The organism is Rhodospirillaceae bacterium (assembly GCA_016712715.1).
In the GTDB taxonomy this organism is placed as follows: domain Bacteria; phylum Pseudomonadota; class Alphaproteobacteria; order Dongiales; family Dongiaceae; genus Dongia.
Genome location: JADJQM010000002.1, coordinates 228,466 through 342,915 on the forward strand (window position 1 = coordinate 228,466; position 114,450 = coordinate 342,915).

The window sequence follows — 114,450 nt, forward strand, 5'->3', positions numbered from 1 at the left end:
CCAGGTCAGCGACAGCGCATTGCCGGTCTCGAAGGTCGCGCGCTGTTTCCTGGCCGCCCCACCGCGCACGAGCCCCATATGCCGACCATGCTCACGAGTGAGACAGGACAGGATGACATCGCTCTCGCCATGGCGGCGGGCGGAGAGGACGAAGGCGATATCGGTGAAATCCAAGGCCTGCGTCTCGTCAGGTCTCGAAATCGAGGCCCATTTCGCGGTAGCGCTCTGGATCTTCCGCCCAGCTGCCACGCACCTTGACGAAGATGAAGAGGTGCACGTGGCGCTCGAGCATCTGCTGCAATTCGCGCTGCGTCGCCTCGCGTACCTGCTTGATGCGCGCACCACCCTTGCCGATGACGATGGCCTTCTGGCCTTCCTTGGCGACGAAAACGATCTGCGTGATCTTGACCGAACCGTCCTTGAACTCCTCCCAGCCCTCCGTCTCGACGGTGAGGGCGTAGGGGATTTCGTCATGGAGCTGGCGGAAGAGATGCTCGCGCGTCACTTCGGATGCCAGGAAGCGCTGCGGCGCGTCGGTGATATGGTCTTCCGGATAATGATGCGGCCCCTTGGGCATGCGGCGGCACAGCTCCGCCACCAGATCCTCGACCCCGTCGCCATTCTCGGCCGAGATCATGAAGGTGTCGGTGAACAATTCCTCGCCTTCATTGGCAAGCGCATTGAGTTCGGCGGTCTTGGCCAGCAGCCGCTCGCGTTCCTTCACCTGGTCGATCTTGTTGAGGACCAGCACGGCCTTGCGCTTGTGCTGCTTCAGCCCCTCGATGATGCGCCTGGTATCGTCATCGACACCCTTGCGGCTGGCATCGACCATGAGCAGCACCTGGTCGGCATCGCCGGCCCCGCTCCAGGCCGCGGCCACCATGGCGCGGTCGAGCCGGCGCTTGGGCGCAAAGATACCGGGCGTGTCGACGAAGATCATCTGCGCCGTGCCGGTAGCGCTTTCCTTCATGACGATGCCCAGCACTTTGGCGCGCGTGGTCTGCACCTTGGGACTGACGATCGAGACCTTTTGCCCGACGACACGGTTGACCAGGGTCGACTTGCCGGCATTGGGCGCACCCAGGACGGCAATGAAGCCGCAACTGGTACCCGGATCCGTGTTGGATCCGGTTGTGGATTCGGAACTCATAGCGAGCCTGCTTTCTATCGACGCGCCATCTGGCCGGCCATCAGAGTGGGCCGACCTCTACGCTCTTATCTTGGACCAACACCAGCGGCCGTACCAGCGCCAGCAATTGCGTGGCGGCCGCCTGTTCGGCAGCGCGCTTCGAACGGCCGGTGCCGCGGGTGGGCGGGTGCCCATCGACGCCCGCCTCGACCTCGAAGACCGGGTCATGGGGCGGGCCTTCACTGCGGATGACGGTATAGCGCGGCAGATTGAGGCCGGCTGCCTGGGCCCATTCCTGCAGCGCCGTCTTGGCGTCCTGCGGCGGGTTGAGCTCGGCCGACATCATCGGCTGCCAATGGCGTTCGATGAAAGCCCGCGCGCAGTCGATGCCACCGTCGAGATAGAGGGCGCCAATGATGGCTTCGCAGGCGTCTGCCAGGGTCGCCGGATTGTCGCGCCCGCCGCTTTCCTCTTCGCCCTTCGACAGAACGAGATATTTGCCAAAGCCCAGACCATAAGCCACCTGGGCAAGGCCATCCTGGCGCACGAGGGCAGCAAGCCGCTTGGCCAGCGCCCCTTCATCCTCTTCCGGGAAAGTCGCAAACAGCATCTCGGCGACGATCAGGCCCAGCACCCGGTCGCCGAGAAATTCCAGCCGCTGGTTGTCGGATTGCTTGACCTCGGCGGTCGACTTGCTGCTGCGGCGCGTACGCTTCACCCGGCTGCGCCCGGTGGCGCTGGGATGGGTGATGGCGGTCTGCAACAGTTCAGGCCGCGCAAAGGCGTGACCGACGATCGTGGCTAAATCGTTGATGGCAACCTTGGCCACCAATCACTCCACCAGATCGGCAAGGCGACGCCAACGCAGCGCCGTCACCCAGGTGATCGGGTTGGTCAGCTTCAGCGTGTTGTCATAGGACCAGAACAGCACTTTGGCCGGCCCGATCAGGTTTTCCGCCGGCACGAAGCCGACATTGCCGAGCTGTGCTGGTTCGGTGATACGCGTGTTGGGGTCGAACGGCACCAGCCCGCTGGTGACGCGGCTGTCGCTGGAACTGTCCCGATTGTCGCCCATCATGAAGTAATGGCCTTCCGGCACGACGTAGAGCGGTGTGTTGTCGAGATCGCCTTGATCGCCGCGGACCTCGATGATGCGGTGGCTGACGCCGCCCGGCAGCGTCTCGATATATTGCGGCGACGCGATGCCGCCGCTATCGAGATTGATGAAATCTTCGATGCGCTGCCGCTTCACCGGCGTGCCGTTGATGTAGAGCAAGCCTTCCTTGACCTGCACGGTGTCGCCGGGCAGCCCGATGAGGCGCTTGATGAAATCCGTCTGCGTATCGCCCGGCGGTCGGAAGACGATGACATCGCCGCGCTCCGGCTTGTCTTCCCAGATACGTCCCTCGACCGGTACGATGCCCCAGGGGAAGGAATAGCGGCTGTAGCCATAGGCGGTCTTCGAGACGAACAGATAGTCGCCCACCAGCAGCGTCGGCACCATCGATCCCGACGGGATGCTGAAGGGCTCATAGGCGAAGGTGCGGATGACCACGGCAATGACCGCGGCCCAGAAGATGGTTTTGACGGTTTCCAGTATCTGGCTGGGCTCGGTCTCTGTCTTACGCGCCATGATGGGTATAGCGGCCTTTGGGGATTGAAAAAGCGGTCATGGAAGAACACGCCGTTGCGGCGTGCCTTTGCGGCCGGATCAAGCCAGCCGGACCCCCTAAAGTCAAGGCTTTCGGGCCGATTTCCATGGGGGCCGTAGCGATTTTCCCAATGTTTTCCGCTGGTTTAGGCAAAGGCAGGGGATTTCAGGGGGCTGGATTGGCCGAAATGATGACGATCGCCTGGGCCATGGGGAAATCGTCGGTAATGGTGAGGTCGATCTGCACCACCATGCCCGGCGGCGTGATCTCCTGCAGGCGCTTCAAGGCGCCGTTGGTGAGCGCCAGGGTCGGCTTGCCGCTGGGCAGGTTGACCACACCCATATCCTTCATGAAGACTTGGTCGCGGAATCCGGTGCCGAGCGCCTTGGAACAGGCCTCCTTGGCGGCAAAGCGCTTGGCGTAGGAGGCGGCGCGTTGTGCGCGGCGGTCCGACTTCTTCTGCTCGATCTCGGTAAAGACCCGCTGGATGAACCGGTCGCCGAAGCGCTCGATCGATTTTTCGATGCGCCGGATGTCGATGATGTCGTTGCCGATACCCAGGATCATGGATGCCCCTAACCGCGCGCCCGGTCGACCGAGTTGACCGAGGGCGTCGCGCGCAGGGCGGCGATGATGTTAGTGAGGTGCTTGAGATCCTTCACCTCGACATCGACGATGATTTCGAAGAAATCGATCGAGCGGTTGACGATCTTGAGGTTCGAGATATTGCCGCTGTTCTTGCCGATGACGGTGGTGAGCGATCCCAGGCTCCCCGGTTGGTTGGCGATGACGACATCAAGACGCCCGGTATGCTGCTCGATCGTGTTCTTGTCCTGGTCCCAGGCAACATCCAGCCAGCGTTCCGGCGTGTCGGCAAAGCTCTCCAGCGTCTCGCAATCGATCGTGTGGATGGTGACACCCTTGCCGGTGGTGACGATGCCGACAATGCGGTCGCCGGGCAGCGGATGGCAGCAGCCGGCAAAATGCATCGCCATGCCGGGAATGAGTCCGCGGATCGGAATGGCATGGCCGCCCTTGGCTTTCTTGGGATCGCGTTTCGGCGGCCCGGCCTTGTCATGGGCCTTGTCGTTCGGCGCTTGAGTCTTGTTGCCGGGGAAGACCGCGTTCACCAGCTCGCGGGCGCCGACAATGCCCTCGCCGACCTGGGTGATCAGATCCTCGATCTCCTCGGCCTTGAATTTCTTCAGAACGCCGTCGATCGCCTTCTCGGTATACTCATAGCCGGCATGGGCGAACTCCTTGTGCAGCATCGCCCGGCCCAGTTCCAGATACTGTGCGCGCTGCTGGGTGCGGATGAAGCGGCGGATGCAGGCGCGGGCCTTACCGGTGACGACAAAGCGTTCCCAGGCCGGCGACGGCGTCTGCGCCTTCGAATTGACGATGGCGACCTGGTCACCATTCTGCAATTCCGTGCGCAGCGGCATGATGCGGCCGTTGATCTTGGCACCGACGCAGGTGTCGCCCACCTCGGAATGGACCGCATAGGCGAAATCGACCGGCGTCGCCCCGCGCGGCAAGGCGATGAGATCGCCCTTCGGCGTGAAGCAGAACACCTGGTCCTGGAACATCTCCAGCTTGGTGTGCTCGAGGAATTCCTCAGGCCCCGAGGCATGCTCCAGGATGTCGAGCAGTTCGCGCAGCCAGCGATATTGGCGGCCGTCGATCTTGGTCGAACCCTGCTTGTAACCCCAATGCGCAGCCACCCCCATCTCGGCGATTTCATGCATGTTGTCGGTGCGGATCTGCACCTCGATGCGCATGCGCTGCGGGCCGATGATGCCGGTGTGGAGCGACTGGTAATTGTTGGGCTTGGGCGTCGAGATGTAATCCTTGAAGCGCCCCGGGATCATCGAATACTTGCCATGGAGGGCACCCAGCGCCTGATAGCACTGGCCGATATCCTTCACCATGACGCGGAAGGCCATGATGTCGGAGAGCTGCTCGAACTCCATGCGCTTCTTCTGCATCTTGCGCCAGATCGAATAGGGCGTCTTTTCTCGACCGGAAACCTCGGCAACCAGTTCCGCTTCTTTCATCGTCTTCTGCAACTCGGCGATGATCTTGGCGCAGATATCGGCACCCTGCTCGCGCAAATAGGAGAGGCGCTGCATGATCGAGTTGTAGGCGTCGGCATTGAGTTCCGCGAAGGCGAGGTTCTCCAGCTCGTCCTTGAGCTGGTGCATGCCCATGCGTTCGGCGAGCGGCGCATAGATTTCCATGGTCTCGGCGGCGATGCGCCGGCGCTTCTCGGCATTCTTGATGAAATGCAGCGTCTGCATGTTGTGCAGTCGGTCCGCGAGCTTGACCAGCAGCACGCGGATGTCGTTCGACATGGCGAGCACCAGCTTGCGGAAATTTTCCGCATGCTTGGTGTTGTCGGATTGCAGTTCGAGGCGCGAGAGCTTGGTGACGCCGTCGACCAGCTGCGCCACTTCCGCGCCGAACATCGACTGGACCTGTTCCAGCGTCGCCTCGGTATCCTCGACCGTGTCGTGGAGCAGGCCCGTGGCAATCGAGGCTGAATCGAGCTTCAACCGCGTCAGGATCTCGGCAACACCGAGCGGATGCGAGAAATAGGGATCGCCCGAGGCGCGCGCCTGGCTGCCATGGGCCTTCATCGAAAAAACATAGGCGCGGTTGAGGAGGTCCTCATCCGCGCCTGGATCGTAAGATTTCACCCGCTCGACCAGTTCAAATTGCCGGATCATGCGGTCCTCGGAAAGCGTCGCGCCGCACCATGCTTGTCTTCAAGCAGGCCGGCGACCTCAGCTGCATTCGGGTGAAACCAATCCTTTCCGTGTTTCAGGAAAACGGTAACTGACGGCAGCGTTGCTTGGTCAGTTGCCGTCATCGGCCTCCGCGGCATCCTCGAACTCGCCGTCGATGGTCATGTCGGCCTCTTCGGCCTCGTCATCGGAAATCTGCGCCTGCTGCATTTCGGCCAGCAGATCGCCGGCCCCGGTGCCAAAGCCGGTACCTTCTTCTTCCGGCTCGTCATTTTCGACATGGCGCTGCAGGCCGGTGATGAGGTTGTCGGTGAGGGCAGCCAGCACCACGGTCTCGTCAGCGATCTCGCGCAAGGCGACAACCGGGTTCTTGTCATTGTCGCGATCGATCGTGATCGGCGCGCCGGCCGAAACCTCGCGGGCCCGCTGGGCGGCCATCATGACCAGCTCAAAACGGTTGGGGATACGTTGAACGCAATCTTCGACTGTTACGCGCGCCATTTTCGATAGTCTCCAGGAATTCGCCTAATTGCCTGAACTTACTCTATTGATTTTCTGGGTTCAAGCTGCGGGGCATCACCGCTCGGGGGCAGGCACTATGCCGCAGGCGCATGACACGGGACGACCGTGACGATCGCGCCAAGGGCCTCAAAGCAAACGGATTTCCTGATCAACCGGCAGGGTTGCAACAAGATCGCCGACATGCCTGCCGCTGACCGGATGGCGCCAATCCGGCGCAATCGCCTGCAGTGGCAGGAGCACGAAGGCCCGCGACGCCATGCGGGGATGCGGCAGAATCGGTGGATTTGGCCCCGTCTGGACCAGGTCGCGATAGGCGATGATGTCGAGATCGAGTGGGCGGGGCGCATTGGCACCTGCGCGAATCCGTCCGCTTTGCGCCTCCAGCCCCTGGAGGAGGTCGAGCAACGCCGCCGGGCCGAGGTCGGTCGCGACTTCGATGACGCCGTTCACATACCAGGGCTGGTCATCGGCGCGGGGGACCGGCGCCGATTCATACCAGGGGGCGCGGCGCAGAACCGCGATGCCGGCGGCCGTGATGTCGGCCACCGCCTTTTCCAGCGTTGCCACCGGATTGCCCGCGGCACTCGGCAGATTGGCGCCAAGCCCGATATAGATACCGCCCAGCAATGGATTCATCCGATTCCTTCTCAGCCAGTCGGCAGCGCTTCATTACGGCTTGCGAGGCCCTGCGGATCGGCACTAAGGTCCGCCACGGTCAATCGCAAGCACGGTGCCTCATACAGGCGCAAGTCGACCGCCACCGTATATCTTTCAGTCATATTGCCGACGAGGATAACATTATGGCCCTTCGCTTCTACGCCCAGGAACGGGTTGGTCTCTTCATTGATGGCGCCAATCTGCATGCCGCAGCCCGCGCCCTTGGTTTCGACATCGACTACAAGCGCCTGCTGAAGCATTTCCAGGAACAATGCCGGCTGATCCGGGCCTTCTATTACACCGCCTTGGTGGAAGACCAGGAATATTCGCCGCTCCGCCCCCTGGTCGATTGGCTGGATTACAACGGCTTCACCATGGTCACGAAGCCGACCAAGGAATTCACCGACGCCATGGGCCGCCGCAAGATCAAGGGCAATATGGATATCGAGCTCGCGATCGACGTCCTCGAAATGTCGGCCCATCTCGACCACGTCGTCCTGTTCTCCGGCGATGGCGATTTCCGCCGCCTGGTCGAAGCCGTGCAGCGCCGTGGCGTCCGTGTTTCAGTAGTCTCCACCGTGCGCTCGAACCCGCCGATGGTGGCGGATGAATTGCGCCGCCAGGCCGACATGTTCGTGGAACTCGAGGATCTGGCCTCGATCGTCGCCCGGGCGCATAACCCGCGCACCACGGCGCCGCGCGAGGCGCCCAAGGAACAGCCGGCCCGCGAGACGCCGGAAGACGCGCCCAGCAGCAGCTGAACCGCCATGTCAGCTGCGTCTCTCCCGGCCGAGCCAGCGCCTGATTGTCCGCTGTGCCCACGCCTCGCCGCATTCCGCGCCGATAACCAGCACAAGCTGCCGGATTATTTCAATGCGCCGGTACCGGCCTTCGGGGATGCAAAGCCCAAATTCCTGATCATCGGCCTCGCCCCAGGCCTGCACGGCGCCAACCGCACCGGGCGACCTTTCACCGGCGACTGGGCGGGCGATCTGCTGTTCGCGACATTGCTTGATCTGGGTCTTGCCAAGGGCATCTATGACGAACGCCCCGATGACGGGTTGACCCTCAAAGGCTGCCGCATCGTCAACGGTGTGCGCTGTGTCCCGCCGCAGAACAAGCCGCTGCCGGCCGAAATCAAGACCTGTAACACGTTCCTCAAAGCCGAAATCGCCGCTTCACCGGCGCGCTGCTATCTGGCGCTCGGATCCATCGCCCACGACGCGGCGCTGATGGCCCTGGGCGAAAAGCGCAGCGCCTTCAAATTCGGCCACAATCGCCGCCATGATTTGAGCGATGGCCGCATCCTGATCGATAGCTATCACTGCTCCCGCTACAACACGAACACCGGCGTGCTGACACCCAAGATGTTCCGTGAAGCGATGGCGCATGTGAAGGAAGTGGCGGGATTGTAACTCCCCCTCACCCCACGCCCCGCCGACAGGGGAGAGGGGCCATTGCCACGCTCTCGCATCCCAAGTTTTTTGGTTAGATTCGCTCTTGCCGGCAAATCTCATCCCTCTCCCCTTGCGGGAGAGGGTCAGGGTGAGGGGTTGTCAGAACAAGTTCGGTCCGTGACGACTGACTCAATCCCCGCCGCGGTTCCGGAGCATGCGGCTCTGGTCGCGTTTCCAGTCGCGGTCCTTGATCGCGGCGCGCTTGTCGACCTGCCGGCGGCCCTTGGCAATGCCGAGATTGCATTTGGCGCGGCCGCGTTCGTTGAAATAGATCGAAAGCGGTACGATGGTGACGCCGTCGCGCTGCGTCGCGTTTGTGAGCTTGATGACTTCGCGTTTTTTCAGCAGCAGCTTCCTGGGCCGACCCGGCTCATGGTTGAAGCGGTTGGCCGCCTCATATTCCGGGAAATGAGCATTCAGCAGCCAGAACTCGCCATCACGTTCGGCGGCGAAGGCTTCGGCGATAGAGCAGCGGCCAAGGCGCAGGGACTTCACCTCGGACCCCATCAAGGCGATGCCGGCCTCGATCTCGTCGCTGATCGAATAGTCGTGGCGTGCCTTGCGGTTCTGCGCCGCGAACTTGTTGGTCGAGATGTCACGCGCCATGATGGACTGCTATTGGCCGATCAGGCCGACCTTCTTCAACGCCACCTCGACCTTTTGCTTGGAGGCGTCCGAAATCGGCGCCAGTGGCAGGCGTACATCCGGCTGGATATGCCCCATGAGCGAGAGCGCGTACTTCACCGGACCGGGGCTGGTTTCGCAGAACATCGCATCATTGAGCGGCATCAGGCGTTCGTTGATTTCCATGGCGCGGGCAAGATCGCCGGCACGCCAGGCGGCATGCATCTGCGCGGTGAGCTTCGGCGCCACATTCGAGGTGACCGAGATGCAGCCAACACCACCCTGTACCAGGAACGGCAGAGCGGTCGCATCCTCGCCGGAGAGCTGGCAGAAATCGGCGCCGATGGCGATGCGGGTGCGCGCGGGCCGGGCGAGATCCGCGGTCGCATCCTTGACGCCGATCACGCGCGGCAGCGTTGCGCAACGCGCCATGGTGTCGATCGACATGTCGACGGCGCTGCGCGGCGGCACGTTGTAGATGATGATCGGCAGGTTGGTGGCATCGTGGATTGCCTTGAAATGCTGGTACTGGCCTTCCGGCGTCGGCCGGTTGTAATAGGGCAGGACGACGAGAGCGGCACTGGCGCCGGCTTTCTCGGCATGACGCGTGAGGTCGATCGCCTCGGCCGTGGAATTGGAGCCGGTACCGGCGATGACGGGGACGCGGCCCTTGGCCACCTCGACCGCCAGTTCGACGATGCGGTGATGCTCTTCATGGCTCACGGTCGGGCATTCGCCGGTGGTGCCGACCGGCACGATGCCGTCAATGCCTTCCTTGATCTGCCAATCGACGAATTTCTGGAACGCAGCCTCGTCCACCGCATTGTTGCGGAACGGCGTGACCAGAGCGGTCATCGAACCCTTGAACATGGCTAGCTCCATAAATTCGGCCCGGAACGACTTTCGGACGTCGGGCAACAGTCAATCGGGCCCGGAAAATAGCGGCAGGCGGGTGGGGCTGCAAGCGTTCTGCCGAAAAAACCGACGATTCGCCACCTGTGGCAATTTGGCGGCAGCCCGCCGGTAGAAACGAATGTTATGCATCAGTGTGTGATTGCCAACACATTGAATACATTGAGCGTTAACCAATACTCTCCTAGAATGATGTTCCTGCGCCGCCCGAGTCGTGCGCAGCCGAGCGAGGAAATGACGCACACATCTTTGACTTTGCACCCGATCACCCCTGCCGGCGCGGCCCGATCCGGGACCACGCCCATGCCCCTTTCCCTGCTTTCGCGCCTGATCTGGCTCAGCCTTGCCGCCTTCTTTTGCCTCTCCCTTTGGGTGCCGCAGGTCCGCGCGGACGAGGTTACCCTCAGCGCCAAGGACAAGAAGCTCTACCAGCAGGCGTTCCAGGCGATCGAAAAGGATCGTTGGAAGGAGGCGCGCCGCCTCGCCGACTTGGCCAAGGACCCGCATCTCGCCAAGGTCATTCAATGGCTCGATCTCTCGCGCCCGGGGCCCGGCCGCTCCTTCGACGAGATGACCAGCTTCCTCAAGGCCAATCCCGACTGGCCGCTGCGCGACACGCTGACCGCCCAGGCTGAGCGGTCCATGCACGACTTCTACCCGACGGCCTCGGTGCTGGCCTGGTTTGGCGAACGCGATCCGCTGACCGCCCAGGGCGCCCTGAAGCTCGTCGGCGCGCTCCGCGCTGACGGCCAGGTCGAGCGCGCCCGCAAGGTTGCCATCTTGGCCTGGACTACCGAGGATTTTACCGCCGACATCGAGAAGGTGTTCCTGCAGCGCTTTGGCGACATGCTGACCATGGCCGATCATGTGGTCAGGCTCGACCGATTGCTGTGGGAGGACAAGCGCGACCAGGCCCTGCGTATGCTGAAGCGGGTGGATACCGGCCATGCAGCGCTCGCCAGCGCAAGAATGCGCCTGCAGGACAAGAAGATCTCGCCCGATGCGGTCGGCAGTCTGGTGCCGCTGGAACTGCGCGACGATGCCGGCCTTATCTATGAAATGGCGCGCGCCTGGCGCAAGAAAGGCCAGATCGAGCGCGCACTCGCCGTGCTCGACCCGCCGCCCGCCAACGTCACCCGCCCCGATCTGATGTGGGACGAACTCTACCGCGCCGCACGCGAACTGCTCGCCAATGGCGATGTCAGCGCCGCCTATCGCCTCGCCGCCGCGCACAATTCAGATACCGGCGACGCCTTTGTCGAAGGGGAGTGGTTCGCCGGCTGGGTGGCACTGCGCTATCTCGACGAGCCCGAGGTGGCGACGAAGCATTTCACCAATCTCTATAACGGCGCCAAATCGGTCATCAGCAAGACCCGGGCTGCCTATTGGATCGGCCGCTCCGCCGAGGCCAAGGGCGATATGGCGGCCGCCACCGACTGGTACCGCAACGCCGCCAAGAATCTCAGCGTCTATTATGGCCAGCTCGCGGCGGCCCGCCTCACCGACCCAAAGCATCTTGTGCTCGACAGCGGCATTCGGCCGAGCGCCGCGGAAAAGGCGTCCTTTGCCAAGCTGGAACTGGTCAAGGTGGTTCGGTTGCTCGGCAAGGTCGGCGAAGAACAGCGCATCCGCCCCTTCCTCATGACCATGACGGCTCGTGCCACCAAGGCGACCGATTACGCGCTTCTCGCCAGCCTTGCCAAATCCGTGAAGCGCGACGATCTTGCCATCGCCGTCGCCAAGGAAGCCCGCCAGAAGGGCCATGAACTCTCGGAATATCTGTTCCCGACCATCAAGCTGCCGGCGGGTCAGGCCCCGGAACCGGCGCTGGTGCTGGCCATCATCAAGCAGGAGAGCGCCTTCGACGCCAAGGTGAGCTCGCCGGCCGGCGCCATGGGCCTGATGCAGCTGATGCCCTCGACCGCCCGGCCGCTCGCCAAGCAATTGGGCGTCAAGAAGCTGCAGGAGAAGAAGCTCATCACCGATCCGAGCTTCAACGTCCGCCTCGGCAAGCTTTATCTCGAACAGCTGATCAACCGGTTCAACGGCTCCTACATCATGGCGGTGGCCGCCTATAACGCCGGCCCCAGCCGGGTGCGCGACTGGGTCATCCTCTATGGCGATCCGCGCTTGCCGGAAACCGATGCGATCGATTGGGTCGAGAACATTCCCTTCAACGAAACGCGCAACTATGTGCAGCGCGTGATGGAGAATCTGCAGATCTATCGCAGCCGCCTGTCGGAAGGCGGTGCCCTCATCGCCCTCGAAGACGATCTCAACCGACCCGCCATCAACTAAGGATTCCCAATTTGAGCCAGCCTCAGGCAGTCGACGCCGCCTTCGCGGCGCAGGCAGCGGATGTCCGGGCGGCTGCCCGCGGCTGCGCGGCCGCGCCGTCGTTACCCCCTTGCTGGACTATCCCTTGATCAGCTCAAGGCTCGGCTTTCGGCTGCTCATCAAGGCGGAAACGCTCCAGCTCACAGGCTCATTCAAGTTCCGTGGGGCTGGCAACTGCCTGCTGGCGGCAAAGGCTGCGGACCCGGCTTTGCGTGCCGTGGTCGCCTTTTCGTCCGGCAATCATGCCCAGGGCGTTGCCGCGGCAGCACAGATGCTGGGTCTCAAGGCCACTATCGTCATGCCGTCGGATGCACCGGCGATCAAGGTCGCCAACACCAAGGGCTTCGGCGCCGAGGTGGTACTCTACGAGCGCCACAGGGAAGACCGCGAGGCGATCGCCCGTGCCATCGCGGAAAAGGACCAGGCGCTCATGGTGCCGCCTTATGACAACCCCTTCATCATTGCAGGGCAAGGCACCGTCGGCCTTGAGCTTTGTGCGCAGGCGGCAGCCCTCGGCGTGACGCCGGATATGGTGCTGGCGCCGTGCAGCGGCGGCGGCCTCATTGCCGGCGTGGCGCTGGCCGTCAAGGAACAGCATCCCCGGGCTGAGATCTACGCGGCCGAGCCAGCGGGCTTCGATGATCTGCAGAGGTCGCTGGCGGCCGGCGAACGCCTGGCCAACAAGCCCGGCAAACCTTCGATCTGCGATGCCCTGATGGCGGAAAGGCCGGGCGCTCTCACCTTCCCGATCCATCAGAAGCTGCTGGCGGGTTCAAAGGTCGTGAGCGACGATCAAGTGCTGGATGCGATGGGCTTTGCGCTCCGGCATCTCAAATTGGTGGTTGAGCCGGGTGGCGCCGCGGCACTTGCGGCCGTCCTCGCCACACGCAACACGCTTGCCGGAAAGAATGTGGTGGTGGTCTGTTCGGGTGGCAATGCCGACCCGGAAATGATCAAGCGGGCCGCCGACAGGGACGACCCGCTTGCCTCATAAGATCAGATAGGTCGCAAGATCAGCCGGAAACGGCTTTCTTCTCGACCACGTCCTTCACCATGTCCTTGACCGGCTCGACCGAGGTCGCAACCGCGGTCACCGGATGCGTATCGGTACGGCGGCACATGCCCTCAAGATAGGCGCCCTGCTCGATCGCCAGGGATTTGTGCAGAATGTCGCCTGTCACGCGGGCGGTCTTTTCCAGCACCACCATGTCGGCACGAACCTCGCCATTGACCAGGCCGCAGATGCGCACGGATTCGGCCTGCAGGCCGCCCTGCACGGTGGCGCCTTCGCCGATCGTGATGTTGCGGCTCTGGATATCGCCTTCCACCCAGCCGTCGATCTGCACGTCGCCGCTGCAGACCAGATCGCCGGTGATGCGCAGATCCGCGCTGATGATCGAGGGAATGCCGGCTTTTACCGAGGGGTGCGGTGAATCATGGACCGCGCCTGGTTGACCGGATTTGTTAACCTTTGAAAACATAGCGACCTGCCTTGAGAAAGCCCATGGGATCGAGCGGTTTGTCGTTGTAGCGCACTTCGTAATGGCAATGCGGGCCGGACGAGCGCCCGGACGATCCGAGCTTGCCGACCAATTGCCGGTAGTCCACCACATCCCCTACCTTCACGGCAACCGAATCCAGATGGGCATAAAGCGTAACGATGCCAAGGCCATGATCGATTTCCACAACCCGGCCGTAATTCCCTTTCCAGCCGGCATGGATGACCGTCCCCGGTGCCGTCGCCAGCACGTCGGAACGGAGCGTCCCCACCATGTCGAGACCTTCATGGCGCGCCCGCGCGCCGTTGAACGGATCAACCCGGGCGCCAAAGCCGCTTGAGATATAATAGTGGTCGACGGGGGCCGCGAGCGGCACCGAGCGCAGGACGACCTGCATCTTCTCCCAGCGCGCCACTTCGTCATCCAGGGTCGCGACATTGGTCAGGAGCTTCTGCTCGGTCTCATCGGCACCCGTCGCTGGATCCGGCAGGAACGGACCGCCCTTGCCGACACCGTCCATCTCGGCCGCCGCGATCATGTTCTCGACGTTGAGCCCGGTCATCACCAGGGTCTTTTCCATTTCCTCAAGGCTGTTGCGCGTGCGCTCAGTGACGCTGGCCACGAAATTGGCCTGGCTCTCCTGGACGGCGGCGACCTTCTCGCGCAATTCATCGATCGTGCGGCCAAGGTCCGAGCGGCCCAGTTGCAGCGTGTTGCGCTGGTTGATCACCGTCGTCAGCGCCAGCTTGGTCTGCGCCACCTGGCGGCTGAGATCGGCATTGCTCGCCTGCGCCATCTGCAGCTCGCCCTGCAGCGAACTGACCTTGGCGGTGAGGCTTGCCACCTGTTCGGTGGCCACCTGATGATCCCGCCGCAATGTCGTCAGGCGGCCGGTCAGGTCAGCGACCTGTACGGCAAGGTTGCCATTGCTCTGGCGACTCTGGTCGAGAAGGGCCGTCAATTCATCGCGTTCGGCCGCCATGCGGCGCCGATCGCCCTCGATGCCGCGAATCTCTGATTTGAGGTCGGCGATCTGATTGGTGAGGGACTGGTTGCGTGCGGCAATGCGCTTCAGGTCGCTGTCGAAGGCGAGCAACCGGTTCTTCAACGCCTCGCGCAGCTTGGCCCGCAGCGGGTCGTCGCCTTGTTGCGCGGATTTGCCGGCGACAGCGCCTTCCAGCGGCGCCGGACCCTCGATCTGCGTCGCGATCGATTTCAAGCCATCGCGCATGCCGGCATTCTCGCCGGAAAGGCCGAGCAGATAGGCTTCGTCATCGCCGAGCTTGCCTGTGCTGCCCTTGAACTGGTCGAAATAGTCGGCGACCTCGGCCAGCAGGCCGGTATAGGCGCCCTCGGCTTCGCGCACCGCGATGTCGCGCCCATGCAACGTCACCTGCTGCATGGCAAGGCCGATCGATGTCGCCAGGGACAGGATGGCGATGCCACCGAACAAGGCAGCGCCCACCATCTGGCTGCGCGTAGAAAGGCGCACATATTTGATCTTGCCATCGCTGCGCACGATCAGTTCGCGCGGCGAGAAATGCCTGGAGAGAGACGCGGCCATGCGCGTCCCAAATTGATGCGGTGAGAATTTCACAGATTTTTTTCCGGTTACCACGATCCCATCCCCACGGTAGGACGCTCAATTGACCCATAGCCGCCCTACGTTCACCGGCCGACCCGCATACCCCTCGGATGGCCGACGCCGTCTGGCGCGTGACACATACCGGACCAAGTAACCTTGGCCCCCCTGACGACTGCTTCCAGCAGCGATTGTTCGCCGTCGTGCAATCGTTAATTTATTATTAGCAGAAGTAACTTAGGCGGACCCTCCAGGGGACGCAAGCCGAATCAATCCAGGCTCGGATCTCACCCGAGTTTCGTCACAATAAATACATATAAATCAATATATTAGCGGGTGGCCGTGGGGCATCAACCAGCCCGGCGGAAACGGCTTTCGACATATGCAACGACACTGGTCACGGCATCGGCAATGGTCAGTTTTTGCGTATCAACGACCAGCTCGGGGGCCAGGGGCGATTCATAGGGCGCACTGATCCCGGTGAACTCAGCGATCTCACCCGCGCGGGCCTTCTGGTAGAGCCCCTTCGGATCGCGCCCTTCGCAGGTTGCGAGGTCGGCCTTGATATAGATCTCGTGAAAAGTCGTGGCATCTGCCGACCCCGCATCGCCTGCCAGGGATTCCGTCGCCTGGCGTGCCCGCTGCCGGTCGGTGCGATAGGGCGAGATGAAGGCCGTGATGACGATCTGCCCAGACTCGGCGAACAACGCCGCCACTTCGCCGATACGCCGGATGTTCTCGGCGCGATCTTCGGGGGCGAAGCCGAGATTGGCGGAAAGGCCGCGGCGGACATTGTCGCCATCCAGCACGAAGACATGGAAGCCGCGCCGGAACAGTTCCTGCTCCACCGCCATGGCGATCGTCGATTTGCCGGCGCCCGACAATCCCGTCAGCCACAACACTCCGCCGGGATGACCGTTGCGCAAGGTGCGTTGCGCGGTGGTGACGCCATGCGCCACCTCAGTGAGGTTGCTGGAGCGCACGGTGACGAGACGGCGCTGATCGGGATAGCCTTCCAGCGCGATGGTGCCGCCGGCCAGGATGTTGCGCCCGTCGGACAGCACGAAACGGCCGGTCTTCGGATTGCTCTCGACCCCGTCCAGCGCCAGCAAAGCCGGCGAGCGCAGGATCACTTCGGCAATGTCATTGCGCTCGACGATGTCGCTCGGGCGCGCGCTGAAACTCTCCGCGTCATAGAGACTGACGATGCTTTCGACCACCACGTTGACATCGCGCGTCTGCAGCCGCAGGCGATAGTTCTCGCCCAATTGCAGGGGTTTTTTCGCCAGCCAGAACAACTTGGCCTTGAACACGTTGGTCTCAATCGGCGCCGTCTCGACATGGCTCGCGATCTCGCCGCGCTCGATGAACAGCTGCTCGTCGAGTGTCACACCAACCGACTGTCCTGCCTCGGCATCCCTGGCCGAAGGTGCCGACCAGCCTTCCAGCGAGGCAACCTTTGCCGTCTTGTTGCTGGGCGAGAACAGCAGCGTGTCGCCCACCTTGAGGCGGCCGCTGGCAATGCGGCCGGCGAGGATGCGGCGATCGTCGAATTTGTAGATATCCTGGATGGGCAGGCGCAGCGGCAGGGCCGCGAGTGGCGCTGCGGGCGTAAAGCTGTCCAGTGCCTCGACCAGCGTCGGCCCCTGGTACCAGGGTGTGCGCGCCGATTTGGCGACGATGTTGTCGCCGTCGCGAGCCGCCATCGGGATGATGTAATTGGCTTTGATGCCGAGGGAACCCAGATAGGAACTGTATTCGCGGGCGATTTCGTCGAAGCGGGTCTCCGAAAAATCAACCAGATCCATCTTGTTGACCAGCACGGCGATCTGTTTCACGCCGAGCAGATTGAGCAGGAACGCATGCAGCCTTGATTGCTGCTGGATGCCCTGCCCCGCATCGATCAGCATCAGGGCGGCTTCGGCACTCGAAGCGCCGGTGATCATGTTCTTGATGAATTCGCGATGTCCCGGCGCATCGATGATCGTGTAGTCGCGCAAATGCGTCTTGAACCAGATCTGCGCCGTGTCGATGGTGATGCCCTGGTCGCGCTCCGACTGGAACGCATCCATGAGGAACGCCCATTCGAACGGCATGCCGCGCCGCTCGCACATCGCCTTGATCGCCTCGAACTTGCCGTCGGGCAAGGATCCGGTGTCATGGAACAGGCGCCCGACCAGGGTCGACTTGCCGTGATCGACATGGCCGACGATGACGATGCGCATCAGATCGCGTTCTCTCACCACGGGCTTGCTCATCACATATACCCGGCCGCGCGCAAGCGCTCGAAAGCGTCTTCGGTCTCGCGGTCCATGGCGCGCCCGGCGCGCTCCGGCTCCCGCGTCGCTTCCAGTTCGGCGATGATTTCACCGATGGTCGCGGCCTCGCTCACCACCGGCGAGGTAATGTCCTGATCGCCCAGCGACCGATAGCGCTTGCCGCCCTTGGCGAAATAGAGCTCGACCATCGGGATGCCTTCGCGCGCGATGTACTTCCAGATGTCGAGCTCGGTCCAGGACAGCAGCGGATGGACACGCAAATGCGTGCCGGCTGGCAGATCGGTGTTGAAATAGTCCCAGAATTCGGGCGGCTGGTCGCGGAAATCCCAGGCGCCGCTCTCGCCGCGCGGGGAAAACACGCGTTCCTTGGCGCGGACACTTTCCTCATCGCGCCGGATGCCGGCGATGATGCCGGTGAAACCGTATTTGGCGATGGTGTCGCGCAGGCCCAGCGTCTTCCTGGCAGCTGACCGCGCATTGGGCGGCAAGGTCGGATCGGTCGCCTCGACCGGCGGGCATTTCTCGACGATGAGGTTGAGACCCCATTCCTTCGAATAGGTCTCGCGGAAGGCATACATCTCCGGAAACTTGCGCTCGGTGTCGATATGCAGGACCGGAAAGGGCACATGACCGAAGAAGGCCTTCCTGGCCAGCCACACCATGACATTGCTGTCCTTGCCCAGCGACCACAACATGCCGAGCTTGTCGATGCGATTGAAGGCCTCGCGCAGGATATAGACGCTCTGCGCTTCAAGCTGGTCGAGATGATCCATGACGGCGAATTCTGCCCCTCAACGGGCCGGCGGTGCCTCCGGCGGTGCCCCGTCATTATAGGATGTCACGCCCGCAGGCAATATTCTCCAGCCGGATCTGCGCAAATACGGCACTTGGTCGCATTCGCCCCGTTCAGTCAGGGAACCAGACGCCGGCGCAAGGCGGCAAAGGCCTGGCGCCGCGCCGCCTCGGCAAGTCGCAAGTCGCTCTCGGTAACCGCCTCGCCGGCCTGCGCCTTGGCGGCGAGCGTGCCCAATTGGGCAAGATAGGGTGCCAGGGCCGAGACACCCTGGACGATCATCGCGACGGTGGCGGCATTCATCTCATTGCCCCCCTTCCATACCGGGCAGCAGCGGCTGCAATCCGGCAAGTTGCGCCTCGGCGGCACCAAGATTGCGCACCGCCACGTCCGGCAGTCCGGCCCGCAACGCCGCGCCGGCACCGTCCAGCGCTGTCTCGGCCGCATCGAGGGTCTGCATGATCGCGGCGGCCGTTTGGGAAGTGGGGTCGATCGTCCGCGCGTCAATGGCACTGGTCAGGGCCTGCGAGGCGCTGCCGGCCAACAGATTGGCAACGGTCAAACGGGTCGCAAGATCATTGGCATCGCCGGCACAGCCGGTGAACAGCAGGCAGGGAAACATCAGCAGCAGCCAGAGGCCGAATCTCGGCAGGCGGGTTCCGTGACGCATCTCACGCCCCCGCCTTGTCGCTGGCGTCGCCGGCCTGGGTGCTGGCGAGGTTCGGCACGTGATAGACCACCAGCCCCACGATCAACGACACCAGCGCCATCTGCGCGCTGTCCGGCATGGCGATGCGCGGTCCGTTCCACAGGGCATCGGCGGCGATGCCGACCACCCAATCGGCCAAGGGCGCGGCGATGGCCGCAGCCCATGCCTTGTTGATCGTGCCGACCATGGCAACATTTTTCATGATCATTCTCGTCTCCTTCATGATTGCCCGTTATGAACCGAGGTCCAGCAGCTTGCTGAGCCAACCGCCGCTGGCGCCCGAAATTCCGCACAGCACGATCAGCGCCCCCACCATCAGCCAGCGCAGCCTTTGCAGATCCTCGATCCGGTCGCTGAGGCGCGCCACCGCATGCTCCAGCTTCTCGACACTCGCCTGCAGGCGACCGATCGCCTGTGACGTCTCATGCAATCCGCCCGTCATGACATCACCATCCCGTCTGGAAATTGTAGGCAGCGACGTCTGCAGCATCTGACAAGGCACGAACGGCATCGACATGGCTCCATTTCACTTGCCGCAGCCGATAGACCTCGGCCTTGGCGGCTTCGCCCAATGCGATCATGGCGTCGGCCATCGGCAGGGCGAGGAAACTGTCATCGGCCATGCGCCAGGCAAAATCCGGCGGCCAGGCAGCACCGGCGGCCTTGGCCCAGCGCGCTTCATTGCCCATGGCCGTAAGGTTGGCCTGGTCCGCTTCGCGGATCTGCAGCACCTTGCCGGCATAGGCGAGACCGCCTGCGAGGGCCGCCAGGTAGCGCGCGGCGATGGCGGCCAGCACATCCGACCGGACGGCGTCGATCGGCCACGCCCAGGCGCTGCCGTTCCAGACCTGTCGGCCGTCACTGGGTGCCGCGGCCGCAACTTGCGCCAGCGGCGGCAAAGCCGTGCCGCTACCGAACGAGCCGAGGCAACGACCCGTACCGGCTTCGAAATAGAATGTCTGCATCAATATCTCCAAGCCTTGAGGACCAGCTTCCAGCGCGCCGCGGTGAGCTGCGTGACCGTGCCGGTGGTGGCGTGGGCGAGGTACCATTTGTTGGTGGCGCCCTGGATCGATTTCAGGTCGCTCGCATTGGCAAAGACCTGGGCGTTGTTGCTTTCATAGCCATTGTAGAAAGCGTAGGCGACTTCGACCTCGTCACCGACCGCATAGCCGAGCTCGGCGGTCTTGCAGCGAAGCACGCTCTTGATCCGGTCCGGATAGCCGCCCAGGCCATGGGCGTCGGTCGAGGCCAGGGCGGCGGCAAGATTGATCTCCGCGGTCGCAAAGCTGTAGGCACCGCTGACGGTCGCCCAGGAAGTTCCATCACAGCGAATGAGCACGCGGTCGCCCGGTCGCAGCAGGCGCGTGGCCAGCCCATCGAGCGTCTCGGCGCCGCTGGGATCGATCGTCACATCGCCGCTCGCTGCGGCATTGCGGATGACGAGGGTCGCACCGTTGCCGGCCGTGGCGGCCGCCAGCAGACCCAGCGTGGCGCCCGCCGTGGTGAACTGGATCTCGCCGCCCTTATCCGCGGCCAGCATCGTGTAGCTGCCAGTCTTGACGCTGACCGGCAGGCTCAACCCGGCATTGCTCATCGCCGAGAACCATCCGGGCGGTGCCGACACGCAGCGCCAATTGTCACCGCCCTCGCAGCGGAAGCGGGCGACGTCGCCGGCTGCCGTCACGACATTGCCGCCGCCCGGCAGGATCAGGCTGGTCGCGTGATGCGTCAGGGTGAGGGCCGCGGCGAAGCGCAGCTCGATTTCCGTCCCCGCGGCCTCGCCGGTCCACAGCGCGGCGATGGTGACGGCGCCCGTCACCACATGATAGCCGCCGATATCGCTGTCGCCGGGCTTCATCAGCGTCGCGGCGCTGGCAATGTCGCTGCCCTTGCGCCACAGCGCCGCCAGGCCGCGCGGCGTCACCGATTCACCAGAGGCGACACCGCTGCGCGTGGTGGTCATGCCGGCGTGGACGGTGGCACCCGGCGGGATGCTCTTGTTCTCAAGGCCGGAGAGATCGCCTTTCCAACCCAGCAGCTTGTCGGCTTCCGGGTCAGGCAACGTCAGGCCGGTGACGCTGCTGGTCGGGCTCAGCGCCGCTGAACGCCCCAGCTTGTCGTCAAGCTCCTGGACCAGCGCCGTCAGCCGGTCGAGCGCCCGCTCATGGGTCTCGGCCGGAAAGGGGTCGTTGGGCGTGTAATCCACCATCTGCGTGCGCTTGGTGCGCCGGGCGATGGTCCAGCTCTTATTGGCCGGCGGCGGCACCACCGCCGACACCGTGCCGGCGGCACCGCCGCCGCCGGCAACCGTATAGTCGGTCGTCAGCACCTTCAGCGTCTCGCTGCCGTTCTCCAGGCTGCGCTCGATCACGTCGATCTCATCCACGCCGAAGAAACTGAACGGCACCGCGAAGGACACGGTCACCCCATCGCCCGCATAAGTGACACGGGACGTCGTCGTCGAAATGGTCATGGCTGGTTTCCTTGGGATGCGGCCGCCGCTTTCAGGCCGCCAGGATTGTCAGGCTGTGAGGCGATAGGTCTCCTGGATCTCCCGTTCCGCCTTGGCCCAGGACCCCAATGCCGGGCGGAATTCAGGCCGGGCCAGCGGCAGCCAGGCGGCAAAGCCGCATCCCGTCATGAACTCGGCAAGGCGTCCACCGACCGCTTCCTGCGCCAGCGGCGGCAGGAAGGGCCTCGCCCCGCCCAGGGCCGCATGCGCCCGCTCGATTTCACCGGTGAGGGTTGCGAGCTGCGCCAGCAACGGCGTCACGGCACGGAGCCGCTGCTCGATCTCCTCGACCAAGGCGATGCGCTTGGCGAGCTTCGCCCCATGCGCCTTCACCGCCCTGGCGCGCGCCTTCGCCGCCGCGCGCATTTCCTCGGCATCGATCTCCTGCGCCACCGCGCGCAGGCCCAGATCCAGGCACTGCGCGGCGAGGTGCAGCACCGCCTCCTCGCTGGCAAGATCCGCCATGCGCTTGCCGGCATCGGCGTCACCGCGCGATGCGGCAAGTGCTGATTCCTGGCGCTGCTGGATCACGCGGTCCCGCGCTGCTGCGTTGCTTTCCTGCTTCTGCCGCAGTTCCGCCTCGCATGCGCGCCATCCGGCCAGCAAGCTGGATGTCCTGCCACTGCCTGAGTCGGAACCACCTGTGACGGAAAGGCTCATCGTTCACCTCCATGCTTGGGATCGAGTTCGGCGATCGCTGCCAGGGTCCGGATCAGCCAGGCATCGTCGCCAAGCCCCGTGCCGCCGAGAATTTCGGCCAGTTCCTCGGCGCCGCCACATGCCTCGATCAGAGACTGCGCCGCGGCGACCTTGCGCGGATAATCGGCACCCCATTCCTGCGCCAGTTCCGCGCGCGTGCGCCGCTGCTGGCTTCCATCTGCCAGCGTCGCCGGATCGCAGCAGAGCTGCCGGCAATAGGCCTGGACAATGCCGCTCACCGCCCCTTGCGGCAGGCCGGCGCGGTGGAACCATTGCCGCGCCTTGGCTTCGAGTGCCGCGTCGCGCGCAAAGTCCGGCGGCACCGCGATCTGATAAGCCTCCGGTCCGGCGGGCGACGCGAGCGCGCCCTCAAGACCATCGACGGGGTCGGCACGGCCCATTCCCTGCGGCGCCACCGGCGACCCGCGCGCCGCCAGCACCTGTCGCATCGCGGCATCGAGCGAAGTCGGTTTGGTCATCATGTTGCGTCCTTTCAATTGCCGAGCCTGATGAGATCGGTGCCAAGCGCCTGGGTGCTGGAGAGCTGGTCCAGCACCGAGCGGCGGCGGCGATTGCGCGCCTCGCGCTCCTGGGCACGCGCCGACTCGCGGCGACCAAAGCGCGCCCAGCGCGCCTCGGCCTCGTCTTCGCGCGCGGCGTCCAGCAGCATGTCGGTGGGCGAACCTTCGGTCGTGACGCCGCCTTTCAGAATGGCGACACGGCGTTTCGCCTGGCTGCGCGCCGCTTCCGCGCGCAGCCGCCGCTCCTCCTCAGCACCTTGCGCCCTGGCGACCTTCGCCTCGCGCTCCAGCTCTTTCGACTCATGACTGGCCTGCTGCGCCTCCGACGCCATCCGGGCGCCGGCCGAAATCATCGTGGTTGCGGCCATCGCCGCCGCGGGAGTGCACATGTTCATCCATCCATCGTTGTCAGTTGCGGAATGAGCGCCACGATGGTGCAGGGCAAAGGTTGCTCCTGCAGCACGGTGACGATCGCCTGCCCGTCCCAGCCTTTCGGAAAGGCCACGAACTTGTCGCCCGAGAACAGAGGCGGGCTCTGATCCATCGCCGTCCTTGCGGCGCGAAACACGACGTCGTCGGTCCGCGCCGCATCGGCGCCGACGCGCATGCCGAGACTGTTGTGAAGCCGCACGACGACCCGGTGGACGCGGCGCTTCTTGCCCTGCGCCGCCCCGTCCATGGCACCCGCCTCGATATCCATGGTGCTCAAGCGGCTGGTATAGCCGAGCCCGACATGGGCATAGGACGCGGCGCGCTCCAGGGTGACGGTGCCGTCCGGGGCGACCACCCGGTCGGGATGGGTGGCGCCATCGGCAAGGATCGTCACCACCTCGCCGATAAGATGGTCGAGGCCGCCGATCACCTGCGCGCCCAACGACCAGTCCTCGGCCGCGATCGCCGCCAGTGATGGAAAGGCAGCGTGGATCGTGGTCGTGACATGGGTCCCATCGGTGAACCCGGTAACGATGGCTCGCGCCACGTAATAGCCCTCACCCGAGGATGCGGGATAGAGATGCTGGATCTCGCGCCCGACATCGCCTGGACCAAAGATCCCTGCTGCCGCCGTGAAGATGACGCCCGTGCTGCCGATCGTCTCGGCACCGGCACCCGGCGTGAGTGCCACACTGCCCGCGCCATCGAAGCTCAACCCGCCATCGACGAAAAAGGCACCCTGCTTGTCAAAGGGATCGCGGGGCTCGAAGGCCGCCGCCAGTCGTTCGACCGAACGCTTGACGGTGCCGCCGACACGGCGCTCGATCGCCAGCCACGCCTCATCCTGGCGGCCACCTGGAATGACCGCGACCGACAGGACGCGGGCCTCTCGCCCGGCGATGCGATGCCGATGCCAACCAACCACGTCCTGACCGCGCATATAGGTAAGGCCCAGCAGCCCGCCATCCTGCAGCACGACCCACAGGATCGACCAGGGTTCCGCCTGGAAGGCAATCTCCTTGATGCCGGTCATCGTCAGGTGCCGCGCGAGCATGCTGAGTTCCGGCGAATTGAACGCATCGTTCTCGAAACTGTAGGCCATTTCGTAGATCTTGCGCCCGGCCCGCTGCACATAGAGGACGGCGGCACCGATGCGCTCCGGCCTGATATCGGCGCTGCCATTGGTGGTCTCTCGCCGCACCGTGATATTGCTCGGCGTCAGCGCCTCATTGAGCGAACTCGCGGTGAGGTTGAATTCGCCGCCCGTGGTGCCCAGCGCCAGCGTCTTGCCGGCACTCATCCAGCGGATCGCGTTCACGCGATCGTCGGCGATGGTAAAGTTGAGGCCGTGATCATCCTTGACGATGCCGTCGGCCCCGGTCGGCGCGAAGCTCTCATAGGCGCCGGAGACCGAGGCCCACAAGGTCTGCGGCTGGGCGCGGGTGTTGGCCAGGAACAGCCGCTCCTCGTGAAAGGTCACCGCGCTGGGCCAGCCGGTCGTCGCTGACCAGGCGCCCAGCCGCCAATTGGTCACGGCGTCCGTGCCGCCAAAGGCGCCCTTGATGTCGATCTTCACCTGGGTCGCACTGGTGAAGGTGATGATCCTGGCCCAGCCCCAGACGCTGCTGTGCTTGATGCGCACCAGCCGCCCCACATCGGTCGCCGCGAACAGATCGGCCGATGCTGTCAGCGTGATGTTGCTGCCGCCGGCCGCAGCCGGCGTCAGAGAAATCGCGCCGATGTTTTCGTCAAGATAGGGACCGTCCAGGAACTCGATCTCGCTCAAGGTCCAGCTGGTATGCCCGCTGCGCGAGAGCTTGTGTGGCGCGAAGTTCGGATGCGTGAGGTAGAGCACATCGGCCGATTGCGCCCATTTGAGTCCGGCAAGGTCCGCAACACCATAGGGCGTGGCAATCTCATAGGCCGTGCCGGGCGAGGTCTCGATGCGCCCGCCATTCATATAGAAGCGGAAATAGGCCTCCCCCGCCTCGATCACATAGGCCTGCTCGGTCGAGAATTCGAACGGGATCAAGCGCACCGCGTCATCGCCCTTCGTGGCGGCGATGAACTGCGTACCCGGGCGCCGCGTCGCCGGCCCTTGCGCCAGCAACACGAAATTCTCGATCACGCGACAGGCATTGCGGTATTTGTCGAGATCGATGCGGCCATAGAGTTCCGGCGACCATTCGCCGGCATTGAAGGTCGAGAGCAGCAGCGAGGCGCCGGCCATGACGTCAGCTCCGCGCCTGCAGCCAGGCATCGACCACCAGGCTGGCGGCACCGCCCTCCTGCGCATCGATCGCCTTGGCTTGCGCCAGGATATCGCGCAGATAATCCCGCGCGGCAGCAATCCGCGACCCGCTTTCGGTCAGGTTGCCGGCAAGATGTACCGCAAGTTTCGCCGCCACCGCCTCTGCCAGCAGCGGATCGAAAGTCGCCGTATCCGTGACGCGCCCGATATAGAGAATGTCGAGCGGTGCCGCGTAATCGGCAAGAATCCGCCGACCTTCGACCCGGTAGTCGCTGCCATTGTCGATCTCCAGCAGGCGCAGGCAGAAAGCGGGCTCCGGCCCCTGCGGCAGCTGGTATTGATAGAGATAGCCCCAGGCAGGCGTTTCACTCAGCGCCGGCAGACGCGCGCGGCGCAGGGCTGCGTTCCACGGATAGAGCCGCAGCACCGAATCCGCCGACGGTTCGAAATTCCGCTGGCACAGATTGGCGCCCTTCGACCCGTCCTCCAGCGAGGTGATCGGATCGGCGCCGAGCAGATCCAGCGCCCGGTTGCAGATGGAGACGGTCGAAATGGCCATGGGATGCTCGCCCTATTGCAATTGCACGACGTCGTGGAACGGGCTGCCGGCTTTGCCGCCGGCAGCCCGTCATCACGTCAGTCCAGCGTGTAGAAGATCATCACCCGCAGCGTGCCGCTGGCCGGCAGGGCCGCGGCGGCGATGGTGAGGATGACGATCTCTTCCGCGGCCAGCGGTTCGCCGGCCACAGCCGCCGGGCCGAACAGGGTCGGCGTATCGACGGCCGTGAAGGCCGCCGCCGCACGGTACTTGCCCGTGGTGCCGACGATGCCGACGGCCAGCGTCGCCGAGCCCAGCGACACGGTGCTGTCGAGCAGGCCATAGAGCACGCGCGCACCCTTGGGCAGGCGCGCCACTTCGATGTTGTCCGAGGTCGGCTGGGCCGCGAGGGCGACCTTCTCGTTGAACACACGCACCCGGCCGTGCACGTCGCCAGCCATCGGCAGATCCACCGGCGCGGAATTGCGCAACCGGCCCATCTGCGTTCCATATTGAGTAGCCATGTTTTTCTCCTGGATAGATTGAGTTCCAAACAGACGGCGCACAGCGGGGTTGCCCGCCGACGAATGTCGGCATTCGCCGCCCGCCGACGAATGTCGGCATTCGCCGACTGGGCGGCCGCGATGCCCACGACGCTTTAGGCAAGAGTCGCGATCTCGACGACGCCTTCTTCCTCCATGCGCGTGGCGCCGACCGACATCGCGCAATAGACCTGCGTCGCATAGGATTTGTCGGGCCGCTCGGTGACTTTCACCTTGGGCGTCTGGCCGACGGCCAGCACCAGCGCCGACTGGCGCCAGGCAAGACAGGCACGGTCGCCGCCGGAGGTGAGGCCGAGGCGCTGCGTGCGGATGAACTTGAAGCCGAGGAAGGTATCGATCTGCCCCGCGGCCAGCGCCTTCACCGTGTTGTAATCGCTCGACGTCACCTGGGTGTTGGAGAGCAGCACGGTGATGTCCTTGGCCGGGCACGCGATATAGCGCGGTTCATCCGGATCGTTCTCCGCCGCGTCGAGGATCTCCTTCGCCTGCAGGAGTTTCGCCAGCGTAAAGCCGGTGCCGCCGACGGCGATCTTCTGAGAGCCCGGCAAAGGTACCGAGGTCTGCCCGGTCTTGCCGCTGCGCGCGGTCCCGTTCGCATTGGCGATGATGACGTCGTCCATGGCGCGGCCCAGCGCATGGGCTGCCGCCTGGCTGTAGGCGCTGGTCGGATCGGTCAGCGTCTTCACCTGGTCCAGGCGATCGATGAGGTCGGAATATTCATAGTCTTCCAGCATCACCTGGCGACGCGCATGCGGCGTTTCGGTGAGCGGCGTGTCGGCGTGACGCGACTGGCGCTTGATGGCGCTGCCCGCCCCGATCTGGTCGAAGTAGGCAATTTCGCCCTCCACCACCTCCTGGCGCACCGCGTCTTTGAGGCGGCTGCCCTTCTGCTGCACCAGCAGCATGATGTTGGCGCTGTAGAGATTGTTGAACGCAATCTGGATCTGCGAGGACATGGGTCCACACTTCCTTTCTGATCTCACAATGTGACGTTTGAATCGGCGAGGTTGCCCATCTGCGCCGAAGGGCCAGGCCACCGCACCAAACCAGCCGCGGGCGGCAGGGTTGGCGTGGCGGCTGTCGCCCGCGGCAAACACGACGGACCTCAAGCCTCGATGCACCCGCGCATCGTCAGCGGCCGTCTTTCCGAGCCGTCAGCCGGGCCTCATTTGATTGAGGTTGTCCGGACTTTGATGATTGGACTTAATTTATCCGTCATGGTCGGCGAAGGCCGACCATCCACGAGTTGTTTTTTAGTTGCCCGCCTACGCGTGGGAGGTCCGCCTTCGCGGACCATGACGATAGAGGAGTGCGCAACACCTCACCCGCCATAAGCGACCGCGAACAGATCCTCCATCCGCTTCACCGTGGCTGGATGATCGGGATGGGTCTTGTTGACGTAAGGGTGTTTCGCATCGGCCTTGGCCGCCTGCTGCAGCCGCGCGATCTCGGACAAGGCTTCGCCGGCCGAACGCGGGCCGTTGCCCTTGGCGTCGGCGCGCGCCGTGATGCTGTCTTCGCCGATGGCGCGGCCGACCTTGGCAAGGAGATCCATCAACGCCCCCTCGCCGATCCCCTCGGCAATCTCCTGAAACGGTTTCTCATCGCCGAGGAACGCGCCATAGGCACGCCGCGCCGCCGCCATGTTGCGCTCATACTGCCGGCCCCAGAGCTGTTTGAGATCGACCTCCGGCTCAGCTTCGGTTTCATCTTTCGCCGCCGCCGGAAAATGCGCGAGGAACGCGTCATGCAGGTCGCGCGCCTGGTCCTGGCTCAAGCCCAGCTTGAACGCCGTCTCGCGGAACCAATCGGCATGGGCCTTGTCATAGGCGACACCTTCTGGCGGCGCGAAATCATAGCCGCCGGGTTCCTGCGGTCGGCCGAGCTTGTCCCAGACCGGCCCCCAGGCTTCCGCCCCGGCATCGCGGCCGGGCAAGGCGATGCGGTCGCCACCCACCAGCTTCTCCAGGTTCTGATAGCTGGTGAGCACGTCGCGCGCCGAGCGCCAGCCCTTCTGCTGCACCAGGGCACCCAGATCGTCGTCCAGCCCAGCGCGCCAATCCGGCGCCGCCTCTATCTTGCGTTCATCGATCATCGATCACCTCTTGAATGAGACCGGCAAAATCATCGGGACCAAGGCCGCACATTTCCGCGACATGCAGGAACACGTCGCGCGCCCCCTCATTGAACGCGGTCTGATGCGGATCGCCCGCCACGAAACTGCTCTGCCCCGCGCGGCAATAATGCGCGAGGTCGGAAAGCACCAGCCGCGCCAGCACGTCATCGCCCGAGAGACACTGCCGATAAGCCGCCGCCACCCTTCTGGCGCGCTGCGTACCATGGAGGCGCAGCAGCCAGGTGATGCCGGCCTTCACGCCGCACCGCCAGAGGACATGCCGCCCGACAACATCGCCCCCAGATCACCCAGCCCCGCCATCGGGTCGGCGCTCTCCGGCGCCTCTTTCTCAACCTTCTTCCGCAGCTTCTTCACCGCCTCCGGCGTGCGCAGCAGGTTGTTGGGCACGCCGAAGGATTGCGCCAGCAACCTTGCCGCCGCATCGGCGTCGATGTTGTCATAGATCTCCGGCTTGATGGCCCCCAAGGGTGCCAGCGATTCCAGTGCGCGCACGATCGCCGCCCCTTCGCCCGCCCGCTGCGCGCGCGCCAAGGGCGAGACGTATTCGATGCGGATGCCGGCGCGCTGCAATTGCCTTGGCACCGGCGGCAGCAGATTGGCGCGCCGCATGATGCCGAACTGGCGGCGGATGAGCGGATCGAGGAACTCGGCCTGGATGCGCCCGAGATGCGGCCCCATCAGGCGCAGCTTCTCCTCCTGCCGTGCCAAGACCTCGGTCGCCGTCTGGTTGGGCTGCTGCACCATGAACAGCAGCGAGAAATAGAAGGCTTGCCGCACCGCCTCGCGGCGCTGTTCCTCGAGCTCCAGCCCCAGCCCCACATTGCCGCCGCTGTGCAGCGGCTCATAGCGCCGCCGGCCGTTTTCATCGAGCCCGCCATAGATGATGCCGCCGGGATGCGTGCGCAGGCCGCGCACCGCAACCTCATCGACCGCGAGCAGCGGCGGATCAACCGCCTTCTGCGCCGCCACGATCGTCGTCTTCGACATCGCATTCAGCATCTTCACATCGGGCAGCGCCAGCATCGCCGGTGAATCGCCATAGAGCCCGCGCGAGGCCGTCGACCAGCGCGGCACCTGATAGGGAAAATCGTGATAGCCGCCTTCCGACAGCAGCAGCCGGTTCTCGACATCGACATAGAAAGAGGCAAAGCCCATCCCCGCCGCATCATGCCGTCCGCCCTTGACCTCCGCCCGCGGCATCACCGCATGGAGGAAGGTAAAGCGCCGGTCCGGCTCCTTGTCGATCGCGCGCAGCACGCTCGCATGGCATTGGTCGCCCCAGCGCAGATGCGCCTGGCGCGCGGTGAAGGTGAAACGGCGGAACAGCGTATCCACTTCATCGCGCTCGTTCTCGGCCACGAAACATTCGGCGAGATGCCGGCAGGAATAGTGAATGCGCCCGGTCTGCGCATCCTCCTCGGAATAGAATACCGCCGTGCCGAAGGTGACGAGGTCGGCATAAAGCTCCATGACCCGCGAATAGAAGCGCTGCCCATTGCCGGCGAAGGCCGCCTGCATGCGACGCGTCACATCGTCGAGCCATTCCTTGGTCGCCTGGTCCTCATCCGCTTCCGCGAGATCCGAGCGCAGCGTGAACCAGTCATTGGCGGCATTGGTCACCATGCCCCAGAGACCGGCCGCGAGATTGTCGGCGGCAAGACCCGCCGTCGCGTCGAACACCTTCTGCGTCCGCTTGTCGCCGGGTACGCGGTGGAAGGTGAAATCGGCGCGCAACGGCTTCATCAGCTCGGCGATCTCCTGCCACAACTGGTCAAGCGGTGCGCGCTCCGAGGCCAACGCCTCCTGCCGGCGGATGAGGTCCTGGGCGATATTGTCCATCGTCAAGAACCCAGCAGGGTCTTCTGCGCCACCGGCGCCTGGCCCAGCGCCTGGCGCTCCGGCGTCAGGATCGTGGCGCGCCGACCATAGAGGGCTCGCAGGCGGCGCAGTTCCGCCTCGCCCGCGGCATCGGCCACCAGATCATTGGCCTGCGGCGGGGCGTTGGGATCAACCACCGGCGATTTCCGCGTCGAGACCCTGCCGGGATTGCGCTTCTTCGGGGTCGCACACATGCCTGTTTCTCCATAAATGACAAAGCCGATAAAGGTCTCGCCGCCCTTGCCATAGGCGGGATAGATCGCTTCCACCTCGCCGCCGAGATAGCTCAGCCAGCGATGGGCGACGTCGTGATCAAGCGCCGAGCGGCATTCGCCGCGCCGGAGGCCAAGCCGCAGCAGCGATGGCCACAGCACATGCCTGGCAAAGCGCGTCGTGGCACGCGCAACCTCCGGCCAACGATCGGTCGCATACATCCACAGCGACCAGTTGCCGGGCCACATCTCGATCCCGCCCAGGGCCGCCACCGCGGTACCGTCCGCGCTCGCGACGACGGCCCCCACCGGATCGGAGGCCAGCAGATCCTCCGCCAGCAGAGCGGCATCCTCATCGAAGCGCGTGGCGAAGATCTCGCGCCGGTCGGCATCGCGCATCGCCTGTCCGATCGTCACCAGATCGGCAAGGTTGAGCGCGCGCAGGGGCATAGGGCTTTCCTACCAGCGAAACGGATCGTAGCTTTGCCCCTCGATCAGCATCGGCGCGGGCGGCTGCGTCAGCTTCAGCCCGGCCGCGAGATAGCGGAACGCATCGGCCGCATGGCTGGTCCAGTCATGCAAGGGCCGCGCGCTGAAGACATGGCGCCGCGTATCGAATTCAGGGCGGTAGAGGCGCAAGGCATCAAGCCCGCGCGCGCATTTCTCGGCATCGATCCAGCAACGCGGGATGAGGTTGCGTACCGCCTCGATCCCGTCCTCGATGGCGTTGGGTTTCAGGACCCGCGCCTTCAGCCCCAATTGCCGCAGGGTCTCGAGCCGCGTCGTCCCGCTGCCAAGCTCATGCACCTCGACATCGTGGGGCAGCAGGTGATCGCCATAGGCATAGGGCCGTTCCTGGAGGCGCTTGGCGTAATGGCTGAGCGCCGCCCCGCGCGCTTCGTAATAATCGATGATGCGGATCTCGCGGCCGATTGCCTGCGCGAACCAGATCGCCGTCGCATCGCCGATGCCGAGATCCCAGGCCGTGATCACCGGCAGCTTCGGCTCCCATGGCACGCGGCCGATGCGCCCTTCCTGCTCTGCCTGTTCCAGCAGGCTTGCGTAGTAGGCGCCGGGCACGCCGGCTGCGAAACTGCACTCGAACTCCTGGGCGAAGGCCTGCGCCGACATGGCGCGCCGTGCCGCCGCCAGTTCCGCCTCGCGCAGGATGCCCGTCTCGGTCGCCGGAAAGCGCTCCGCGAACCAGGACGCGTCGGCTTCGTCTTTCGCCTGTTCATAGAGCGCGCAGAAATGATTGCGCCCCATCGGCGTGCCGATGAACAGCGCCCAGCCGCCACGGTCGGCCAACATCGGCCGCACGATTTCCGGCCAGACGCGCGATGTCATCTGGGCATATTCATCGAGCACCACGCCGTCAAAATAGAGGCCGCGCAGCCGGTCGGCATTGTCGGCACCATAAAGCCGGATGCGCGCGCCATTGGGCAGATCGACCCGCAATTCGGTTTCGCTGACGCTGATACCCGGGATGGGCGCGGTGAAGCGTTTGAGATAATGCCAGGCCACATCCTTGGCCTGGGTCAGCAGCGGCGCCACATAGCCATAGCGCGCATCGGGCCTGGGGTTCGCCGCCGCCTTGGCGATGAGCTCATTGATGCAGAACACCGTCTTCCCGAACCGCCGATGCGCCACCAGCACATTGAACCGCCGCAGGCGCCGATGCAGCTCGGCCTGCAACGGCCGCGGCGCATAAAGCTGCACCTCCATTGCCGCCTGCCTGCGTGCCTGGGTCATGTTCGTCCTGATCTGGTGAGGAGAAAACCGTCTAAAGAAGTTCGTCAGGCGTGAGTGTTCTCGTCCCAAACGACACCGCCCCGGGAGCGGGGCTCACCGGGGCGCGATATCGCAGTCTATATTTACAGAATAGCAATTAATTCCTAGTTTGTCAATCGCTATTTTCCGTCTCGCCCCAGATCAGCCGCACAATCTGTTCGCCGCCCTCGCCCGGCTTTCCATCCCCGGCCTTGACCTTGGCCTGGATCCCCGGCTTGCCATAGCCCCATTGCAGCAACGCGCCCGCCGCCGAGATGCGCATGGCCGGCGTCGCCGTCGTATCGACCAGCACCCCCGCCAGCGCCTGGATCGCCGCCGCCGCATGGCACCGTGCCAGCGTCTCGATCTTGCGCGGTGCGGAGGCTGCCGGCTTTGTCTCCTGTGGTGCCTTGCTCATCTCGCCCCCCGCAGCCGGTCGTCATCCGGGCCATTGTCATTGACGGCGTGGGCGTTGCCACGGACCTGCGCCTGCGCCAGACGCGCCAGGCCGCGACGCAGCAGATCGAGCTCGCGGTGCGACAACGTCACTTTCTGCCGCAGCCGATCTGGCCACACGCCGAACACCGACAGCCGCTCGGTGAGGCCGGCCACCACTGGCCCTTCCGCGCGGAGCCGCATCTGCGCCTGCCGAAAGCTGCGCTGCCGGTCGGCAAGGTCCGCCACCTCGCCTGCATCGCCGGATGAACGGCCATCACCGGAAAGCCCGTCATAGAGCCGGCCATAGCTCACTTCCGTGCGGCCGATGATCTGGCGATAGAGCCCCGCATAGCGAAACCCGGCCCGGTGCATGGCCGCGTCGATGAACCCGCGCGCCAGCAGCAGATCCAAAGGATGCGCCGAAGCCACCGGATCGGCCCCTTGCGCCAGGAACGCCCGCTTCAACTGCGCTTCCGGCGTGCCGAGATCACGACCCCGAGCATCAGGGCCATTGTCATTGGCCACCACGCGCTTCGGCCGGCCGCGCCGTGTTGCTGCAAAGGCCTTCATGCCTCGACCTCCACCTCGTCGAGGCCCATCGCCCAGCGCTCGGCCCATTTCACCAGCCACAGGGCACGCTCGGCGGTCATGTCGCTGTTGACCACCTCGAACTCGCCCGCCTCGGTGATGCCGATGCCGAGAAACTGGGTCCAGCGCGTCTTCATGCAGGTGCCCACCGCCTGTTCCGGCCGCATGGTTGGACTGGGTGGAAAATCGACGATCTCGGCCATGGCGCTCCGTCCCCCCTCACCCCCGGTTTCAATTGTCATTGGCGGCACTCCCGGCATGGAGGGTGAAATCCGCGGCGCCGGCCTGCCATTCTTCGCTTTCCTTGCACGGGCCGCAGATCCGCAGGAACGGCCCCAGGGCGCGGAACCGCTGTCCGCAGATCAGGCAGCGGCGCCGATTGGTACCCGACGGGCCGGATTCTTCTCTTTTGTTTCTGTTTTGTTCCATTGTTTTCCTCCCCAAGGCTGGCCAAGGGCCGCCGACAGGCTTTGCGCGTTATGGGATTAGGCGATAATACGCATATTTTGGTTACGCTGTCAAGCTTTAAAAACGTATTCTGCGGACATATATTGTCGCCTTGGATCGGCACCGGCGCCTTCTGGGGGCTGCGACGGCCGATAAGGAGTATGCGCCATGACAGAAATTTCAGAAGCCGCGCGACGGCTGAAGGAATTGCGCGAGCAGGCCGGCCTCACCATGCGCTCGGTCTCGGAAGCGCTGGGCTGGAGCCTCACCCGTTACCAGCATTACGAGGACCGGTACAAGCGCCGCTTCCTGCCCTTCGCGCTCGCCCGCGAGTTGGATGCCCTGTTCAGCCAGCACGGCACCGAGCCAGGCGCCGTGCTGCAGCTTGCCGGCATCGAGCAGGGCCACACCGTCACCCATCGCCGCGAACCCGTGACACCGCGCCCCAGCCCTGCGGCGGGCGGCCACGGCCAGCGCGATCTGCCCGTGATCGGCGCGGTCAAAGGCGGCAGCGAGGGTTTCTATTTCAATGAAGGCGAGGCCAAGGAATTCGTCGAGCGCCCGGCCAATCTGAAGGGTGCCTTCAACGCATTCGCCCTCTATGTCGACGGCGATTCGATGGAGCCGCGCTATTTCGCGGGCGAACTCCTCTACGTCAACCCGAACCGCCCGATCACCAAGAACTGCTTCGTGGCGGTGGAACTCGCTGACGGTCAGGGGCTCATCAAGCAGTTCCTGCGTCGGAGTGACGAGGAGGTCGTCCTCCACCAGTTCAACCCCGCGCGCGACATCGCCCTCAAGGCCGGCGAGGTCAAGCGCATCTACCGCATCACCGGCGCCGGCGAAGCCGGCTGATCCCATCCGCCCATCCGCCTGGCCGCCTGGCCGCCTGGCCGGAAAATAACGCGCGGATTACCCGAATCGACCGCAAGCATCGGCGGATGCGGTGCATCCGGTACAATCTTTAACGTTTTTTACGTTGACATCTTTGCGTGTGTTCTTCATAAGTTCCACCATCGGTTGACGCCAACAGCTTCCGGAGGGGAAAATGAGCTTGCGCCCAGGATTTCAGCGTGCTCGCCTATGCCAACGGCTTCACCCACTGGCATTACCGGACAAGGGATTGCCTGGACCAGATCCTGGCTCCGGCGGGTGCCGGCACCGCCAACGACAATGCCTATTTCGCCGCGGCGGCCGAGATGCTGCGGCCGGGTGACCAGATCACCGTCAACCTCATCGGCGTGGACCACATCGGTCTTGCGACCCTGGTCGCGGCAACGATCACGCAAGGCGCCGGGCCGCTCATGCTGCTGGTCTCAACCAGCGGCGACCAGTCTCCTGCCGGCCGGGTTGCCGCCTAGACGCCGAGATCGACCACCACGCGGCCGCGCACCTTGCCTTCGAGGATCGCCTTGCCCAGCGCCGGCAGGTCTTCGAGGGTCGCGCGCTGGATCATGCCGTCGAGCTTTTCCATCGGCAAATCCTTGGTGAGCCGCGCCCAGGCGACCTTGCGGCGCATGAGCGGCGCCATCACCGAATCAACGCCCAGCAGCGAGACGCCGCGGATGATGAAGGGAATGACCGTGGTCTCCAGCTTGGTGCCGCCGGCCAGCCCACAGGCCGCGATGGCGCCGCGATATTTCATCTGCGGCAGGATGGCGGCCAAGGTCGAACCGCCGACGCTGTCGACGGCGCCCGCCCAGCGTTCGCTGTCCAGGGGCTTGCCGGACGGTGTCGCGATGCTGGCGCGGTCGATCACCTCGGCCGCACCCAGGCTTTTCAAATAATCCGCCTGTTCGGCGCGCCCGCTGGAACAGACGACCCGGTAGCCGAGGCGGGCCAGGATCGCGGTCGCGACACTGCCGACACCGCCGGCCGCCCCCGTCACCAGCACATCGCCATGGTCCGGCCGCAGCCCATGTTCCTCAAGCGCCATGACGCACAGCATCGCCGTGAAGCCCGCTGTGCCGATCGCCATGGCACGTTCAGTGGACAGGCCCTTGGGCAGCGGCACCAGCCATTCGCCCTTGACCCGCGCCTTCTCGGCAAACCCGCCCCAATGCACTTCGCCGACGCGCCAGCCGGTCAGGATCACCTGGTCGCCGGCCTTGTAATCGCCATGCTGGCTTTCCAGCACGGTGCCGGCGAAATCGACGCCGCCGACATGCGGATAGGTCTTCACCAGCCGCCCCAGGCCGTTCAATACCAGCCCGTCCTTGTAGTTGAGCGTGCTGTTATGGACGCGCACAAGCACGTCGCCCGCCGGCAACCGGTCATCCGGCAGATCCTCGATCGCGGACGTGACCTTGCCGTCCTTCTCCGTCAACAGCAGCGCTTTGAACATCACACTCTCTCCCAAAATTCTGATCTTTACCGCACCCGTTCCAGGATACTCACATAGTTGGCGACTGCGGTGCCACCCATGTTGAAGAGGCCGGCCAGCGCCGCATCCTTGACCTGCATCTCGCCGGCCGTGCCGTCGAGCTGCATGGCGGCAAGCACATGCATGGAAACGCCGGTGGCGCCGATCGGATGACCCTTGGCCTTCAACCCGCCCGAGGCATTGACCGGCAGCCGGCCGTCCATCTCCGTCCAGCCTTCCAGGATGGCGCGTGCCCCCTGCCCCGCCGGGGTGAGGCCCATCGCCTCATATTCGATGAGTTCGGCGATGGTGAAGCAATCATGGGTCTCGACCAGCGACAGATCCGCAAGCGTCGCGCCGGCCTCGCCCAAGGCGCGCTGCCAAGCAAGGCGGCAGCCCTCGAAGGCAATCACGTCACGCTGCGACATGGGCAGGAAGTCATTCACCTGCGCGAGGCCGCGAAAGCCGATGGCGCGCGGTGCCCCCAGCGCCGTGTCGCCATCGGCCAAAACCAAGGCGGCAGCGCCGTCCGAGACCGGGCTGCAATCGGTCCGCTTCAGCGGTCCCGCGACCAGCGGATTCTTGTCCGAGACCGTGCGGCAGAACTCGCGCCCGAGATCCCGGCGCATCTGCGCGTAAGGATTGGCGACACCGTTTTTGTGATTCTTGGCGGCGATGGCGGCGAGCGCTTCCGACTGGTCGCCATAGCGCTGGAAATAGATTTCGGCGATGCGCCCGAACACGCCGGCAAAGCCGTCGGCGATGGCGGCCTCTTCCTTGACATAGCTCGCTTTCAGCAGATTGGCGCCGACCTCGGCCGGTGTCACCCGCGACATCTGCTCGGCACCGATCACCAGCACGCGCTTGGCCGACCCGGCAGCGATCTCCTTCAACCCCTGGAATACGGCGGCGCTGCCGGTGGCGCAGGCATTCTCGACCCGTGTCGCCGGCTTGAAGCGCAGCGCCGGATCGATGCCGAGTGCCAGGGAGGCCGGGAAATCCTGCGCCGAGAAGCCGGCATTGAAATGCCCGACATAGATCGCGTCGATATCGGCCGGTTCCAGTCCCGCATGCTGGATGGCGCCGGCACCCGCCTCGACAATCAGCGCTTCAAGGTCGCGCGCATCCTGCTTGCCGAAGGGCAGATGATGCCAGCCGATGATGGCGCCCTTGTGCATGGGTCAATCCTGCGGCTGGATGGTTTCCTGGAACCGCACCGGTGCACCCGCGGGGCGCCCCAGCAATTCGCCGTCGCGCATGACGATGTCGCCGCGGATGATGGTGGCAATCGGCCAGCCGGTCACGTCCATGCCATGATAGGGTGTCCAGCCGGCCTTGGTCGCCATCCACTCATTGGTGATGGTACGTTTGGCTTTGAGATCCACCACCGAAAAATCGGCGTCATAGCCCACGGCAATGCGCCCCTTGCCGCGGATGTTGTAGATCCGCGCCGGCCCAGCGCTGGTAAGATCGATGAGCCTTGCCAAGGTGAGGCGCCCCTCATGCATGTGGTTCAGCATCACCGGCAGCAGGGTCTGCACGCCGGGCATGCCGGAGGGGCTCTGCGGATAAGGCCGTGCCTTTTCCTCCAGCGTATGCGGCGCATGGTCGGACCCGATGCAATCGACGATGCCGCTCCGGACCGCCCGCCAGATCCCGTCCTGGTGATGCTGGTCGCGGACCGGCGGGTTCATCTGCGCGAGTGTGCCGAGGCGCTGGTAGCAATCCGGTGCCGCCAGGGTCAGGTGATGGGTCAGCACCTCGACCGTCGCGATATCCTTATGGTCCTTGAAGATCTCCATCTCGTCGGCGGTCGAGATATGGAGCACATGCACGCGCCGCCCGGCGAGGCGCGCGATCTTGAGCAGGCGATTGGTCGAACGCACCGCGGTCTCGACATCGCGCCAATGCGGATGGAGGCTCGGATCACCACTGTCCTTCACCAAAGCGAGGCGCTCCCGGAGGCGCATCTCATCCTCGGAATGAATGGCGACGCGCCGCTTGCCGTGGCGCAAGACACTTTCCAGCGTCTCGTCATCCGCCACCAGCAGCGAACCCGTCGAGGACCCCATGAAGATCTTCACCCCGGCGCAGCCCGGCAGCATTTCCAGCTCGCCCAGCCGGTCGGCATTCTCGTCCGAGGCGCCGATGAAGAACGCATGATCGACCCAGGCGCGCCCCTTGGCCCGGGTCAGCTTGTCGTTGAGGTCCTTACCGTCCAGCGTGTTGGGATTGGTGTTGGGCATTTCGAAGATGGCGGTGACCCCGCCCAAAGCCGCCCCGGCCGTGCCGCTGGCCAGATCCTCCTTGTGTTCGAGGCCTGGCTCGCGGAAGTGAACCTGGGTATCGATGACACCAGGGAGGATGGTGAGGCCCGTGGCATCGATCTCCTGCGCCGCCACCCCGGACGGCAGCTTCCCCAGTTCAGCCACGCGCCGCTCGCGCACGCCGATATCGAGGCTTTCCATCCCATTGGGTGTGGCCACCGACCCGTTCCGGATGATGAGGTCAAAGGACGCGTCCATGCCGCACACCTTTCTGCTTGGCTGAATTCTATCCCCTGATCTCTATCCCTTTGAGCGGAAAGGGTGCAAGTGCCCCGACACATGCCGCGACTCGTGGTTGCCATAAACGCACCTGCAACCCCTGCTAAACCGTGACGCCGCCTTGCCTTTGGGGTACTATCCGGGGCGGGCGACAGGGTTATTTGCAGCGGCCGCGTGCCAATATGGGCGGGGAGATGATCAGACCGTGATGATCGGCCTAAACGATTTGCGGGTGCAGCTCGAAGAACTGCGCTCCGAACACCGCGATCTCGATGAGGCCATCCGCGCCATGGCCGAGGCCTCGCCCTTCAACCAATTGCAGATCCAGCGCCTCAAGAAGCGCAAACTGGCCCTGAAGGACCAGATCATCAAGCTCGAGAGCAAACTGCTCCCGGATATCATTGCGTAGGGTCGCCTGCCGTTCCTTCCCTTCATTGTGGTCGTCCAGCAGGCAGTTGCGCACCAGCACCTAGCATGCCAACAACCCCTACCCGACCCCTCCCGCAAGCGGGCAGGGGAGTTCTACCGAGTTTGGCCCTCGCCCGTTCTTGGGGAGAGGGGTTGGGGTGAGGGGCGACCCTGACCTGCTCCCTGGCCGGACCTCGACCTCGATGGTGAGGTGCGACAGTTGCGCCACCCCGGTCAGCGCCGCTCGGTAGAAATCGACGTCACGTGATTTGGTGGTCGCGATCGAGACAATGCCGGCGAGATGCCCCGGCCCCACGCGCCAGACATGGAGATCCGTGACACGGTCACCCAGCGCCTCGATCTCGGCGCGGATCGCTTCGGTGAGCGCGATATTGGGCTGCGCGTCGAGCAGTGTCGCGCCCGATGATTTCATCAGTTGATAGGCCCAGCGCAGGATGACGACGGCCCCCACCAGACCGATCACCGGATCGAGGAAGGCCCAGCCGAACATCCAGGCGCAGCCGATCGCCGCCATGGCCAGGACCGAGGTCGCCGCATCGGCCAGCATATGCACATAGGCCGATCGGAGATTGAGATCCTTGTGGTGGTCACCACCATGCCCGTGGTCGTGAGCGTGCGTATGGTCGTGAGCTTGCGCGTGCCCATGGCCATGGTGATCGTGCCCATGATCCTCCTGCAGCAGCAGCGCCGCCACGATGTTGACGACAAGTCCCAAGGCCGCTACCGCCATCGCTTCGGCATATTGGATGGACGTCGGGTTGAAGAAGCGGTCAATGGCCTCATAGCCGATGCCGAGCGCCACGATCGCCAGCACCACGGCGCTGGTATAGGCGCCAAGATCGCCGAACTTGCCGGTGCCGAAGGAGAAATGCGCATTGCTCGCCTGCTTTTCGGCGAAGGTATAGGCGAGCAGCGAAATGCCGAGGGCCGCGAGATGCGTCGCCATGTGCCAGCCATCGGCCAGCAGCGCCATCGAGCCATAGAAATGACCGGCCGCGATCTCGCCCACCATCATGGCGAACGAAAAGAGCAGGACGATGCGCACCCGGCGCGCGTTGCGGGCGTGGCTGGCGCCCCGGAAGTCGTGGGATTTCTGTGTCGCGTTCAGGGCTTCATTCATGGAAAAGACGCTAGCATGCGGCAGGGATGTTACGATATTACAAGGCATTGCGACCGATCGGCCCAGTCTGTGGACATGGGCTTTCAACCGAATGGAGACTCCCATGGACGTGCGCGCCGCTGTGGCCATCGAAGCCGGCAAACCCCTGGTCATCGAGACCGTCCAGCTGGAGGGACCCAAATCCGGCGAGGTCCTGGTCGAGATCAAGGCGACCGGCCTCTGCCATACCGACTATTTCACCCTGTCGGGCGCCGATCCGGAAGGATTGTTCCCGGCCATCCTCGGCCATGAAGGTGCGGGCATCGTCGTCGATGTGGGACCCAATGTGACCAGCCTGAAGAAGGGCGATCATGTCATTCCGCTCTACACGCCGGAATGCCGCCAATGCGAATACTGCCTCAGCCAGAAGACCAATCTGTGCCAGGCGATCCGCACGACGCAGGGCCAGGGATTGATGCCGGACGGCACCAGCCGGTTCTCCATGGGCGGCAAGAAGATGCACCATTACATGGGCACCTCGACCTTCGCCAATTTCACCGTGGTGCCGGAAATTGCACTCGCGAAAATCCGTGAGGACGCGCCCTTCGACAAGGTCTGCTATATCGGCTGCGGTGTGACGACCGGTATCGGCGCCGTCATCAACACGGCCCGCGTCGAACCCGGCGCCAATGTCGTGGTGTTCGGGCTGGGCGGCATCGGCCTCAACGTCATCCAGGGCGCCCGCATGGCCGGCGCCAACATGATCATCGGCGTCGACATCAACCCCGCGAGGAAGGCCATCGCCGAGAAATTCGGCATGACCCATTTCGTCAACCCCAAGGAAGTCGAGGGCGACCTCGTCCCCTATCTGGTCAACCTCACCAAGGGTGGCGCCGATTACAGCTTCGAATGCATCGGCAACGTGACCCTCATGCGCCAGGCGCTGGAATGCTGCCACAAGGGCTGGGGCGTCTCGGTCATCATCGGTGTCGCCGGTGCCGGCCAGGAAATCTCCACGCGCCCGTTCCAGCTGGTGACCGGCCGTGTCTGGAAGGGCACGGCGTTTGGTGGCGCACGCGGCCGCACCGATGTGCCCAAGATCGTCGACTGGTATATGGACGGCAAGATCAACATCGACGACCTCATCACCCACACCATGCCCTTGCAGGACATCAACAAGGGCTTCGATTTGATGAAGGCCGGCACCTCGATCCGCGGCGTGGTGCTGTACTGATGAGCGTTGTGACCGAGCTCTCGCGCCAGCGCTGCTTCGGCGGCTGGCAGCTATACCTCCGCCACGACAGCAGCGAGATCGGCTTGGCCGCGAAATTCTCGGTCTATCTGCCGCCCGCTGCCGAGAAAGGCCCGGTCCCGGCGCTGACCTATCTCGCCGGCCTCACCTGCACCGAAGACACGTTCATGATCAAGGCCGGCGCCCAGCGCCTGGCGTCGGAACTGGGATTGATGCTGGTGGCACCCGACACCTCCCCGCGCGGCACGGATTTCCCCGGCCAGGCCGACAATTGGGATTTTGGTGTCGGCGCCGGATTCTATGTCGATGCGACCGAAGCGCCGTGGAAACAGAACTGGCGCATGTATTCATATGTGACCAGGGAATTGCCCGCACTCATCGCCGCCAACTACCCGGTCGATGTGGCAAGGCGCGGTATCTTCGGCCATTCCATGGGCGGCCATGGCGCGCTGGTCTGCGGCCTGCGCAATCCTGATCTTTATCGCTCGGTCTCGGCCTTCGCGCCGATTTCGAATCCCATGAACTGCCCCTGGGGCGAGAAGGCCTTCACCGGCTATCTGGGCACCGACCGCAGCACATGGTCGGCCTATGACGCGAGCGTATTGATGGCTGCGAAGGCACACCCGGCGCATATCCTGGTCGACCAGGGCGAGGCGGACCAGTTCCTGGCCGAGCAACTGCATCCCCACGCACTGGAGGCGGCCGCCAAGGTCTCAGGCCAGAAGCTGCATCTGCGCCGCCACGAAGGCTACGATCACGGCTATTATTTCATCCAGACCTTCATGGAAGATCACCTGCGCCATCATGCGCGGGTGTTGGGTTAGAACCGTCAGTTCCGCCCCCCTCCTACCTCCCCCCTGAAGGTGGGAGGTTCTAGAGCGAGGTGGTCGGAGCAAAGTCAGGTGGAAAGCCCTCCCACCTTTAGGGGGGAGGGTTGGGTGGGGGGCCCCCAGCGCCTACTCCTCCACCATCCGCTCCACCGCGTCCATCTCGGCATCGGAATAGCCGAAATGATGGCCGATCTCATGCACCACGAGATGGCGGATCAGCGTCTCCAGCGGCACATCCTCCTCCGCCCACCAATCCAGGATGGCGCGGCGATAGAGGAAGACGATGTCGAGCCCTGTGGGATCGTCATGGCCGCGGTCGGTGAGCGGCACGCCGCGATAGAGGCCGGCAAGCTCGAACGGGTCGGCGATGCCCATCTCATCCAGCGTCTCGACATCGGCGAACTCCTCGACGCGGAGCGCCACATTGCTGCAGCGGATGAGGAACTCGGCCGGCAGGGATTGAAGCACCCGGCGGCCCATTTCCTCGATCTCGCCGGCACTGGGCGGCGCGCCGAAGAAACGCAGCGGATCGGTCGCCTCTGATGGGTCGGACATGGTGGGCTCCTGCGGTGTGGGTGGATTAGACCCCGGCCGTGGCGCCCGGCGCAAGCTCAGCCGAACAGGTCGGACTTTACGGCGAGATAGGCGATGGAAAGGACCATGAGCGATTGCGCGAGCAGGCTCAGGGTCAGGAATAGCGGCTTGGTCATCTCGGTCGTGCCCCCGCGCGTTACGCATTGCCGCCGGCCAGCGCCAGGACCATGACGAAGACCGAGAGCAAAGTGAGGCGGGCACTGATGGTAACCAGACTGTCGAACACGGCGGTAATCCCCTGATGGCAAATAGCGGGTTAAGGTTGATGGAAACGACTTGCCCTCAATCTGGCGAAGATCGCGCTTTCGCGCAGTGATCCCGGTCACCAGATCCCCGAAGGGCAGCAATCGTCCGGCACCCCCGTTGAATGCCTGGGCGAGATGGCGGCTTCGAGCCGGAAATGTGGCAAAATCAGGGGCTTCTGGCGGTGGTGGTGGGGCACCCTGGAAGGCGATGGGCCGTTTAACCGGGCGCCTTTGTGACGCCGGTCACCGCTGGATCCTTGCTAAACCAGCGCCGGCCTGACGATGAGATCGATCACCGAGGCGATCTTCAAGCCGTCCTTCAAGCGCTCCTGGTCGAAATCGAGCAGGCGCTTCACCTCGACCTCCGGCCCCGGCGCGCGGCCCTTGGCGATGTCGGCAAGCTGCTGCGCCAGCATCAGGCGCAGCGCCATGTCATGGGCATCGGTGATGCGCAGCAGGTCGTCGCGCTGACGCGGCCGGCCTTCCGCGCCGCCTCCCAGCGCAATTCGGTCTCCAGCGCCGTGCTGCCCAGGCTTAAGCTGAGGACCCGGGCGCCCGACACGATCGGCAGCAGGGCGCCGCGTTTCAGGTTGAGGCGCCCGCCCTTGGTCTTCATGCCGCCGAAGAGGCCGATCTGTGCTTCGAACTTGCCGATCGAGGCGGCAAGGCGCTTGAGGAACATCGGCTGGCGGCCAAGCTCCGCCGCCAGCTTGCGCAGCTCGGCTGCCAGCGCCAGATCGCCATAGGCCGGGCGGAAATCGAAGAAGATGTCGGCGTTGAGCAGCGCCACTTCATCATCGCTCGCGACCCACAGGCCGATGCGCTTGCGCCAGCCGGCAAGGTTGTGGCGGCATTCGCGGTTGCTGGCCATCACGTCGCCACGGCAGAAGGGGATGCCGATCTCATCCAGGATGGCCGAACAATGCCGGCCGAATTTCTCGAACCAGGGATAATCATCCACCGCTCCGTCATGCACCAGGGCATGGTCCTGGTCGGCGGCGAGCAGGCTCTCGCCCCGGCCGGCCGAACCCAGCACCAGGAAGCACCAGCCGGCCGGTGCCGGACCGTCACTGGCCAGCATCAGACCTTCGGCCAAGGCACCCACCCGCGCATAGACATCGCGCAGCACGGCGGCCAAGGCACCTGCGATCTGGCGCGGCGGCACACCTTCGGCCATCAAGGCCGTGGCAAGGCGCGGCAGGGCCGACACCACATCCTTCAGGCTCTGCGCATCCGGCGCTTCTTCCGCATCGGCCGACAGCAGCAGCGCATCGTCGGCCCGCAGCTTCAACAGCGCGCTCATGCTGACGACACCCAAGGCCGCGCCGCTTGCCGGATCGGCCACGATAAGGTGCCGCGTGTTATGGCGGCGCAGATCGGTCAGCGCCTCGAAGATGAAGGCACCGGGCGGCAAGCTCGCCACCTCGCGCGACATCACCGCGCCGATCGGTTGCGACAAGGTCTCCGGCTTCGCCGCGTGATGGGCAAGGTCGCGGTCGGTGATGAGGCCCACGGCGCGGCCGCCCGCATCGAGGATGGCCAGCGCGCCCACGCGCTTTGCCACCATCATGGCGGCCGCGGCGGTCAGCGGCGCGGCGGCGTCGATGGCGATGACCGGGCTGCGCATCACCTCGGCCAGGCGGTGGCGATAGGCGAAGGCGTCGATGCGCTGGACGATTTCCGGGGTCATGGCCAGCGCTGCTCCCCTACCAGTGCCAGCGGCGCGGATGCTGCAGGATCGCCGCCCGCTCGAAGGCCAAGGCCTCGCCCAGGGTCGAGATGCCATGCTCGATCAGCAGCGGCACCAGCTTCAGGAACAGGCGCCCGGTGGCTTCCGCATCGCCCCGCGCGGTATGTCGGCCGATGACCTCGATGTCGAAGGCGGCGCAGCAGGGGGTGAGGTCGCGGTGCCGCTCGCCCGGATGGAGTGCTGCGTAAAGGAGGGCCGTATCGAGGGCCACCGGCGGCTGCAGTTTTCCGCCCAGGCGCCGCACCTCGCGCCCCAAGATGGCGAGGTCGAAATAGATCTGGTGGCCGATGATCAATCCATCCTGCAGATGCCGGTGCAGTTCCGGCCAATGCTGCTGGAAATCGCCCACCCCAGCCACCATGTCGTCCACGATGCCGTGAAAGGCGGTGGAGGCCGCCGGGATCGGCCGCCTTGGATCGATCAGCCGGTCGAAAAGGGGTGCGTCCGTCAGGTTGCCTTGTGCGAGGCGATAGCCAGCCGCCGAGATGATGCGGTCGCTCCGGACATTGAGGCCGGTCGTTTCCGTGTCGAGCACCAGGGCGGTGAGCGCCAAGAGCGGCGTGCTGGGCGCCGGCGGCAGGCCGCAATGGAGCGGCTGGCTGGGCCGCCGCAGGCTGCGCCAGAGCCTTGCCCCCGCCGACCGCAAGGTCGGGCGCGCAAGCGGTGGCGCCAGAAATGACCCGCGATCCACCGCCAATATCTTCACTCCCGCTGCCTGAGGCCTCGCCCCGAGCTTACGGCACCCGGCACAAAGCTGGCCATCGCGAAGTGAGCCTGTTCCCTGCGACACCACGATGCGGGTCGGGCTGGAACCGATCCTGGCGGCCGGGAAGCGCCGATCCGGGAAGCCGCGCCGCCCCGGCAACCTTGCCGAATGCGGGTTTCGCCTTGCCGCGACCGGCGCCTAGGCGGAATCACCGTCGCCGGCCCGCCGCGTCGCCAGGCCCTTCTGCAATTCCTGGACGACGCTCACCAGCCGCTCTATCTCGCGGGCGCGCAGCAGGTCGATCTTCTGGTGCAGCAGCTCGATCTCCAGCTCGGCCTTGAGGTTGACCTCATAATCGTTGCGCTGGGTCTGCCGGTCGATTTCCGCTTGCCGGTTCTGGCTCATGAGCAGGATGGGGGCGGTATAGGCCGCCTGGAACGACAGCATGAGGTTGAGGAGAATGAATGGATAGGGGTCCCAGGCACTGGTCCAGGCAAAGATGTTGAGGATCAGCCAGACCACCAGCAGCACCGACTGGATGATGATGAAGCGCCACGACCCCACCACCCCGGCGATGCGGTCGGCGGTGCGCTGGCCCAATGTCGGCGATGGCACGTCGCGCGGCATCCGGTCCGCGCGCGCCTTCCTGAGATCGCGCAGCAGCGCCTGGTCTTCCAGCGACAGCGCCGTGATCTCGTCAAACAGCGCCGCGACGGTCCGCGCCTCGGCCGCGGCCTCGCGCACTGGATCGGTCAGCGTGTCGTCGGATTTCGCCATGATCTTTCCCGTCCCCCTCGATAGCAGAATCCGTCGATCGCAGAATCGACCGTCCGGGCATTATCGCTGCAGAGTACGGTCGGGTGGGGGAAAATCTGGCGCGCGGAAATGCGCGACATGCCTACCAAGCAACGGTTCCCGGCCTTGATGGCGCGGGCCTCAGGCCTGAAACGCCGGATCCTTGGCGATTTCGCCCACCAGCCAGTCGCGGAAATGCTGCATCCGCGGCTCCTTCACGCGTTCCTCGAGGCAGGCCAGGTACCAGCTGGCGCCGTGGCGGGTCTCGATCGCCGGGAACGGCTTCACCAGGCGGCCGCTCTTCAGATCCGTCGCCACCATGAATTCCGGCACCACGGCCACACCCTGGCCCTCGACGGCGGCCTCGATGGCCAGCAGATAGGAATCGAATTTGGGCGCCGCCCGGCCTTTCAGGCTGGGGAGACCGGCTGCCTCCAGCCAATCATGCCAATCCTCGGCGGCGGTATAGACCTGCAGCATGGCGTGGTTGACGAGTTCGGCCGGTTGCCGCAGCCCGAGCCCCGCCTGCATCACGGAGGGCGCGCAGACCGCGACCAGCCTGGCGTCGAAGAGATGCGTGTAATGGATGCCGGGACCCTGGGGCTTCCTGGTGCAGATGAGGCCGAGATCGCCGGTGGTCGGGTCGAACTCCCAATCCAACTGGCTGGTCGAGAGGCGCACCAGGATATCGGGGTGGCTCGCCTGGAACTGGTGGAGGCGCGGCAGCAGCCAGCGCACCGCCACGGTCACATAGACCTGGACCACGAGATCGCCGGAGATGCGCACGCGGTCGACGAGGCCCACCCCCTGCGCCAGGCGGTCGAACCCGTCGCGCAGATATGGATAAAGCTGCGCCCCGGCCTCGGTCAGCTCCACCCGGCGGGCGGCACGCCGGAAGAGCGAGGTGCCGAGCCGCTCCTCCAGCCCCGCCACCTGGTGGCTGATGGCGGATTGGGTGAGGCTCAGCTCCTCGGCCGCGACCCGGAATGACAAATGCCGCGCCGCCGCCTCGAAGGCTTGCAGGGATTTCAAGGATGGAAGATTTCGTTTCGCCATGAAGCTAGATTTATCGCATTTTTGCAGTGCGATCCATGAAAATTATTCATGAACTGCTGAAGAAGGGTCGCTTGCCGGAAAGGGACCCCGGCGCGAATATCCGCGACATGCGGGCGGAGATCGCCCGATCAAGAATTTAGCCAGAGATTCAGCGGGAGAAAACCTATGTCAGCGACAGTGCTCGATACCAGCGTGCGGCGCGGCGGCCGCGAGGCGCGGCGTGCGGCGCGCGCAGCGCCCTTGCCGGAAAATGACCGGCCGGTGCGCCCGGGTCTCGAAGGCGGGCGCTACAAGCCGCTCTCCGATGCCGATGTGCTGAAGATCCACAATGCGGCGTTGGATGTGCTGGAGCAGATCGGCATGGCCGATGCCATCCCCAGCGGCATCGAGGTCATGACCAAGGCCGGCGCGATCATGAACGATAACGGCCGCCTCACCTTTCCGCGCGCCCTGGTCGAGGAGACGCTGGCCAAGGCCGCGCGGCGCTTCCCGCTTTACGCCCAGGACCCCCGCTACGATCTCGAGCCCTGGGGCAAGAAGGTCTATTTCGGCACGGCGGGTGCGGCCGTCCATATGATCGATCCGATGACCGGCGATTACCGCGACACGACGACGCGCGATTGCTATGACATCTCGCGCGTGGTGGATACGCTGGATCACATCCATTTCTACCAGCGCTCGGTCGTCTGCCGCGAACTGCCCGATCCTTTCGAGATGGATTTCAACACCTGCTATGCCTCGGTTTCCGGCACCACCAAGCATGTGGGGTCGAGCTGGGTCGACCCGAAGCATCTGGAAGCCAGTTTCGAGATGCTGCACATGATCGCAGGTGGCGAGGACAAGTGGCGCGAGCGGCCCTTCGTCAGCCAATCGAATTGCTTCGTCGTCCCGCCGCTGAAATTCGCGCAGGATGCCTGCAAATGCCTGGAGCTCGCGGTGCGCGGCGGCATGCCGGTGCTCCTCCTTTCGGCGGGGCAGGCGGGCGCCACGGCGCCGGCGGCCCTTGCCAGCGCCATCGTGCAGGAAGTGGCGGAATGCTTGGCCGGCCTTGTCTATGTGAACGCGATCAAGCCGGGGGCGCCGGCCATCTTCGGCACCTGGTGCTTCGTCTCGGATCTCAGGACCGGCGCCATGTCGGGCGGCTCGCCGGAACAGGCGCTGCTGTCGGCGGCCTCCGCGCAGATGGCGCAGTTCTATGACCTCACCGGCGGCACCGCCTCGGGCATGACCGATTCGAAGACACCGGATGCGCAGGCGGGCTACGAGAAGGCCTATAACCACGCCCTGGTCGGCAATGCCGGCGCCAACATGATCTACGAATCAGCCGGCATGCATGCGAGCCTCTTGGGCTTCTGCCTGGAAAGCCTGCTCATCGACAACGACATCATCGGGGCGACACAACGCACCATCAAGGGCATCGATGTCTCGGATGAAAGCCTGTCGCTGGAGACCATCCGCAAGGTGTGTCTCGAAGGTCCTGGCCATTACCTGGGGTCGGAGCAGACCTTGCAACTGATGCAGACCGAATATGTCTATCCGATGATCGGCGACCGTTCGAACCCCAAGGAATGGGTCGAGCAGGGCAGGCCCAATTCGGTCGACCGCGCCAGCAAGAAGCTGAAGCAGATCATGAACAATCACTTCCCGGCGCATATCCCGGAACATGTCGACGACGCCATCCGCGCGAAGTTTCCCGTGCGGCTGGACCGGGCGCATATGCGCAAGGGGTAGTGGCTGGGTGAGGGCCTTCAGTTGCACCCCCTCACCCTGACCCTCTCCCGCGAGGGGAGAGGGAATGTGTTTCACATGGCAGGAATTATACTGTCGGTCTAATGATTGGAGCCATCTTGGCACTGAGCCCCTCTCCCCTCGCGGGAGAGGCGTTGGGGTGAGGGGGTGGTGCAGAAGTAACGGTAAGGTTGGGGGAACCAAATGACTGAACATGCCCGTGTCGTCATCATCGGCGGCGGTGTCGTGGGGACAAGTGCGCTTTACCATCTCGCCAAACTCGGCTGGACCGATTGCCTGCTCATCGAGCGCGACGAGCTTTCCTCCGGCTCGACCTGGCATGCGGCGGGCAATGTGCCGACCTTCTCGGGCTCCTGGAACATCATGAAGATGCAGGCCTATTCCGCGAAGCTCTACCGGACGCTGGGGCAGGAAGTCGACTACCCGATGAACTACCACGTCACCGGCTCGATCCGGTTGGCGCATACCAAGTCGCGCATGGAGGAATTCGCCCATGCCTGTGCCATGGCGAAGGCGCAGGGGCTGGATTACGCGATGCTCACCCCCGCCGAGATCAAGGACAAGTATCCGATCATGGAGCTTGATGATCTGGTGGGTGGCTTGTGGGATGCCCATGACGGCGATATCGATCCCTCGCAGTTGACCCAGGCCCTCGCCAAGGGCGCCAAGGATATGGGCGCCAAGGTGCAGCGCTTCAACGCCGTGACGGCGATCAAACAATTGCCGAGCGGCGAATGGGAGATCACCACCAAGAACGGCACGAAGATCACGGCGGAGAAGGTGATCAATGCCGCCGGCTACCGTGCTGGCGAAGTGGCGGCCATGGTCGGCCAGTATCTCCCCATCATCGCCATGCAGCACCAATACCTCATCACCGAGATGATTCCGGAACTGGCGGCCAGATCAGAGAAGCTGCCGCTGGTGCGCGATCCCGACGTCTCCTATTACCTGCGCCAGGAGCGCGACGGGCTCATCCTCGGCCCCTATGAGTGGAACTGCAAAGCCGATTGGCATGACGGCATCCCCGAGGAGTTCGCCTTCCAGCTCTGGCCCGACGATCTCGACCGGCTGGAGAGCTATATCGAACAGGCGGTGGCGCGTGTGCCGGTGCTGGGCCAGGTCGGCGTGCAGAAGGTCATCAACGGCCCCATCCCCTATTCGCCGGACGGCAATCCCTATATCGGGCCGCAGCATGGCCTGACCAATTTCTACAATTGCAACACGTTCAGCTTCGGCATCTGCCAGGGCGGCGGTGCGGGCAAGACGATTGCCGAATATATCGTGCACGGCGAACCGGAATGGGACCTCTGGGGCCTCGATCATCGCCGCTACACGGTGTTCGCCGACCAGAAATATGTGACCGACAAGGCGATCGAGCTTTATCAGAACGAATATGCGATCGGCTTCCCGAATGAAGAACGCCCCGCCGGAAGGCCGCGGTTGAAGACGCCCTTGTTCGAAAAACTGACCGCCAAGGGTGCGGTCATGGGTGCGCGCGGCGGCTGGGAACGCGCCGCCTATTTCCCGCGTAATCCGGAAGAGGCGAAGACAAAACTCTCCTTCCACCGCGCGGAGCAGGCCTGGTTCGAGCCGGTGCGTGGCGAGTGCGATGCCGTCACGAACCGCGTCGGCATCATGGATCTCGGCGGCTTCTCGAAATTCATCGTGGAGGGGCCGGGCGCCGAGGCATGGCTGGATTATCTGGTCTGCGGCGCCTTGCCGAAATCCAACCGGGTGACGCTAGCCTATACGCTGACGCCCAAGGGCTCGATCCTCTCCGAATTCACCATGACGCGTCTCGCCGCCGACAAATTCTACCTGATGTCGGCGGGCTCGGGCCTGTGGCATGACATGGATTGGCTGACGCAGCATCTGCCCAATGATGGCTCGGTGAAGCTGACCGAGATGAGCCAATCGGCGTCGTCGCTGGTGCTGGCGGGGCCGCGCTCGCGCGATCTCCTGAAGAAGATCACGGAGGCCGATCTCTCCAACAACGCCTTCCCCTGGCCGAGCTGCCAGGTGATCGAAGTGGCCGGCCGCAAGGTGACGGCTTTGCGCGTCAACTATGTCGGTGAACTCGGCTGGGAACTCCATGTGCCGATGGGTGACCTCGTCCATGTCTATGACGCGATCACCGAGGCCGGCAAGGAATTCGGGATCAGTGATTTCGGCATGTATGCGATGGATTGCCTGCGGCTCGAAAAAGGCTACCGCTCCTGGAAGCAGGACATCACCCATGAATACACGCCCTTTGACGCCGGGCTCGAGCGTTTCGTGAAGCTCGAGAAGGGCGATTTCATCGGCCGCGACGCGCTGCGTGCGCGCCATGCGGCGGGCGAGAAGGAACGCTTCGTGCCGCTCATCGTCGAGGGCAATACCGCCGATGCGCCGACCTGCTCGATCGTCTTCAAGGATGGCAAGAAGGTCGGCATCGTCGGTTCCGGCGGCTGGGGCTTCCGCATCGGCAAGAGCATCGCTCTTTCCTATGTGCGGCTGGACCTCGCGGAAGTCGGGACCAAGCTCGAGGTCGAGATTCTGGGGACCCGCTTCCCCGCGGTCGTGGCCGAGGAGCCGATCTTCGATCCGAAGAACGAGCGGTTGAAGGCGTGAGATGGGCAAGAGTCTTCAGTCGCCCCCCCTCACCCTGACCCTCTCCCGCCCGCCGACGAATGTCGGCATTCGCCGACTGGGGGAGAGGGAATGAGATTCGCCGTGCAACAGCCTTTCTGTCGCTACTGGATACTGCCACCTTCGCACCAAGCCCCTCTCCCCTCGCGGGAGAGGGGTTGGAGTGAGGGGGTAACCGCTCGATACCCCTCATCGAAATCACCTATTTGCCCGCTGCCCGCATCCTCGACATAATCCGCCCGCAACCCAACCAGACGAAGAACCATACCCATGTCCCTGCCCACAGAAGCCCGCGTCGTCATCATCGGTGGCGGCATCCTAGGTTGTTCGATCGCCTATCATCTGGGCAAGCTCGGCTGGGGCAAGGATACGGTGCTGCTGGAGCGCAAGAAGCTCACTTCCGGCACCACCTGGCATGCGGCGGGGCTGGTACGCGCCTCGCTCTATAGCGAGAGCCTGACCAAGCTCGCCAAGTACACGACCGAGCTTTACCAGACGCTGGAGAAGGAAACCGAGCAGGCGACCGGATTCGTGCAGCCGGGCTCGCTGTCGGTCGCAACGTCCGAGGCGCGTTGGGAGGAATTCCGCCGTGGTGCCGATATGCTGCAGAGCTTCGAGGTCGAATGCATCGAGCTCGACCGCGCCGGCGTCCAGGAAAAATGGCCACTGCTCAACACCGACGATGTCATCGGCGGCATCTTTTACCCGAAGGACGGCAAGTGCAACCCGGCCGACACCACCATGGCGCTGGCGCGCGGCGCCCGCATGCAGGGTGCCAAAATCTTCGAGGACACCAAGGTCGAGGAAGTGCTGGTCGAGAATGGCCGCGTCACCGGTGTCCGCACCCCGGACGGCATCATCAAGGCGCAATATGTGGTGTGCGCCGCCGGCATGTGGTCGCGCGAGATCGGGCAGAAGCTTGGCGTCAACATCCCGCTCCATGCCTGCGAACATTTCTACATCGTGACCGAGCCGATGGAGGGCATGACACCGGACCTCCCCGTCATGCGCGACATGGATGCCTGCGCCTATTACAAGGAAGATGCGGGCAAGCTGCTGCTGGGCGCCTTTGAGCCCAAGGCCAAGCCATGGGGCATGAACGGCATCCGCGAAGACTTTGCCTTCGACGAATTGCCGGAGGATTTTGATCATTTCGCGCCGATCCTGGAAGGCGCCATGCACCGGGTGCCGAGCCTGCAGAAGGTCGGCATCCGCAAGTTCTTCAACGGGCCGGAAAGCTTCACGGCCGACCAGCGCTACATCCTGGGGCCGGCGCCGGAATTGAAGAACTTCTTCGTCGCGGCCGGTTTCAATTCGATCGGCATCCAATCGGGCGGTGGCGCCGGCATGGCGCTGGCCCATTGGATCGTCGAGGGCGAGGCGCCGCTCGATCTTTGGGACGTCGACATCCGCCGCCTGCAGCCGCATATGAGCCGGAAGAGCTTCCTGGTCCCGCGCGTCTCGGAAGCGCTGGGGCTTCTCTATGCGATGCATTGGCCGTACCGCCAGTTCGAAAGCTCGCGCAACATCCGCCAGACGGCTTTCTATGAAGACTGGAAGTCGCTCGGCGCCTGCTTCGGTGAAGTGGCCGGCTGGGAACGGCCCAACTGGTATGCGCCCAAGGGTGTGAAGCCCGAATATGAATACTCCTACGGCCGCCAGAACTGGTTCCCCTATGCCGCAGCCGATGTGAAGGCGACGCGCGAGGGTGTCGCCCTCTACGATCTCTCGACCTTCGCCAAATTCCTGGTGGTGGGGAAACATGCCGAGACGCTGCTGCAGCGCGTCTCCTGCGCCGATATCGCTCAGCCGGGCAAGGCCGTCTACACGCAATGGCTCAACGAGAAGGGCGGCATCGAAGCCGACCTCACCATCTTCCGCATCACCGACACGAAGTTCATGGTGGTGACGGCGGCGGCGACCTCGACCCGCGACTGGCACTATCTGAAGGACCGTCTCCAGGCTGGTGAGGATGTCGAGCTGGTCGACATGACGACGTCTTACGCAACGCTGGGCGTCATGGGGCCGAAGAGCCGCGAGCTGCTGTCACGCCTGACAGACGCCGACCTCACCAATGCGGGCTTCCCCTTTGGTGCCACCAAGCATATCGAAATCGGTAATGCCAAGGTGCGGGCGACGCGCATCTCCTATGTCGGCGAGCTGGGCTGGGAGCTTTACATCCCCACCGAGTTTGCGCGCGGCGTGTTGCACGCCGTGCTCGAAGCCGGTGCCGATCTCGGCGTGCGGCCTGCGGGCATGCATGCGATGGATGCCTGCCGCATCGAGAAGGCCTATCGCCATTGGGGCCACGATATCGGCATCAAGGACACCATCCTGGAAGCGGGCCTCGGCTTCACCTGTGCCTTCGACAAGAAGGGCGGCTTCATCGGCCGCGATGCCGTGCTGCGCCAGAAGGAAGGCAAGCTCGGCCGTCGCATGGTGCAGTTCAAGATGCAGGACCCGGCCCTGCTGCTCTATCACAACGAGCCGATCTACCGGAACGGCGCGCTGGTGGGCCTCGTCACCTCGGCCAATTACGGGCACCATCTGGGTGGCGCCATCGGCATGGGCTATGTCCATAACAAGGACGGTGTCGATGCGGCGTTCATCACTGAGGGCAAGTTCGAGATCGGCGTGGCGCTCAAGCGCTATCCGGCTACGGCCAGCCTCACACCGATGTACGACCCGAAATCGGCGCGGATGCGGGTTTAGGTCGCGGCGCCGCGTTCTATCCCAATACCCGCTTCACCAGCGGAATCGTGATGGCCTTGCGCTCGGCCAATGCCGCGTGGTCCAGGCGGTCGGCCACGTCCGCGGCCGCGGCAAAGCTGCGTTCGATGTGGCGCAGCAGATAGTCGATGACGTCCGGCGCCACGTTGATCTGGCGGTCGGTGAAATGCTTCACCAGCACCGCCGCCAGCAGCGCGTCATCCGGCGGCGCCACCTCGACCGTGGGCAATGCCTTCAGGCGCGAGGCAAGGTCGGGAAGCCGCACATCCCAGCGCGCCGGTGCGTCGCGGCTCAGGACCAGCAGCGCGCCGCCATCATTCTTCACGCGGTTGAGGAGGTGGAAGAAAGCGGTCTCGTCCAGCGCCGGTTCGTCGAGAATGAGAATGGGCGGTGTGGGGAGATCGGGCAGCGTCGTCGGCGCATCCAGAAACAGCGCGGCGGCGCCCACCTTCTCCTGCCACACATGGCCGAGATGCGTCTTGCCGCAACCGGCCGGTCCATGGACGCTCAGCGCCGGTCCCGGCCAGTTCGGCCAGGAATCGATCAGCGCAAGGGCCGCCTCGTTGCTGGCTGCGGTCACGAAATCGGCCGCCCCCATGGCGGGCGGCGCCTTGAGGTCGAAAGGCAATTGGCGATTGGTCATGGCTCGTTCGCGGTACCGGCGACAACTTTCGCAGATGCCACATCTTCCGGCACCATCACCTGGTCATGGCCGTGATAGAGCGGGCTCATCAGATAGCGGCCGATACCGAAGCGCACCAGCACGCCGATCGCGGCCGCGACCGGCACCGCCAGCAGCAGGCCCACAAAACCGAACAGCGCGCCGCCGGCAAGTAGTGCAAAGATGATCCAGACCGGGTGCAGCCCGACCCGGTCGCCGACCAGCTTGGGGGTCAGGAAGTTGCCCTCGACCACCTGCCCCACCACGAACACGGCGGCCACCGCCGCCGGCCCATGCCAGGTGTCGAAGGAGGCAAGCGCGATGGCCATCGAGATGACGAGGCCGGAGAGGCAACCGACATAGGGGATGAAGGTAAGCAGCCCCGCGATCATGCCGATGATGAGGCCGAAGGGCAGGCCGACGATCATCAGGGCCACGGCATAGAACACGCCCAGCACCAGGCAGACCGTGGCCTGGCCGCGGATGAAGCCGGCAAGCGTCGTATCGATGGCGCGTCCCTGTTCGCGGATCGTCTCGGCATGGTCGCGCGGCAGCAGATTGTCGAGCCGTGCCGTGATGATGTCCCAGTCGCGCAGCAGATAGAAGGTCACCACCGGCGTGATGAACAGCAGCGACAGGAGGTTGGCCAGCGCCGCCCCGCCCGAGACGACACCCTGCAGGGCCTGCGTCACGAAGCCGAACACGGTGCCGAGGCGGTTGCGCAGCAAGGGCCCCAGATCATCCACCGCCGGCAGATCGAATCGCACCCGCAGGCTTTCATATAGCGGCAGCAGGCGCTGATGCGCGCGCTCGACCAGTTCCGGCAGGCTGGTGATGAAGGCGCTCGTCTGGTCGATCAGCAGCGGCACCACCAGCAGGAAGCCCAGCACCACGATCAGCACGAAGGCGATGGTGACCAGCGTGGTGGCAAGGATGCGCGAACAGCCCCATTTTCTCCAGCCGGTCGCAGACCGGATCGAGGAAATAGGCAACCCCCATGCCGGCCACGAAAGGCAGCAGCACGGTCCGGAGCAGATAGACCAGGATCAGGAAGACGATGAGGGCGGCGAGATAACTCGGCCAGCGCCGCATGCGCGGTGCCACCACCTCATCCACCTCGATCTTGATGTCGCGATTCTCGGTCATGGTACTCGTTTAAGAACGGCCCTCTTAAGACCCTCTCCCCTCGCGGGAGAGGGTAGGGTGAGGGGGTCTATCATTCAGTCTCGTCGTTCCATCCCCCTCACCCCAACCCCTCTCCCGCAAGGGGAGAGGGGCTAAGGGAAGAGGCAAGCTCCTCACGGCGTCGGCGTTGCGGTGCTGCTGGCCCCAAGCGTCAAGGTCGCCATGCCTTCGCCGCTCGGCACCATCATGAGATCGGCCTGGGAGAGCGCCCGGATGAACTGCGCCTCGTCGCCGGCATAGGAGATTTCCAGTTCCGCCCCGTCCTTGGCCAATTGCTTGAGGTTGACGCCCTTGACCAGGCTGACCTGACCCAGACGCCGCTTGATCGCCACCCATTGCTCGATCCCGGCCAGGGGCACATGCACCGACAACTGCGCGCGCTTGTTGGGGTCGACCAGATTGGCGCTCTTCCACGCCCCTTCCAGCATCGCCTGCACGGTCGCCACACCCTGCGCCATCAGCCCGTCGGGATCGGCGGCGTCGCCACTCAGCGTCTCCTGGAAACGTTCGGTCCCGTCGATGCCGTAGCGGGCGACGTCGAGCGCCAGGCTGCGCCTGCCATCGGCGCCGGCCGGGCCCATGCGCGCTTCCGCCACCACCACGTCGCCGGCCTGGTAGCGCTCGCCCATGAAGTCGAGCTTGGGTTCGTTGCCGCCCAGGGCCTCGGTGGCCGAGAGCGTGTTCTGGTCGTCAAGATCGCCGCGCGGCACCACGATCGGCACCAGCGCATTGCTGGGTGGGCGCGTCGTCCAGGCAGCCAGCCATTGATTGGTGGGTCCCCACAGGCCGGTATTGCCGGTCTCGTCGGTAAAGACGGGAATGAGCAGCATCTGCTTCGACCGCGTCTCGGCGAAGGCGACACCCTCCGCGCCCAGGAACTCCTGGATGGGGGCCGCCTGGAAGCGCACCGTATAGCGGCCGATATAATGCGTCGCCGCCATCTTCTCTTCTTCGATCTCGACATCGGCGACCCAGCCACCGATGACATCGTCGCCGGGCAGGACGAGGCCGGCCACCTGGTCGGCCGGGGCGATCTCCGCCAGGATTTTCTTCAACGCCTCGCGCTGCGCCATCAAGACCGCCTGGTCGCGCAGGGTGGCGGCATCGCCGGTCACGTCCACGGGCACGCCGCTGGCGACATAAACGCTCTGCGCCACGGCCGGTACGGGCAGGGAAAGACCTGCCAGCAACAGCGCGAAAGCCACAATCCTGTGAAACCTGCCAGGCAGGAGAGCGCCTGGGGAGAAGCCCTTTGGGGCCATTGCAAACCACCCTGAAATGCGTATTGTCCGGACCGAGCTTATAGCAAATCTGTGTCCAAGGAAGCCAGAAGCGGCGTAAAAACACCCCGCATCGGCGACCGCGACGCCAACAAGAATAAGGACTTAAGTAATTACCATGGGCAATGGCATCACCTATCGCGATGCCGGGGTCGATATCGATGCCGGCAATGCCCTGGTCGAGGCGATCAAACCATTGGCAAAAGCCACGGCGCGCGCCGGGGCCGATGCGGGTCTGGGCGGATTCGGCGCCTTCTTCGATCCCAGGCGCGCCGGCTTCCGCGACCCCATCCTGGTCGCCACCACCGACGGCGTCGGCACCAAGCTGAAGATCGCGATCGAAGCCGGGCGGCACGGCACGATCGGCATCGACCTTGTCGCCATGTGCGTCAACGACCTCGTCGTCCAGGGCGCCGAGCCCCTGTTCTTCCTCGACTACTTTGCGACCGGCAAGCTCGACGTGGCGACCGCGACCGCGATCATCGCCGGCATCGCCGACGGCTGCAAACAGGCCGGCTGTGCGCTCATCGGCGGCGAGACCGCGGAAATGCCCGGCATGTATGCCAAGGGCGATTACGACCTCGCCGGTTTCTCGGTAGGTGCCGTGGAGCGCGAAGCCGCCATCACCGGCCTCAACGTCGCCGATGGCGATATCGTTCTGGGGTTGGGTTCGTCGGGGGTGCATTCCAACGGCTATTCCCTGGTGCGCAAGATCGTCGAGAAGAGCGGCCTCGGCTACGATGCCGAAGCGCCCTTTGCCAAGGGCCAGACCCTGGGCGCGGCCCTGCTCACGCCGACCAGGATCTATGTCCGCTCATGCCTTGCCGCGATCCGCGCCGAGAGCTCGAAGCTGGGTGGCGTCAAAGCCGTGGCCCACATCACCGGCGGCGGCCTCCTCGAAAACATCCCGCGCGTGCTGCCCAAGGATCTCGCCTGCAGCATCGACGCCTCGACCTGGACCCTGCCGCCGGTCTTTGCCTGGTTGCGGAAAGTGGCCGGCACGGATGCGCAGGAAATGGCGCGCACCTTCAATTGCGGCATCGGCATGATTCTGGTGGTGGCGCGCGACGACGCGGCGCACATCGCCAAGACCCTGCGCGATGCCGGCGAAACGGTGAACGAGATCGGCCGCATCGGTCCGCGCGCGGCCGGCGCCCCCGGCTGCGAGGTCCGCAACACCGGTCACTGGTAAGTGGCCCAGATGTCGCGGCCGAAGCTGAAAATCGCCATCCTCATCTCCGGCCGCGGCAGCAATCTGCAGGCGCTCATCGATTGCTTCGGCCCCGCCATCGCCGGCAGCCCGATCGAGATCGTGCTGGTGCTTTCCAACCGGCCGGGCGCCTTCGGCCTGACGCGGGCGGAAAAGGCCGGCATCCCGACCCTCACCATCGATCACAAGGGTTTCGCCGACCGCGCCAGCTTTGATCAGGCGATGGACGCGGCGATCCGTGCTTCCGGCGCCGAGCTGGTGGTGCTGGCGGGTTTCCTGCGCCTCCTTACCGATGATTTCATCGCCGGCTGGCATGACAGGCTGGTCAACATCCACCCCGCTTTGCTGCCCTCCTTCAAGGGCCTCAACACCCATGCCCGCGCGCTGGAGGCGGGCGTGCGTTTCCATGGCTGTACCGTGCATTTCGTGCGGCCAGACATGGATAGCGGCCCGATCCTCGCCCAGGCCGTGGTGCCGGTGCGGCCCGAGGATGACGAGAACAGCTTAGGCGCCCGTGTGCTCGCCGCCGAGCATCGCCTGTTCCCGCAGGCGCTCCGCCTCATCGCCGAGGGCAAGGTGCGGGTCGAGAACGAACGCGCCATCGTCGAGGACGCGGCTTTCGCCGGTGGCGTTCTCTACAATCCACTCGGCGCATGAAGAACTTCGGCCGATCCATCTTCGCGATGGCGCTCGGCCTGGCTGCGACCTTCGCGTTCTGTACCCCGGCCCCCGCCCAGACCCTCGATCACTACACGCTCATCATGGCCTGGCTGCCCGGCCAATGCCTGGTGAAGCCGGAACTGCCGCTCTGTGCCGATCTCACCTTGAAGGATCCGGCCGGGCGCAACCTCACCCTCATCGGCCTGCGCCCGGATCCGCGCGCCAATTCCGTGCCGATGCGCGATTGCGACCCGATGACCGGCGCCTTCTCGACCCCGCTCTTCGAGGGCGAGGTCGACACGCTGGCGACCAAATCCTGCCACCTGCCACCGGTCAATCTGAGCGAGGAGCTGGCGCGGACGCTGGCCGAGGTGATGCCAAGCGTGGCGCAATGCGCCGAGCGGCGCTTCTGGGCCAGCTATGGCAGCTGTTCGATGCTGTCCCAAGAACGCTATTTCGACCGCGCCGTGTCGCGTGCCCTGGAAGCGCGGCAATCGCTGCTCAACATCACCATCGCCGGCGGCATCGGCAGCCGCGTCAAGCTCGACACCCTGGTCAATGCCTTCATGGAGCAATATGGCGAGGCGAGTGCCGCCTCCCTGCAGATCGTCTGCGGACGGTCGGAAAAGCGCAACCAATCGGTCCTGACCGAAATCCGCATCAAGCTGCGCCAGCAGGGCACCATGCGCCCGCTCGGCCCCGAAAGCTTCTGGCAGGAGACCGGGACAACGCTCCGCCATCGCTGCCCGGAACAGTTTCTCATCGCCGAGGCCGGCCAGCCGGTGCCGGACCCCATCGCCAAGCCCAGCCTGCCCGGCACCATCGATCTGCCGCAGATGCCGGACATCCCGGAACCCGAGGCACCCGTGATCGAGGCGCCGGTGATCGGGGTTCCCACCATCACCAGCCCGGCGGCACCGGCACCCGTGACCCCGGCCACCACCACCACGGCCCCCGCCACCACGGCCCCGCCGGACCCCACCAAGCCGCAGCCGATGGACACCGAACCCATGCAGATCATCCCGCCCATGCAGTGACCAAGGCTCTACCGCCCGATTGCCCTCACCCCGCCGACGCGGTAAAAAGGACCCAATATGACCAACCGCCTTGCTGGAGATCACGCCATGGCCAATCCGACCGGGTCGCTCAACGACCAGATTCTCGCCAACCGCCAGAAGACCTGGAACGGTCTCGGCCGCCTGCTCTTCTGGGGCACGATCTATGCCGTATTGCTCGCGCTGATCACGGCACTCCATGCCGTCTATGGCCCGTCCTGGGGCCTCGGCGTGCCCTCGGCCATCGCCGTCGTGCTGGGCTTTGGCGCCGTTGTCTGGGGTGCCAGCCGCGGCTGACGCCATTCAGGTCCAAACAGAAAAACGGCGCCGCAATCGCTCGCGGCGCCGTTTTCTTTTGCATTAACCAAACGTCAGCCGACGATATCGGTGCCGGCGAAGAAGTAGGCGATCTCGATGGCGGCGTTCTCGGGGCTGTCCGAGCCATGGACCGAATTGGCCTCGATCGATTCAGCGAATTCCTTGCGGATCGTGCCCGGGGCAGCATTGGCCGGATTGGTTGCGCCCATGATGTCGCGGTTCTTCAGGACGGCGCCTTCGCCTTCCAGCACCTGGACGACAACCGGGCCGGAGGTCATGAACTTCACCAGATCGCCATAGAACGGGCGGGCGGCATGGACTTCGTAGAATTTCTTGGCCTGGGCTTCCGACATCTGGATGCGGCGCTGGGCCACGATCCTGAGACCGGCTTCCTCGAACTTGGCGTTGATCTTGCCCGTGAGGTTGCGGCGGGTGGCGTCCGGCTTGATGATCGAGAAAGTACGTTCGATGGCCATGATTGTCCTCGTTGTCAGGTTTGATGGGCGCAGACGAAATGCGCGCTGCCCCTTGGCGGAATTCGGGCTGGCTTATATACAACTCAGCCGCACTGCACAACTGAACCCCGGCATTCTCTGGATTCACTGCCCTGCGTCGTTTGAAAAAGTAGCTAGAACAATATGTTAACCATTTCCAACCTGACCTATCGCATCGCCGGCCGCGAGATCCTGGCCAATGCCAGCGTCTCCGTCTCGGCCGGACACCATGCCGGATTGGTCGGGCGCAACGGCGCCGGCAAGTCGACTTTGCTGAAATTGATCTCCGGCGATCTCCATATGGATTCAGGCACCATCGACGTGCCACGCAACTGGCGCATCGGCCGGCTCGAGCAGGAAATGAAGGAGCAGGGCCGCAGCCTGTTGAATTGCGTGCTGGCGGCCGACACCGAGCGCATGTCCCTGCTGGCCGAGGCCGAGCATGCCACCGACCCCAACCGCATCGCCGAAATCCATGGCCGCCTGGTCGACATCCAGGCCCATAGCGCCGAATCGCGCGCGGCCGAAATCCTGGCCGGCCTGGGCTTCGATGCCGCCGCACAGCAACGCCCGTTGAGCGATTTCTCCGGCGGCTGGCAGATGCGTGTGGCGCTGGCCGCCCAGCTCTTCTCGGCGCCCGATCTCATGCTGCTCGACGAGCCCACCAACCATCTCGATCTCGAAGCAACCCTGTGGCTGGAAAGCTATCTCAAGAACTATCCAGGCACGATCCTGCTGGTGAGCCATGATCGCGATCTCCTCAATAAGGTGGTCAACCGCATCATCCATCTGTCGCGCGGTGGCATGATCTCCTATGCCGGCGGCTATGATGATTTCGAGAGCATGCGACGTTTGCGCATGGAGCAGGACATGGCCATGGCGTCAAAGGTCGACGCCCAGCGCAAGCATATGCAGGCCTTCGTCGATCGCTTCCGCTACAAGGCCTCAAAAGCCAGGCAGGCGCAGTCGCGCCTGAAGATGATCGCCAAGCTGCAACCGATCGCGCTGGTCGCCGACGAGAAGGGCATCAATATCTCCTTCCCGCAGCCGGAAGCCCTGGCACCACCGCTCATCACCATCGATCATGTCTCGGTCGGCTACGAGCCGGGCAAGCCCATCCTGAAGAACCTCGATCTCCGCCTCGATCCAGATGACCGCATCGCGCTCTTGGGCTCGAACGGTAACGGCAAATCGACCTTCATCAAGCTGCTCGCCGGCAAATTGGCACCCATGTCGGGCGACATGCGCAAATCATCAAAGCTGCGCGTCGGCTACTTCGCCCAGCACCAGACCGATGAACTGGATGTCGAGGCGACGCCGATCGAGGTGATGGCCCGTGCCGCCCCGGATCTGCTGCCCGACAAGCGCCGCGCCCATTTGGGGCGCTTCGGCATCGGCCAGGATCAGGCCAATACCAAGGTCTCGCGCCTCTCGGGTGGCGAGAAGGCGCGCCTGTTGCTGGCGCTCATGAGCCGCCAGGCGCCCAACATCCTGCTGCTCGACGAACCCTCGAACCATCTCGACATCTACAGCCGCCAGGCGCTGGTCGAGGCGATCAACGAGTTCGAAGGCGCCGTCATCATCATCAGCCACGATCCCAACTTGATCGAGCTCACCGCCGACCGGCTGTGGCTGGTGAAGGATGGTGCCGTGAAGACCTTCGACGGCGACATGGATGATTACCGCCGCCAGATCATCAGCGAGCGCCGCGAGAAGACCCGCAGCGAAAAGCGCGGCAGCCTGCCCGAAAAACCCTCGGCCCCCAAGGCGGCGAGCGCCCATGCCACTGCCCCGGTGAAATCGGCGCCGAAGCCCCAGCAGGTTTCTCCTGCGAACGCGAAGAAGGTTGCGCTCTCGCCCGAGCGCAAGAAAGCCCTCTCGGGCGCCGAGACCGCCATCGCCAAGCTGACGCAGGCCCTCGACATCATCGAGACCAAGCTCAACGACCCGTCGCTCTACAACAATGGCGGCACGGCGACGCTGGCCACCTGGCAGACCAAGCATGCCGAGGTGAAAAAGAAGCTGGCCGAAGCCGAGGAAACCTGGCTGGAGCTGAGTGCCGGGTAGCGGGCTCACACCGGCATCGGTGAACTCTCGCAAAGTGGCCCGAGAGGCATCCGTAAAATTGTCGGCATTGGCGGCGCAGTTCCGCGCTTTGCCGAAAAAGCCGCTGTGACCGCCATCACGCAGCGGGCGATGCCACCACAACCGATCTAACCACGCCAGTCCTGGCGACGACAGACCTTCACATTCACACCGAAATGGAAGGAACACGTCATGTTCAGGATCATCGGGACCACCCCCAAAGTCCAGCTCCCCAGCATCGACCCCGCCGTCATCCCCTATGCCCCCAGCCTCTATCTGCGTGGCGGCGAGGGCGACGACCTTCTGACCGGCGGTCGCGGCAACGACCAGATCTTCGGCAATGGCGGCAACGACCGACTCTATAGCGGTGGTGGCAACGATCTCATCGATGGCGGCGATGGCGACGACATCATCGGCGCGACCCGCGAGGGCAATATGACTGCGCTCGGCGGCCGTGGCGCCGACAACATCTATGGTGGCGAAGGGAACGATACCCTCTTCGGCGAAAGCGGAACGGATAACATCCACGGCGGGTTTGGCAGCGATCTGATCTTCGGTGGCGACGATCGCGACTCTCTGTTCGGCGACCGCGCCAATGACACGATCTATGGCGGCACCGGCGACGACTATATCGACGGCGGCGAGAACGACGACAAGCTCTTCGGCGATTCCGGCGCCGATATCCTGATGGGCGACATGGGCGAGGATGTCATCCATGGTGGCGACGACGGCGACCAGATCTTCGGTGGCGAGGGGCACGATCTGCTGTTCGGCGACGGTGGCTCCGACATCATCCATGCCCGGGCGGCGACGTTTTCAGTCGAGGACGAGATCGATGGCGGTGACGGCCTTGATACCGTCGTGTTCGACCAGAGCTTCCTGTACCTCAACGATGCCGGGGATCATCTCCACAGCATCGAGCGTATCGATCTCGGCGATCACAACAACACGATCGGCCTCAGCGCCCAGGACGTCATCGACATCTCGGGCAACGATTTCCTCTTCATCGATGGCGGCGCCACCGACCGCGTCCAGGGCACCTCGGGCTGGACCTATGAGGGCACGATCGCCGATAGCGGCAACATCTATCATCACTATTCCATGGCCGTCGGGGGTGCGACAGCCCACCTCGCCGTCGATACCGACATCGCCCTCAACGCCTAGGACACCCGCCGCGGAGGGTGGCGCAGCGTCACAGGGCCAGAAGCGCGTCGGCGTGCGCGGAAAGACGCAGAAGCCGAGCGCAGGGTGAAAGAAGCTCCCGTCGCTTCCGCCCCCTCCTACCTCCCCCCTTGATGGGGGGAGGAATCGTTCCGGGACTACGCCGCCTGCGATTTCTTCAGGCGCAGCACGCGGAGCCGGCTCTCGACATCTTCCTTGTTGAGATAGGCGCCGGCCAGGCGCCGATAGCCGCTATAGGCGTCGCGCGCATGGAGCAGGCGCCAATTGTCGAACAGCACCACCGAGCCCGGCAGCAGGCGGCGGCGATATTGCAGCCCGCGGTCATTGGCATGGGCTGCGAAGGCGGCATAGGCCGCCTGGAACTTCGCCATCCGGGTGGGCTCCAGGGCAAAGGGCGCGCGGTCGTGATTGTTGAAGCTCACCTGCGCAAGGCGGCCGGTCGAATCGAGGCGCAGCAAGGGCCGCCGCGCCATCAGATGAATGCCCTTCTCATGGTCGATATACTGGCCGGGCACATCCACTTCGGTGAGGATGCGGTAGAGGTCGGGCGTGTCCCGCTTCATGATCTCGGCGATGCGGAAACCGTCGACGAAGACATTCTCGCCGCCCACGCAATCGACCCCTAAGCAATGGAACATCTGGTAGCCCGGCGCATCGAAGCTGTAGGTGCCGTCGGTATGCGGCCCGATCGCGAGCGACGTATAGGCCGTGTCCTTGTGCTCCATATTGGCGGTGAAATCCCAATAGGAGCCGAAGATGGTCTTGCGGATATAGGCGATGCGGTTGGCGACCGCCTTGGTGGCCTCGGGTGTCGCCGGCGTTTCCTCGACGAAGCAGAAGCCATGGCGCTCGATCTTCTCGAGATAGCTCTCCAGCACCGCATCGTCGCCCATCAGGGCCTCATAGGTCACCTGCGGGAAATCGGCCGCGATCTCGGCCTCGTTCCAGCTTCTGATCTCCGAGGTGAGGAGGCCGACCGGCAGCAGGCTCTCCGTGAGATCCGCCGCGGCGAAGTGGCTCTGATGGCCATCGGGCCAGACGAGGCTGAGCGTCCTGCCGCCCGCCCCCAGTTCCAGCGCCGTGACGGCGAGATCCTTGGGCAGGGCGAAGGTGTCGAGCAGGCGCTGCTGCGTGTCCGGATGCCGGCATTCGGCGCAGGCGCAATGGTCGCGCAGCCAGGCGAACGTGAAGGTATGGGTGGTCCCCGCAGCGACAGGATTGGCACCGCCCCCGAAGGCGATCTCGATCCCGTCGCGGACGCTGGCGGCATGGGTGATATGGGTCATTTTGCTCTCCACAGGACGTGCTGGCGGGATTACTATTGTACGAATGTATAATACTCAAGAAGAATCTGCTGATGGAGCCAAAATTGGTTCCGCCCTGGAGCCAGAGCGTATTACTATTGGTTCAGTATCAGCTGGGGAAAAAGCACGTGGCCGATAAGGAACCTAAATTTACCTGGAGACTTACCTGAGTCTCGGCGACGTCAGTTGATCGAGGCCACGGCCCGCAGCCTGGCACGACATGGTCTCGATGGGACGACGGTCCGCGTGGTGGCGGCCGAAGCCGGCGTCTCGCCGGGCCTCGTGCGCCATCATTTCGCCGGCATGCACGACCTCATCGCCGAGACCTATCGCTGGACCGGCAAGGAAGTGGAGAAGGCATTGCGCGCGGCCTTGAGTGCCGCACCCAATTCACCGGAGGGGCAGCTTCGCGCCTTCGTCGATGCGAGTTGGTATATCAGCGGCATCGCCGAGGAACGCCGCCTCGATCTCGATGCGCGCCTCGCGGCCCTGGCCTTCACGGCATTGCTGGATGGCCTCTGGCTCGAGCATTGCCTCGACCCCACCACCTTCACCGCGGTGGAAGCCCGCCTGATCGCCCATGACTGGGTCGACAATCTCAAGGCCGGCCGCTTCATGGCCACCGCCCGCGCCGAAACCGTCTCGGCCGTGCAGGCAAAGGTCGGCTGAGGCGCCCGCCTAGTAAACCACCCGCGTGAGATAGAGACCGTCGGGTGGTGCCGTCGGGCCACCTTCCTTGCGGTCGCGGGCCTCAAGCGCGCGCGTCACGTCATCGCCCGACCATTTCCCCTCGCCCACCAGGCGCAGGGTCCCAACCATGTTGCGCACCTGGTGATGCAGGAAGGAGCGCGCCTCGGCGACGATCTGGATCTCCTCGCCCTGGCGCATCACGTCGAGGCGTTCCAGCGATTTCACCGGCGATTTGGCCTGGCAGAGCGAGGCGCGGAAGGTCGTGAAATCATGGCGGCCGACGAGGCGCTGGGCGGCCTCATGCATCGCATCGCTGTCGAGCGGCACGCTCACCAGCCAGGCATGTCCCCGGTCGATGGCGAGCGGCGCGCGGCGGTTGACGATGCGGTAGAGATAGGCGCGGCCGATGGCCGAAAAGCGCGCATGGAAATCGCCCACCGCGATGCTGCATTCGATCACCGAAACCGGGTGCGGCCGGACATGGAAATTGATGGCGGCCATCAGGCGTTGCGGATCGATGTCCTTGGCGATGCCGACATGGGCGACCTCGCCCAGGGCATGGACCCCGGCATCGGTGCGCCCCGCGCCATAGACGAGGACATCTTCCTGCACCGTCGCGCGCACGGCGTCTTCGAGGGCCTGCTGGACCGAGAGCCCGTTCTCCTGCCGCTGCCAGCCGACGAACGGCCCGCCGTCATATTCCAGCGTCAGGCGATAGCGCGTCATGACAGCACCGACCCGCGCGCGAGCTTCTGCCCGCGCAGGAAATCGGCACCCGCCATGGGTTTCTTGCCGGCCTTCTGCAGCAAGGTGAGGCGCAGGGCTTGCCGGCCGCAGGCGATCGTCAGCGCATCGTCGAGCGCCGTACCGGGTGCGCCCCCACCGCTCACCACATCGGCCGCCAGCAGCTTCAGCCGCGCGCCGTCCGGCATCAGGCACCAGGCGCCCGGTACCGGCGCGAAGGCGCGGATCTGGCGTTCGAGTTGTGCTGCATCCTTGGACCAGTCGATCTGTGCCTCGGCGGGCGAGATTTTGGCGGCGTAAGTCACACCCTCACTCGGCTGCGGCACCGCGGGCGGCAGTGGTGCCGCCAATGTCTCGACGATGAGCCGAGCCCCCAGTGCTGCCAGCGCATCATGGAGCTCGCCGGCATTCATCTTGGGCACGATCGGCAGCTTCTCCCACGTCAGCATGGCGCCCGTATCGAGCCCCGCATCCATCGCCATGATGGTGATGCCGGTCTCCGCATCGCCGGCCAGGATCGCGCGCTGGATGGGGGCAGCACCCCGCCAGCGCGGCAGGAGCGAAGCATGGATGTTGAGACAGCCCCGGCGCGGTGCCGCCAGCACAGCCTGCGGCAGGAGGAGGCCATAGGCCGCCACCACCGCGATATCCGCCTTGAGGGCAGCAAATTCCGCCTGCGCTTCGGTTGATTTCAGCGAGACGGGATGGCGGACCAGGAGACCATGGCTTTCCGCCAGCAACTGCACCGGCGATTTCCGCAGATCCTGGCCACGGCCGGCGGGGCGCGGCGGCTGGCTGTAGACGGCCGCCACCTCATGCCCAGCCTGGATCAGCGCCGACAGCGCCGCGGCGGCAAAATCCGGCGTGCCCATGAAGATGATGCGCATGGGGTTGATGGTGGTCGTCAGGCCGGGACGCCGCCGGCGCCCGCCTTCTTGGCCTTCACCAGCTTGCGGAGGATGATGTTGCGCTTGAGCGAGGTCAGATGATCGATGAACAGCACGCCGTCGAGATGGTCGATCTCGTGCTGCACGCAGGTCGAGAGCAGTCCTTCGGCCGTGATCTCGCGCTGCACATTGTTCTCGTCGAGATATTTGACGACACAGGAGGCCGGCCGCACCACATCGGCGTAATGCTCCGGGACCGAGAGACAGCCTTCATTGTATTCGGCATCGTCGTCGGACACCCAGACGATCTCCGGATTGGCCATCTTGAGTGGTGCCGGCGCTTCATCATCGCCGGCCAGGTCGAGCACGATGACGCGTTTGAGCACACCGACCTGCGGAGCAGCGAGACCGATGCCCGGCGCCACATACATGGTCTCCAGCATGTCGTCCATCAGCTGACGGATCTCGGCATCCACCTCCGCCACCGGCAGGGATTTCTTGGCGAGCCGCGGGTCCGGCGCAACGAGGATCGGTAACTGGGCCATGATCTTTCCATCGACGGTCAAAGTCAGAGCAATCGGCACGAAGGCCCCTCACCCCAACCCTCTCCCCGCAAGCGGGGCGAGGGAGTTTCCAACGCGCTCGTTTCTTAAGCCCCTCGCCCCGCCCTTGCGGGGAGAGGGGTTGGGGTGAGGGGAAATGGTCGCCGCGCTTTCGGCTTTACCTATGGATTCCGCAGGCTATCGTCAAGCAAGGAGGGGCTTCTGTCTGCCCCGATTCGGCTGCCGGGGGCCTGCCGGGGCCCAAATTCAAGGAATTCGTCATGGAATTGAGCCCAATCCTGCTGGCGCTCCTCGGTCTCATCGCTCTTTTGCTGGTGGCGGTGCTGGTCCTGGTCTGGCGCGCCAGGGGGCCGGCGCCCGTTCCGGCGCTGGATCCCCGGCTCGACCAGCTTGCCGGCCAGCTGCAATCCCTCTCCGCCAACCAGGTGGCCGCCCAATCCGCCCTCGACCAGCGGCTGGAGCAGCGCCTGGCACAGCTTGCCGACCGGGTGCAGGAGCGCCTGGCACTGTCGGCGACCGAGGCCGGGCAATCGCTGGGCGAACTCAAGGAGCGCCTGGCGGTCATCGACGCCGCGCAGAAGAACATCGCCGAGCTCTCGACCCGCATGGTGAGCCTGCAGGACATCCTTTCCAACAAGCAGGCGCGCGGTGCCTTCGGCGAGGTGCAGTTGGCCGACATCGTCCGCACCGTGATGGCGCCGGTCAATTACGAGTTCCAGGCGACGCTCACCGGCGGCAAGCGTGTCGATTGCCTGTTGAAACTGCCCAATCCGCCGGGGCCGATCGGCATCGATTCCAAATTCCCGCTGGAATCCTACCGCTCCATCCGCGATGCCCAGGATGATGCCGCGACCGTGCTGGCACGGCGTGAATTCTCCGCTGCCATCCGCCTCCATGTGAAGGCCATCGCCGAGAAATACATCGTGCCCGGCGAGACGGCGGATTCGGCGCTCATGTTCGTGCCCTCGGAAGCGGTCTATGCCGAGGTGCATGCGAACTTTCCCAATCTGGTCGAGGAAGCCGGGCGCTTGCGCGTCTGGATCGTCTCGCCCACCACCTTGATGGCGACGCTCACCACCATGCGCGCGGTCTTGAAGGATGTGCGCATGCGCGAACAGGCCCATGTCATCCAGGCCAAGGTGGTCGAGCTCGGCAAGGATATCGAGCGCCTCGACGAGCGGGCGGAGAAGCTGCAGAAGCATTTCGACGGCGCCGTCGAATCCGTCCGCCAGATCCGCATCACCACCGACAAGGTGGTGAAGAAGGTCGACGATATCGAGAAGGTGGGCCTCGAAGAGCCGGAAGTGGTCACCGCATTGGTGGCAAATCCCGTCCTTGACGCAAAGGCTTAATGCCAAGGTCACCGGTTTCACTTGAATCGCCGCGCAAGTCCCCTACATTCCTGTGACAAATGGTTGCAGGCGTGCGGTTCGGATCAGCCGCGCGCAACCATCAACCGGCTTTGGGGGGAAGCATCATGCTGAGCAGTTTCGCAATCTTCGTCGTCGTCGTGCTGGTCGTTGCCATCCTGCTGGTCTTCATGGGCATCAAATCGGTGCCGCAGGGCCGCGAATGGACCATCGAGCGCTTCGGCCGCTACACCCACACGCTGCGCCCCGGCCTCAACTTCATCATCCCCTTCGTCGATCGGGTGGGTGCGCGCATCAACATGATGGAATCGGTGCTCGACGTGCCGACGCAGGAAGTCATCACCAAGGACAACGCCATGGTGAGTGTCGACGGCGTCGTCTTCTACCAGGTGCTCGATGCTGCGAAATCCGCCTATGAAGTGAATGATCTCGAAAACGCCGTGCTCAACCTCACCATGACCAATATCCGCACCGTGATGGGCGGCATGGACCTCGATGAGCTGCTGTCGCTGCGCGACAAGATCAACGCGCAGCTGCTGCATGTCGTCGATGATGCGACCCAGCCCTGGGGCATCAAGGTGACGCGCATCGAGATCAAGGACATCGCGCCGCCGCGCGACCTGGTCGACAGCATGGGCCGGCAGATGAAGGCCGAGCGCGACAAGCGCGCCTCGATCCTTGAAGCCGAAGGCCTGCGCCAGGCCGCCATTCTGAAAGCCGAGGGCCAGAAGATCTCCAACATCCTCAAGGCCGAGGGCGAGCGGGAGGCGGCCTTCCGCGCGGCCGAGGCCCGCGAGCGCGAGGCCGAGGCTGAAGCCAAGGCCACCGACATGGTCTCGACCGCGATCAGCAAGGGCGACATCCAGGCGATCAACTACTTCCTCGGCCTCAAATACACCGAGGCGCTGCAGGCGATCGCCTCCGCCCCCAACCAGAAGGTCATCCTGATGCCGCTCGAAGCCAGCAACGTGATCGGCGCCCTGGGCGGCATCGCGGAACTGGCCAAGAGTGCCTTGAGCGACCAGGCCGCCGCGGCACCCCGTCGCAGCAGCGTGCCCACCAACCAATCGTAAGAGCATTCGCCATGAGCGATATCGGCATCACCTTTTTTGACCTCGAATTCTGGCACTGGATGATACTGGCGGCGGCGCTGGCGGGGATTGAAATCCTCACCCCCGGCTTTTTCTTCCTGTGGCTGGGTGGCGCCGCCCTGGTCACCGGCATCGTGGCCCTGATTCTGCCCATGATGGGCTGGGAGAACCAGGTGCTGGTCTTTGCCGTGCTGAGTGCCGCTTCGGTGCTGGGCTGGTACAAGTTCCGCGGCCATTTCACCACCGCCAGTGCCGATTCCACCCTGAACCGCCGTGGCGAACAGTTGATCGGCCGCAACGCCACGCTGTCCGAGCCGATCGTCAACGGCCGCGGCCAGATCCGCATCGACGACACGGTCTGGCGTTGCGAGGGGCCGGACCTCGACGCCGGCACGAAGGTCAAGGTCATCGCCATGCGCGGCGCCATGGTGGCAGTGGAAAAAGCCGGCTGAGTTTCCCCTAATAAATATCGGCGCCTTTGGGCGTCGTTCATCACTTGTAAACTTTCTCGCGACAATCCTGGGCAGCACCCGCTCTGGCTTCGGCCAAGGCGGGCCATGCTTGCATTGCGGCCGGTTGAGCCGCCACGGGAAATCAGGGAAAGAGCGGCATCGTGAAAGTCACCGGCGCGAATATCGACGAACTGACGCAGAAGGCGGAACTGGAGTTCCACGACGAGGCGACGACGCGCTTTGCCGACATGAACCGGCTCCTCGACCAGATCGCCGAATCCGGCGCCGAGGACACCTATGTCTCCGCCCTGCTCGGCCATGCCCATAACCTGCGCATCACCGGCAATTCCTTCGGTTTTCCCATCATCAGCCTGATCGCCCAGCGCCTTGAGAGCTATCTCAACGACATGTCGCAATGGTCGGAGAAGACCCAGCGCGATGTGCAGGAGTTCAACGATGCGATCGGCGAGATGCTGGAGCGGAAATCCCAGCCCGACGAGGACGAGATCGTGCGTGTCGCGCGGCCTCCCCTCCCATGTCAGCCGCACTTTCTCGCCGGGCGATGTCGAGGTGCGCAATGTCGAAATCCTGCTGGTGACGCCGGCCCGGTCCATCGCCAAGATCCTCTCGAAGCAGATCATGGCCTGCGGCTTCCGCGTCAATTCGGTCCATGACCCGATCGAAGGCCTCACCATGGCCCTGCGCCTGCGTCCCGACATGGTCATCACAAGCCAAGTGATGAAGGGTTTGAACGGCGTCGACCTCATCCGCGCGCTGAAGGCGATGGAAGTGACCGAGAAGATCCCCTGCGCGGTCTTGACCAGCCAGGAACTCGACGCCGCCGCCTTCTCGCGCCTGCCCGAGGGCAGCCCGGTGCTCCGCTCCGGTGGCAATTTCGCCGATGATTTTGCGAAAGTGGTGACGCAGTTCGGGTTGGGGTGACCGGCGCTGTCTGGCTCGGCCGGCTGGCAGCATGACCGATCCCGCGGTGGCACTCGACATTTCGCTGGAGGAGGCCGCGTCGCCGCGCGTCAGCGCGTTTGACGCCTATTGGCGGGCAAAATGCGCTGATGGCCGATTGCCCATGCGCAGTGCCATCGATCCGGCCGAGATCAAGCCGCTGCTTCCCTTTCTGCTGATTGCCGAGATCGAGACGGCGCCCTTCCGCGTCCGCTATCGCCTCGACGGATCGCAGAATGCGAGCATCAACGGTCCGTTCACCAACCAATATCTCGATGAGCTGGAACAGCAACCGTCAGACTTGCGCAATGTGCTCAGCATCGCCTACCAGACCAGCGTCGGCGAACGCCGCCCGGTCTATTGCCGTCACCATGTGCTGACCAGGTCCGGCGTGAAACTGCCCGCCAGCGCCGGCATCTGGCCGCTGGCCGATGCCGATGGCAGCGGCCGCGTCACCCGCTGCGTCGGCCTGGAAGATTATCCCGACCTGGGCTGAAGCCGCCCACAGAGCCAATTTCCAGGTTAGCGCCATGACCGAGACATCGAAGCTGGACTGGACGGACATCACCTGACCGGGCAAGAAACCGATCGCTGCCCCGACGCCCCTTAAGACAACCTTCCTGCCTTAATTTTCCGTCTTCGCGCCCCATCTCCGTCATTAACCATTCCTTTGCCTTAATACGCGGAGAATGCGTTTAATAGTTCTGGGGTTGATCCGGTGCCTTGGGGAGATGGTTGGGCGTTGCGGTCGCTAGGAGGGTCATGAGCGACATGTCGGCGACGCACGGGGTGGCACAACCCTGGCTGGCCAGCTATCCGCCGGCGGTGGACGGCACGACGCCGATCGTCGGCAAGCCGGTCTATGCGCTGCTCGACGACACGGCGGCCCAGCATCCCGGCAATGACTGCGTCGACTTCCTCGACAAGCATTACACCTATGCCGAGATCAAGCGCGAGAGCGACAAGGTGGCGAAGGGCCTGCAGCAGATCGGCCTCAAACCCGGCATGCGCTTAGGGCTGTTCCTGCCCAACTGTCCCTATTTCGTCATCTTCTATCATGGTGCCCTGAAGGCCGGGGCGTGCCTGGTCAATTTCAACCCGCTTTACGCCGAGCCCGAGATCGAGCGCCAGATCGCCGATGCCGAGGTCGATTTCATGGTGACCCTCGACGTCACCCAATTGCTGCCCAAGCTCGATTCCGTGCTGGCGAAATCGCGGGTGAAATCGGTCATCGTCTGCCCGATGGCGCACCAGCTGCCCTTCCCGAAGAACCTCGTTTATCCCTTCGTCATGCGCAGCGCCCATGCGCGCATGAAGATCGACAGCCGCCACATCGCCTATAAGGATCTGGTCCACAATGACGGCGCCTATGCGCCGGTCGAGATCGACCCCGCGAAGACCGTGGCCCTGCTGCAATATACCGGCGGCACGACGGGCGTCCCCAAGGGCGCCATGCTCAGCCACGCCAATGTCTATATCAACGCCATCCAGTCGAAGCGCTGGTTCTATACCGTGGACAGCCCGCAGGCGAAGACCATCGGCGTGCTGCCGCTGTTCCATGCCTTCGCCATGACCTGCGTCATGAACTGGACGCTGGCAGTGGGCGGCTGCATGATCCTGGAACCCAAATTCGACACGTTGAAACTGCTGCGCCTGGTGCACCGCAAGCGACCGACTGCTTTGGTCGGCGTGCCCACTTTGTTCAACGCGCTTCTCAACTTTCCGCAGTTCAAGGATTACGACCTCTCCTCCCTCGTCTTCGCCATTTCGGGCGGCGCACCCTTGCCCGTCGAGATCCGGAAGAAGTTCGAAGCGGAAAGCGGCTGCCGCCTCATCGAAGGCTACGGCCTCTCGGAAGCCTCGCCCGTCTGCAGTTGCAATCCCGTCCATACCGGCGGCAAGACCGGCTCGATCGGCCTCCCCTATCCCTTCACCTCCTGCGAGATCGTCTCGCTCGATGACCGCAAGACCCGCATGCCGGTCGGCGAAAAAGGCGAGATCTGCTTCCGTGGCCCCCAGGTGATGCTGGGTTACTGGAAGCGCCCAGATGCCACTGACGAGGTGATCATCGATGGCTGCCTGCATACCGGCGATGTCGGCCATATCGATGAAGAGGGTTTCGTCTTCATCACCGACCGGTTGAAGGAGATGATCAACGCCTCGGGTTTCAAGGTCTATCCGCGCGTCATCGAAGAGGCGATCTACGAACACAAATCGGTCAAGGAATGCGCCGTCATCGGCATCGACGATCCCTATCGCGGGCAGACCATCAAGGCCTACATCGTGTTGAAGGATGGCGAGACCTGCAGCCAGGAAACCCTCGACGCCTTCCTCGACACACGCATCTCGAAGATCGAGAAACCGCGCTTCTATGAATTCCGCGCCGATCTGCCCAAGAGCATCATCGGCAAGATCCTGAAGAAGAATCTGGTGGACGAGGAAAAAGCCCGCGCCGCCGCAAAGGAGAAGATGTGATGAAAGACGCCGTCATTGTGGGCTATCAGCGCTCACCCTTCCATTTCGCCAACAAGGGTGCGCTCATCAAGGTGCGGCCCGACGATATGGCTGCCGCCGTGGTAAAGTCGCTCATCACCAAGACCGGCGTCGAGTCAAAGGATATCGAGGATCTGCTGCTGGGCTGCGCCTTCCCCGAAGGCGAGCAGGGCTTCAATGTGGCGCGCCTCATCGCGATGATCGCGGAGCTGCCGCAATCGGTCGCCGGCGCCACCATCAACCGCTTCTGCGGCTCCTCCATGCAGAGCATCCACATGGCAGCCGGGGCCATCGCCCTTGGCGCCGGTGAGGCGTTCCTCTGCGGTGGTGTCGAGAGCATGACCCGCGTCCCCATGCTGGGCTTCAACCCGATGCCGAACCCGGCGCTCAACGACCGGCTGCCCGCCGCCTATATCTCAATGGGCACCACCGCCGAGAACGTCGCCAACAAATACAAGATCAGCCGGGCCGAGCAGGAAGAATTCGCGGTCGCCAGCCAGAACAAGGCGAGTGCCGCGCGCGCCGCCGGCAAATTGAAGGACGAGATCGTCCCCATCCAGGCGGGGAAGGAGCTGGTCAGCGAAGACGGCACCATCCGCGACGGCACCACCATCGAGGCGCTGGCCGGATTGAAGCCGGCCTTCGACGCCAACGGCTCGGTCACAGCCGGCACATCGTCGCCGCTCACCGACGGCTCCGCCTTCACCCTCGTCACCTCGGCCGATTATGCCAAGGCGCATGGGCTGAAGGTACTGGCCAAGATTCGCGCCGTGTCGGTCGCCGGCTGCGCGCCGGAGATCATGGGCATCGGCCCGGTGGCGGCGACGCAGAAGGCGCTGAAGCGCGCCGGCCTCACCATCGGCGACATCGACATCATCGAACTCAATGAGGCCTTCGCCTCGCAGTCGCTGGCCTGCATCCGCGATCTCAAAATCGACATTGCCAAGGTCAATCTCGATGGCGGCGCCATTGCGCTGGGGCACCCGCTGGGGGCCACCGGCGCCCGTATCACCGGCAAGGCCGCCTCGCTCCTCAAGCGAGAGGGGAAGAAATTCGCGCTTGCCACGCAATGCATCGGCGGCGGCCAGGGCATCGCCACCATCCTGGAGGCGGTGTGATGGCCATCAACAAGGCCTGCGTCATCGGCGCGGGGGTGATGGGGGCCGGCATCGCCGCCCAGATCGCCAATGCCGGCGTGCCGGTTCTTCTCCTCGACATCGTGCCGAAAGAAGGCGCCGATCGTTCAGCGATCGCCAAGGGCGCCATCGAGAAACTGCAGAAGGCCGACCCGGCACCCCTCATGTCGAAGGCCGCCGCGAAACTCATCATCCCCGGCAATATCGAGGACGATCTCGATCAACTGGGCGATGTCGACTGGATCGTCGAGGCGATCATCGAGCGCCTCGATCTGAAGCAGGGCCTTTATCACAAGCTCGAGGGCAAGCGGAAGAAGGGCTCGATCCTCTCCTCCAACACCTCGACCATTCCGCTGAAGACCTTGGTCGAGGGTATGCCGGAAGCGGTGCAATCCGATTTCTGCATCACCCATTTCTTCAACCCGCCGCGCTACATGCGCCTCCTTGAGATTGTCGGTGGCGCGAAGACGCGCCCTGAGGTCATCAAGGACATCAGCGAATTCGGCGACCGGATGCTGGGCAAGACCATCGTCCATGCCAAGGACACGCCGGGCTTTGTCGGCAACCGCATCGGCGTCTTCTGGATGCAGGCGGCGGTCAACGCGGCTCTCGATCTCGACCTCACGGTCGAGGAAGCCGACGCCATCATGGGCCGCCCGATCGGCGCGCCAAAGACCGGGTTGTTCGGCCTCCTCGATCTCGTCGGCCTCGATCTCATGCCCCATGTCGACAAAAGCATGGCGAGCCTTTTGCAGCCAGACGACGCCTATATGAAACTGCGCCGCCCCTGGCCGCTCCTCGAAAAGATGATTGCCGACGGCTATACCGGCCGCAAGGGCAAGGGCGGCTTCTACCGGCTCAACACCGAGGGCGGCAAGAAGGTCAAGGAATCGGTCAACCTCAAGACCGGTACCTACGCTACCAGCGATCGCGCGCGTCTCGATTCCGCCGATGCCGCCAAGGGTGGCTTGAAGACCCTCGTCGATCACAAGGACAAGGGCGGGCAATATGCCTGGCGCGTGCTCTCGTCCCTCCTTTCCTATGCGGCTTCACTGGTGCCGGAGATCGCCGAGGATGTGGTCTCCGTCGATCAGGGCATGAAGACCGGTTACAACTGGAAACGCGGCCCCTTCGAGATGATCGACCAGATGGGCGCTGCCTGGTTTGCCGACAAGCTCGCCGCCGAGAAACTGCCGGTGCCGCCTTTCCTTGGCGTCGCCGCCAAGGCTGGCGGCTTCTACCGCGTCGCCAATGGCCAGATCGAGCATCTGAAACCAGATGGCACGTACACAAAGCTGGTCCGGCCTGAGGGCGTGCTGTTGCTCTCCGACGTGAAGCTCGGCGCAAAGCCCATCATCAAGAACGGCTCGGCCTCGCTCTGGGATATCGGCGATGGTGTCGCCTGCCTTGAGTTCCACAGCAAGATGAACGCGCTTGATCCCGACAGCCTGGCGCTGGTCAAGCAATCGGTCGATCATGTGGGCAAGAAGATGAAGGCCCTCGTCATCCATAACGAGGCCGAGAATTTCTCCGTGGGCGCCAATATCGGCCTCGCCCTCTTTGCCGCCAACATCGCCATGTGGCCGATGATCGATGACATGATCGCGACCGGCCAGTCGGCCTACAAGGCCGTTAAGTTCGCCCCCTTCCCCGTGGTGGGTGCACCTTCCGGCATGGCCTTGGGTGGTGGCTGCGAGGTGCTGCTCCATTGCGCCTCCATCCAGGCCCATGCCGAAACATATATGGGTCTTGTCGAAGTCGGCGTCGGCCTCATCCCCGGCTGGGGCGGCTGCAAGGAGATGCTGCTCCGCTTCCAGCCATCAGGCCGCGACCCCAAGGGACCGATGCCCCCGGTCGGCCAGGCCTTCGAGACCATTTCCTTGGCCAAGGTTGCCAAATCCGCGGCGGAGGCCAAGGAGATGCGCTTCCTGCGCCCCCATGACGGCATCAGCATGAACCGCGACCGATTGCTGTTCGATGCCAAGGCCAAGGCACTCAGTATGCTGGCGGCCGGCTATCAGGCACCAACCCCGCAGGAACTGCGCCTGCCCGGCCCCACCGCGCGGACGGCGTTGCAGCTTGCGGTCGAAGGCTTCGCGTTGCAGGGCAAGGCCCTGCCCCATGACGTGACAGTCTCCGATGCGTTGGCTGAGGTCCTCTCCGGCGGCAAGACCGACATCACCGAACTCGTCACCGAAGACCAGCTCTCGAAGCTCGAGAAGAAGGCCTTCATGACATTGCTGCACACCGGACCGACCCTTGCCCGCATGGAGCATATGCTCTCCACCGGCAAGCCGCTCCGGAACTGATGCGCGAGGAAGAAAACCATGCCCGCCTATAAAGCACCGTTGCGCGATATCCAGTTCGTGCTCACCGAATTGCTGCAGATCGAAAACCTGCCGCAGCAGATTCCCGATTTCGTCGAGGCGACGCCGGATCTGGTCGCCACGATCATCGAGGAGGCGGGCAAGTTCTGCGAAAACGAGCTGCAGCCGCTCAATCATTCCGGCGACGAGGAAGGCTGCCACTACGACAAGGGTACTGTCACCACGCCCAAGGGCTTCAAGGAAGCCTATGCCAAATTCATCGAAGGCGGCTGGACCAGCCTGCCCTGCGATCCTGAATATGGCGGGCAGGGCCTGCCAAAGCTGGTCAACTTCGCGGTCGAGGAAATGATCTGCTCGGCCAACCTGTCCTTCGGCATGTATCCCGGCCTCTCCAACGGCAATTCAACGCGATCCACGCCCATGGCAGTGACGAACAGAAGGCGCTCTATCTGCCCAAGCTCGTCGACGGCACCTGGACCGGTACCATGTGCCTGACCGAACCCCATTGCGGCACCGATCTCGGCCTCTGCAAAACGCGCGCAGAGGCAAACCCGGACGGCTCCTACAAGCTTTACGGCACCAAGATCTTCATCTCGGCCGGCGAACATGACCTCGCTGAGAACATCATCCACCTGGTGCTGGCGCGTCTCCCCGATGCGCCGGCCGGCATCCGCGGCATCTCGCTTTTCGTCTGCCCGAAATTCCTGCCGGACAAGGATGGCAAGCCCGGCGCCCGCAATCCGGTCGTGTGCGGCTCGATCGAGAAGAAGATGGGTATCAAGGCGTCCTCCACCTGCGTCATGAATTTCGACGGCGCACAAGGCTGGCTGGTGGGTAAGCCGCACAAGGGCATGTCCGCCATGTTCACCATGATGAACACGGCGCGCCTTGCGGTTGGCATGCAGGGTCTCGGCATCGCCGAGGCCGCCTATCAGGGTGCCGTCACCTATGCCCGCGATCGGCTGCAGATGCGGGCGCTGACCGGCGCCAAGTTTCCGGAGAAACCCGCCGATCCCATCATCGTGCATCCCGATGTGCGGCGCATGCTGCTCACCATCCGCAGCCTCAATGAAGGCTGCCGCGCCTTGGCCTATTGGGTCGGGCGCGAACTCGACGTTTCGCTGCATCACCCGGACCCGGAGAAGCGTCAGGAAGCCGATGATTTCGTGGCCCTGCTGACGCCTGTGGTGAAGGCGTTCCTGACCGATCATGGGTTCAACGCCGCCAATCTCGGCGTGCAGATCTATGGCGGCCACGGCTATATCCGCGAATGGGGCATGGAGCAGCTGGTGCGCGATGCGCGCATCACCCAGATCTATGAAGGGACCAACGGCATCCAGGCCCTGGACCTGGTCGGTCGCAAGCTGCCCACCGGCACCGGGCGCCTCGCCCGTCGCTTCTTCCATCCGGTGAGCGAGTATATCGAGCTTGCCAGCGAAAACCCGGAGATGGCGGAATTCGTCCTGCCTCTGGCCAAGGCTTTCGCCAAGCTGCAGCAGGCGACGGCTTGGCTGGCCCAGGCGGGCCTTGCCAACCCCAACGAAGCAGGTGCCGCCGCCACCGATTACCAGCGCCTCTTCGCCTTGGTGGCGCTTGGTTACATGTGGTGCCGCATGGTCGAGATCGCGCTTGCCAAGAAGAACGAGGACAGCGACGGCTTCTATGCCGCCAAGGTGATGACCGCGCGCTTCTATTTTGCGCGGCTGCTGCCGGAATCGAATTCGCTGTTCACCACCCTGATGGCGGGATCCGACACGCTGATGGCGATGCCGGCTGAGGCCTTCTAGGCCGCGGAAAACACTTAAAAGATAGTCATGAAGTTTAACCGATTTTAAGCTTCTGCGCGCATATCGAGCGTTTCTCACAGATGCCTGACTCTGTGCGTGAAAATCGGAGATTTCGTCACAGCCATCTCACAGCTGAGAGGTTCTTCTCACAACGGAACTGTCGCAATTTGTCGGCATTCTGAGCCCGTTGGTGACGTGCCGAGTCGGAGGAAAGAGACGAGCTTCCGACTCACCGGTGGAATGTCGGGCGCGCCACCCCCACGGGACGGGACGCTCATATGTTGTGGAAGACACGAAGAGTGGCGGGGAAAACCTGCGCCGCGGCGCTGGTACTGCTGGGCCTGCTCGCAGCCGGCCCGGCCCAGGCCGACATGGATGAAGGCTCGCTCGGCTACCGCCTCGGCACCAGCCTCACCCAATTCAAGAACATGAAACTGCCGTTCACCGGCATGCCCAAGGGCGCCACGGTGAAATGCGGCGACGATCCGGATCTGCGCAGCCGCATGGTGGGCTATGTCGCCCGCGACGAGGCGCGCTATGAAAGTGTGGGCATCCTCACCTGCCGCGTCGTGGCCACCGACCCCGCCAATCTCTCCTGGTGGCGCCCGGTCGAATTCGAGATCAATGGCGTGAAGGCCCGCTTGCGCTTCGACTTCATGGAAGTGGCCGCGGGTGGTGGGGGCGAGGAGACCTTCACCGAGGCCAGCATGGACGAAACCGGCTTCAGCGATGCCCTCTATGGTGGCACGGCCCCGGATGCCGGCGGCAGCGACTATGCCCTGGTGGCAGCACGCCTCAGCCCGGTGCATGCCAAGGACGGCTACAAGCTGCTGGCCGGCCTCAATCAGCGCTTAGGATCCGCCAAGGTGGTCAAGGACAAGGTCGAGATCGCCCCCGGCATCTCGTTCAGCATGCCGGTCCATACCTGGCAGCGCGGCAACCTCACCGTCGCCGCCTGGGATCCCAGCGAGCTCGGCCATTACGATCTGGTCTTCACCATGACCAGCGCCAAGCAGAGCCTCCAGGCCAAGCTCGACGATATCGACTAGGGCGAGACCGCGGTCTCAGCCCCTCCCTTCTATTCCCTCCCACCTTCAGGGGGGGGTAGTGGGGGGAGTCAATTCATCAAAATTTACACACAGTTTCAATTACTTAACAGAATCCGACCGCCATGCTGCGGCTTTGTGACCCGCGTCACTGCAAATCCGGTGCGACCGGCCCAATATCATAGGCGTCGGCGGGATCACCCCCCTCCCTGTGACCCCGCCGGGAGTTTCCCTGAGTTTGCGATTGAGAAATGACTTGGGTGTACCCGGATCGGACCTCTGGTCCCCAACCCCACACCCCGCCGGCGGGCGATCTCTGCCCCCCTAAACTGCCCGTCGGCGACCCTCTTCTCCCCCCATTCCGGCCCACATTTTTTCAGCGGGCGGCCCAGAAGCGTCATATCGATGTCATCTTCGCGCCCAAATGATCCGCTATTGCTGCCAGCCAATGATGCAGAACAATCAGGCGAGACCGATGCGATGAATGTCATTGCCAAGCGAGATGATGTTTTTGTGAAGCCTGTGCTGATCGGCGTGCGCGGCTGGTACTTCAAGCCCCTGAAGCAGATCCAGAGCGGCTACCGCGCCGTGCGCGCGAGTTGCCTCATGCCGCGTCCAGCCAACGATCGCTAGAGGCGTTCGCTGATCGCTACAGCTTCATCTCGATGAGGCTGTAATCCTTCGGCAGTTTCGCAGCCTTGATATCGAGGCGGTCTTCAACCAGCGGAATCTCCACGATCGTCCCCTCATCGAGGGTGAGGCGCAGGATCGCGTCGGTGAAGAGCTCGGCGGGCTTCCCCTTCTTCTCAACGAAGATGCGGTCGGTGCCCTTGGGGAAGGTCGCGTTCACCAGTTCCAGCCGCGCCATCCATTCCAGCGGCGCGTCATGGTCCATATCGTCCTGCGACGCCACCAGCATCAGGCGCTGCAAGGGCGCCGTCTCGGTCGCATAGCTGATGATGACGGCGCCGTTCTTGTTGTCGCCGAACAGCTCGTCATCGGCAGCGGTGATGCGGGCATGATGGGCAAAGAGGCGCTCGAACTCGAACCCGCCTTGCGCACCCATCGACACCCATCGCCGATAGGTATTGTCGGCCGTGGTATTGAAGAGATATTTGCCGCTTTCCAGGGAATAGATCGCCCGCGTCGGCATCTCGACGCAGCAGCCGTAGCGCGTGAGCGTCAGGAACGACCCCAGCGCATCGACCGCATCGGCCTTGGCCTCGATGGTGAAGGCGGCTTCACCCTTGCCGCTGTCGCTGAGCGGATAGGCGGTGACCTTCGCGGTCGCTGCGTCGATCACCTGTTCGATCATCGGCCCTTCGACGGCGCTCACATGCTGCTCGATCTCGAGAAGTTGATAGATGAGCGCGTTCTTCGCCGCGACCGAGGGCAGCAGATTGGTCTGGTAGCGGCGGCTGTCGGTGACGACGCGGAAATTCTCGCCCTCCTTGGCGACCGAGATGGTCGAGGGCGCCGATTCCTGCACCAATGGTTCGGCAAAGGCAAAGGACGGCGCCAGCAAGGCCGCCGCCAGCAGGAGAAAGCGCATGGATCACCTATGGTTGGATTGCGTCCCGGACAGAATCACATGACTTCGTCGCGCCGACAAGCCAACCGGTTCACGCCTATTTCAGCGCGTCCTTGATGCCATAGGTCATATAGGCGCCGCGCAGGTAAAGCGGCCGCAGCACCGGAAACGGAAATTTGGGCGGCGCCTTGCGCATGAATTCCGGACGCTCCTCCGGTCCACCCGCCATCACCCGCGCCGCAGCCCGCCCCGACCAAGTGCCCATGGCGACACCATTGCCGTGATAGCACATGGCGAAATAGGTGCCGGGCTGCTCGTCCCAGGCGCCGACATGGGGCACCAGATCCTGCGCCAGGCACAGCAGGCCCGACCAGCGATGGGTGATGTCGACATGCTTCCATTCGGGGTAATAGGCGCGGAACGCCGCCTCGATATTGTCGAGCTGCCGCTCCAGCGCATCGGGTGCTGCGGAGAGGCCACCGCGCCCGCCGAACATGAATCGGCCATCGGGCAGCAGGCGGAAATAATGGAGCAGGTAGCGCAGATCATAGACCGGCGTGGTATTGGTCCAGCCCTGCGCCCCCAGCTCGTTCTGGTTCATCGGCCGCGTCACCACGATCGACGACAAGGCCGGCAGGATGCGCCCGCCGAAATCGCCATGAAGATCCTCCGGCGTGTAGCCCGCCGTGGCGATCAGCACCTTGTTCGCCTTCACCCGGCCGCGCGGCGTGGTCAGCACATGCTTCGCCCCCTCGCGCACCCAGTTGATGACCTCGCTGTTGGCAAAGATCCGGGCGCCGGTCTTGGCGGTCGCGGCCGCAAGCCCGTTCACATATTTCCACGGGTTGAGGCCGAAGCCGACCGGATTGGCGACGCCGGCATGAAGCCCCGGCGAATTGAAGCCGCCCGCCACCAACTCTTCCTTCGACATGTAAACTTCGGTGGCGCCGAAGGTCTTCGCCATGAATTCGGCTTCTTCCTTCAGCGCATCCGCCATGTCCGGCTTGTGGGCGAGCGATATCTCACCGGTCCCGGTCTTGTCGATATCGAGCCCTTCGCGCGCCACGATCTCGGCCACCAATTCGACCGATCCCTTCTGGCTGCGCCAGAAGGTCTGCGTCTCCGCAAGGCCGAATTTCTTCAGCATCTTGCTCCAGGGCATCTTCGACGAGCCCATGCAGCAGAAACCGCCATTGCGCCCCGAGGCGCCCCAGCCGATCTCGGCCCGCTCCAGCACCACGGCCTCGATCCCATGATCGCGCTGCAGATGATAGGCGGCGGAAAGACCGGTGAGCCCGCCGCCGATGATGGCGACATCGGTCTCGATCTCGGATTCCAGCGCCGGATAGGACGGGAAATCGGTCTTCGAGTCCCGCCACCAGCTCTTGACCGGTGTTGCGGGATCGAGAGCGCTCGGATGATAAAGATGCTTCATGATTTTTTGCTCAGATTCCAACGACCGCCGCGTTCGGCATAGAACGCATCGGAATAAGGATACCACCAGGATTGCAGTTCCGCCTTGTGATCCAGCATCACCATCTTCGACTGCCGGAAGGCGTTGAGGCCGAGGCGGGAGAGCGCGCGGCCGAGGCCCGAGAGCTTCCACCCACCGAAGGGCAGCGCGTCATTGTCGCCCAGCACATTGTTGACCCAGACCATGCCGGCCTGCAATTCATCCACCGCCGCCATGGCCTCTTCAAGGTCGGCGGTGAAGATCGACGCTCCCAGGCCGAAGCGCGACTGGTTGGCGAGGCGAATGGCTTCCGCGAAATCGCGCACGCGGATGATGGGCGCCACCGGCCCGAACATTTCCGCCTGCATGAGGTCCATCTGCGGCGTGACATCGGTCAAGATGGTGGGTTCATAGAACCAGCCGGTGTTGTGCGCCGACGGCACGCGGCCGCCGCAGGCGATTTTGGCGCCCTGCGCCACCGCCTGGTCGACGAGGCGCATCACCTTGGCGCGCGCGGCTTCCGAGACCAGCGGCCCGATCTCGACATTGCCGAGGCCGGGGCCGATGCGCAAAGCCTTGGTGCGTTCGACCATGGCGCTCACAAACGCATCATGCACCTTCTCATGCACATAAAGACGCTCGGTCGAAGTGCAGATCTGCCCGGAGAGATGGAAGGCGCCGGTCACCGCCGCCGCCGCCGCGATCTCCGGATCGGCACTGTCCATGACGATCATCGGGTCCGACCCGCCGGCCTCGATGACGCAGGGCTTCAGCAGCCGCCCGCAGGCGGCGGCGACATCGCGCCCCGCCTCGACCGAGCCGGTGAAAGCGACGACGCCGATGCGGTCATCGTTGATCAATGCCTTTGCGGTCTCGACACCGCCGGTCACACAGGAAACGAGGCCAGCGGGCAGCGCCTTGAAATGTTCCATGAAAGCGAGCGTCGAGAGCGAGGTCGCTGGCGCCGGCTTGATCACCACCGCATTGCCGGCCGCCAATGACGCCGCCACAGTGAAGGCCATGAGGATGATCGGGAAGTTATAGGGCACGATATGCGCGGTGACGCCGAAAGGATACCAGCGCGCATATTGCGTCGAGCCCGGCGCGGTGGGTGCCGCCATGAACCCGCCATCGTCGCGGGCAAGTTCGGCGAAATAGCGGAAGATCGGCCCGACATTCATGAGCTCGCCCACGGATTCCGTGAAGGGCTTGCCCATCTCGAGCGTCATCAGTTCCGCAGCCGGCCCCGCCGTCGCCGCCGCCATCGCATCAGCGAGGCGATGCAAGGCCGCAGCCCGGCTCTTGCCGTCGAGCGTCGCCCAATCCTTCTGCGCTTCCTGCGCCTTTTGCAGCACCGCATCCAGCGATAGCGGCGCACATTGCGCAATCCGCCCCACGGTCGAGAGATCGGCCGGGTTCTTCACCTCGGTCAACGGCGCACTTGGCGCCGCCACATAGTCATTGGCGACGAAAATCTGGCCAAGGGTGGGATCGAAGGTTGGCATGGTGATACTCGCAGAAAAAATCGTCATGGTCGGCGAAGGCCGACCACCCACGAGTTTGCCGGCAACAGAGAGGAAGTCGTGGGTGGTCCGCCTACGCGGACCATGACGAAATGGCGTTACCGAATCATATAAACTTTCCGCACCGTCTCATGGACCCGGCAGGTGCCCTTCCAATCCTGCGGAAAGAACGCGATCGTATCGGGATAGATCTCGATCACTTCGCCGCTCTCATGGGTATAGGTGCAGCGGCCCAGCATGAAATGGCAGAACTCGTCGCGGGTCACATGGCAGTTCCAGAAGCCCGGCGTGCAGATCCAGATGCCGGTCTCGTTCTCGCCATTCGGCCCCTTGTGCAGCAGCACGCCGCTGGTCATGGACTGGCCTTCGATCATGGTCGGAATCGGGCCCCAATCCTTGACCTCGGTCACGGATTTCGGATTGTAGATCACGGGTGTGGTCATGGGTCGCCTGCTCCTATCGCAGCATATAGACATTGCGCAGGGTCTCATGGACCGTGCAGATGCCGGTCCAGCCGGCGGTGAAATGGACGCAGGTCCCGGGCTTGACCTCGATCACCTCGCCATCGTCACGCACATAAGTGGCGCGACCACTGATGAAATGACAGAACTCGTCGCGCGGGATGGAGAGCGGCCATTTGCCCGGCGTCACCACCCACAGCCCCGTTTCCGGCGAATTGCCGCCGACGCTCGCATCCGGCCGTTTGAACAGCAGACGGCCCGAGGATTTCGACGGACCTTCCAGGCAATCCGGCTGTTCGCCCCAATCGGCAAGATCGTCGAAGGTGAGGGCGTCATAGATATGCGGTGCCGAAGAATCGAGTTTCGCTCTGTTGCTCACGGTTTAAATGTCCCTGTGGTCGCGATTTCGGCCAGGATATTGGCGGCCTTCTCGGTGCCCTTGGCGGCCTGCATGTGCTTGGCTACCTCATTGAGGCGCTGCTTCATCGCCTTGTCGCCCAGCAGGCGCGCGATCATCGACGACAATTGTTCCTCGGTCCAGGTATAGCGCGGCAGCTGGTCGCCATAGCCCGTGTCGTGGATGCGCGCAGCATTGTCGAGCCCATCCCAGCAGAACGGCATGATGATCGCAGGCTTCCCGAAATAGAGCGCCTCGTTGAAGCTGTTATTGCCGCCATGATGGATGAAGAGATCGACATGCGGAATGACCGCCGGCTGCGGATACCAGCTCTCCAGATGCACATTGCCCGGCACGTCCTGATATTCGCCGATATAATCGCCGACATTCATCAGGAACCGGTAGGGCAGCTTGGCAAAGGCCTTGATGAGGTTCTTGTAGAGATCGACATCCGCCGCCCCCAGCGAGCCGTAGGACACATAGATCAGCGGCTTGTCGTTGTGCACGCTGAAGGTCGGGACGGTGTACTGCCCCTCGTCGCGCACGCAGCCTTCGAGATATTGGAAGCGCTTGGGATCGAGCGGTGTGCGGCGCTTGAAGGCGAGCGGCTTCGGATAGAGCAGGAGGTTCATGGTCGGCGAGGCCTCGAAGAACTCGCCCAGCGCATAGGGCGCATGGTCCTGATCTTTGAGGAACGCATTGAAGCGGTCATGGGTCGGTTTCACCAGTTCCAGGAACCGGTCCTCGAACGCCTTGAAACCGGCCTTGTCATTCTCGTGGCAGCCGGAGAGATGCGGCGGGATATCCGGATCGGGGATCTCGTTCTCCGAGCAGGAAATGATGCGCACCCAAGGGCAGCCCGCCTTCTTGATGGCCGGGAACAGGATGACATTGTCGACCGCGACCAGGTCCGGCTTGATGCGCGCGAGATGGGCGTTGAGGCCAGCTTCCGCGATCACCGCGGAATCGACGATCGCTTCCCAGACCGGGATCACATAGGTCGGCAGCTGATCGATGGGCGAGAGGCGGAAATGCGGCTGCTTCTCGGCGATGAAATTCGCCCAGAATTTCGCGATCTCTTCATCCGACATGCCGCCGGACATGTCGACCAGGTTTTCCTCGAAGCCATATTTCTCGAACACGCCCTTGAAGCCCTTGTCGCAGACAAAGACCGGGTTATGGCCCATGGCCCGCAGACGCTGCGCGATGCCCACACAGTTCAGCGCCGGGCCGAAGGCAGCCTCCGGAAAGAGGACGATCGTTTTTCCTTTAGTCATCGCAAACTCCCCAACTCATTCCGACAAGATCAAACTATGCGCCGCCGGCCAGCCGCACCAGACCCGGTTGCCGCGCGCGACATGGGTGGTGATCGGGTTGGCCGCATGGACGCGCGCCACCACGGGCTTGTCCTGGCCATCCAGGCGCAGATGCAGCATCAGATCCTGGCCGAGATAAGCAAGGCCCTCGACCTCCGCCGCGATGGCGCCAGCCATTTCGGCATCCTGTACCGCAATCCGTTCCGGCCGCACGGCAAGCGCGCCCGCCGCACCCAGCGGCACGTCGTCGAGATTGGCCGCATTGAACAGGCCAAGGCCCGGCACGGCGAAACCCTCGGCCACGCGCATGCCCTCGAGGAAATTCATCTGGCCGATGAAGTCAGCCACGAACCGGCTGCCCGGCCGTTCGTAGAGCGCCCGGGGTTCGCCGAGCTGTGCGATGCGGCCTTGGCGCAGCAGGGCGATCCGGTCCGCCATGGTGAGCGCTTCCTCCTGGTCATGGGTCACGACCAGGAAGGCGATGCCGGTTTCCTGCTGCAGGCGTTTCAACTCGATCTGCATCTGCTCGCGCAGTTTCTTGTCAAGCGCCCCCAAAGGCTCATCGAGCAGCAGCAGTTTCGGTCGCTTCACCAGGGCGCGCGCCAGTGCCACGCGCTGCTTCTGCCCGCCCGACAATTGCACGGGCTTCCGCTTGGCCAGTGCCGACAATTGCACCAGTTCCAGCACCGCATCGACGCGTTTAGTGAGTTCCGTCCCGCGCAAGCCTTCCATCTCCAGCCCATAGGCAACATTGCCCGCGACACTCATATGCGGGAACAGCGCGTAGGATTGGAACATGAGGTTGATCGGCCGCTTGTTGGCCTTGATGCCGGTGATGTCGACACCGTCCAGCAGGATGCGCCCCTGGTCCGGCTGCTCGAAGCCTGCGATCATGCGCAGCAACGTGGTCTTGCCGCAGCCGGACGGCCCCAGCAGCGCAAAGAACTCGTTGCCACCCACTTCCAGCGACAGATTGTCGACCGCCGCCACCGGACCGAAGCTCTTCGAGACGCCCACAACCTCCAGCAATGCGCTCATGCGTCCACCTCGCGGTTGATGCGTTGCGAGAGGAAGATGAGGAAGAACGAGACGAGCATCACGATGGTGGCCACCGCATTGACGTCCGGCGTCACACCGAATCGGATCATGGCGTAAATCTGCATGGGAAAGGTGATGGAAGCGGAACTGGGCCCGCTGGTGAAATAGGCAATGATGAATTCGTCGAACGACAAGGTGAAGCCGAGGAGTGCTGCCGCGATCACACCCGGCGCAATGACCGGCAGGGTCACCCGGCGGAAAGTCGTGAACTCACCCGCACCGAGATCGATCGAGGCTTCGATGATCGAGCGGTCGAAATGCTTGAAGCGAGTCCGCACGACGGCACACACAAACGAGATCATGAAGGCGGAATGGCTGAGGATCACGGAATGCGAGCCCAGCGTGAGCTTGATCAGCGAATAGAAGCTCAAGAGGCTGATCGCCATCACGATGTCGGGGATGATCATGGGGGCGGCGATGAGCGCCTCGGTCGCCACCCGCGGCCGCCGCTCTTCGAGCCCCATGGCGAGCAGGGTCCCGATCACGGTCGAAATGATTGTCGCTGCAAAGGCGATGAACAGCGAATTGCCCACCGAGGCGATGATCTTCTCATTGGCGAACAATTCGCCATACCATTGCAGCGAAAAGCCGGTCCAGACATTGGGCATGCCGGCCTTGTTGAAGGAGAGCGCCACCAGCACCAGGATCGGCCCATAGAGAAAGACATAGACCAGCAGCAGGTGTGCGCTGAGCCAGGCCTGGATCGGGTTCCGGCTCATGTCGTCTTCTCGTCGCGGTCGCGGCGGTTGATGAGCACCGCCTGCAAGGTGAGAAGCGCCATCATGATGAAGATGACGATGGCGGCGATCGCCGAGCCGAACGGCCAGTCCCGCGCGGTCAGGAACTGGTCATAGATGAGGTTGCCGATCATCGTCCGTTTGCCGCCGCCCAGCAGATCCGGCGTCACGAAATTGCCGATCGAGAGCACGAACACGAACACGCTGCCCGCGGCAATGCCTGGCAAGGTGAGCGGAAAGGTCACGCGCCAGAAGGTCATGAGCGGGCTGGCGCCGAGATCCGTCGAGGCCTCGCGCAGTTCCGGCGCCAGTTTCGAGATCGAACTGAACAGCGCCAGGATCATGAAAGGCACATAGGCATAGGTGAGGCCGACGATGATGGCAAAATCGTTATAGAGCAGCGGCAGCGGCGCATCGATCAATCCCAGCCCGATGAGCGACCGGTTGATCAGCCCCTCGCCGTTCAACAGCACCATCCAGGCATAGGTGCGGATGAGGTAATTGCTCCAGAGCGGCAGCATCACCAGGATGAGGAGTGCCATCTGCCGGCGCTTGGGGCTAAGGGCGATGCAGTAGGCAGCGGGATAGCCCAGCGCCAAGGAGATGAGCGTGGTGATGCCGGCGACGCGCGCGGAGTTCCAGAAGATCTCGCCATAGAGCGGGTCGATCGCGCGGACATAATTCTCGAAGGTGAAGACGTAATCGATGCCGCCATAGATGCCGCGCTCGAAGAACGAGTTCACCAGCAGCAGGGCGCAGGGGATGACCAGCAGCGCCATGATCCAGGCGATACCCGGCCCCGTCAGCACGATGCGGCGTGAAACAACCATCTTGATCCCGACAACAGAAAATGGCGGGGCTCAGGCCTTGAGCCCCGCCATGCAACGAGAAGGCTTAGTTTGCGCTGGTGATCTCGGTCACCGTCTTCGACCAGAGCTTCTGGCCCTCGCCGAGGTCACGCAGCTGCTCGAACTTCAGCAGCTCCGCGGGCGACAGGGCCAGGTTCGGATATTGCTCGATCAGCTTCGGGTCGAGCGCGTCCATGGCCGCCTTGTTCGGCACCTTGTAGAGGATGTTCTCCGCCACCCAGCGATGGACTTCCGGCTTCAGCACATAGTTGATGAAGGCTTCCGCCGCCGCCTTGTTCTCGGAGGCCGAGGTCACCACCATCGTGTCGACCCACATGTCGCTGCCTTCCTTGGGGATGACATATTTGATCTGCGCGTTTTCGGCGATGCCGTAATTGCACCAGCCGTCCCAGGCCTCGACCATCGACGCCTCGCCCGAAACCAGCTTCTGGTAGAAGGTGGTGTCGTCATAGGTCAGCAGCGTCTTCTTGGTCTCGATGAGCTGCGCTTTGGCGGCGGCGATCTCGTCTTCCTTGACCGTGTTGATCGAATAGCCCAGCGCCAGGAGCGCCGGCATCATCAGCCAACGATCGGTCGCCAGCATGGTGGTCTTGCCCTTCAGCGCATCCGTGGGCTTCAGGAGATCGTTCCAGCTGCTGGGCGCCGTGGTGACCACGTCGCTGCGATAGCAGAGGCCCGTGGTGCCCCAGGCATAGGGCACCGAATATTTGAGGCCCTCGTCATGGCTGAGCTTCATCGCCTCAGGGTACAGATTGGCGAGGTTCGGAATGTTGCCATGGTCGAGATCGGCGGCGAGGCCCAGCTTGTGGAGCGCTTCGCCGAACTGGCCGGAGACGAACAGGACGTCATAGCCCTTGCCGCCCGAGGCCACGACCTTGCCCATGATCTCTTCATTGGTGGCATGGACCGTCATTTCCGCGGCGATGCCGGTTTCCTTGGTGAAGTTCTCCAGCAATTCCTTCGGCATATAGCCATCCCAGTTCGAGATGACGATCTTGCCTTCGGCGAAAGCGGCGCTGCTCAGCGTCGCCAGGATCGCGCAAACGCCCAATCCCAATGTCTTGCGCATCATTTTTGGCCTCCCTGTTTGGCACGAGCGGAACAGCTCTTCCGGCCTCGGCAGGGTCTAGCATCATGGGTCGCGCTGGAGGCCGTCAACAGAAAAATGAAAAATCAGTTGACTATTTTCACTGAAATGTTCTGAACTCCACCCTGACGATACCCAGCCAGCCCCAGATCGCCCCTTCATTCACGAACCGATTGCAGGCATGCCAAGAAACGCGCCGAAACCGACCGCCGCCAAGCGGATAACAGCCAAGCCCCCGATCAAATCCGGCGTGCCGCCGACCAAGATCGCCGATCTGTGGCTGGGCCAGCACCTGCGCGGCTTGCGCAAGATGCACGATCTGTCGCTGGAACAGCTGGCCGGGCGCTGCGGCCTCTCCGTAGGCGCATTGTCCCAGATCGAGCGCGGCATCACCTCGCCCACCATGCGGTCGCTCCGCCGCCTGTCCGAAGTCTTCAACGTGCCGATGTCGCAGCTCTTCCACGAGGGCGAGTATCCGCCGGTCGAGGAGCTGGGCCGCATCGTGCGCGCGCAGGGGCGAAGGGTGCTTTCGCTCAACACCAGCGGTGTGCAGAAGGAACTGCTGACCCCCGCCGCCTCGGGGGCGCTTGAGATCTACCTTGTCACCATCGCGCCCGGCGGCTCCTCCGGCCCCGAGCTCTACACCCACAAGGGCGAGGAAGGCGGCTATGTCATGGAAGGCGAGATGCTGCTGGAGGTGGAGGACCGCACCTTCCACCTGAAGACCGGCGATTCCTTCCGCTTCAAAAGCCAGACCCCGCATCGCTTCGCCAACACCACGAGGAAAGAAACCGTGGTCGTCTGGACCAACGTGGTGGGGTAGTAAAGTAACGTCATGGTCCGCGAAGGCGGACCATGACGAAATGACTGCAACCACACTAGCCGCCATCACGCCCCTCCGCTAATCTCGCGCCCATGCAAACATCCTGCGATCTTGTCATCATCGGCGCGGGTGCTGCCGGTCTCGCCGCCGCCGATGCCGCGGCCAAGGCCGGGCTCCATGTCGAATTGCTGGAGGCGATGGATCGCATCGGCGGTCGCGCCTTTACCGATACAGCGAGCCTGCCCGCCCCCTTCGACCATGGCTGTCAGTGGTTGCATTCCGCCAGCATCAACCCGTTCCGGGAGGAGGCCGACAAGCACGGCTTCCGCTACTGGACTGACCCGTTCCAGATCCGCATCCATGACGGCAAAGGATGGCTGGACGATGAGGCGAATGAGCAATACGCGGCCTTTTCCGACGCGACTTCCGACCAGATTGATGCAGCCGCTTTGGCCGGTAACGATGGCGCGGCGGCAGCCTTCATCGACCGGAACAATCCCTGGGCACAGCTCTTCGCACGCAATTACGCGGGCATTCTCGCCGTAGCGCCGGAGCGTTCCGCGACCTATGACAGCGGTCGCTACACCGATACCGACGAGGATTGGCCGATCGAAAACGGCTATGGCGCCCTCATCGCCGCCACCTACGCCCATGTACCGGTCCATCTCAATTGCCCAGTGCAGTCGGTCGACTGGAGCAGAGCAGAGATCATGGTTGGCACGGCCAACGGCGTGGTCCTCTGCCGCGCCGTCCTAGTGACGGTACCAATCCCGGCCCTGAAAGCCGGCCGCCTCAAATTCTCCCCGCAGCTTCCCGGCTGGAAGTGCCACGCCCTCGACCGTATCGAGATGGGCTATGCCGAAAAGGTGGGATTCTGGCTGAAGCGCGATCCCTGCCCCGACATCGGCATGCATTACGCCATGCTGAACGGGCCCGAAGCACCCGACGCCGCCTTCCTGGTAAAGCCCTATGGCAGACCGATGATCACCTTCTTCGCCGGCGCCGATTATGCCCGCGACCTGTTCGCTCAGGGCGAAGAGGTGGCCATCGCCGCGGCAAGAAAGCTGCTGGGCGATACGTTCGGTGCCGATATCGCGGGCGATATCGTCACGGCCAAGGCGACGCAATGGGTTGCCAATCCCTGGGTGGGCGGCGGCTATTCGTCACTGAAGCCCGGCGGCGGCGAAGCGCGGGCAGATCTTGCAAAGCCCATCGACAACCGCCTGTTCTTTGCCGGCGAAGCTACCTCGCCGGATGCCTTCACCACCGCCCATGGTGCCCGCCAGAGCGGTCTCGATGCGGTCAAGGCCATCGCCCAGGCACTCGCCGGCTAGCATCATCTTTGCTACCTCTAGCCGCCATCATTTCCCTCGGCTAATCTCGCGCCCATGCAAACCTCATGTGATCTCGTCATCATCGGGGCCGGCGCTGCCGGTCTTGCCGCCGCCAAGGCAGCCCTTGCCGCCGGGCTCAATGTTGAGGTCGTGGAAGCTGCTTCGCGCATCGGCGGACGCGGCTTTACCGACACGACCAGCTTTCCCGCCCCCTTCGACATGGGCTGCCAATGGCTCCATGCCGCCAGCATCAACCCCTATACCCAAATCGCCGACCGGCTCGGCATCCGCTATCGCCGCTACAATTTCAACTACCGCATCCATGACGGCACCTGGTGGCTGAACGACCAGTTGGTGGCCGAGTTCAGCCGTGACCTCGGCAGCTTTTATGACCGTGTCGCACAGGCCGGAAATGACGGAAAGGATGTGCCGGCAGCCGATTTCCTGGCGCAGGATGCGCCCTGGACCCCGCTGATCCGCCGCGCCTATACCGGCTACATGGCAGCAGGCCCTGAAGCCGTCTCGACCTACGACACATCCCGCTTCCGCTTCACCGAGGAAGATTGGCCGGTCGAGGATGGCTATGGCACCCTCATCGAGCGCGACGGGGAAGACCTCGAGGTCAACCTCAACTGCCCGGTGAAATCCATCGATTGGGGCGAAAAGGAGATCATGGTCGGCACCGCCAAGGGCATGATCTTCTGCCGCGCCGTGCTGGTCACCGTCTCGATCGCCGTGCTGCGGGCCGAGCGCATCAAATTCTTTCCCCTGTTGCCCGATTGGAAGCAGAGCGCCATCGGGCGCATCGAGATGGGCCATGCGGAAAAGGTCGGCCTGTGGCTGAAGCGCGATGTCTTCGCCGGCCTCGATCCCCACTTCGCCATGCTGAACTGGGAAGGTGCCCCTACCGCCGGCTTCTTCATGCGCCCCTTCGAGCGGCCGATGGCGACGCTCTTCACCAGCGGCGATTTCGCCCGCGATCTCTTCGCGCAAGGGCCGGACGCCGCCATTGCCGAGGCGAAATCCCTCCTCGCCAAAGTGTGCGGCGCCGACATTTTGAAAGAGATCACCACCGCCAAGGCGACCGGCTGGGGCACCGATCCCCTGCATCTCGGTGCCTATTCGGTGCTGACGCCCGGCGGCGGCGAGGCGCGGGCGGAGCTTGCCCAGCCCGTCGACGACCGGCTGTTCTTCGCGGGCGAAGCCACCTCGCCCGACGGCTTCTCGACCGCACACGGCGCCTATAACAGCGGTGTCGCTGCCATCGATGCCATCAAGCGCGCGCTTGCGTGACGGCGGCTGTCCGCGTATCAACCGGCGGCAACACATAACATCAGCAGGGAGCACATCATGGCATCGAAGAAACTCGTCCGCATGTCGAAGGACGGCCCCGCGGGCAAGGGCCTGAAGCAGGGTGGCGTCACCACCTTGGGCAAGGTCATCGCCGGCAATCCGGTCGAATCCGCCCATAACTATTTCACCGACAAGTCCGGCAAGTTCATGACCGGCGTCTGGGAATGCCAGAAGGGCACGCTGAAGCTCGGTTCCTACCCGTTCGACGAATTCTGCCACATCCTCGCTGGCGAGGTGCACATCACCGACCAGCGCGGCAACACCGAGATCTTCAAGAAGGGCGACACCTTCAGCATCGCCAAGGGCTTCAAGGGCACCTGGCACATGCCCAGGACGGTACGGAAGTTCTACACGATCTATCTCGACAAGGCGGCGTAACGCGCGGGTTTCCGCGCGGTTTCGAGGGGGGCGCAGGCGCAAGTCTGCGCCCCTTTTGCGTTACCGCCGGCCGGTGATAGAGTTGGCCCCAGGGGACCGACGCATAGATCCAGGGAACATATCGCGGCCATGAAAGCGCTTTACGGTTTCATCGTGCCGCTGCTGCTGCTGTTTGCCGCCATTGTCTTGCGCGTCAATGATCCGGCGCAGGTCCAGCAGGTCCGCAACCTGGTGTTCGACTCGTACCAGCGCCTCGACCCACGTCCCTATGACCCGAGCTTGCCGGTGCGCATCGCCGACATCGACGAGGAGAGTCTGGACAAATTCGGGCAATGGCCCTGGTCACGCGCGCAGATAGCCCTGATTCTCGACCGGCTGCGCGAGCTGGGCGCTGCCACGGTCGCGATCGACGTCATGATGGTGGAGCCCGACCGCACATCGCCGCGCGCCATCGCCCGGAACCTTCCGCAGACCGCCGATTTCGAATCGGCACGCCTTCTCATGGGGACCCTGCCCGACCCCGATCAGCAATTGGCCGAGGCTATGACGCGGATACCCACCATCCTGCCCTTTGCCATGGTCTGGGAGGATCCGCGCCGACTGCAGGCCAGGCCGGCATCCAAGGCAGGGTTTGTCTACCAGCGTAACGACGAGACGGGCGATCCGGAGCGCTACATGCAGCGCCTTCCCTATTGGGTGACCTCGCTCGATATCCTGCAGGAAGTGGCGGCCGGGGTCGGCAGCGTCAACACCAATCCGGACAATGATGGCGTCACCCGGCATGTGCCTCTGTTCATGAAGGTGCCTGATCTCAAGCCGCATCCCAGCGAGCGCAACGACCCCTGGTACTGGCGGGAACTCCCTTATCGCGGCTCTCTCGCCATGGAGGCTTTGCGCGTGGCCCAGGGTGGCACGACCTATCAAATCAAGATGTCCGGCGCCAACCAGGAGGATTTTTTTGGCAGCGATCTCGGCATCGCCAAGGTTCGCGTTGGTCAGATCACGGCACCGACCGCCAGCGACGGATCCCTGCTGCTCTACGATTCAGGCCATAAAGCCGAGCGCTTCTTTTCCCTGGCTGACATCTGGGATGTGGATTTTGATGCAACTCAGGTGACCGGGCGCATCATCTTCATCGGCACATCGGTTCAGGGATTGCGCGATCAGAAGCCGACACCGCTCGACCCCGTCATGGCCGGCGTCGAAATTCACGCGCAGATCGCCGAGCAGCTTATGGCCGGTCAGTATCTCTCCAGGCCCTATTGGGCCGATGTCGCGGAAGAGGCCACCCTGGTCACTTTCGGCCTCATCCTCATCTTCCTGGCCCAGGGCCGGGCCGCCCTCTTCGGCCTGATCGTCGCGACCGTTGCAATCGTCGGCTCATTCGGAAGTTCGTATTATCTCTTCAAAAGTCGCGGCTTCCTGCTCGACCCGCTTTACCCGGCCGGGATTGCCTTCTTCATCTTCGTGGCTGCGACGCTCATCGGCTTCATCCGGACCGAGCGGGAGAAGGCTCATGTGCGCGGGGCGTTCTCGCGTTATCTGTCGCCGATCCTCGTCGACCAGCTCTCGAAGAACCCCGAGAAGCTGAAACTGGGCGGCGAATTGCGCGAGTTGACCGTCATGTTCAGCGATATCCGCGGCTTCACCAAGCTTTCGGAAGGGCTCGATCCACAGCGCCTCACGACCGTCATCAACTCTTTCCTCACCCCCATGACCCGCGTCATCCAGAACCGCCAGGGCACGATCGATAAATATATCGGCGATTGCATCATGGCCTTCTGGAACGCGCCGATCGACGTCGAACCCCATGGCCGCATGGCGATCCTCGCTGCCTATGACATGCGCGCCGAACTAGTCCGCATCAACCAGCGCTTTGCCGAGGAAGCCGCCAGGACCGGCGACAAGCTCATCGAGATCCGGATCGGCATGGGCCTCAATTCCGGCATCTGCTGCGTCGGCAATATGGGTTCCGACCAGCGCTTCGACTATTCGGTGCTGGGCGACACGGTCAACACCGCCTCGCGCCTCGAAAGCCTGTCGCCGGCCTATTTCGTCGACCTCGTCATCGGCGAGGAGACGGCGCTCACCGTTCCCGACTTCGCCCTCCTCGAACTCGACCAGGTGCGGGTGAAAGGCAAGAACGTGCCGGTGCGCATCTATACCGGGCTTGGCGACGAGCGTGTGGCAAAGAGCAACAGCTTTCAGGCCCTGAAAGGCGTCCATGATGCGATGCTGGCCGCCTATCGCGGCCAGGCCTGGTCGGCGGCCAGGGCATCGCTGGCCTTGGCCCGCGAGGCTGCGCCCGAGACGCTCGCCAAGTTCTACGACATGTACGAAGTCCGCATCGCGGAATATGTCGCGGTGCCACCGCCGGAAGATTGGGACGGCGTCTATGTGGCGACGACCAAGGGCGGGTAAGTCCAAGAACCCCTCACCCCAACCCCTCTCCCCGGAGGGGCGAGGGGCTTTAGAGCGCGCTCGCTGGAAAGTCCCTCGCCCCGCTTGCGGGGAGAGGGTCGGGGTAAGGGGCGCTTAACTCAATCCTCGATATCGAGCGCGTACCCTGCCGAGCGCACGGTGCGGATCAAGTCCGGCAGGCCGTCGACATTGATGGCCTTGCGGAGGCGCCGGATATGCACGTCGACCGTGCGCGGCTCGACATAGATGTCGCGGCCCCAGACATGGTCGAGGAGCTGCTCGCGCGAGAAGACGCGGCCCTGGTTTTCCATGAGGAACTTCAGCAGGCGGAACTCGGTCGGGCCCAGATGCAGGTCCTTGTTGTCGCGCCGCACCCGGTGTGTCGCCAGATCCATCTCGAGATCGGCATAGATGAGGTTCTCTTCGCCCGATTGCGGCCGCGCCCGGCGCAAGGCGGCCTTCGCGCGGGCCATCAGTTCCGAGGGGCTGAAGGGCTTGGTCACATAATCGTCGGCCCCGGTCTCGAGGCCGCGGATCTTGTCGGCCTCTTCGCCCTTGGCGGTCAGCATGATGATGGCCGCCGATTTCAAATCCGGTGTCCGGCGGATCTGGCGGCAAACCTCGATGCCCGAGACCAGCGGCAGCATCCAGTCGAGGAGGATGAGATCCGGCGTCTCTTCGCGCGCCTTCACCAGCGCGTCCTCGCCATTGGTCGCTTCCACCACCCGGTAGCCTTCGGCTTCCAGATTGTATTTGAGAAGGGTGAGCAGGGCCGGCTCGTCCTCGACCACCAGCACCACGGGCTTGGCGCGTTGATCGGAGGCGGTATCACCTCGCGGTGCATCCGCCCGTCTTGGGCGTTCAGCCATGGATCGCAACATTGGTCGTATCTCCCTTGGGGCGCGTCTCGTCGATGGGCTTGCCATGGACCAGGAAATGCACCGTTTCGGCGATGTTGGTGGCATGGTCGCCGATCCGCTCGATGTTCTTGGCGATGAACAGCAGATGGGTCGAGGCACCGATATTGCGCGGATCCTCCATCATGTAGGTGAGGAGTTCCCGGAACAGCGAATTGTACATCTCGTCGATGCTCTCATCCGAGCGCCAGGCAGCGAGCAGGCCCTCGGCATCATCATTGGCATAGGCCGAGAGCACAGCGCTGATCAGTTTGATCGCGAGATCACCCATGCGCGGGATCGACCCCGTGGGCTTCAGCGGCGCCTGCTGGTTGAGCTGCAGGGTGCGCTTGGCGATGTTCTTGGCATAGTCGCCGATCCGCTCGATATCGGACGAGATCTTGATCGCCGCAACCACTTCGCGCAGGTCCTTGGCCATCGGCTGGCGAAGTGCGAGGATCTTGAGCGAATCCTGCGCCACCGTCATCTCGATGGCATCGATCCCCTTGTCGCTCTCGATGACCCGGACGGCCTTGTCGGAATCGCGCTTGGCCAGGGCCTGGATGGCGTCGGTCAGTTGCGCCTCGGCGCGGCCGCCCATGGCCAGGATCTGCTCGCGCAGCTTGCGAAGTTCGTCGTCGAAGCTCTTCACGATATGGTCGGGGGCTTTCTGCGGCATCATCAATTGCTCCTCAGCCGAACCGGCCGGTGATATAGCCCTGGGTCCGCTCGTCCTTCGGGCTGGTGAAGATCTGCTCAGTATCACCCCATTCGATCAATTGTCCGAGATGAAAAAACGCGGTTTTCTGGCTGACCCGGGCGGCCTGCTGCATCGAATGGGTGACGATCACGATGGTGAAGTTCTCGCGAAGCTCGTCGATGAGCTCCTCGATCTTGGCGGTGGCGATGGGGTCGAGCGCCGAGCAGGGCTCGTCCATCAGGATGACTTCGGGGCTCACCGCGATCGCGCGGGCGATGCACAGACGCTGCTGCTGGCCGCCGGAAAGGCCGGTGCCCGGCTGGTCGAGGCGTTCCTTGACCTCTTTCCACAGGCCCGCCTTTTCGAGGCTGCTGCGCACGATCTCATCGAGCTCGCCCTTGCTCCCGGCCATGCCGTGGATGCGCGGGCCATAGGCCACGTTGTCGTAGATCGATTTGGGGAACGGATTCGGCTTCTGGAACACCATGCCGATGCGCGCCCTGAGCATCACCACGTCGAGCTTCGGATCGTAGATATCCTGCCCGTCGAGGGTGATCTCGCCGCCGACCTTGCAGCCGTCGATGACATCGTTCATGCGGTTGAGACAGCGCAGGAACGTCGACTTGCCGCAGCCCGACGGGCCGATGAGGGCTGTCACCATGCGCTCCGGCACATCGAGATCGACGTCGAACAGCGCCTGCTTGGAACCGTAATGCACGGTCACCTTGCGGCCATGCATCTTGGCGAGTGTGGGAGAGATTGCGTTCATGGGATCCTACCAGCGCCGCTCGAATCTGCGGCGGACAAAGATGGCGATGGCGTTCATGGAGATGAGGAAGGCCAGCAGCACCATGATGCCGGCGCTGGTCTTTTCGATAAAGGCGCGTTCCGGGCTGTCGGCCCAGAGATAGATCTGCACGGGCAGCACTGTCGCTGGATCCGTCGGCCCGTGCGGCACGTCGACGATGAAGGCTACCATGCCGATCATCAGCAACGGCGCCGATTCACCCAAGGCCCGGGCAAGCCCGATGATGGCGCCAGTCATGATGCCGGGTGTCGCCAGCGGCAGCACATGGTGCGAGACCACCTGCAAGGGCGAGGCGCCGATGCCATAGGCCGCTTCCCGGATCGAGGGCGGCACGGCCTTCAAGGCGGCGCGGGTCGCGATGATGATGGTGGGAGTGTCATCAGCGCCAGCACCATGCCACCCACCAAAGGGGCCGAGCGCGGCAGGCCGAAGAAGTTGATGAACACCGCCAGACCCAGCAAACCGAACACGATGGATGGCACGGCGGCGAGGTTGTTGATGTTGACCTCGATGATGTCGGTGAGCCGATTCTTGGGCGCGAATTCCTCAAGATAGATGGCGCTCATGACGCCCAGCGGCAAGGCCAGCAGCACCGTCACCAGCATGGTGAAGATCGAGCCCATGAGGGCACCAAGGATGCCGGCCTGTTCCGGTTCACGCGAATCGCCGGCCGACAGGAACACGGCGTTGAAGGCAGTGCGCAACTGGCCGGCCTCGTCCAGCTTGTCATACCAGGCGATCTGCGTGTCGGAGACGACGCGTTCACTCTCCGGCAGGTCGCGCTTGATGAAGCCCTTGGCCAGCATGTCCATGTCGTCGGCCGCCACCACCCAGATGCGCTGGGTGCTGCCGATGATGCTGGGGTCGGCCAGCACCGCCTGGCGCACGGTGTCGCCGGCGCCGTTGCTGACCAGGTTGAATAGGTTCTTGCGGTCGCCGCGGCTGGTCACCTCGGGGAACTGGACTTTCAGCGCTTCCTTGACCAGGCCCTGGTAATCGGCGGCACCCAGGGTCTCGGCATCGGTCTTGCCGTCCGGCGTGATCACCGCCGGGTCGAGCACGACATCAAGGGCGATCTCGGTGCGGTAGAAGGCGCTGTAGCCCTTGCTGCAGACCGAGAACAGCAGCACCCCCAGCATCGCGATGGCAAGCCCCACCGCGAACTGGCCATAGAAGCGGAAGCGGCGCTCGGCGGCATAGCGGCGGCGGATGCGCGCCTGGCTGAGATCCGGGCGTTTCAGTTGCGCATGGTCCATGGGAACGTCACTCATATTGCTCTCGATATTTCTTGACGATGCGAAGGGCGACGATGTTGAGGATGAGCGTGATCACGAAGAGCAGCAGGCCGAGCGCAAAGGCCGCCAGCGTCTTCGGGCTGTCGAATTCCTGGTCGCCCACCAGCAGGGTCACGATCTGCACGGTGACGGTGGTGACCGCCTCCAAGGGGTTCGCCGTGAGGTTGGCGGTCAGGCCCGCCGCCATCACCACGATCATCGTCTCGCCGATGGCGCGGGAAACCGCGAGCAGCACGCCGCCCATGATGCCGGGAAGGGCCGCCGGCACGACCACCTGGCGGATGGTTTCCGATTTCGTGGCACCGAGCGCAAAGGCACCGTCGCGCATCGCCTGCGGCACCGCGTTCATCACATCGTCCGACAGGGAGGAGATGAAGGGGATGATCATGACGCCCATGACGAGGCCGGCGGCAAGCGCCGATTCCGACGCCACGTCGAGGCCGATGCTGGCACCGAAGCCGCGAATGAGCGGCGCCACGGTGAGTGCCGCGAAGAAGCCATAGACCACGGTCGGGATGCCGGCCAGGATCTCGATGAGCGGCTTGGCCCAGGCGCGCGTGCGACGGCTGGCATAATCCGAGAGGTAGATCGCCGACATGAGGCCGATCGGCACCGCCACTACCATGGCGATGACCGTGATGAGGAGAGTGCCGGCAAAGACCGGGATGGCACCGAAGGCCCCCGACTGGCCGACCTGGTCGGCGCGGATCGCCATCTGCGGCGACCATTGCAGGCCGAAGAGGAACTCGAACACCGAGACCTGGGCGAAGAAGCGCATCGCCTCGAATACCAGCGACAACACGATGCCGACGGTGGTGAGGATCGAGAGCAGCGAACAGAGGATGAGCAGCACCATGGTCATGCGCTCGACCGCGTTGCGGGCGCGGAAATTGGCGCTGACATGGCGCTGCGCCCAGGCAAGACCGATGGCGGCGGCGCCCAAGGTGGCGGCGGCGATCGCCGCCCAGATCACGTCATGGCCGGTCCGTGAGTCACCCGGCAGGAAGTTTGCGAGCACCGCACCCAGCATCAGGGCAAGTGCCCCGGGCAGGAAGGCACCGAGGCCCACGAAGATGCCGTGATAGCCCGGCAGCGAATGCAACTGCCGCGTCGCGCCGCGCACACTGGCAAAGGCGCGGCGGCGGCCGAGCTGGAAGCCAACCGAGCTCAGCACCAGCAGCAGGCCGGCGGCGATCCAGGGCAGCAACACGGAGCTCGCACCAAGATCGAGGCTGGCGCCGAGGGTGCTGGCGACCGGCAGCGCTGCCAGCACGGCGGCCGCCACTTCGGCATGTTCGGTGGCCGGCATCGGCACCATGCCCTTGTCGGCCAGGTATCCCTGCGGGCCTGATGCCTTCTCACTCACGAATTCGGCGACGAATTCGGCCAATCCCGGCACGATCGCGCGGTGCTGCTTCTTCACATAGATATAGAGCTTGCGCGCGACTTCGTAGGACCCGTTGATGATGTTGTCTTCGCTGGGGGCGACACCATCCATGAGGCTGCCCTGCAGCAGGTCCTGGTTGTCGGCAAGGAAGGAATAGCCGAGCACCCCGAACGCGTCCGAATTGCCGCTGAGCTTCTGCACGATGAGATTGTCGTTCTCGCCGGCATCGATATAGGCGCCGTCCTCGCGCAGGGTCTGGCACTTGCCCTTGCGCACCTTCTCGTCGGCGATGGCCATGATCTCCGGAAAGGCGTGGCAGGCCTTCTCCATCACCAGTTCCAGGAACGCATCGCGCGTGCCCGAGGTTGGCGGCGGGCCCAGCACTTCGATCTTCTGCGCCGGCAGGGCGGGGTTGATCTCGGACCAGAGGGAATAGGGATTGGCCAGCAGCACGCCGTTGACCGGCACTTCCTTGGCCAGGGCCAGGTAGAGGTCGCGGATGCCAAGCGCCCGGGGCGGCGCGTTCTTGGCCGAGGCCAGCACGATGCCGTCATAACCGATCTCGACCTCGACGATCTCGTCGACGCCGTTCTTCTGGCAGTCGGCGACCTCGCCCTCCTTGATGGGCCGCGAGGCATTGGCGATGTCGGGAAAGCTCTCGCCCACCCCGGCGCAGAACAGCTTCAGGCCACCGCCGGTGCCGGTCGATTCGACCACCGGCGCCTTGAAGCCCATCTGGCTGAAATGCTCGGCAACGGCCGTCGCGAAGGGGTAGACCGTTGAGGAGCCGACGATATGGATCTGGTCGCGGGCCGCGGCCGGCTGGGCGGCCAAAGCAAGGCCGGCCAAAACCAGCCCCGAAAGCATCGAAACCCGAAGCCGGTGGAAACCCAGGAAGCCGCGTTGGCGAAGCATGATGGAGCTCTTTCCCTTGTCGTCGCCGGGCTGAGTACGACACTAATGTTACAGCTTGATGAACCTCCAAAAAGTGCGCGCTGGCAAGGACTTAGAATCGGTCTGGGACGCCCCGGCCTTGACGCGGGGTGGGTGAATCGGCCAGTTTCGCCCCATCGACGATGAATTTCCGGGGTGAACGCCATGGCCTATGACAGCAACAACATCTTCGCCCGGATCCTGCGCGGCGAGATTCCCTGCGACAAGGTCTATGAGGACGACCATGTCCTTGCCTTCCGCGACATCCGCCCCCACGCCAAGGTCCATGTCCTCCTCATCCCCAAGGGCGCCTATGTCTCCCTCGAGGATTTCTCAGGGAAAGCCTCCGAGGCCGAGATCGTGGCCTTCCACCGTGCCATCCCCAGGATCAGCGAAAAGGTCGGCATCAGCGTCACCGGCTACCGCGCCATCGCCAACAGCGGCGCCGACAGCCATCAGGAAGTGCCGCATTACCACCTGCATCTCCTGGGCGGCCAGCGCCTGGGACCGTTGCTGAGCTTGTCCTAGCCCTCATCGACGACCACCCTCTCGGGCTCCCTCGGCAGGTGCCGTCGCCGCCCGCGATGATCCCGGCCTGACCATTTGCGCAGGAATTGTCGAGCGTTACCGCTGTTGCGGGTAATGACAGCGTGATCACGCCCGAATGCTCGTGCCAGGCCGCCCGGGAAATGAAATTACAGGCAACTAATTTAACTTTTGTGCAACGCCGCGATTGACCTTATCGGCCGAATGCCTAATCTGGGCTCGCGCAAAATCCTGGTCCATATGAAGACCGAGCCCAGACAAAGGGCAGGGTGAGGCGGATGGCGCAAATCAAGACGGGGGCGTTCAATCGTGTCAGCTGCTGTGGCTGTCGAAGCTAAAAATGTCAGCAAGATTTTCGGGTCCGGGCCCGGCGAAGTTCGCGCTCTGGACAATGTGTCCGTCACCATCCGGCAGAACGAGTTCTTCACCCTGCTAGGCCCGTCGGGCTGCGGCAAGACCACCCTGCTGCGCCTCATCGCCGGGTTCGAGATGCCGTCCGAGGGCAGCATCCTGCTGGAAGGCGAGGAGGTGGCGCATCTGCCGCCCTTCAAGCGCCATGTGAACACCGTGTTCCAGTCCTATGCCCTGTTCCCGCATATGACGGTCGCCCAGAACATCGCCTTCGGCCTCGAAATGCTGGGGAAGCCCAAGGCCGAGGTCCAGACCACCGTGGCCGCCATGCTGAAGCTGGTGCGCATGGAGGAATTGAAGGACCGCCGCACCAGCCAGATTTCCGGCGGCCAGCAGCAGCGCGTGGCCCTCGCGCGGGCGCTGGCCCCGCGCCCCAAGGTGCTGCTGCTCGACGAGCCCCTGTCGGCCCTCGATTTGAAGCTCCGCAAGGAGATGCAGATCGAGTTGAAGCGCATGCAGCTCGAGACCGGCATCACCTTCATCTTCGTGACCCATGACCAGGAAGAAGCCTTGACCATGTCAGACCGCATCGCGGTCATGTCGAAAGGCAATATCCTGCAGATCGGCTCGCCCACCGACATCTACGAACATCCGACCGTGCGCTTCGTCGCCGATTTCATCGGCGAGACCAATTTCATCGAAGCCGAAGTCATGCAGCGCATCGCCACCGACGGGCAGATCAAGCTGCCCTCCGGCGTCGTCATCAGCCATCCCTTAAGCGAGAATGTCGGCGTCGGCGCCAAGGTGACGCTGGCCGTGCGGCCGGAGCGCATTGATCTGGTGCGGCCGGGGACCGAGGCGCATCTCGGCGGCGTGGTCGAAAACATCGTCTATTTCGGGACCGACACCACCTTCCATGTGAAGCTCGACGGATCTGGCCAGGAAGTGACCGTGCGCGTGCAGAATCGCCGCGGCCACCAGGAGGTGCTGAAAGTGGGCGACGCGGTGGGCCTGCGCATCGCCCCCGAAGCCATGCAGATCCTGAAGGATTGAGCGATCATGGCTGACGCCAAACCAGCACCCAACTTCGCGGCCAGGGCCGCCGCCGCCGCCGACCGGCGCGACACGCGCGGGCGCTGGCTGCTCTCGGCACCCGCCCTCCTCATCCTGCTGTTCGCGGCCATCGGCCCGCTCATCATCGTCGTCATCTATTCCTTCCTGAAGAAGGGCGGTTATGGCGGCGTCGAATGGGAATTCTCGACCGATGCCTGGACCAGCGTCGTGTTCCAGAAGGACATCTTCACCGACGAGATCACCATTGCCGACGCGCATCTCTCGATCTTCTGGCGCTCGGTCAAGCTGTCCTTCTTCACCACGGTCATGGCCTTGGCGTTCGGCTTTCCGACCGCCTATTTTATCGCCACCAGAAACGAGAAGTCGCGCGACCTCTGGCTGTTCCTGATCACCATCCCGTTCTGGACCAACCTCCTCATCCGCACCTTCGCCGTGATGGAAGTGATCCGCAACGAAGGCATCGTCAATTCGGTCCTTCTGGGTCTGGGCGTCATCGATGCGCCGATCCAGATCATGTTCACCGATTTCGCCGTGATGATGGGCCTCCTCTATGTCTACCTGCCGCTCATGGTGCTGCCGCTGTATGCCAGCATGGAACGGATCGATTTCCGCCTGGTCGAGGCCGGCTACGATCTTTATGCGACGCGCTGGCATGTGCTGCGCCGCGTGATCTTCCCGCTGGTGAAGCCCGGCATCATCGCCGGCTCGATCCTGGTCTTCATCCCGTCGCTCGGCGCCTATGTGACGCCGCGCGTGCTGGGCGGGGGACGCAATCTGATGCTGGGCAATCTCATCGAGATGCAGTTCGGCCAGGGGCGCAACTGGCCGCTGGGGGCAGCGCTCTCCATCACCCTCATGGCCATCGTGATGATCGCCCTGCTGTTCTATGTGAAGAACGCTTCGAAGACGGGGGCGCGTCATGGCTGAGACGACACAGGTGATCAAAAGACGGCGCGGTCGCGGCTTCGATGTCCGCCAGCAGACCGGCTTCACCACCATCGCCATGCTGTGCTTCATCATGCTCTATGCGCCGATCCTGACGCTGGTGGTCTATTCCTTCAATGCCGGCACGTCGGTCGCGATCTGGGAAGGCTTCTCCTGGCGCTGGTACGAATCGGCCTGGGCCAATACCCAGGTGCAGGACGCCTCGATCCGCTCGCTCACCATCGCATCGTTCGCCGCGGTGGTATCCACCATCGTCGCCACCACGGCAGCACTCGCTACCACGCGGACCAGGAACTTTCCGGGCCTCACCTTCATCTACGCCTTCATCAACCAGCCCTTGATGGTGCCGGAGATCGTGACCGGTGTCGCCCTCCTCATCTTCTTCGCCTCGATCAAGGTGGCGACCGGCTATACCGGGCTTGGCTACCTGCTCATCGCGCACACGGCCTTCTGCATCCCGTTCGCCTATCTGCCGATCCGTGCGAGGCTCGAGAACATGGATCTCAGCCTCGAACGGGCGGCGGCCGATCTTTATGCGACACCCTTCCAGACCTTTCGCCGGGTGACCCTGCCCCTGCTGTGGCCGGGCATTCTCGCCGGCGGCATGCTGGCCTTCGTCATCTCGCTTGACGATGTCGTGATCACCGAATTGGTGAAATCGGGCGGACAGGACACGCTGCCCACCTATATGCTGGGGCAATTGCGGCGTATCGTAACCCCGGAAATGAATGCCATCTCGTCGGTCTTCCTGGCGATATCGATCGTGATGGTGACGATCTTCTTCCTGCTCAACAGGAAGAAAACTTGACCGATCGGCCGTTGCCGCCCTCAACCGGGGCGGCAAGGCGGGATTTGCGACCGGTTCGTAACGAGAATGGCCCGCCACAGGGCGGTTCAGCAGCTAGTTGGAGGATCAATTGACACACCTACAGGCTTTCAAGAGTACGGCCATGGCCCTCACCGTCATGTTGGCGCTGAGCGCCTGCGGCGAGAAGAAGGAAGAAGCGGCGGAATCGTCCAACACCACGACGACCGCGCCGGCCACGAACACGACGGCGACCACCGAAGCGGCCCCGGCCGCCACCAACACCACTGAAACCGCCGCTGCCGCTCCCGCGGCGGCACCCGCCGGCGGCAGCCTCAACATCTATAACTGGGGCAACTACACCAACCCGAAGCTGATCGAGAAGTTCGAGAAAGAGTTCAACGTCAAGGTGACGGTGACCGACTATGATTCGAACGACGTGGCCCTCGCCAAGATCAAGGCCGGCGGCCATGGCTTCGACATCGTGGTGCCGAGCTCCAACTTCGTGCCGATCTTCATTGCCGAAGGCCTGCTCGAGGAATCCAAGCCGAACAGCATGGCGAACTTCAAGAACATGGATCCGAAATGGGTCGATGTCGAATTCGACAAGGGCCGCAACTATACGGTTCCCTGGCAGTGGGGCACGACCGGCATCACGGTCAACACCAAGGCCTATCAGGGCGATCCCAACACCTGGGCGATCCTGTTCGACACCCCGGCCGAGCTCAAAGGCAAGACCAACGTCGTGCCGGAAATGAGCGACGTCATCGCCGCCGCCCTCTCCTACAAGGGCTTCAACCCGATCTGCAACGGCAACAAGGATGAACTGAAGCAGGTCCGCGACCTGCTGATGGCCTCGAAGCCGAACTGGATCTCGATGGATTACGGCAATGTCGAGAAATACGCCAAGGAAGATCTCATGGCCGGCTTGAACTGGAACGGCGCTTCGATGCGCGCCCGTCTCCAGAACGACAAGATCGTCTATGGCTATCCGAAGGAAGGCATCGCCGTCTGGATGGATAACGTCGCCGTCGTCAAGGGTGCCGCCAACGCCGAGAACGCGAAGAAGTTCCAGAACTTCATCATGGACCCGGAAAATGCTGCGCTCATCTCGGACTTTGCGAAATATGCCAACGGCATCACCGGGTCGGACAAGTTCCTCGACCAGGCCTTTGCCACGGCGCCTGAGATCGTCCTGCCGGAAGGCCAGAAGACCTTCATCATGCCGGCCTGCCCGCCGGAAGTGACGGAGCTTCATACCGCCATCTGGACCGAGCTCACGAAGTAAGCTGAAGGTCGATCCCGGCGGTGCCCAGCATCGCCGGGATCTTTCTTCATCATGGCCACCAGGAAAGACGAACCGGGTACATCGCTGCCGATCATGCAGGGATCGCCACCCAAGCTGAGGTGCCCCGGATGGATTGGGACCGGGCACCGTGGAACCGCTGGAGCTTCCAGCATACCCGCGAGATCCTGCCGACCGCCGAAGTGTGGCGCGGGAACAATCCGCCCCATGTCTTCAAGCGCCGGCCGCGCCACATCGCCGGATTCGCTTCGATACCGCGCAAGGTCCCACGACCGTCGCGCAATATCTCGAGGCAAGCTTCACCGACGGATTCCTGGTGCTGCATAAAGGCGCCATCGTCAGCGAAAGCTATTTCAACAATATGGGTGTCCGCTCGCTGCACCTATCGCAATCGGTCGCGAAATCGCTGACCGGTGCGCTGGCCGGCATATTCGCCGGGCGCGGGCAGCTCGACCCCAATGCGCTGATCACCAACTATCTCCCGGAACTGGAAGCCACCGCCTATCGCGGCGCAAAGGTGCAGCACGCCCTCGACATGATGTCGGGCGTTGCCTATTCCGAAGAATATACCGACCCCTTCTCCGATGTCGGGCAGACCGATGTGGCGTCGGGCTGGAAACCCAAGCCCGCCGGCGACGGCCGCGCCTGGCCGGAGACGATGTGGGATCAGGTCCTGGGCCTCACCAGGAAAGAAGCCGAGCATGGCGCGCGCTTTCTCTACCGCTCGATCGAGACCGATGTGGTGGCCTTCGTGCTGGAGCGGATCAGCGGCAAGCGTCTGCCCGAGATCATCAGCACCGAGATCTGGCAGAAGCTCGGGGCCGAGGAAAGCGCCTGCTACACGGTCGATGCCGGCGGCTATGCGCTGGCCGATGGCGGCTTCAACGCGACGCTGCGCGACTATGCGCGCTTTGGCCAGATGATCGCCCAGGATGGCTGGTTCCATGGCAGCCAGATCGTGCCCAAGGCATGGCTCGCGGAGACGCGGCGCGGCAAGCCGGATATCTTCGATGCCGAGACGCGGAAGTCGATGCCCCATGGCTCCTATCACAACCAGTTCTGGATTGAAGATGTGAACAAACCGGTGCTGCAATGCCTCGGTGTATTCGGGCAATGGATCTATGCCGATCCCGAAAATGATTTCGTGGCGGTGAAGCTTTCGAGCTGGCCGGATTTCCTCGATGACGGCTTCTATATCGATGGGATCGCTGCCATCCACGCCATCAAGCAGACGCTGCGCCAAGGATAATCATGCCAGGGGTGACCATGAGCGAGACGAGCATGCGGCCCGCCTGGACGCGGGAGAATTGGGATCGGCCGCCCTTCAACCGCTGGAGCTTCCAGCATGTGCGCGAGATCGTGCCGACGGCCGAGGTTTGGCGCGGGCGGGAACCAGCATCGATCCTTTCGCGGGCCACTCGGCCGATCGACGGCATCGCCTATCAGGGCGAGTTCGGCGCCAGCGATATCGGGCAGTTCCTCGACAATACCTATACCGACGGCTTCATCGTGCTGCACAAGGGCGCCGTGGTGGCGGAGCGGTATTTCAACGGGATGACCGAGCGCACCCTCCATCTCTCGCAATCGGTGGGCAAGTCGCTGATCGGTATCCTCGTCGGCATCTTCGCCGCGCGCGGGCAATTGGATGTGAACGGCCACATCACCGATTACCTGCCGGACCTGGGTGCCACCGCCTATCAGGGGGCGACGATCGCCCAGGTCCTCAACATGACCAGCGGCGTCGCCTTCGACGAGACCTATACCGATCCCTATTCCGATATCGGGCGCATCGACGTCGCCTGCGGCTGGAAGGAGAAGCCAGCCGGCGACACGCGGCATTGGCCGACCTCCGTCTGGGAGGTGATCCTGGGCTTGACCAGGAAAGAAGCCGAGCATGGCGAGCGTTTTGCCTATCGCTCAATCGAGACCGATGTGCTGGCCTTCCTGCTGGAACGGATCAGCGGCTTGCGCTTGGCAGAGATTGTGAGCCGCGATCTGTGGCAGCCTCTGGGGGCGGAGGAGAGCGCCAATTACACGGTCGATCCATCGGGCTATGCGCTGGCGGATGGCGGATTCAATGCAACCTTGCGCGATTATGCGCGGTTCGGCGAGATGCTGACGCAGGACGGGTTCCTCAACGGGCGGCAGGTGGTGCCCAGCGACTGGGTCCGGAAATGCCGCTTCGGCGTCCACGCGAAATTCACCGGCGATTACCGGATCGCGACACCGCACGGCGCCTATCAGCATCAGTTCTGGCATGAGGATCACCGGACACCGGTGCTGCTTGCCCGCGGCGTGTTCGGGCAGCTGATCTACAGCGATCCCGCCAGCAGCTTCACCGCGGTGAAGCTCTCCAGCTGGCCGGATTTCCGCAACAACAAGCTGCTGCGCGAGACGCTGGCGGCCCTCAACGCGCTGAAACAGGCGTTGGATGAATAGTTTTCGTTCGTCATCCTCGGGCCCTGTCGACGGTTGCCGACATTCGTCGGCGGGGCCCCGAGTATCAGGTTCAGCTGCCGAGTTGTTGTCAACTGATCCCCGGGTCAAGCCCGGGGATGACGAACGAGTAGAATGATAGCGGTGCGTGGCAAACAGGGGAATATCATGAAGAACGACGATCTCATCTATATGAACGCGACCGAGGCCGCTGCCTTGTTCCGCAAGAAGAAGCTGTCGCCCGTCGAACTGATGACGGCCGTCATCGAGCGCGCCGAGGCGGTCGAGCCGAAAATCAACGCCTTCACCTTCAAGCATTATGACGAGGCGATGGATCTCGCCAAACAGGCCGAAGCCAAGTTCATGAAGAAGGATGGCCGCGTCGGCGCCCTCGAGGGCCTGCCGATCGCCATCAAGGATGAGAGCTGGATCGCCGGCAAGCCCACCTCCTATGGCTCGCTCACCACCAAGGATTTCGTGCCGGACAAGACCTCGCCCAACAATGAGCGCATTCTGGCGGCCGGCGGCATCGTGCATGCGCGCACCGCGACGCCGGAATTCTCCTGCGCCTCCTATACCCATTCGAGGCTGTGGGGGGTGACGCGCAACCCGTGGAACCGGCGCTTCACCACCGGCGGCTCGTCGGGCGGGTCGGGGGCGTCGCTCGCCGCCGGCACGGCGCCGCTCGCCATGGGCTCCGATATCGGCGGCTCGATCCGCATTCCGGCCGCGGCCTGCGGTGTCGTCGGCTACAAGCCGCCCTATGGCCGCAACCCGGACGACGCGCCGTTCAACCTCGATCCCTATTGCCATACCGGGCCGATGGCGCGCTCGGTCGCCGACACCATCCTGCTGCAGAACGTGATCTGCGGGCCGAGCCCCTATGACATCGCCTCGCTGCGCCCCAAGCTGCGCCTGCCCACCGAATACAAGCCGATCAAGGGCTGGAAGATCGCCTATTCCTTCGATCTCGGCATCCATGAGGTCGACAAGGAGGTGGTGGCCAACACCAAGCGCGCGCTGCGCGTGTTCAAGAGCCTCGGCGCCACGGTCGAGGAAGTGGATCTCGGCTGGACGCGCGACGCGATCGATACCGGCATGCGGCATCTCGAACATCTGTTCGGCACGCAGCTCAACCAGACGGCCAGGAAGTACGGCAAGCTGATGACGACCTATGCCCGCAATTTCGCGCGCAAGGGAGCGAAGTCGAATGCCGACAGCTTCTTCAAATCGATGGAAGGGGCGATCCGGATGTACGACACGTTCGGCCCGATGATGGAGAAATATGATCTCTTCATCTGCCCCACGACGGCGCTGCCGGCGGTGAAGGCCGATTTCGACGAGAACAAGGATGTGGTCCGGATCAACGGCAAGATCTCGCCTCTCCCCAAGGTGCTGGCCTGGTGCATGACGACGCCGTTCAACACGCTGTCGCGCTGCCCGGTGCTGGCGGTCCCCACGGGTCATGCCAGCAACGCCGTGCCGACCTCGATCCAGCTCATCGGCCGGACCTATTCGGATGCCGACGTGTTCCGCGCGGCGGTCGCCTATGAGGAGGCGGTCGGCGGCTGGTACGCCAAGACGCGGGCGCGGCCGAAGTTCTAAGCGCAACATTTTAGCTAAATCCCGGCTCCTTCCCTTGTGGACGGGGCCGGGAAAGCTAACGGAAATTTCATCATGTTGCGCGACAGTAGCGCCGCAGCAGAAGTAAACTTGGGCGAGACAATGACGAACTGCCAGGTGACGCAATGAGGACGGTGTTCAGCGAGGATCATCGCCTGCAGGACGGCAAGCATGAGCTGCTGGAAGGGCAGTTCATGAAAGCCCATGAGAGTCCCAGCCGCGCCGAGATCGTGATCGAGCGCGTGCGCAGCACGAAGCTGGGCGAGGTGCTGAGTCCAAGCGATTTCGGCCTCGACCCGATCCTCAAGGTCCATGACAAGGGCCTCGTGGATTTCCTGGCGGTGGCATGGGACGAATGGGCGGCCACGGGGCGCACCTTCGACGCGCTGCCCCATGTCTGGCCGGTGCCGGGCCTCTCGCGCGGGGCGCTCGGCCGCCGCATCTCGGACTGTATCGACGGCAAGCTCGGCCATTACGCGATCGATGCCGGGACGCCGATCATGTCCGGCACCTGGGCCGCGGTGAAGGCCTCGGCCAATGTGGCGCTCACCGCGCAGAAGCTGGTGGCGACCGGCGAACGGTCGGCCTTCGCCCTGTGCCGGCCGCCGGGACATCATGCCGGCAGCGATTTTTATGGCGGCTATTGCTTCCTCAACAATGCCGGCATTGCCGCACAAGCCTTCCGCGACCAGGGCGCCAAGCGCGTCGCCATCCTCGATGTCGATTATCACCATGGCAACGGCACGCAGCAGATGTTCTATGAGCGCGACGATGTGCTCACCATCTCTTTGCATGCCGATCCCAGGCAGGAATTTCCCTATTTCCTCGGCTATGCCGACGAGATGGGTGTGGGTGCCGGCGAGGGCTATCACATGAACCTGCCGCTGCCCTGGGGCACCGATTGGCGCGCCTATGCGGAAGCGCT

At 63.8% G+C, this 114,450-nt stretch carries 110 protein-coding genes and 4 pseudogenes (2 of these 114 cut by a window edge); 45 read left to right on the plus strand and 69 right to left on the minus strand.

What is annotated here, in order from left to right; translation table 11 throughout:
• The 8 genes from recO to folK form a co-directional block, all read right to left on the minus strand.
• A protein-coding gene (recO, locus tag IPK59_11835) for a DNA repair protein RecO (GenBank protein MBK8159412.1) crosses the window boundary here: on the minus strand, positions 1-174 show its beginning. The gene continues 558 nt to the left of window position 1, outside the view; 174 of the gene's 732 nt are visible here — the first part of the coding sequence; its start codon is at positions 172-174; its stop codon lies beyond the left edge, outside the window.
• Between the two features lie 13 nt (positions 175-187).
• Positions 188-1,150, minus strand: a complete 963-nt coding sequence (era, locus tag IPK59_11840) for a GTPase Era (GenBank protein MBK8159413.1) — start codon at positions 1,148-1,150, stop codon at positions 188-190.
• A 40-nt stretch (positions 1,151-1,190) separates the two neighbouring features.
• Positions 1,191-1,958, minus strand: a complete 768-nt coding sequence (gene rnc, locus IPK59_11845) for a ribonuclease III (GenBank protein MBK8159414.1) — start codon at positions 1,956-1,958, stop codon at positions 1,191-1,193.
• 3 nt (positions 1,959-1,961) lie between these two features.
• Entirely contained in the window at positions 1,962-2,762 is an 801-nt protein-coding gene (gene lepB / locus IPK59_11850) for a signal peptidase I (GenBank protein MBK8159415.1), read from the minus strand.
• 184 nt (positions 2,763-2,946) lie between these two features.
• Positions 2,947-3,348: a holo-ACP synthase gene (locus IPK59_11855; protein MBK8159416.1), complete on the minus strand. Its 402-nt coding sequence runs from the start codon at positions 3,346-3,348 to the stop codon at positions 2,947-2,949.
• 8 nt (positions 3,349-3,356) lie between these two features.
• Complete coding sequence (locus IPK59_11860) at positions 3,357-5,510, minus strand: bifunctional (p)ppGpp synthetase/guanosine-3',5'-bis(diphosphate) 3'-pyrophosphohydrolase (protein MBK8159417.1); 2,154 nt, start codon at positions 5,508-5,510, stop codon at positions 3,357-3,359.
• Between the two features lie 129 nt (positions 5,511-5,639).
• Positions 5,640-6,029 carry a DNA-directed RNA polymerase subunit omega gene (locus IPK59_11865; protein ID MBK8159418.1) on the minus strand — a complete coding sequence of 130 codons (390 nt, stop codon included), beginning with the start codon at positions 6,027-6,029 and terminating at the stop codon, positions 5,640-5,642.
• A 147-nt stretch (positions 6,030-6,176) separates the two neighbouring features.
• Positions 6,177-6,686, minus strand: a complete 510-nt coding sequence (gene folK, locus IPK59_11870; protein MBK8159419.1) for a 2-amino-4-hydroxy-6-hydroxymethyldihydropteridine diphosphokinase — start codon at positions 6,684-6,686, stop codon at positions 6,177-6,179.
• Between the two features lie 164 nt (positions 6,687-6,850).
• Here folK and IPK59_11875 point away from each other — a divergent pair, with 164 nt between their 5' ends.
• The gene (locus tag IPK59_11875) at positions 6,851-7,468 is read left to right on the plus strand and encodes an NYN domain-containing protein (GenBank protein ID MBK8159420.1); all 618 of its coding nucleotides are present in this window, start codon (positions 6,851-6,853) and stop codon (positions 7,466-7,468) included.
• Positions 7,469-7,474: 6 nt separating this feature from the next.
• Positions 7,475-8,122: a uracil-DNA glycosylase gene (locus IPK59_11880; GenBank protein MBK8159421.1), complete on the plus strand. Its 648-nt coding sequence runs from the start codon at positions 7,475-7,477 to the stop codon at positions 8,120-8,122.
• Positions 8,123-8,293: 171 nt separating this feature from the next.
• On the opposite strand, the gene smpB is transcribed toward IPK59_11880, so the two are convergent.
• The gene (smpB, locus tag IPK59_11885; GenBank protein ID MBK8159422.1) at positions 8,294-8,770 is read right to left on the minus strand and encodes an SsrA-binding protein SmpB; all 477 of its coding nucleotides are present in this window, start codon (positions 8,768-8,770) and stop codon (positions 8,294-8,296) included.
• Positions 8,771-8,779: 9 nt separating this feature from the next.
• Complete coding sequence (locus IPK59_11890) at positions 8,780-9,658, minus strand: 4-hydroxy-tetrahydrodipicolinate synthase (GenBank protein ID MBK8159423.1); 879 nt, start codon at positions 9,656-9,658, stop codon at positions 8,780-8,782.
• Positions 9,659-10,003: 345 nt separating this feature from the next.
• On the opposite strand from IPK59_11890, the gene IPK59_11895 reads away from it, so the two are divergent.
• A complete protein-coding gene (locus IPK59_11895) occupies positions 10,004-11,998 on the plus strand; it encodes a lytic transglycosylase domain-containing protein (protein ID MBK8159424.1) in 1,995 nt (664 codons plus the stop codon).
• Positions 11,973-13,031 carry a threonine/serine dehydratase gene (locus IPK59_11900; GenBank protein ID MBK8159425.1) on the plus strand — a complete coding sequence of 353 codons (1,059 nt, stop codon included), beginning with the start codon at positions 11,973-11,975 and terminating at the stop codon, positions 13,029-13,031. Before IPK59_11895 ends, IPK59_11900 begins: the two co-directional genes overlap by 26 nt.
• Positions 13,032-13,050: 19 nt before the next feature.
• Here IPK59_11900 and IPK59_11905 read toward each other — a convergent pair whose 3' ends face one another.
• From IPK59_11905 to IPK59_12030, 26 genes are all read right to left on the minus strand, one after another.
• Complete coding sequence (locus IPK59_11905; GenBank protein MBK8159426.1) at positions 13,051-13,518, minus strand: polymer-forming cytoskeletal protein; 468 nt, start codon at positions 13,516-13,518, stop codon at positions 13,051-13,053.
• Complete coding sequence (locus tag IPK59_11910) at positions 13,502-15,100, minus strand: peptidoglycan DD-metalloendopeptidase family protein (protein MBK8159427.1); 1,599 nt, start codon at positions 15,098-15,100, stop codon at positions 13,502-13,504. The genes IPK59_11905 and IPK59_11910 overlap by 17 nt, the downstream gene beginning before the upstream one ends.
• Positions 15,101-15,468: 368 nt before the next feature.
• On the minus strand, positions 15,469-17,376 hold the full coding sequence (gene cysC / locus IPK59_11915; GenBank protein ID MBK8159428.1) for an adenylyl-sulfate kinase: 1,908 nt from the start codon (positions 17,374-17,376) through the stop codon (positions 15,469-15,471).
• Positions 17,376-18,170: a sulfate adenylyltransferase subunit 2 gene (locus IPK59_11920; protein MBK8159429.1), complete on the minus strand. Its 795-nt coding sequence runs from the start codon at positions 18,168-18,170 to the stop codon at positions 17,376-17,378. The genes cysC and IPK59_11920 overlap by 1 nt, the downstream gene beginning before the upstream one ends.
• A 137-nt stretch (positions 18,171-18,307) precedes the next feature.
• Positions 18,308-18,493, minus strand: a complete 186-nt coding sequence (locus tag IPK59_11925) for a hypothetical protein (protein MBK8159430.1) — start codon at positions 18,491-18,493, stop codon at positions 18,308-18,310.
• A gap of 1 nt (position 18,494) precedes the next feature.
• Positions 18,495-18,860 carry a hypothetical protein gene (locus IPK59_11930; GenBank protein MBK8159431.1) on the minus strand — a complete coding sequence of 122 codons (366 nt, stop codon included), beginning with the start codon at positions 18,858-18,860 and terminating at the stop codon, positions 18,495-18,497.
• Position 18,861: 1 nt separating this feature from the next.
• Positions 18,862-19,107, minus strand: a complete 246-nt coding sequence (locus IPK59_11935) for a hypothetical protein (protein MBK8159432.1) — start codon at positions 19,105-19,107, stop codon at positions 18,862-18,864.
• Positions 19,108-19,131: 24 nt separating this feature from the next.
• Positions 19,132-19,341, minus strand: a complete 210-nt coding sequence (locus IPK59_11940) for a hypothetical protein (protein MBK8159433.1) — start codon at positions 19,339-19,341, stop codon at positions 19,132-19,134.
• Positions 19,342-19,345: 4 nt separating this feature from the next.
• The gene (locus IPK59_11945; GenBank protein MBK8159434.1) at positions 19,346-19,864 is read right to left on the minus strand and encodes a DUF4376 domain-containing protein; all 519 of its coding nucleotides are present in this window, start codon (positions 19,862-19,864) and stop codon (positions 19,346-19,348) included.
• Positions 19,864-21,375: a hypothetical protein gene (locus tag IPK59_11950; GenBank protein ID MBK8159435.1), complete on the minus strand. Its 1,512-nt coding sequence runs from the start codon at positions 21,373-21,375 to the stop codon at positions 19,864-19,866. Before IPK59_11950 ends, IPK59_11945 begins: the two co-directional genes overlap by 1 nt.
• Positions 21,376-21,423: 48 nt before the next feature.
• Positions 21,424-22,074 (minus strand): hypothetical protein, encoded by a 651-nt coding sequence (locus IPK59_11955; protein ID MBK8159436.1) that lies wholly within the window; start codon positions 22,072-22,074, stop codon positions 21,424-21,426.
• Positions 22,071-22,592, minus strand: coding sequence for a hypothetical protein (locus IPK59_11960; GenBank protein ID MBK8159437.1), 522 nt, complete (start codon positions 22,590-22,592; stop codon positions 22,071-22,073). The genes IPK59_11955 and IPK59_11960 overlap by 4 nt, the downstream gene beginning before the upstream one ends.
• Positions 22,593-22,606: 14 nt before the next feature.
• Positions 22,607-23,023 carry a hypothetical protein gene (locus tag IPK59_11965; protein ID MBK8159438.1) on the minus strand — a complete coding sequence of 139 codons (417 nt, stop codon included), beginning with the start codon at positions 23,021-23,023 and terminating at the stop codon, positions 22,607-22,609.
• 2 nt (positions 23,024-23,025) lie between these two features.
• Positions 23,026-25,296 (minus strand): hypothetical protein, encoded by a 2,271-nt coding sequence (locus tag IPK59_11970; protein ID MBK8159439.1) that lies wholly within the window; start codon positions 25,294-25,296, stop codon positions 23,026-23,028.
• Positions 25,297-25,300: 4 nt separating this feature from the next.
• Complete coding sequence (locus IPK59_11975) at positions 25,301-25,876, minus strand: hypothetical protein (protein ID MBK8159440.1); 576 nt, start codon at positions 25,874-25,876, stop codon at positions 25,301-25,303.
• A gap of 77 nt (positions 25,877-25,953) precedes the next feature.
• Positions 25,954-26,379 (minus strand): hypothetical protein, encoded by a 426-nt coding sequence (locus IPK59_11980; protein MBK8159441.1) that lies wholly within the window; start codon positions 26,377-26,379, stop codon positions 25,954-25,956.
• A gap of 134 nt (positions 26,380-26,513) precedes the next feature.
• On the minus strand, positions 26,514-27,374 hold the full coding sequence (locus IPK59_11985) for a hypothetical protein (GenBank protein ID MBK8159442.1): 861 nt from the start codon (positions 27,372-27,374) through the stop codon (positions 26,514-26,516).
• Positions 27,375-27,739: 365 nt separating this feature from the next.
• Positions 27,740-28,513: a hypothetical protein gene (locus IPK59_11990; protein MBK8159443.1), complete on the minus strand. Its 774-nt coding sequence runs from the start codon at positions 28,511-28,513 to the stop codon at positions 27,740-27,742.
• Entirely contained in the window at positions 28,503-28,793 is a 291-nt protein-coding gene (locus IPK59_11995) for a hypothetical protein (GenBank protein ID MBK8159444.1), read from the minus strand. Before IPK59_11995 ends, IPK59_11990 begins: the two co-directional genes overlap by 11 nt.
• On the minus strand, positions 28,790-30,394 hold the full coding sequence (locus IPK59_12000; protein ID MBK8159445.1) for a head-tail connector protein: 1,605 nt from the start codon (positions 30,392-30,394) through the stop codon (positions 28,790-28,792). The genes IPK59_11995 and IPK59_12000 overlap by 4 nt, the downstream gene beginning before the upstream one ends.
• A 2-nt stretch (positions 30,395-30,396) precedes the next feature.
• Positions 30,397-31,095, minus strand: a complete 699-nt coding sequence (locus IPK59_12005; GenBank protein ID MBK8159446.1) for a hypothetical protein — start codon at positions 31,093-31,095, stop codon at positions 30,397-30,399.
• A gap of 9 nt (positions 31,096-31,104) precedes the next feature.
• Positions 31,105-32,397 (minus strand): hypothetical protein, encoded by a 1,293-nt coding sequence (locus IPK59_12010; GenBank protein MBK8159447.1) that lies wholly within the window; start codon positions 32,395-32,397, stop codon positions 31,105-31,107.
• Positions 32,398-32,548: 151 nt separating this feature from the next.
• Positions 32,549-32,833 carry a hypothetical protein gene (locus tag IPK59_12015; GenBank protein ID MBK8159448.1) on the minus strand — a complete coding sequence of 95 codons (285 nt, stop codon included), beginning with the start codon at positions 32,831-32,833 and terminating at the stop codon, positions 32,549-32,551.
• Positions 32,830-33,423, minus strand: a complete 594-nt coding sequence (locus IPK59_12020; protein MBK8159449.1) for a hypothetical protein — start codon at positions 33,421-33,423, stop codon at positions 32,830-32,832. Before IPK59_12020 ends, IPK59_12015 begins: the two co-directional genes overlap by 4 nt.
• Positions 33,420-33,683 carry a hypothetical protein gene (locus tag IPK59_12025; protein MBK8159450.1) on the minus strand — a complete coding sequence of 88 codons (264 nt, stop codon included), beginning with the start codon at positions 33,681-33,683 and terminating at the stop codon, positions 33,420-33,422. The genes IPK59_12020 and IPK59_12025 overlap by 4 nt, the downstream gene beginning before the upstream one ends.
• Entirely contained in the window at positions 33,673-33,870 is a 198-nt protein-coding gene (locus IPK59_12030; GenBank protein ID MBK8159451.1) for a hypothetical protein, read from the minus strand. The genes IPK59_12025 and IPK59_12030 overlap by 11 nt, the downstream gene beginning before the upstream one ends.
• 186 nt (positions 33,871-34,056) lie before the next feature.
• Between IPK59_12030 and IPK59_12035 the strand changes: the two genes are divergently transcribed.
• Complete coding sequence (locus tag IPK59_12035) at positions 34,057-34,743, plus strand: helix-turn-helix transcriptional regulator (protein ID MBK8159452.1); 687 nt, start codon at positions 34,057-34,059, stop codon at positions 34,741-34,743.
• A gap of 218 nt (positions 34,744-34,961) precedes the next feature.
• Positions 34,962-35,249, plus strand: coding sequence for a hypothetical protein (locus tag IPK59_12040; GenBank protein MBK8159453.1), 288 nt, complete (start codon positions 34,962-34,964; stop codon positions 35,247-35,249).
• Here the strand turns inward: IPK59_12040 and IPK59_12045 are convergent.
• From IPK59_12045 to IPK59_12055, 3 genes are read right to left on the minus strand one after another with little or no spacing between them, the layout of a single operon-like run.
• Entirely contained in the window at positions 35,246-36,232 is a 987-nt protein-coding gene (locus IPK59_12045) for an oxidoreductase (GenBank protein ID MBK8159454.1), read from the minus strand. The genes IPK59_12040 and IPK59_12045 overlap by 4 nt on opposite strands.
• A gap of 26 nt (positions 36,233-36,258) precedes the next feature.
• Positions 36,259-37,428: an acetyl-CoA acetyltransferase gene (locus IPK59_12050; protein MBK8159455.1), complete on the minus strand. Its 1,170-nt coding sequence runs from the start codon at positions 37,426-37,428 to the stop codon at positions 36,259-36,261.
• A 3-nt stretch (positions 37,429-37,431) separates the two neighbouring features.
• Positions 37,432-38,775 (minus strand): dihydroorotase, encoded by a 1,344-nt coding sequence (locus IPK59_12055; protein MBK8159456.1) that lies wholly within the window; start codon positions 38,773-38,775, stop codon positions 37,432-37,434.
• Between the two features lie 229 nt (positions 38,776-39,004).
• Between IPK59_12055 and IPK59_12060 the strand changes: the two genes are divergently transcribed.
• Positions 39,005-39,205, plus strand: coding sequence for a DUF465 domain-containing protein (locus IPK59_12060; protein MBK8159457.1), 201 nt, complete (start codon positions 39,005-39,007; stop codon positions 39,203-39,205).
• Positions 39,206-39,283: 78 nt separating this feature from the next.
• Here the strand turns inward: IPK59_12060 and dmeF are convergent, their stop codons facing one another.
• A complete protein-coding gene (gene dmeF, locus IPK59_12065; protein ID MBK8159458.1) occupies positions 39,284-40,345 on the minus strand; it encodes a CDF family Co(II)/Ni(II) efflux transporter DmeF in 1,062 nt (353 codons plus the stop codon).
• A gap of 103 nt (positions 40,346-40,448) precedes the next feature.
• On the opposite strand from dmeF, the gene IPK59_12070 reads away from it, so the two are divergent.
• Together IPK59_12070 and fghA are read left to right on the plus strand one after the other, a co-directional pair.
• A complete protein-coding gene (locus IPK59_12070) occupies positions 40,449-41,558 on the plus strand; it encodes an S-(hydroxymethyl)glutathione dehydrogenase/class III alcohol dehydrogenase (GenBank protein MBK8159459.1) in 1,110 nt (369 codons plus the stop codon).
• The gene (gene fghA, locus IPK59_12075) at positions 41,558-42,400 is read left to right on the plus strand and encodes an S-formylglutathione hydrolase (protein MBK8159460.1); all 843 of its coding nucleotides are present in this window, start codon (positions 41,558-41,560) and stop codon (positions 42,398-42,400) included. Before IPK59_12070 ends, fghA begins: the two co-directional genes overlap by 1 nt.
• A gap of 132 nt (positions 42,401-42,532) precedes the next feature.
• Here fghA and IPK59_12080 read toward each other — a convergent pair whose 3' ends face one another.
• From IPK59_12080 to IPK59_12105, 6 genes are all read right to left on the minus strand, one after another.
• Positions 42,533-42,961, minus strand: a complete 429-nt coding sequence (locus tag IPK59_12080; GenBank protein ID MBK8159461.1) for a metallopeptidase family protein — start codon at positions 42,959-42,961, stop codon at positions 42,533-42,535.
• A gap of 544 nt (positions 42,962-43,505) precedes the next feature.
• Positions 43,506-43,676: a hypothetical protein gene (locus IPK59_12085; GenBank protein MBK8159462.1), complete on the minus strand. Its 171-nt coding sequence runs from the start codon at positions 43,674-43,676 to the stop codon at positions 43,506-43,508.
• Entirely contained in the window at positions 43,661-44,935 is a 1,275-nt protein-coding gene (locus IPK59_12090; protein MBK8159463.1) for a CBS domain-containing protein, read from the minus strand. Before IPK59_12090 ends, IPK59_12085 begins: the two co-directional genes overlap by 16 nt.
• Positions 44,936-44,951: 16 nt before the next feature.
• Positions 44,952-45,686 (minus strand): 3'-5' exonuclease, encoded by a 735-nt coding sequence (locus tag IPK59_12095; protein ID MBK8159464.1) that lies wholly within the window; start codon positions 45,684-45,686, stop codon positions 44,952-44,954.
• A gap of 213 nt (positions 45,687-45,899) precedes the next feature.
• Positions 45,900-46,478 carry a DUF1003 domain-containing protein gene (locus tag IPK59_12100; GenBank protein ID MBK8159465.1) on the minus strand — a complete coding sequence of 193 codons (579 nt, stop codon included), beginning with the start codon at positions 46,476-46,478 and terminating at the stop codon, positions 45,900-45,902.
• Positions 46,479-46,637: 159 nt separating this feature from the next.
• On the minus strand, positions 46,638-47,528 hold the full coding sequence (locus tag IPK59_12105) for a LysR family transcriptional regulator (protein ID MBK8159466.1): 891 nt from the start codon (positions 47,526-47,528) through the stop codon (positions 46,638-46,640).
• 189 nt (positions 47,529-47,717) lie between these two features.
• Here IPK59_12105 and IPK59_12110 point away from each other — a divergent pair, with 189 nt between their 5' ends.
• The 3 genes from IPK59_12110 to IPK59_12120 all read left to right on the plus strand — a co-directional run bounded on the left by IPK59_12110 (position 47,718) and on the right by IPK59_12120 (position 54,641).
• Positions 47,718-49,283, plus strand: a complete 1,566-nt coding sequence (locus IPK59_12110; GenBank protein MBK8159467.1) for a trimethylamine methyltransferase family protein — start codon at positions 47,718-47,720, stop codon at positions 49,281-49,283.
• Positions 49,284-49,484: 201 nt separating this feature from the next.
• On the plus strand, positions 49,485-51,911 hold the full coding sequence (locus IPK59_12115) for an FAD-dependent oxidoreductase (GenBank protein MBK8159468.1): 2,427 nt from the start codon (positions 49,485-49,487) through the stop codon (positions 51,909-51,911).
• A gap of 288 nt (positions 51,912-52,199) precedes the next feature.
• Complete coding sequence (locus IPK59_12120) at positions 52,200-54,641, plus strand: FAD-dependent oxidoreductase (protein MBK8159469.1); 2,442 nt, start codon at positions 52,200-52,202, stop codon at positions 54,639-54,641.
• A gap of 16 nt (positions 54,642-54,657) precedes the next feature.
• Here IPK59_12120 and IPK59_12125 read toward each other — a convergent pair whose 3' ends face one another.
• The 3 genes and pseudogenes from IPK59_12125 to IPK59_12135 form a co-directional block, all read right to left on the minus strand.
• Complete coding sequence (locus tag IPK59_12125; GenBank protein ID MBK8159470.1) at positions 54,658-55,302, minus strand: DNA replication protein; 645 nt, start codon at positions 55,300-55,302, stop codon at positions 54,658-54,660.
• Positions 55,299-56,412 (minus strand): annotated as a pseudogene (locus IPK59_12130) (AI-2E family transporter). The gene IPK59_12125 and the pseudogene IPK59_12130 overlap by 4 nt, the downstream one beginning before the upstream one ends.
• Positions 56,413-56,618: 206 nt before the next feature.
• The gene (locus IPK59_12135; protein MBK8159471.1) at positions 56,619-57,710 is read right to left on the minus strand and encodes a DUF2066 domain-containing protein; all 1,092 of its coding nucleotides are present in this window, start codon (positions 57,708-57,710) and stop codon (positions 56,619-56,621) included.
• A gap of 193 nt (positions 57,711-57,903) precedes the next feature.
• Between IPK59_12135 and IPK59_12140 the strand changes: the two genes are divergently transcribed.
• From IPK59_12140 to IPK59_12155, 4 genes are all read left to right on the plus strand, one after another.
• Positions 57,904-58,977, plus strand: coding sequence for a phosphoribosylformylglycinamidine cyclo-ligase (locus tag IPK59_12140; GenBank protein ID MBK8159472.1), 1,074 nt, complete (start codon positions 57,904-57,906; stop codon positions 58,975-58,977).
• Between the two features lie 9 nt (positions 58,978-58,986).
• Positions 58,987-59,652: a phosphoribosylglycinamide formyltransferase gene (locus IPK59_12145; protein ID MBK8159473.1), complete on the plus strand. Its 666-nt coding sequence runs from the start codon at positions 58,987-58,989 to the stop codon at positions 59,650-59,652.
• Entirely contained in the window at positions 59,649-60,692 is a 1,044-nt protein-coding gene (locus tag IPK59_12150; GenBank protein MBK8159474.1) for a hypothetical protein, read from the plus strand. The genes IPK59_12145 and IPK59_12150 overlap by 4 nt, the downstream gene beginning before the upstream one ends.
• An 87-nt stretch (positions 60,693-60,779) precedes the next feature.
• Positions 60,780-61,007 carry a hypothetical protein gene (locus IPK59_12155; protein ID MBK8159475.1) on the plus strand — a complete coding sequence of 76 codons (228 nt, stop codon included), beginning with the start codon at positions 60,780-60,782 and terminating at the stop codon, positions 61,005-61,007.
• 74 nt (positions 61,008-61,081) lie between these two features.
• On the opposite strand, the gene ndk is transcribed toward IPK59_12155, so the two are convergent.
• Complete coding sequence (gene ndk, locus IPK59_12160) at positions 61,082-61,504, minus strand: nucleoside-diphosphate kinase (GenBank protein ID MBK8159476.1); 423 nt, start codon at positions 61,502-61,504, stop codon at positions 61,082-61,084.
• Between the two features lie 162 nt (positions 61,505-61,666).
• Between ndk and IPK59_12165 the strand changes: the two genes are divergently transcribed.
• Together IPK59_12165 and IPK59_12170 are read left to right on the plus strand one after the other, a co-directional pair.
• Positions 61,667-63,589, plus strand: a complete 1,923-nt coding sequence (locus tag IPK59_12165) for an ABC-F family ATP-binding cassette domain-containing protein (protein ID MBK8159477.1) — start codon at positions 61,667-61,669, stop codon at positions 63,587-63,589.
• Between the two features lie 210 nt (positions 63,590-63,799).
• Entirely contained in the window at positions 63,800-64,771 is a 972-nt protein-coding gene (locus tag IPK59_12170) for a hypothetical protein (GenBank protein MBK8159478.1), read from the plus strand.
• Positions 64,772-64,926: 155 nt separating this feature from the next.
• On the opposite strand, the gene IPK59_12175 is transcribed toward IPK59_12170, so the two are convergent.
• Positions 64,927-66,075, minus strand: a complete 1,149-nt coding sequence (locus IPK59_12175) for a trimethyllysine dioxygenase (protein MBK8159479.1) — start codon at positions 66,073-66,075, stop codon at positions 64,927-64,929.
• A gap of 153 nt (positions 66,076-66,228) precedes the next feature.
• Between IPK59_12175 and IPK59_12180 the strand changes: the two genes are divergently transcribed.
• A complete protein-coding gene (locus IPK59_12180; protein MBK8159480.1) occupies positions 66,229-66,762 on the plus strand; it encodes a TetR family transcriptional regulator in 534 nt (177 codons plus the stop codon).
• 9 nt (positions 66,763-66,771) lie between these two features.
• On the opposite strand, the gene truA is transcribed toward IPK59_12180, so the two are convergent.
• The 3 genes from truA to IPK59_12195 are packed head-to-tail and all read right to left on the minus strand — an operon-like array spanning position 66,772 to position 68,959.
• Entirely contained in the window at positions 66,772-67,509 is a 738-nt protein-coding gene (gene truA, locus IPK59_12185; GenBank protein ID MBK8159481.1) for a tRNA pseudouridine(38-40) synthase TruA, read from the minus strand.
• On the minus strand, positions 67,506-68,414 hold the full coding sequence (locus IPK59_12190; GenBank protein ID MBK8159482.1) for a methionyl-tRNA formyltransferase: 909 nt from the start codon (positions 68,412-68,414) through the stop codon (positions 67,506-67,508). The genes truA and IPK59_12190 overlap by 4 nt, the downstream gene beginning before the upstream one ends.
• Before the next feature lie 17 nt (positions 68,415-68,431).
• A complete protein-coding gene (locus IPK59_12195) occupies positions 68,432-68,959 on the minus strand; it encodes a peptide deformylase (GenBank protein ID MBK8159483.1) in 528 nt (175 codons plus the stop codon).
• Between the two features lie 278 nt (positions 68,960-69,237).
• Between IPK59_12195 and rmuC the strand changes: the two genes are divergently transcribed.
• The 12 genes and pseudogenes from rmuC (at position 69,238) to IPK59_12255 (ending at position 82,272) form a co-directional block, all read left to right on the plus strand.
• Positions 69,238-70,329, plus strand: coding sequence for a DNA recombination protein RmuC (gene rmuC, locus IPK59_12200; GenBank protein MBK8159484.1), 1,092 nt, complete (start codon positions 69,238-69,240; stop codon positions 70,327-70,329).
• A gap of 128 nt (positions 70,330-70,457) precedes the next feature.
• Positions 70,458-71,420, plus strand: a complete 963-nt coding sequence (locus IPK59_12205; protein MBK8159485.1) for an SPFH/Band 7/PHB domain protein — start codon at positions 70,458-70,460, stop codon at positions 71,418-71,420.
• 11 nt (positions 71,421-71,431) lie between these two features.
• Positions 71,432-71,890 (plus strand): NfeD family protein, encoded by a 459-nt coding sequence (locus IPK59_12210; GenBank protein ID MBK8159486.1) that lies wholly within the window; start codon positions 71,432-71,434, stop codon positions 71,888-71,890.
• 161 nt (positions 71,891-72,051) lie between these two features.
• Entirely contained in the window at positions 72,052-72,564 is a 513-nt protein-coding gene (locus IPK59_12215; protein ID MBK8159487.1) for an Hpt domain-containing protein, read from the plus strand.
• Positions 72,485-72,832 carry a response regulator gene (locus IPK59_12220; protein ID MBK8159488.1) on the plus strand — a complete coding sequence of 116 codons (348 nt, stop codon included), beginning with the start codon at positions 72,485-72,487 and terminating at the stop codon, positions 72,830-72,832. The genes IPK59_12215 and IPK59_12220 overlap by 80 nt, the downstream gene beginning before the upstream one ends.
• Positions 72,833-72,863: 31 nt before the next feature.
• A complete protein-coding gene (locus tag IPK59_12225) occupies positions 72,864-73,346 on the plus strand; it encodes a PAS domain-containing protein (protein MBK8159489.1) in 483 nt (160 codons plus the stop codon).
• A 275-nt stretch (positions 73,347-73,621) separates the two neighbouring features.
• Positions 73,622-75,325, plus strand: a complete 1,704-nt coding sequence (locus IPK59_12230) for a long-chain fatty acid--CoA ligase (protein MBK8159490.1) — start codon at positions 73,622-73,624, stop codon at positions 75,323-75,325.
• The gene (locus IPK59_12235) at positions 75,325-76,461 is read left to right on the plus strand and encodes a thiolase family protein (GenBank protein MBK8159491.1); all 1,137 of its coding nucleotides are present in this window, start codon (positions 75,325-75,327) and stop codon (positions 76,459-76,461) included. The genes IPK59_12230 and IPK59_12235 overlap by 1 nt, the downstream gene beginning before the upstream one ends.
• Positions 76,461-78,788, plus strand: a complete 2,328-nt coding sequence (locus tag IPK59_12240) for a 3-hydroxyacyl-CoA dehydrogenase (protein MBK8159492.1) — start codon at positions 76,461-76,463, stop codon at positions 78,786-78,788. The genes IPK59_12235 and IPK59_12240 overlap by 1 nt, the downstream gene beginning before the upstream one ends.
• An 18-nt stretch (positions 78,789-78,806) precedes the next feature.
• Positions 78,807-80,593: pseudogene (locus IPK59_12245) on the plus strand (acyl-CoA dehydrogenase C-terminal domain-containing protein).
• Positions 80,594-80,892: 299 nt separating this feature from the next.
• On the plus strand, positions 80,893-81,642 hold the full coding sequence (locus IPK59_12250; protein MBK8159493.1) for a hypothetical protein: 750 nt from the start codon (positions 80,893-80,895) through the stop codon (positions 81,640-81,642).
• 432 nt (positions 81,643-82,074) lie between these two features.
• Positions 82,075-82,272 carry a hypothetical protein gene (locus tag IPK59_12255; protein ID MBK8159494.1) on the plus strand — a complete coding sequence of 66 codons (198 nt, stop codon included), beginning with the start codon at positions 82,075-82,077 and terminating at the stop codon, positions 82,270-82,272.
• Positions 82,273-82,288: 16 nt separating this feature from the next.
• Here the strand turns inward: IPK59_12255 and IPK59_12260 are convergent, their stop codons facing one another.
• The 10 genes from IPK59_12260 to IPK59_12305 form a co-directional block, all read right to left on the minus strand.
• Positions 82,289-83,191 (minus strand): hypothetical protein, encoded by a 903-nt coding sequence (locus tag IPK59_12260; GenBank protein ID MBK8159495.1) that lies wholly within the window; start codon positions 83,189-83,191, stop codon positions 82,289-82,291.
• A gap of 76 nt (positions 83,192-83,267) precedes the next feature.
• A complete protein-coding gene (locus IPK59_12265) occupies positions 83,268-84,605 on the minus strand; it encodes an FAD-binding oxidoreductase (GenBank protein ID MBK8159496.1) in 1,338 nt (445 codons plus the stop codon).
• Positions 84,602-86,128 (minus strand): aldehyde dehydrogenase, encoded by a 1,527-nt coding sequence (locus IPK59_12270; GenBank protein ID MBK8159497.1) that lies wholly within the window; start codon positions 86,126-86,128, stop codon positions 84,602-84,604. The genes IPK59_12265 and IPK59_12270 overlap by 4 nt, the downstream gene beginning before the upstream one ends.
• Positions 86,129-86,244: 116 nt before the next feature.
• On the minus strand, positions 86,245-86,589 hold the full coding sequence (locus IPK59_12275) for a cupin domain-containing protein (GenBank protein MBK8159498.1): 345 nt from the start codon (positions 86,587-86,589) through the stop codon (positions 86,245-86,247).
• 13 nt (positions 86,590-86,602) lie between these two features.
• The gene (locus IPK59_12280; protein MBK8159499.1) at positions 86,603-86,986 is read right to left on the minus strand and encodes a cupin domain-containing protein; all 384 of its coding nucleotides are present in this window, start codon (positions 86,984-86,986) and stop codon (positions 86,603-86,605) included.
• Entirely contained in the window at positions 86,983-88,281 is a 1,299-nt protein-coding gene (locus IPK59_12285) for a glycosyltransferase (GenBank protein MBK8159500.1), read from the minus strand. Before IPK59_12285 ends, IPK59_12280 begins: the two co-directional genes overlap by 4 nt.
• A gap of 15 nt (positions 88,282-88,296) precedes the next feature.
• A complete protein-coding gene (locus tag IPK59_12290; protein ID MBK8159501.1) occupies positions 88,297-89,358 on the minus strand; it encodes an ABC transporter ATP-binding protein in 1,062 nt (353 codons plus the stop codon).
• Positions 89,355-90,137: an ABC transporter permease gene (locus IPK59_12295; GenBank protein ID MBK8159502.1), complete on the minus strand. Its 783-nt coding sequence runs from the start codon at positions 90,135-90,137 to the stop codon at positions 89,355-89,357. The genes IPK59_12290 and IPK59_12295 overlap by 4 nt, the downstream gene beginning before the upstream one ends.
• Positions 90,134-90,985: an ABC transporter permease gene (locus IPK59_12300; protein MBK8159503.1), complete on the minus strand. Its 852-nt coding sequence runs from the start codon at positions 90,983-90,985 to the stop codon at positions 90,134-90,136. The genes IPK59_12295 and IPK59_12300 overlap by 4 nt, the downstream gene beginning before the upstream one ends.
• 64 nt (positions 90,986-91,049) lie before the next feature.
• Positions 91,050-92,096, minus strand: a complete 1,047-nt coding sequence (locus IPK59_12305) for a spermidine/putrescine ABC transporter substrate-binding protein (protein ID MBK8159504.1) — start codon at positions 92,094-92,096, stop codon at positions 91,050-91,052.
• Positions 92,097-92,292: 196 nt separating this feature from the next.
• Here IPK59_12305 and IPK59_12310 point away from each other — a divergent pair, with 196 nt between their 5' ends.
• From IPK59_12310 to IPK59_12330, 5 genes are all read left to right on the plus strand, one after another.
• The gene (locus IPK59_12310; GenBank protein ID MBK8159505.1) at positions 92,293-92,934 is read left to right on the plus strand and encodes a cupin domain-containing protein; all 642 of its coding nucleotides are present in this window, start codon (positions 92,293-92,295) and stop codon (positions 92,932-92,934) included.
• A 92-nt stretch (positions 92,935-93,026) separates the two neighbouring features.
• Positions 93,027-94,268 carry an FAD-dependent oxidoreductase gene (locus tag IPK59_12315; protein ID MBK8159506.1) on the plus strand — a complete coding sequence of 414 codons (1,242 nt, stop codon included), beginning with the start codon at positions 93,027-93,029 and terminating at the stop codon, positions 94,266-94,268.
• 54 nt (positions 94,269-94,322) lie between these two features.
• Positions 94,323-95,561: an FAD-dependent oxidoreductase gene (locus IPK59_12320; GenBank protein ID MBK8159507.1), complete on the plus strand. Its 1,239-nt coding sequence runs from the start codon at positions 94,323-94,325 to the stop codon at positions 95,559-95,561.
• A 57-nt stretch (positions 95,562-95,618) separates the two neighbouring features.
• Positions 95,619-95,999 carry a DUF861 domain-containing protein gene (locus IPK59_12325; GenBank protein MBK8159508.1) on the plus strand — a complete coding sequence of 127 codons (381 nt, stop codon included), beginning with the start codon at positions 95,619-95,621 and terminating at the stop codon, positions 95,997-95,999.
• A gap of 129 nt (positions 96,000-96,128) precedes the next feature.
• Positions 96,129-98,420 carry an adenylate/guanylate cyclase domain-containing protein gene (locus tag IPK59_12330; protein MBK8159509.1) on the plus strand — a complete coding sequence of 764 codons (2,292 nt, stop codon included), beginning with the start codon at positions 96,129-96,131 and terminating at the stop codon, positions 98,418-98,420.
• Positions 98,421-98,539: 119 nt separating this feature from the next.
• On the opposite strand, the gene phoB is transcribed toward IPK59_12330, so the two are convergent.
• The 5 genes and pseudogenes from phoB to pstC form a co-directional block, all read right to left on the minus strand.
• Positions 98,540-99,289, minus strand: coding sequence for a phosphate regulon transcriptional regulator PhoB (phoB, locus tag IPK59_12335; protein MBK8159510.1), 750 nt, complete (start codon positions 99,287-99,289; stop codon positions 98,540-98,542).
• A complete protein-coding gene (gene phoU / locus IPK59_12340) occupies positions 99,282-99,998 on the minus strand; it encodes a phosphate signaling complex protein PhoU (protein MBK8159511.1) in 717 nt (238 codons plus the stop codon). The genes phoB and phoU overlap by 8 nt, the downstream gene beginning before the upstream one ends.
• Before the next feature lie 10 nt (positions 99,999-100,008).
• Complete coding sequence (locus IPK59_12345; protein ID MBK8159512.1) at positions 100,009-100,785, minus strand: phosphate ABC transporter ATP-binding protein; 777 nt, start codon at positions 100,783-100,785, stop codon at positions 100,009-100,011.
• Between the two features lie 6 nt (positions 100,786-100,791).
• Positions 100,792-102,095, minus strand: a pseudogene (gene pstA, locus IPK59_12350) (phosphate ABC transporter permease PstA).
• On the minus strand, positions 102,088-104,421 hold the full coding sequence (gene pstC / locus IPK59_12355; protein ID MBK8159513.1) for a phosphate ABC transporter permease subunit PstC: 2,334 nt from the start codon (positions 104,419-104,421) through the stop codon (positions 102,088-102,090). Before pstC ends, pstA begins: the two are co-directional and overlap by 8 nt.
• 183 nt (positions 104,422-104,604) lie before the next feature.
• On the opposite strand from pstC, the gene IPK59_12360 reads away from it, so the two are divergent.
• From IPK59_12360 to IPK59_12400, 9 genes and pseudogenes are all read left to right on the plus strand, one after another.
• Positions 104,605-104,967: a histidine triad nucleotide-binding protein gene (locus IPK59_12360; GenBank protein MBK8159514.1), complete on the plus strand. Its 363-nt coding sequence runs from the start codon at positions 104,605-104,607 to the stop codon at positions 104,965-104,967.
• A 369-nt stretch (positions 104,968-105,336) separates the two neighbouring features.
• Complete coding sequence (locus tag IPK59_12365; protein ID MBK8159515.1) at positions 105,337-106,389, plus strand: ABC transporter ATP-binding protein; 1,053 nt, start codon at positions 105,337-105,339, stop codon at positions 106,387-106,389.
• 6 nt (positions 106,390-106,395) lie between these two features.
• Positions 106,396-107,337 (plus strand): ABC transporter permease, encoded by a 942-nt coding sequence (locus IPK59_12370; GenBank protein ID MBK8159516.1) that lies wholly within the window; start codon positions 106,396-106,398, stop codon positions 107,335-107,337.
• On the plus strand, positions 107,330-108,163 hold the full coding sequence (locus IPK59_12375; protein MBK8159517.1) for an ABC transporter permease: 834 nt from the start codon (positions 107,330-107,332) through the stop codon (positions 108,161-108,163). Before IPK59_12370 ends, IPK59_12375 begins: the two co-directional genes overlap by 8 nt.
• 157 nt (positions 108,164-108,320) lie before the next feature.
• A complete protein-coding gene (locus IPK59_12380; GenBank protein MBK8159518.1) occupies positions 108,321-109,448 on the plus strand; it encodes an extracellular solute-binding protein in 1,128 nt (375 codons plus the stop codon).
• 128 nt (positions 109,449-109,576) lie between these two features.
• Positions 109,577-110,715: pseudogene (locus IPK59_12385) on the plus strand (serine hydrolase).
• A gap of 32 nt (positions 110,716-110,747) precedes the next feature.
• On the plus strand, positions 110,748-111,905 hold the full coding sequence (locus IPK59_12390; GenBank protein MBK8159519.1) for a serine hydrolase: 1,158 nt from the start codon (positions 110,748-110,750) through the stop codon (positions 111,903-111,905).
• A gap of 165 nt (positions 111,906-112,070) precedes the next feature.
• On the plus strand, positions 112,071-113,507 hold the full coding sequence (locus IPK59_12395) for an amidase (GenBank protein MBK8159520.1): 1,437 nt from the start codon (positions 112,071-112,073) through the stop codon (positions 113,505-113,507).
• A gap of 143 nt (positions 113,508-113,650) precedes the next feature.
• On the plus strand, positions 113,651-114,450 hold the 5' portion of the coding sequence (locus IPK59_12400) for a histone deacetylase family protein (protein ID MBK8159521.1). The gene runs 247 nt beyond the window's last position; the window shows 800 of its 1,047 coding nt (coding positions 1-800); the start codon lies at positions 113,651-113,653; the stop codon falls past the right edge of the window.

Excerpts from the sequence above, each read along its gene's own strand:
- IPK59_11935 (MBK8159432.1), bottom strand. The coding sequence starts at position 19,107 with ATGATCATGAAAAATGTTGCCATGGTCGGCACGATCAACAAGGCATGG.
- IPK59_12110 (MBK8159467.1), top strand. The coding sequence starts at position 47,718 with ATGTCAGCGACAGTGCTCGATACCAGCGTGCGGCGCGGCGGCCGCGAG.
- IPK59_12315 (MBK8159506.1), top strand. The coding sequence starts at position 93,027 with ATGCAAACATCCTGCGATCTTGTCATCATCGGCGCGGGTGCTGCCGGT.
- lepB (MBK8159415.1), bottom strand. The coding sequence starts at position 2,762 with ATGGCGCGTAAGACAGAGACCGAGCCCAGCCAGATACTGGAAACCGTC.
- IPK59_12100 (MBK8159465.1), bottom strand. The coding sequence starts at position 46,478 with ATGGCGAAATCCGACGACACGCTGACCGATCCAGTGCGCGAGGCCGCG.
- era (MBK8159413.1), bottom strand. The coding sequence starts at position 1,150 with ATGAGTTCCGAATCCACAACCGGATCCAACACGGATCCGGGTACCAGT.
- IPK59_11860 (MBK8159417.1), bottom strand. The coding sequence starts at position 5,510 with ATGATCCGGCAATTTGAACTGGTCGAGCGGGTGAAATCTTACGATCCA.
- IPK59_11980 (MBK8159441.1), bottom strand. The coding sequence starts at position 26,379 with ATGGCTACTCAATATGGAACGCAGATGGGCCGGTTGCGCAATTCCGCG.
- IPK59_11920 (MBK8159429.1), bottom strand. The coding sequence starts at position 18,170 with ATGGATCATCTCGACCAGCTTGAAGCGCAGAGCGTCTATATCCTGCGC.
- IPK59_12000 (MBK8159445.1), bottom strand. The coding sequence starts at position 30,394 with ATGGACAATATCGCCCAGGACCTCATCCGCCGGCAGGAGGCGTTGGCC.
- IPK59_11975 (MBK8159440.1), bottom strand. The coding sequence starts at position 25,876 with ATGGCCATTTCGACCGTCTCCATCTGCAACCGGGCGCTGGATCTGCTC.
- IPK59_11855 (MBK8159416.1), bottom strand. The coding sequence starts at position 3,348 with ATGATCCTGGGTATCGGCAACGACATCATCGACATCCGGCGCATCGAA.
- IPK59_12085 (MBK8159462.1), bottom strand. The coding sequence starts at position 43,676 with ATGGCGCTGCGCCTGATGCTGGCGCAGCAGCTTGCCGACATCGCCAAG.
- truA (MBK8159481.1), bottom strand. The coding sequence starts at position 67,509 with ATGACGCGCTATCGCCTGACGCTGGAATATGACGGCGGGCCGTTCGTC.
- dmeF (MBK8159458.1), bottom strand. The coding sequence starts at position 40,345 with ATGAATGAAGCCCTGAACGCGACACAGAAATCCCACGACTTCCGGGGC.
- IPK59_12140 (MBK8159472.1), top strand. The coding sequence starts at position 57,904 with ATGGGCAATGGCATCACCTATCGCGATGCCGGGGTCGATATCGATGCC.
- IPK59_12080 (MBK8159461.1), bottom strand. The coding sequence starts at position 42,961 with ATGTCCGACCCATCAGAGGCGACCGATCCGCTGCGTTTCTTCGGCGCG.
- IPK59_12125 (MBK8159470.1), bottom strand. The coding sequence starts at position 55,302 with ATGACCAATCGCCAATTGCCTTTCGACCTCAAGGCGCCGCCCGCCATG.
- IPK59_12050 (MBK8159455.1), bottom strand. The coding sequence starts at position 37,428 with ATGCACAAGGGCGCCATCATCGGCTGGCATCATCTGCCCTTCGGCAAG.
- IPK59_11985 (MBK8159442.1), bottom strand. The coding sequence starts at position 27,374 with ATGTCCTCGCAGATCCAGATTGCGTTCAACAATCTCTACAGCGCCAAC.
- IPK59_11965 (MBK8159438.1), bottom strand. The coding sequence starts at position 23,023 with ATGTGCACTCCCGCGGCGGCGATGGCCGCAACCACGATGATTTCGGCC.
- IPK59_12390 (MBK8159519.1), top strand. The coding sequence starts at position 110,748 with ATGCGGCCCGCCTGGACGCGGGAGAATTGGGATCGGCCGCCCTTCAAC.
- IPK59_12165 (MBK8159477.1), top strand. The coding sequence starts at position 61,667 with ATGTTAACCATTTCCAACCTGACCTATCGCATCGCCGGCCGCGAGATC.
- phoU (MBK8159511.1), bottom strand. The coding sequence starts at position 99,998 with ATGATGCCGCAGAAAGCCCCCGACCATATCGTGAAGAGCTTCGACGAC.
- IPK59_11945 (MBK8159434.1), bottom strand. The coding sequence starts at position 19,864 with ATGCAGACATTCTATTTCGAAGCCGGTACGGGTCGTTGCCTCGGCTCG.
- IPK59_11875 (MBK8159420.1), top strand. The coding sequence starts at position 6,851 with ATGGCCCTTCGCTTCTACGCCCAGGAACGGGTTGGTCTCTTCATTGAT.
- IPK59_12150 (MBK8159474.1), top strand. The coding sequence starts at position 59,649 with ATGAAGAACTTCGGCCGATCCATCTTCGCGATGGCGCTCGGCCTGGCT.
- IPK59_11910 (MBK8159427.1), bottom strand. The coding sequence starts at position 15,100 with ATGGCCGCGTCTCTCTCCAGGCATTTCTCGCCGCGCGAACTGATCGTG.
- IPK59_12115 (MBK8159468.1), top strand. The coding sequence starts at position 49,485 with ATGACTGAACATGCCCGTGTCGTCATCATCGGCGGCGGTGTCGTGGGG.
- ndk (MBK8159476.1), bottom strand. The coding sequence starts at position 61,504 with ATGGCCATCGAACGTACTTTCTCGATCATCAAGCCGGACGCCACCCGC.
- IPK59_11970 (MBK8159439.1), bottom strand. The coding sequence starts at position 25,296 with ATGGCCGGCGCCTCGCTGCTGCTCTCGACCTTCAATGCCGGCGAATGG.
- IPK59_12330 (MBK8159509.1), top strand. The coding sequence starts at position 96,129 with ATGAAAGCGCTTTACGGTTTCATCGTGCCGCTGCTGCTGCTGTTTGCC.
- IPK59_11895 (MBK8159424.1), top strand. The coding sequence starts at position 10,004 with ATGCCCCTTTCCCTGCTTTCGCGCCTGATCTGGCTCAGCCTTGCCGCC.
- folK (MBK8159419.1), bottom strand. The coding sequence starts at position 6,686 with ATGAATCCATTGCTGGGCGGTATCTATATCGGGCTTGGCGCCAATCTG.
- IPK59_12395 (MBK8159520.1), top strand. The coding sequence starts at position 112,071 with ATGAAGAACGACGATCTCATCTATATGAACGCGACCGAGGCCGCTGCC.
- IPK59_12290 (MBK8159501.1), bottom strand. The coding sequence starts at position 89,358 with ATGAGCGCATTGCTGGAGGTTGTGGGCGTCTCGAAGAGCTTCGGTCCG.
- IPK59_11905 (MBK8159426.1), bottom strand. The coding sequence starts at position 13,518 with ATGTTTTCAAAGGTTAACAAATCCGGTCAACCAGGCGCGGTCCATGAT.
- IPK59_12345 (MBK8159512.1), bottom strand. The coding sequence starts at position 100,785 with ATGAACGCAATCTCTCCCACACTCGCCAAGATGCATGGCCGCAAGGTG.
- IPK59_12265 (MBK8159496.1), bottom strand. The coding sequence starts at position 84,605 with ATGAAGCATCTTTATCATCCGAGCGCTCTCGATCCCGCAACACCGGTC.
- IPK59_12360 (MBK8159514.1), top strand. The coding sequence starts at position 104,605 with ATGGCCTATGACAGCAACAACATCTTCGCCCGGATCCTGCGCGGCGAG.
- IPK59_12025 (MBK8159450.1), bottom strand. The coding sequence starts at position 33,683 with ATGACAATTGAAACCGGGGGTGAGGGGGGACGGAGCGCCATGGCCGAG.
- IPK59_12190 (MBK8159482.1), bottom strand. The coding sequence starts at position 68,414 with ATGCGCATCATCTTCATGGGCACGCCGGATTTTGCCGCCGCGGCGCTG.
- IPK59_12285 (MBK8159500.1), bottom strand. The coding sequence starts at position 88,281 with ATGACTAAAGGAAAAACGATCGTCCTCTTTCCGGAGGCTGCCTTCGGC.
- IPK59_11960 (MBK8159437.1), bottom strand. The coding sequence starts at position 22,592 with ATGACCAAACCGACTTCGCTCGATGCCGCGATGCGACAGGTGCTGGCG.
- IPK59_12225 (MBK8159489.1), top strand. The coding sequence starts at position 72,864 with ATGACCGATCCCGCGGTGGCACTCGACATTTCGCTGGAGGAGGCCGCG.
- IPK59_11940 (MBK8159433.1), bottom strand. The coding sequence starts at position 19,341 with ATGACGGGCGGATTGCATGAGACGTCACAGGCGATCGGTCGCCTGCAG.
- IPK59_12175 (MBK8159479.1), bottom strand. The coding sequence starts at position 66,075 with ATGACCCATATCACCCATGCCGCCAGCGTCCGCGACGGGATCGAGATC.
- cysC (MBK8159428.1), bottom strand. The coding sequence starts at position 17,376 with ATGAGCAAGCCCGTGGTGAGAGAACGCGATCTGATGCGCATCGTCATC.
- IPK59_12195 (MBK8159483.1), bottom strand. The coding sequence starts at position 68,959 with ATGGCCCAGTTACCGATCCTCGTTGCGCCGGACCCGCGGCTCGCCAAG.
- IPK59_12305 (MBK8159504.1), bottom strand. The coding sequence starts at position 92,096 with ATGATGCGCAAGACATTGGGATTGGGCGTTTGCGCGATCCTGGCGACG.
- IPK59_12020 (MBK8159449.1), bottom strand. The coding sequence starts at position 33,423 with ATGAAGGCCTTTGCAGCAACACGGCGCGGCCGGCCGAAGCGCGTGGTG.
- rmuC (MBK8159484.1), top strand. The coding sequence starts at position 69,238 with ATGGAATTGAGCCCAATCCTGCTGGCGCTCCTCGGTCTCATCGCTCTT.
- IPK59_12060 (MBK8159457.1), top strand. The coding sequence starts at position 39,005 with ATGATCGGCCTAAACGATTTGCGGGTGCAGCTCGAAGAACTGCGCTCC.
- IPK59_12155 (MBK8159475.1), top strand. The coding sequence starts at position 60,780 with ATGGCCAATCCGACCGGGTCGCTCAACGACCAGATTCTCGCCAACCGC.
- IPK59_12120 (MBK8159469.1), top strand. The coding sequence starts at position 52,200 with ATGTCCCTGCCCACAGAAGCCCGCGTCGTCATCATCGGTGGCGGCATC.
- IPK59_12270 (MBK8159497.1), bottom strand. The coding sequence starts at position 86,128 with ATGCCAACCTTCGATCCCACCCTTGGCCAGATTTTCGTCGCCAATGAC.
- IPK59_11990 (MBK8159443.1), bottom strand. The coding sequence starts at position 28,513 with ATGATCGATGAACGCAAGATAGAGGCGGCGCCGGATTGGCGCGCTGGG.
- IPK59_12375 (MBK8159517.1), top strand. The coding sequence starts at position 107,330 with ATGGCTGAGACGACACAGGTGATCAAAAGACGGCGCGGTCGCGGCTTC.
- smpB (MBK8159422.1), bottom strand. The coding sequence starts at position 8,770 with ATGGCGCGTGACATCTCGACCAACAAGTTCGCGGCGCAGAACCGCAAG.
- IPK59_12010 (MBK8159447.1), bottom strand. The coding sequence starts at position 32,397 with ATGACCCAGGCACGCAGGCAGGCGGCAATGGAGGTGCAGCTTTATGCG.
- IPK59_12005 (MBK8159446.1), bottom strand. The coding sequence starts at position 31,095 with ATGCCCCTGCGCGCGCTCAACCTTGCCGATCTGGTGACGATCGGACAG.
- IPK59_11880 (MBK8159421.1), top strand. The coding sequence starts at position 7,475 with ATGTCAGCTGCGTCTCTCCCGGCCGAGCCAGCGCCTGATTGTCCGCTG.
- IPK59_11865 (MBK8159418.1), bottom strand. The coding sequence starts at position 6,029 with ATGGCGCGCGTAACAGTCGAAGATTGCGTTCAACGTATCCCCAACCGT.
- IPK59_12240 (MBK8159492.1), top strand. The coding sequence starts at position 76,461 with ATGGCCATCAACAAGGCCTGCGTCATCGGCGCGGGGGTGATGGGGGCC.
- IPK59_12380 (MBK8159518.1), top strand. The coding sequence starts at position 108,321 with ATGTTGGCGCTGAGCGCCTGCGGCGAGAAGAAGGAAGAAGCGGCGGAA.
- IPK59_11890 (MBK8159423.1), bottom strand. The coding sequence starts at position 9,658 with ATGTTCAAGGGTTCGATGACCGCTCTGGTCACGCCGTTCCGCAACAAT.
- IPK59_12230 (MBK8159490.1), top strand. The coding sequence starts at position 73,622 with ATGTCGGCGACGCACGGGGTGGCACAACCCTGGCTGGCCAGCTATCCG.
- IPK59_12370 (MBK8159516.1), top strand. The coding sequence starts at position 106,396 with ATGGCTGACGCCAAACCAGCACCCAACTTCGCGGCCAGGGCCGCCGCC.
- IPK59_11950 (MBK8159435.1), bottom strand. The coding sequence starts at position 21,375 with ATGACCATTTCGACGACGACGTCCCGTGTCACTTATGCGGGCGATGGG.
- IPK59_12310 (MBK8159505.1), top strand. The coding sequence starts at position 92,293 with ATGCCAAGAAACGCGCCGAAACCGACCGCCGCCAAGCGGATAACAGCC.
- IPK59_11930 (MBK8159431.1), bottom strand. The coding sequence starts at position 18,860 with ATGCGTCACGGAACCCGCCTGCCGAGATTCGGCCTCTGGCTGCTGCTG.
- IPK59_12325 (MBK8159508.1), top strand. The coding sequence starts at position 95,619 with ATGGCATCGAAGAAACTCGTCCGCATGTCGAAGGACGGCCCCGCGGGC.
- IPK59_11925 (MBK8159430.1), bottom strand. The coding sequence starts at position 18,493 with ATGAATGCCGCCACCGTCGCGATGATCGTCCAGGGTGTCTCGGCCCTG.
- IPK59_12045 (MBK8159454.1), bottom strand. The coding sequence starts at position 36,232 with ATGTTCAAAGCGCTGCTGTTGACGGAGAAGGACGGCAAGGTCACGTCC.
- IPK59_12320 (MBK8159507.1), top strand. The coding sequence starts at position 94,323 with ATGCAAACCTCATGTGATCTCGTCATCATCGGGGCCGGCGCTGCCGGT.
- IPK59_11955 (MBK8159436.1), bottom strand. The coding sequence starts at position 22,074 with ATGAGCCTTTCCGTCACAGGTGGTTCCGACTCAGGCAGTGGCAGGACA.
- pstC (MBK8159513.1), bottom strand. The coding sequence starts at position 104,421 with ATGCTTCGCCAACGCGGCTTCCTGGGTTTCCACCGGCTTCGGGTTTCG.
- IPK59_12235 (MBK8159491.1), top strand. The coding sequence starts at position 75,325 with ATGAAAGACGCCGTCATTGTGGGCTATCAGCGCTCACCCTTCCATTTC.
- IPK59_12295 (MBK8159502.1), bottom strand. The coding sequence starts at position 90,137 with ATGAGCCGGAACCCGATCCAGGCCTGGCTCAGCGCACACCTGCTGCTG.
- IPK59_12035 (MBK8159452.1), top strand. The coding sequence starts at position 34,057 with ATGACAGAAATTTCAGAAGCCGCGCGACGGCTGAAGGAATTGCGCGAG.
- IPK59_12145 (MBK8159473.1), top strand. The coding sequence starts at position 58,987 with ATGTCGCGGCCGAAGCTGAAAATCGCCATCCTCATCTCCGGCCGCGGC.
- IPK59_12260 (MBK8159495.1), bottom strand. The coding sequence starts at position 83,191 with ATGCGCTTTCTCCTGCTGGCGGCGGCCTTGCTGGCGCCGTCCTTTGCC.
- IPK59_12300 (MBK8159503.1), bottom strand. The coding sequence starts at position 90,985 with ATGGTTGTTTCACGCCGCATCGTGCTGACGGGGCCGGGTATCGCCTGG.
- IPK59_12015 (MBK8159448.1), bottom strand. The coding sequence starts at position 32,833 with ATGAGCAAGGCACCACAGGAGACAAAGCCGGCAGCCTCCGCACCGCGC.
- phoB (MBK8159510.1), bottom strand. The coding sequence starts at position 99,289 with ATGGCTGAACGCCCAAGACGGGCGGATGCACCGCGAGGTGATACCGCC.
- IPK59_12055 (MBK8159456.1), bottom strand. The coding sequence starts at position 38,775 with ATGGACGCGTCCTTTGACCTCATCATCCGGAACGGGTCGGTGGCCACA.
- IPK59_12090 (MBK8159463.1), bottom strand. The coding sequence starts at position 44,935 with ATGACCCCGGAAATCGTCCAGCGCATCGACGCCTTCGCCTATCGCCAC.
- IPK59_12030 (MBK8159451.1), bottom strand. The coding sequence starts at position 33,870 with ATGGAACAAAACAGAAACAAAAGAGAAGAATCCGGCCCGTCGGGTACC.
- IPK59_12070 (MBK8159459.1), top strand. The coding sequence starts at position 40,449 with ATGGACGTGCGCGCCGCTGTGGCCATCGAAGCCGGCAAACCCCTGGTC.
- IPK59_12170 (MBK8159478.1), top strand. The coding sequence starts at position 63,800 with ATGTTCAGGATCATCGGGACCACCCCCAAAGTCCAGCTCCCCAGCATC.
- fghA (MBK8159460.1), top strand. The coding sequence starts at position 41,558 with ATGAGCGTTGTGACCGAGCTCTCGCGCCAGCGCTGCTTCGGCGGCTGG.
- IPK59_12210 (MBK8159486.1), top strand. The coding sequence starts at position 71,432 with ATGAGCGATATCGGCATCACCTTTTTTGACCTCGAATTCTGGCACTGG.
- IPK59_12275 (MBK8159498.1), bottom strand. The coding sequence starts at position 86,589 with ATGACCACACCCGTGATCTACAATCCGAAATCCGTGACCGAGGTCAAG.